91 protein-coding genes, 1 pseudogene and 1 riboswitch are annotated in these 85588 nt (G+C 64.6%); of the genes and pseudogenes, 52 read left to right on the top strand and 40 right to left on the bottom strand.

What is annotated here, in order from left to right; all coding sequences use genetic code 11:
• The first annotated feature begins 356 nt into the window (after positions 1-356).
• From CWO91_RS07375 to CWO91_RS07360, 4 genes are all read left to right on the top strand, one after another.
• Entirely contained in the window at positions 357-977 is a 621-nt protein-coding gene (locus CWO91_RS07375) for a TetR/AcrR family transcriptional regulator (protein WP_130212875.1), read from the top strand.
• Positions 978-1029: 52 nt separating this feature from the next.
• On the top strand, positions 1030-2223 hold the full coding sequence (locus CWO91_RS07370) for an MFS transporter (protein ID WP_130212874.1): 1194 nt from the start codon (positions 1030-1032) through the stop codon (positions 2221-2223).
• 138 nt (positions 2224-2361) lie between these two features.
• Positions 2362-2781 (top strand): DUF4118 domain-containing protein, encoded by a 420-nt coding sequence (locus tag CWO91_RS07365; protein WP_130212873.1) that lies wholly within the window; start codon positions 2362-2364, stop codon positions 2779-2781.
• Positions 2782-2918: 137 nt separating this feature from the next.
• Positions 2919-3128, top strand: coding sequence for a hypothetical protein (locus CWO91_RS07360; protein WP_130212872.1), 210 nt, complete (start codon positions 2919-2921; stop codon positions 3126-3128).
• A gap of 257 nt (positions 3129-3385) precedes the next feature.
• Here the strand turns inward: CWO91_RS07360 and CWO91_RS07355 are convergent, their stop codons facing one another.
• The gene (locus tag CWO91_RS07355) at positions 3386-4363 is read right to left on the bottom strand and encodes a LysR family transcriptional regulator (protein ID WP_130212871.1); all 978 of its coding nucleotides are present in this window, start codon (positions 4361-4363) and stop codon (positions 3386-3388) included.
• A gap of 120 nt (positions 4364-4483) precedes the next feature.
• Between CWO91_RS07355 and CWO91_RS07350 the strand changes: the two genes are divergently transcribed.
• The 11 genes from CWO91_RS07350 (at position 4484) to CWO91_RS07300 (ending at position 16857) form a co-directional block, all read left to right on the top strand.
• Positions 4484-5521 (top strand): class 1 fructose-bisphosphatase, encoded by a 1038-nt coding sequence (locus CWO91_RS07350; protein WP_130212870.1) that lies wholly within the window; start codon positions 4484-4486, stop codon positions 5519-5521.
• Positions 5522-5533: 12 nt separating this feature from the next.
• A complete protein-coding gene (locus CWO91_RS07345) occupies positions 5534-6409 on the top strand; it encodes a phosphoribulokinase (RefSeq protein ID WP_130212869.1) in 876 nt (291 codons plus the stop codon).
• A 31-nt stretch (positions 6410-6440) separates the two neighbouring features.
• A complete protein-coding gene (gene tkt / locus CWO91_RS07340) occupies positions 6441-8459 on the top strand; it encodes a transketolase (RefSeq protein WP_130212868.1) in 2019 nt (672 codons plus the stop codon).
• 12 nt (positions 8460-8471) lie between these two features.
• Positions 8472-9557 (top strand): class II fructose-bisphosphate aldolase, encoded by a 1086-nt coding sequence (gene fba, locus CWO91_RS07335; RefSeq protein ID WP_091892520.1) that lies wholly within the window; start codon positions 8472-8474, stop codon positions 9555-9557.
• Between the two features lie 29 nt (positions 9558-9586).
• The gene (locus CWO91_RS07330) at positions 9587-11047 is read left to right on the top strand and encodes a form I ribulose bisphosphate carboxylase large subunit (RefSeq protein WP_130212867.1); all 1461 of its coding nucleotides are present in this window, start codon (positions 9587-9589) and stop codon (positions 11045-11047) included.
• 10 nt (positions 11048-11057) lie between these two features.
• Complete coding sequence (locus CWO91_RS07325; protein WP_130212866.1) at positions 11058-11465, top strand: ribulose bisphosphate carboxylase small subunit; 408 nt, start codon at positions 11058-11060, stop codon at positions 11463-11465.
• A gap of 98 nt (positions 11466-11563) precedes the next feature.
• Positions 11564-12496 (top strand): CbbX protein, encoded by a 933-nt coding sequence (cbbX, locus tag CWO91_RS07320; RefSeq protein WP_165405284.1) that lies wholly within the window; start codon positions 11564-11566, stop codon positions 12494-12496.
• Positions 12493-13227, top strand: a complete 735-nt coding sequence (rpe, locus tag CWO91_RS07315; protein ID WP_130212864.1) for a ribulose-phosphate 3-epimerase — start codon at positions 12493-12495, stop codon at positions 13225-13227. Before cbbX ends, rpe begins: the two co-directional genes overlap by 4 nt.
• A 206-nt stretch (positions 13228-13433) precedes the next feature.
• Positions 13434-14585, top strand: coding sequence for an FIST signal transduction protein (locus CWO91_RS07310; RefSeq protein WP_165405283.1), 1152 nt, complete (start codon positions 13434-13436; stop codon positions 14583-14585).
• A 2-nt stretch (positions 14586-14587) separates the two neighbouring features.
• Entirely contained in the window at positions 14588-16459 is a 1872-nt protein-coding gene (locus tag CWO91_RS07305) for a putative bifunctional diguanylate cyclase/phosphodiesterase (protein ID WP_245471155.1), read from the top strand.
• 185 nt (positions 16460-16644) lie between these two features.
• Entirely contained in the window at positions 16645-16857 is a 213-nt protein-coding gene (locus CWO91_RS07300) for a hypothetical protein (protein WP_091892637.1), read from the top strand.
• Positions 16858-16877: 20 nt separating this feature from the next.
• On the opposite strand, the gene CWO91_RS07295 is transcribed toward CWO91_RS07300, so the two are convergent.
• On the bottom strand, positions 16878-17714 hold the full coding sequence (locus tag CWO91_RS07295; RefSeq protein WP_130212861.1) for a universal stress protein: 837 nt from the start codon (positions 17712-17714) through the stop codon (positions 16878-16880).
• Positions 17715-17923: 209 nt separating this feature from the next.
• Here CWO91_RS07295 and CWO91_RS07290 point away from each other — a divergent pair, with 209 nt between their 5' ends.
• Together CWO91_RS07290 and CWO91_RS07285 are read left to right on the top strand one after the other, a co-directional pair.
• Positions 17924-19468: a Do family serine endopeptidase gene (locus CWO91_RS07290; RefSeq protein ID WP_130212860.1), complete on the top strand. Its 1545-nt coding sequence runs from the start codon at positions 17924-17926 to the stop codon at positions 19466-19468.
• A gap of 263 nt (positions 19469-19731) precedes the next feature.
• Positions 19732-20094 (top strand): hypothetical protein, encoded by a 363-nt coding sequence (locus CWO91_RS07285; RefSeq protein WP_130212876.1) that lies wholly within the window; start codon positions 19732-19734, stop codon positions 20092-20094.
• Between the two features lie 6 nt (positions 20095-20100).
• Here CWO91_RS07285 and CWO91_RS07280 read toward each other — a convergent pair whose 3' ends face one another.
• The 5 genes from CWO91_RS07280 to CWO91_RS07255 all read right to left on the bottom strand — a co-directional run bounded on the left by CWO91_RS07280 (position 20101) and on the right by CWO91_RS07255 (position 22021).
• Complete coding sequence (locus CWO91_RS07280) at positions 20101-20409, bottom strand: DUF6496 domain-containing protein (RefSeq protein WP_130212859.1); 309 nt, start codon at positions 20407-20409, stop codon at positions 20101-20103.
• A gap of 88 nt (positions 20410-20497) precedes the next feature.
• Complete coding sequence (locus tag CWO91_RS07275) at positions 20498-20692, bottom strand: DUF3072 domain-containing protein (RefSeq protein ID WP_128935346.1); 195 nt, start codon at positions 20690-20692, stop codon at positions 20498-20500.
• 191 nt (positions 20693-20883) lie between these two features.
• On the bottom strand, positions 20884-21198 hold the full coding sequence (locus CWO91_RS45200; protein WP_165405282.1) for a hypothetical protein: 315 nt from the start codon (positions 21196-21198) through the stop codon (positions 20884-20886).
• Between the two features lie 228 nt (positions 21199-21426).
• Entirely contained in the window at positions 21427-21669 is a 243-nt protein-coding gene (locus CWO91_RS07260) for a hypothetical protein (protein WP_130212857.1), read from the bottom strand.
• Positions 21670-21763: 94 nt separating this feature from the next.
• Complete coding sequence (locus CWO91_RS07255) at positions 21764-22021, bottom strand: hypothetical protein (RefSeq protein ID WP_130212856.1); 258 nt, start codon at positions 22019-22021, stop codon at positions 21764-21766.
• Between the two features lie 140 nt (positions 22022-22161).
• Here CWO91_RS07255 and CWO91_RS07250 point away from each other — a divergent pair, with 140 nt between their 5' ends.
• A complete protein-coding gene (locus CWO91_RS07250) occupies positions 22162-22383 on the top strand; it encodes a hypothetical protein (protein WP_130212855.1) in 222 nt (73 codons plus the stop codon).
• A 107-nt stretch (positions 22384-22490) separates the two neighbouring features.
• Here CWO91_RS07250 and CWO91_RS07245 read toward each other — a convergent pair whose 3' ends face one another.
• A complete protein-coding gene (locus CWO91_RS07245; protein WP_130212854.1) occupies positions 22491-23981 on the bottom strand; it encodes an HWE histidine kinase domain-containing protein in 1491 nt (496 codons plus the stop codon).
• Positions 23982-23994: 13 nt separating this feature from the next.
• Entirely contained in the window at positions 23995-30291 is a 6297-nt protein-coding gene (locus CWO91_RS07240) for a HAMP domain-containing protein (RefSeq protein ID WP_130212853.1), read from the bottom strand.
• Positions 30292-30567: 276 nt separating this feature from the next.
• On the opposite strand from CWO91_RS07240, the gene CWO91_RS07235 reads away from it, so the two are divergent.
• Complete coding sequence (locus CWO91_RS07235; protein WP_130212852.1) at positions 30568-30861, top strand: hypothetical protein; 294 nt, start codon at positions 30568-30570, stop codon at positions 30859-30861.
• 3 nt (positions 30862-30864) lie between these two features.
• Here CWO91_RS07235 and CWO91_RS07230 read toward each other — a convergent pair whose 3' ends face one another.
• A complete protein-coding gene (locus tag CWO91_RS07230) occupies positions 30865-31377 on the bottom strand; it encodes a DUF4142 domain-containing protein (RefSeq protein WP_130212851.1) in 513 nt (170 codons plus the stop codon).
• Between the two features lie 93 nt (positions 31378-31470).
• Between CWO91_RS07230 and CWO91_RS07225 the strand changes: the two genes are divergently transcribed.
• Together CWO91_RS07225 and CWO91_RS07220 are read left to right on the top strand one after the other, a co-directional pair.
• The gene (locus CWO91_RS07225; RefSeq protein ID WP_130212850.1) at positions 31471-31665 is read left to right on the top strand and encodes a hypothetical protein; all 195 of its coding nucleotides are present in this window, start codon (positions 31471-31473) and stop codon (positions 31663-31665) included.
• A gap of 324 nt (positions 31666-31989) precedes the next feature.
• Positions 31990-32208: a hypothetical protein gene (locus CWO91_RS07220; RefSeq protein WP_130212849.1), complete on the top strand. Its 219-nt coding sequence runs from the start codon at positions 31990-31992 to the stop codon at positions 32206-32208.
• Between the two features lie 141 nt (positions 32209-32349).
• Here CWO91_RS07220 and CWO91_RS07215 read toward each other — a convergent pair whose 3' ends face one another.
• A complete protein-coding gene (locus tag CWO91_RS07215; protein WP_130212848.1) occupies positions 32350-32598 on the bottom strand; it encodes a hypothetical protein in 249 nt (82 codons plus the stop codon).
• A gap of 175 nt (positions 32599-32773) precedes the next feature.
• On the opposite strand from CWO91_RS07215, the gene CWO91_RS42745 reads away from it, so the two are divergent.
• The gene (locus CWO91_RS42745) at positions 32774-32932 is read left to right on the top strand and encodes a hypothetical protein (RefSeq protein WP_165405281.1); all 159 of its coding nucleotides are present in this window, start codon (positions 32774-32776) and stop codon (positions 32930-32932) included.
• A 148-nt stretch (positions 32933-33080) separates the two neighbouring features.
• Here CWO91_RS42745 and CWO91_RS07205 read toward each other — a convergent pair whose 3' ends face one another.
• The 7 genes and pseudogenes from CWO91_RS07205 to CWO91_RS07175 form a co-directional block, all read right to left on the bottom strand.
• The gene (locus CWO91_RS07205; protein WP_130212846.1) at positions 33081-33566 is read right to left on the bottom strand and encodes a hypothetical protein; all 486 of its coding nucleotides are present in this window, start codon (positions 33564-33566) and stop codon (positions 33081-33083) included.
• Positions 33566-33913 carry a DUF3147 family protein gene (locus tag CWO91_RS07200; protein ID WP_130212845.1) on the bottom strand — a complete coding sequence of 116 codons (348 nt, stop codon included), beginning with the start codon at positions 33911-33913 and terminating at the stop codon, positions 33566-33568. Before CWO91_RS07200 ends, CWO91_RS07205 begins: the two co-directional genes overlap by 1 nt.
• The gene (locus CWO91_RS07195; protein WP_130212844.1) at positions 33910-34497 is read right to left on the bottom strand and encodes a phosphatase PAP2 family protein; all 588 of its coding nucleotides are present in this window, start codon (positions 34495-34497) and stop codon (positions 33910-33912) included. Before CWO91_RS07195 ends, CWO91_RS07200 begins: the two co-directional genes overlap by 4 nt.
• A gap of 99 nt (positions 34498-34596) precedes the next feature.
• Positions 34597-35518 (bottom strand): annotated as a pseudogene (locus tag CWO91_RS07190) (SDR family oxidoreductase).
• A gap of 174 nt (positions 35519-35692) precedes the next feature.
• Positions 35693-36244, bottom strand: coding sequence for a DUF4142 domain-containing protein (locus tag CWO91_RS07185; RefSeq protein WP_130212843.1), 552 nt, complete (start codon positions 36242-36244; stop codon positions 35693-35695).
• Positions 36245-36332: 88 nt separating this feature from the next.
• Positions 36333-36560, bottom strand: coding sequence for a hypothetical protein (locus CWO91_RS07180; protein WP_130212842.1), 228 nt, complete (start codon positions 36558-36560; stop codon positions 36333-36335).
• Between the two features lie 8 nt (positions 36561-36568).
• Complete coding sequence (locus CWO91_RS07175; protein WP_130212841.1) at positions 36569-36751, bottom strand: hypothetical protein; 183 nt, start codon at positions 36749-36751, stop codon at positions 36569-36571.
• 145 nt (positions 36752-36896) lie between these two features.
• Here CWO91_RS07175 and CWO91_RS07170 point away from each other — a divergent pair, with 145 nt between their 5' ends.
• From CWO91_RS07170 to CWO91_RS07140, 8 genes are all read left to right on the top strand, one after another.
• Positions 36897-37271: a PRC-barrel domain-containing protein gene (locus tag CWO91_RS07170; RefSeq protein ID WP_130212840.1), complete on the top strand. Its 375-nt coding sequence runs from the start codon at positions 36897-36899 to the stop codon at positions 37269-37271.
• A 15-nt stretch (positions 37272-37286) separates the two neighbouring features.
• On the top strand, positions 37287-37448 hold the full coding sequence (locus tag CWO91_RS42740) for a hypothetical protein (protein ID WP_165405280.1): 162 nt from the start codon (positions 37287-37289) through the stop codon (positions 37446-37448).
• Between the two features lie 192 nt (positions 37449-37640).
• The gene (locus CWO91_RS07165) at positions 37641-38795 is read left to right on the top strand and encodes an HlyD family secretion protein (RefSeq protein WP_130212839.1); all 1155 of its coding nucleotides are present in this window, start codon (positions 37641-37643) and stop codon (positions 38793-38795) included.
• The gene (locus CWO91_RS07160) at positions 38792-40411 is read left to right on the top strand and encodes a DHA2 family efflux MFS transporter permease subunit (RefSeq protein WP_130212838.1); all 1620 of its coding nucleotides are present in this window, start codon (positions 38792-38794) and stop codon (positions 40409-40411) included. Before CWO91_RS07165 ends, CWO91_RS07160 begins: the two co-directional genes overlap by 4 nt.
• Before the next feature lie 97 nt (positions 40412-40508).
• A complete protein-coding gene (locus CWO91_RS07155) occupies positions 40509-41510 on the top strand; it encodes an NAD(P)H-dependent flavin oxidoreductase (protein WP_130212837.1) in 1002 nt (333 codons plus the stop codon).
• 108 nt (positions 41511-41618) lie between these two features.
• Positions 41619-42038, top strand: coding sequence for a hypothetical protein (locus CWO91_RS07150; RefSeq protein ID WP_130212836.1), 420 nt, complete (start codon positions 41619-41621; stop codon positions 42036-42038).
• A 170-nt stretch (positions 42039-42208) separates the two neighbouring features.
• Complete coding sequence (locus CWO91_RS07145; RefSeq protein WP_130212835.1) at positions 42209-43783, top strand: alkaline phosphatase D family protein; 1575 nt, start codon at positions 42209-42211, stop codon at positions 43781-43783.
• A gap of 264 nt (positions 43784-44047) precedes the next feature.
• Positions 44048-44866, top strand: coding sequence for an aldo/keto reductase (locus CWO91_RS07140; protein ID WP_130212834.1), 819 nt, complete (start codon positions 44048-44050; stop codon positions 44864-44866).
• 110 nt (positions 44867-44976) lie between these two features.
• Here CWO91_RS07140 and CWO91_RS07135 read toward each other — a convergent pair whose 3' ends face one another.
• Positions 44977-45429 carry a hypothetical protein gene (locus tag CWO91_RS07135; protein ID WP_165405279.1) on the bottom strand — a complete coding sequence of 151 codons (453 nt, stop codon included), beginning with the start codon at positions 45427-45429 and terminating at the stop codon, positions 44977-44979.
• Between the two features lie 157 nt (positions 45430-45586).
• On the opposite strand from CWO91_RS07135, the gene CWO91_RS07130 reads away from it, so the two are divergent.
• Complete coding sequence (locus CWO91_RS07130) at positions 45587-45859, top strand: helix-turn-helix domain-containing protein (RefSeq protein ID WP_128935322.1); 273 nt, start codon at positions 45587-45589, stop codon at positions 45857-45859.
• Positions 45860-45904: 45 nt separating this feature from the next.
• On the opposite strand, the gene CWO91_RS07125 is transcribed toward CWO91_RS07130, so the two are convergent.
• On the bottom strand, positions 45905-47137 hold the full coding sequence (locus CWO91_RS07125) for a PLP-dependent aminotransferase family protein (protein ID WP_130212832.1): 1233 nt from the start codon (positions 47135-47137) through the stop codon (positions 45905-45907).
• 51 nt (positions 47138-47188) lie between these two features.
• Positions 47189-47716 (bottom strand): DUF3124 domain-containing protein, encoded by a 528-nt coding sequence (locus CWO91_RS07120; RefSeq protein WP_165405278.1) that lies wholly within the window; start codon positions 47714-47716, stop codon positions 47189-47191.
• Positions 47717-47783: 67 nt separating this feature from the next.
• Here CWO91_RS07120 and CWO91_RS07115 point away from each other — a divergent pair, with 67 nt between their 5' ends.
• The 4 genes from CWO91_RS07115 to CWO91_RS07100 all read left to right on the top strand — a co-directional run bounded on the left by CWO91_RS07115 (position 47784) and on the right by CWO91_RS07100 (position 53263).
• Positions 47784-49514: a cation:proton antiporter gene (locus CWO91_RS07115; RefSeq protein WP_130212830.1), complete on the top strand. Its 1731-nt coding sequence runs from the start codon at positions 47784-47786 to the stop codon at positions 49512-49514.
• Positions 49515-49689: 175 nt separating this feature from the next.
• A complete protein-coding gene (gene ribB, locus CWO91_RS07110) occupies positions 49690-50766 on the top strand; it encodes a 3,4-dihydroxy-2-butanone-4-phosphate synthase (RefSeq protein WP_130212829.1) in 1077 nt (358 codons plus the stop codon).
• A 181-nt stretch (positions 50767-50947) separates the two neighbouring features.
• Positions 50948-52162, top strand: coding sequence for an acyl-CoA dehydrogenase (locus CWO91_RS07105; protein ID WP_091892433.1), 1215 nt, complete (start codon positions 50948-50950; stop codon positions 52160-52162).
• 177 nt (positions 52163-52339) lie between these two features.
• Positions 52340-53263 (top strand): MBL fold metallo-hydrolase, encoded by a 924-nt coding sequence (locus CWO91_RS07100; protein WP_130212828.1) that lies wholly within the window; start codon positions 52340-52342, stop codon positions 53261-53263.
• A 119-nt stretch (positions 53264-53382) separates the two neighbouring features.
• Here the strand turns inward: CWO91_RS07100 and CWO91_RS07095 are convergent, their stop codons facing one another.
• Both CWO91_RS07095 and CWO91_RS07090 read right to left on the bottom strand, forming a co-directional pair.
• Positions 53383-54240 (bottom strand): DUF1499 domain-containing protein, encoded by an 858-nt coding sequence (locus tag CWO91_RS07095; RefSeq protein WP_130212827.1) that lies wholly within the window; start codon positions 54238-54240, stop codon positions 53383-53385.
• A gap of 254 nt (positions 54241-54494) precedes the next feature.
• Positions 54495-56123: a fatty-acid--CoA ligase gene (locus CWO91_RS07090; protein ID WP_130212826.1), complete on the bottom strand. Its 1629-nt coding sequence runs from the start codon at positions 56121-56123 to the stop codon at positions 54495-54497.
• A 65-nt stretch (positions 56124-56188) separates the two neighbouring features.
• On the opposite strand from CWO91_RS07090, the gene CWO91_RS07085 reads away from it, so the two are divergent.
• Entirely contained in the window at positions 56189-57274 is a 1086-nt protein-coding gene (locus CWO91_RS07085; RefSeq protein ID WP_130212825.1) for an extensin family protein, read from the top strand.
• Positions 57275-57310: 36 nt separating this feature from the next.
• Here CWO91_RS07085 and CWO91_RS07080 read toward each other — a convergent pair whose 3' ends face one another.
• A complete protein-coding gene (locus CWO91_RS07080) occupies positions 57311-57997 on the bottom strand; it encodes a L,D-transpeptidase (protein WP_130212824.1) in 687 nt (228 codons plus the stop codon).
• A 335-nt stretch (positions 57998-58332) separates the two neighbouring features.
• Between CWO91_RS07080 and CWO91_RS07075 the strand changes: the two genes are divergently transcribed.
• Positions 58333-59310, top strand: a complete 978-nt coding sequence (locus CWO91_RS07075) for a magnesium transporter CorA family protein (RefSeq protein ID WP_130212823.1) — start codon at positions 58333-58335, stop codon at positions 59308-59310.
• Between the two features lie 206 nt (positions 59311-59516).
• Positions 59517-59735, top strand: a complete 219-nt coding sequence (locus tag CWO91_RS07070) for a hypothetical protein (RefSeq protein ID WP_130212822.1) — start codon at positions 59517-59519, stop codon at positions 59733-59735.
• A gap of 81 nt (positions 59736-59816) precedes the next feature.
• On the opposite strand, the gene CWO91_RS07065 is transcribed toward CWO91_RS07070, so the two are convergent.
• The 3 genes from CWO91_RS07065 to pdxH all read right to left on the bottom strand — a co-directional run bounded on the left by CWO91_RS07065 (position 59817) and on the right by pdxH (position 62840).
• On the bottom strand, positions 59817-60587 hold the full coding sequence (locus tag CWO91_RS07065) for a class I SAM-dependent methyltransferase (RefSeq protein WP_130212821.1): 771 nt from the start codon (positions 60585-60587) through the stop codon (positions 59817-59819).
• Positions 60588-61407: 820 nt separating this feature from the next.
• On the bottom strand, positions 61408-62160 hold the full coding sequence (locus CWO91_RS07055; protein WP_130212820.1) for an SDR family NAD(P)-dependent oxidoreductase: 753 nt from the start codon (positions 62158-62160) through the stop codon (positions 61408-61410).
• Positions 62161-62198: 38 nt separating this feature from the next.
• Entirely contained in the window at positions 62199-62840 is a 642-nt protein-coding gene (pdxH, locus tag CWO91_RS07050) for a pyridoxamine 5'-phosphate oxidase (protein WP_128935310.1), read from the bottom strand.
• A gap of 113 nt (positions 62841-62953) precedes the next feature.
• Between pdxH and CWO91_RS07045 the strand changes: the two genes are divergently transcribed.
• Positions 62954-63361, top strand: a complete 408-nt coding sequence (locus CWO91_RS07045; RefSeq protein WP_164934631.1) for an RT0821/Lpp0805 family surface protein — start codon at positions 62954-62956, stop codon at positions 63359-63361.
• A gap of 108 nt (positions 63362-63469) precedes the next feature.
• The gene (locus CWO91_RS07040) at positions 63470-64435 is read left to right on the top strand and encodes a DnaJ C-terminal domain-containing protein (protein WP_130212819.1); all 966 of its coding nucleotides are present in this window, start codon (positions 63470-63472) and stop codon (positions 64433-64435) included.
• A 316-nt stretch (positions 64436-64751) separates the two neighbouring features.
• Here CWO91_RS07040 and CWO91_RS07035 read toward each other — a convergent pair whose 3' ends face one another.
• The gene (locus CWO91_RS07035; RefSeq protein ID WP_130212818.1) at positions 64752-65522 is read right to left on the bottom strand and encodes an anti-sigma factor family protein; all 771 of its coding nucleotides are present in this window, start codon (positions 65520-65522) and stop codon (positions 64752-64754) included.
• A 103-nt stretch (positions 65523-65625) separates the two neighbouring features.
• A complete protein-coding gene (locus CWO91_RS07030) occupies positions 65626-66114 on the bottom strand; it encodes a sigma-70 family RNA polymerase sigma factor (protein WP_091893603.1) in 489 nt (162 codons plus the stop codon).
• A gap of 171 nt (positions 66115-66285) precedes the next feature.
• Between CWO91_RS07030 and fabI the strand changes: the two genes are divergently transcribed.
• The 4 genes from fabI to CWO91_RS07010 all read left to right on the top strand — a co-directional run bounded on the left by fabI (position 66286) and on the right by CWO91_RS07010 (position 70254).
• A complete protein-coding gene (gene fabI / locus CWO91_RS07025; RefSeq protein WP_128935306.1) occupies positions 66286-67095 on the top strand; it encodes an enoyl-ACP reductase FabI in 810 nt (269 codons plus the stop codon).
• Between the two features lie 75 nt (positions 67096-67170).
• A complete protein-coding gene (locus CWO91_RS07020; RefSeq protein WP_130212817.1) occupies positions 67171-67770 on the top strand; it encodes a histidine phosphatase family protein in 600 nt (199 codons plus the stop codon).
• Positions 67771-67858: 88 nt separating this feature from the next.
• Positions 67859-68947 (top strand): chorismate synthase, encoded by a 1089-nt coding sequence (aroC, locus tag CWO91_RS07015; protein WP_128935304.1) that lies wholly within the window; start codon positions 67859-67861, stop codon positions 68945-68947.
• 116 nt (positions 68948-69063) lie between these two features.
• The gene (locus CWO91_RS07010; protein ID WP_130212816.1) at positions 69064-70254 is read left to right on the top strand and encodes an adenylate/guanylate cyclase domain-containing protein; all 1191 of its coding nucleotides are present in this window, start codon (positions 69064-69066) and stop codon (positions 70252-70254) included.
• 3 nt (positions 70255-70257) lie between these two features.
• Here CWO91_RS07010 and clpS read toward each other — a convergent pair whose 3' ends face one another.
• Genes clpS through CWO91_RS06985 form a run of 5 tightly spaced genes read right to left on the bottom strand, consistent with a single transcriptional unit; the run spans position 70258 to position 73002 of the window.
• Complete coding sequence (gene clpS / locus CWO91_RS07005; protein WP_091893614.1) at positions 70258-70563, bottom strand: ATP-dependent Clp protease adapter ClpS; 306 nt, start codon at positions 70561-70563, stop codon at positions 70258-70260.
• A 42-nt stretch (positions 70564-70605) separates the two neighbouring features.
• On the bottom strand, positions 70606-70947 hold the full coding sequence (locus tag CWO91_RS07000) for a DUF190 domain-containing protein (RefSeq protein WP_091893616.1): 342 nt from the start codon (positions 70945-70947) through the stop codon (positions 70606-70608).
• 2 nt (positions 70948-70949) lie between these two features.
• Complete coding sequence (gene crcB, locus CWO91_RS06995) at positions 70950-71378, bottom strand: fluoride efflux transporter CrcB (RefSeq protein WP_130212815.1); 429 nt, start codon at positions 71376-71378, stop codon at positions 70950-70952.
• Positions 71379-71384: 6 nt separating this feature from the next.
• Positions 71385-71774 carry a fluoride efflux transporter CrcB gene (gene crcB, locus CWO91_RS06990; RefSeq protein ID WP_130212814.1) on the bottom strand — a complete coding sequence of 130 codons (390 nt, stop codon included), beginning with the start codon at positions 71772-71774 and terminating at the stop codon, positions 71385-71387.
• A 19-nt stretch (positions 71775-71793) separates the two neighbouring features.
• Positions 71794-73002: an MFS transporter gene (locus tag CWO91_RS06985; protein ID WP_130212813.1), complete on the bottom strand. Its 1209-nt coding sequence runs from the start codon at positions 73000-73002 to the stop codon at positions 71794-71796.
• Between the two features lie 128 nt (positions 73003-73130).
• A riboswitch (Fluoride riboswitch) is annotated at positions 73131-73208 on the bottom strand.
• 242 nt (positions 73209-73450) lie between these two features.
• Here CWO91_RS06985 and CWO91_RS06980 point away from each other — a divergent pair.
• Together CWO91_RS06980 and CWO91_RS06975 are read left to right on the top strand one after the other, a co-directional pair.
• Complete coding sequence (locus tag CWO91_RS06980; protein ID WP_130212812.1) at positions 73451-74329, top strand: DUF1194 domain-containing protein; 879 nt, start codon at positions 73451-73453, stop codon at positions 74327-74329.
• Positions 74330-74608: 279 nt separating this feature from the next.
• The gene (locus CWO91_RS06975) at positions 74609-75238 is read left to right on the top strand and encodes a hypothetical protein (RefSeq protein WP_130212811.1); all 630 of its coding nucleotides are present in this window, start codon (positions 74609-74611) and stop codon (positions 75236-75238) included.
• 12 nt (positions 75239-75250) lie between these two features.
• On the opposite strand, the gene CWO91_RS06970 is transcribed toward CWO91_RS06975, so the two are convergent.
• Entirely contained in the window at positions 75251-76024 is a 774-nt protein-coding gene (locus tag CWO91_RS06970) for an enoyl-CoA hydratase/isomerase family protein (RefSeq protein WP_130212810.1), read from the bottom strand.
• Between the two features lie 16 nt (positions 76025-76040).
• Entirely contained in the window at positions 76041-76190 is a 150-nt protein-coding gene (locus CWO91_RS42735; protein WP_165405277.1) for a hypothetical protein, read from the bottom strand.
• A 109-nt stretch (positions 76191-76299) separates the two neighbouring features.
• On the opposite strand from CWO91_RS42735, the gene CWO91_RS06965 reads away from it, so the two are divergent.
• Positions 76300-76899, top strand: a complete 600-nt coding sequence (locus CWO91_RS06965) for a hypothetical protein (RefSeq protein ID WP_130212809.1) — start codon at positions 76300-76302, stop codon at positions 76897-76899.
• Between the two features lie 16 nt (positions 76900-76915).
• Here CWO91_RS06965 and CWO91_RS06960 read toward each other — a convergent pair whose 3' ends face one another.
• Positions 76916-77824 carry a GntR family transcriptional regulator gene (locus CWO91_RS06960; protein WP_245471151.1) on the bottom strand — a complete coding sequence of 303 codons (909 nt, stop codon included), beginning with the start codon at positions 77822-77824 and terminating at the stop codon, positions 76916-76918.
• An 88-nt stretch (positions 77825-77912) separates the two neighbouring features.
• Here CWO91_RS06960 and CWO91_RS06955 point away from each other — a divergent pair, with 88 nt between their 5' ends.
• From CWO91_RS06955 to CWO91_RS06935, 5 genes are read left to right on the top strand one after another with little or no spacing between them, the layout of a single operon-like run.
• Positions 77913-78848 (top strand): hydroxymethylglutaryl-CoA lyase, encoded by a 936-nt coding sequence (locus CWO91_RS06955; protein WP_245471150.1) that lies wholly within the window; start codon positions 77913-77915, stop codon positions 78846-78848.
• Positions 78845-80059: a CaiB/BaiF CoA transferase family protein gene (locus CWO91_RS06950; RefSeq protein WP_130212806.1), complete on the top strand. Its 1215-nt coding sequence runs from the start codon at positions 78845-78847 to the stop codon at positions 80057-80059. Before CWO91_RS06955 ends, CWO91_RS06950 begins: the two co-directional genes overlap by 4 nt.
• Positions 80060-80101: 42 nt before the next feature.
• A complete protein-coding gene (locus CWO91_RS06945; RefSeq protein ID WP_130212805.1) occupies positions 80102-81148 on the top strand; it encodes an ABC transporter substrate-binding protein in 1047 nt (348 codons plus the stop codon).
• Positions 81145-81993 carry an ABC transporter ATP-binding protein gene (locus CWO91_RS06940; protein WP_130212804.1) on the top strand — a complete coding sequence of 283 codons (849 nt, stop codon included), beginning with the start codon at positions 81145-81147 and terminating at the stop codon, positions 81991-81993. Before CWO91_RS06945 ends, CWO91_RS06940 begins: the two co-directional genes overlap by 4 nt.
• Positions 81994-81995: 2 nt before the next feature.
• On the top strand, positions 81996-82847 hold the full coding sequence (locus CWO91_RS06935) for an ABC transporter permease (RefSeq protein WP_128935289.1): 852 nt from the start codon (positions 81996-81998) through the stop codon (positions 82845-82847).
• 31 nt (positions 82848-82878) lie between these two features.
• Here CWO91_RS06935 and CWO91_RS06930 read toward each other — a convergent pair whose 3' ends face one another.
• From CWO91_RS06930 to CWO91_RS06920, 3 genes are read right to left on the bottom strand one after another with little or no spacing between them, the layout of a single operon-like run.
• Positions 82879-84126 (bottom strand): class I SAM-dependent RNA methyltransferase, encoded by a 1248-nt coding sequence (locus CWO91_RS06930; protein WP_130212803.1) that lies wholly within the window; start codon positions 84124-84126, stop codon positions 82879-82881.
• On the bottom strand, positions 84119-84853 hold the full coding sequence (locus CWO91_RS06925; protein WP_165405276.1) for a TlyA family RNA methyltransferase: 735 nt from the start codon (positions 84851-84853) through the stop codon (positions 84119-84121). Before CWO91_RS06925 ends, CWO91_RS06930 begins: the two co-directional genes overlap by 8 nt.
• Positions 84854-84881: 28 nt before the next feature.
• Entirely contained in the window at positions 84882-85436 is a 555-nt protein-coding gene (locus CWO91_RS06920) for a nucleoside 2-deoxyribosyltransferase (RefSeq protein WP_130212801.1), read from the bottom strand.
• Between the last annotated feature and the right edge of the window lie 152 nt (positions 85437-85588).

Below are 85588 nucleotides of genomic sequence, written 5' to 3'. Positions count from 1 at the left end.
GACGCAGATGCGATTTGGAGAACGACGCCATTGCCCTTGCTCCGTCATTGCGAGGAGCCCTTGCGACGAAGCAATCCAGAGTCTTGCCGCGGAGGGATTCTGGATTGCTTCGCTTGCGCTCGCAATGACGATGTGGAGGCGGTGGTGCGCCGCCCCTCGCTCTCGTGCCCCGGACGCAGCGCAGCGCTACTTCAGCGGTGCGCTGCAGAGCCGGGGCCTATGTCGCGGCATCGTACCGTGCAGCCCTCAGGGTCCCGGCTCTGCGCAGCAACGCTTGCGCGTTGCAGCGCGTCCGGGACATTGCATTCACAACCAAGTGTCTTTATTCGGAAACGTTCATTCCCTATCATGCCGCGATGCAAAAAGCCGCCCGCCGATCTCAGCCCGCCGCCCGTCCACCCGGCCGCCCCCGGGAGTTCGACATGGACACCGCGCTCGACAGGGCCGTGCGCGTATTTCGCGAGCGCGGCTATCATGCCACCTCGATCGGCGACCTCACCGCGGCGATGCGACTGGCGACGGGGAGCGTCTACAAGGCGTTTCGCGACAAGCATGCCGTGTTCCTGGCCGCCCTCGAACGCTACACCACGCTGCGCCAGGAGCAGACGCGCAGCGCTGCGGCGGGCGGCGCGAACGGCCGCGAGAAAATCCGCAACGTGTTGCTGTCCTATGTCGAGCATTCCCAGGGCACCGAGGGGCGGCGCGGCTGCCTGGTCGTCGGCAGCGCGGTCGAGTTGTCCGCTCTCGATCCGGTGGTCGGCGCCCGCGTCAATGCCCAGCTCAAGACAAACGAAAGCTTCATCGCCGGCCTCATTCGCGAAGGGCAGGCCGATGGCTCGATTCCCCGCCATGTCGCCCCCGCCGACACCGCGCGGCTGATGATCTGCATCACGCAAGGCATGCGCGTCGTCGGCAAGGCGCGCCTGCCGCTCGACGGGATGCGCCTCGTCGCCGTCGCGATGAAGCTGCTCGCCTGAATTTTTTGTCATAATAGGGAATTGTCATTCCCTATTTCTGGAGTCTATGCGAATGACGATGAATGCCACGATCGAGACCGCGCCCGGACCGGATGCGGTGTCGCAGCGCCTGACCTTCGTGCTTGCCGCGGCCTGTGGCATGGTCGCCGCCAACATCTATTATGCCCAGCCGCTGATCGCGCCGATCAGCGCCGCGCTCGGCCTGTCGCATGCCGCCGCGGGGCTGATCGTCACCATGACGCAGATCGGCTATGGAGTGGGGCTTCTCTTCATCGTGTCGCTCGGCGACCTCGTCGAGAACCGCTCGCTGATCTGCTCGGTCATCGCGCTCGGCGCGGCGGCACTGCTTGCCGCGGCGTTCGCGACCCACGCGCTGCCGTTCCTGATCGCCGCGCTGTTCATCGGGCTCGGCTCGGTCGCGGTGCAGATCATCATTCCCTATGCCGCGCATCTGGCGCCCGAGGCCATCCGCGGCCGCGTCGTCGGCAACGTCTCGACCGGCCTGATGCTCGGCATCATGCTGGCGCGCCCGGTGTCGAGCTTCGTCACGGCGGCGCTGTCGTGGCACGCAGTGTTCTTCGGCTCGGCCGCGCTGATGATCGTGCTCGCAGCCGTGCTCTGGGTGACGCTGCCGACGCGCAAGCCGGTCGCGCGGATGCATTATGGCGCGTTGCTGCTGTCGATGCCGCAGCTGGTGCGCACGACGCCGCTACTGCGCCGCCGCGCGCTCTACCAGGCGAGCCTGTTCGGCTGCTTCACGCTGTTCTGGACGGTGGCGCCGCTCCAGCTCGCGAGCGCGTTCGGCTTCACCCAGCGCGGCATCGCGCTGTTCGCGCTCGCCGGCGTCGCCGGCGTGTTCGCGGCGCCGATCGCGGGACGGCTCGCCGATCGCGGCCTTAGCCGCATCGCGACGCTGGTCGCGATGCTGCTCGCGGCCGTCGGATTCCTGATCACGCATGTCGGCGCGGCCGGATCGCTGCTGAACCTCGCCTGCCTGGTCGTGGCCGCGATCGCGATCGACATCGGCGTGCAGGGCAACGTCGTGCTCGGCTTCCGCGCCATTTTCCTGCTCGGGCACGAGCACCGCAGCCGCCTCAACGGCCTCTACATGGCGACGTTCTTCGCCGCCGGCGCCGCCGGCTCCGCGCTCGGTGCCTTCGCCTTCGCGCAAGGCGGCTGGACTCTGGCATCGGCCATTGGCCTTGTCCTGCCGGTGGCCGGCTTGCTCTATGCGGCGACCGAGTAGCCGCCGGCATGGCCGGAATGCTGCGATGCGGCCCGTTTACCAACCCCGCGAGGCCGCAATTTCCGGCTCGCGGTCCGGCCGCCGCTGTAGTACTTTGGTCGCAAGCGGACCTGGTTAACAGGCGGCAGGGGGAGGCTGATGAGGCGTACGGGGCTGTTTGGCGTACCGCAGGTACGGCCATGGTCGTGGCAGGCGTTTCTGCTCGGATTCGTGGTCGTCGCGATGTCGGCGCTGCTTCAGGGGATTTGTGTCGCGCTTGGCGCAAAACTCTATTTCGCGGCGTTCTTGCCCGGTCTCTTCGTGCTCGGGCTTGTTGCAGGCGTGCCGGCGGCGACCCTCGCCACGCTGCTGACCATTCCGCTGGTGTGGTGGGCGTTCATGCCGCCCTTCTTCGAGTTCAATTCGCTGACCAGCGCGAACACCGATTCCATCAACCTATTCTGCCTGCTGGCCGTGCTGCTGATCGGCCTCGCCGATCTCTGCCGCGAGACGATGGCGATCGTCAGCCGCGGCGGGCTGAAGCGCCCGGGCGAGAGCGCGGCAACGAATCCGCAATAAGTCGGCTGTGCACGACCGTACGCGTTGCGCGCGCGCAACAGTTCGGCAACCATCCGCGAGCTTGCCGTGCGCCGCTAACTTTTCGAAAAGATTTGGCCGCAGTTTCTCCCGCGGGAATGACGAGGGAGTTTTCGGACATGAACGGCCAAATAACCGGTCACGCCATCTTGGAGAACGTGCGCCGCTACCGCGGCATCGCATCGCTCTATCGCCAGACCGCTGCATTCCGCCCGGGCCAGAGCTGGTCGCTGCTGGAGCAGGCGAGGGATTGGGAAGCGCGGGCGCTGTCGGAGCTGGAAGCCTATTTCGCGGCCCGCACGGACTGCGCCGCCCCACTCGCGGCCTGATCGTTAACCATCGGCGCGGCCTTGGTCCATCTTGCCGAAGATGCGATCGACAGATCGTGCACGGGACACCACGCGGCGATTTCGGAGTTGTCTCGGCGCGCGCCTGTGCTAGCAACGGCTCAACGAGATCCTTCACGTCGGCCGGGGCAAGCGATGATCACCTTCAACCGCATCTTCACGACGGAGCGCCTGCTCCAGATCATCGTGGTTCTGATCGCGACGATCGCCATGAAGCTGATGAGCTGAGCGCTGGCTGCCTATCGCCCGCCGAGTTCGGGCACCTCGGGCAGATAGTTCGAGCCTTCCGAACCCAGAAAATCGAACATCGCCTGCGCCGGCGGCAGCAGCACCTTGTCGCTGCGGCGGATCACGTACCATTGCCGGACGATCGGCAGGCCGGCGACGTCGAGCACGATCAGCCGGCCCTCGGCGAGCTCATGCGCCACGGTGTGCGCCGAGATGAAAGCGATGCCGAGCCCGGCGATCACCGCCTGCTTGATGGTCTCGTTGCTGCTCATCTCCATGCCGATGACCGGCTCGAGATCCGACTTCTGGAACATGCCTTCCATCAGCGTCCGCGTGCCCGAGCCCGGCTCGCGGGTGAGGAAGGTCTCGTGCACGAGGTCGGTCAGGTTGAGCCCGGAATCCTTCTCCAGCCAATGTCCCTTGCGCGCGACGATGATGTGCGGATTGCGCCCGAGCTGGCGGACGTCGACCGTGACGTCGGCCGGTGGCCGACCCATCACGGCGAAATCGAGGTCGTAGCCGTGCATGGCCTCGCGGATCTCCTCGCGGTTGCCGATGGTGAGCTTGATCTCGATCTTGGGATAGCGCTTCGAGAATGCCGCGATCGCGTGCGGCACGAAATATTTTGCGGTCGAGACCGCGCCGAGCTGTACCGTGCCGCCGGTCCGCCCCGCCAGCAGGTCGAGCGAGCCCTGGCAGTCCATGATCGCGGCCTCGACCCGTTCGGCCAGCGCCAGCACCTCCTTGCCAGCCTCCGTCAGCAGCATGCCGTCAGCGGTCCGCTGCACCAGCGGCAGGCCGGCGAGATCCTGAAGCTGCCGAAGCTGCTGGGTCACGGCCGGCTGGGTCAGCCCGAGATGGCTGGAGGCCGCCGTCACGCTGCCCTTGGCCGAAAGCGCCGCAAGCGAGCGCAGCTGCCGGATCGTCAGATGCCGGAGCTGGGCCGCCGCATGGCCGGGGCCATTATAAGAAAATTCTTTGATGCTCATTATGAATAGAAATTTTCCTTATTAAGCCGGCTCTGTCAATCTCATCGTGCTGGGACGGACCGCATCGACCTCCAAGGGGGAGGGAAAATGGATGCAGCGCCAGCAAGGGGATGGACGCAGATGACCGGGCAACTCAGGCTGGACGACCACCTTCAACGGTACTCAGAGACCGCACCGCATGCGCTCGCCGTGGCGGCCGCGGTCGACGCCATCGCGGCTGCGGCGGTCGAGATCGCCGATCTCATCGCCTCCGGCGATCTCGCCGACGCCTCGGGCCTGACGACCGGCCGCAACAGCGACGGCGATGTCCAGCGCGATCTCGACGTCCAGGCGGATGCGATCCTGCGTCGCTGCCTCGTCAGGCTGCCGATCGCGGCGCTGGCATCGGAGGAGATGCGCGAGGCCCAGATCGTCGACCGCGAAGGCCGCATCTGCGTCGCGATCGATCCGCTCGACGGCTCCTCCAACATCGACATCAACATGACCGTCGGCACGATCTTCTCGATCCTGCCGGCACCTGATGATCTCTCACTCGCCTTCCATCAGCGCGGTTCGGCGCAGCTCGCGGCTGGCTTCGTCACCTACGGCCCGCAGACCTCGCTGGTGCTGACGCTCGGCGACGGTGTCGACATCTTCACGCTTGACCGTAAGGCGGGCTGCTTCCGCCTCGCGCGCAGCGGCGTGCAGATCTCCGAGGCCTGCGAGGAGTTCGCGATCAACGCGTCCAATCGCCGGCACTGGGATGCGCCGGTGCGCGCCTTCATCGACGAATGCCTCGCCGGTGTCGAAGGGCCCGCCAACCACGATTTCAACATGCGCTGGATCGGCTCGCTGGTCGCGGAGGCCTATCGCATCCTCACCCGAGGCGGCGTGTTCCTCTATCCCTCGGACGCGCGCCCCGGCTATGGCGACGGCCGCCTGCGCCTCACCTATGAGGCGCATCCGATGGCGATGATCATCGAGCAGGCCGGCGGCTCGGCCACGACCGGGCGCGAGCGCATCCTCGAGCTGTCTGCGCAAAGCCTGCACCAGCGCGTGCCGCTGATCATGGGCTCGAGCAACGAGGTGCGGCGGGTCGAGGAATTGCATTGCGATCCGTTGTTGGTTGCCAGCGTCTCCGCACCGCTGTTCGCGCGGCGCGGATTCTTCCGGCTCTGAGCGAGGCGTCCCATGTCCAGGAAGCATCCGATCATCTCCATCACCGGCTCCTCCGGCGCCGGCACAACCTCGGTCAAGAAGACCTTCGAGCAGATATTTTTCCGCGAGAAGGTCAACGCCGTCTACATCGAGGGCGACGCTTTCCATCGCTACGACCGCGCCGAGATGCGCGCGCAGATGGCCAAGGAAGCCGAGCGCGGCAACAAGCACTTCAGCCATTTCAGCCCCGAGACCAATCTGTTCGAGGAGCTGGAGCGCGCGTTCCGCGACTATGGCGAGACCGGCACGGCGACGACGCGTCACTACGTCCACGATGCCGAGGAATCCGCGCTGCATGGCGCGGCACCCGGCACCTTCACCGAGTGGAAGCGGCTGCCGGAGAATTCGGACCTGCTGTTCTACGAAGGCCTGCATGGCGCCGTCGTGACCGACAAGGTCAACGTCGCCCGCTATGCCGACCTCAAGATCGGCGTCGTGCCCGTGATCAATCTCGAATGGATCCAGAAGCTGCACCGTGATCGCAGTGCGCGCGGCTATTCGACCGAGGCCGTCACCGACACCATCCTGCGGCGGATGCCTGATTACATCCACTACATCTGCCCGCAATTCACCGAGACCGACATCAACTTCCAGCGCGTGCCGACGGTGGACACCTCCAATCCGTTCATCGCGCGCTGGATCCCGACGCCGGACGAATCGATGGTCGTGATCCGCTTCAAGAATCCACGCGGCATCGACTTCCCCTATCTGCTCTCGATGCTGCCGCAAAGCTGGATGTCGCGTGCGAATTCGATCGTCTGCCCCGGCGCCAAGCTCGATCTCGCGATGCAACTGATCCTGACGCCGCTGATCATGCAGCTGATCGAGCGCAAGCGGAGCCTGAAGTGATGTGCAGCAACGACAACAACGGGAGGATCCGATGAATATCTCGGTTCATGCCGAAGCCGACCTCAACGCGGTCACGCATAACGATCTCGCCAACGCCGTCCGCTTCCTTGCGGTGGACGCCATCGAGACCTCGCAGTCGGGCCATCCCGGCCTGCCCATGGGCATGGCCGACGTCGCGACCGTGCTGTTCTCGCGCTTCCTCAAATTCGACTCGGCCCATCCCAACTGGCCTGACCGCGACCGCTTCGTGCTGTCGGCGGGCCACGGCTCGATGCTGCTCTATGCGCTGCTGCATCTGACCGGCGGCGATGTCAGCCTCGACGACATCAAGGCGTTCCGGCAATGGGGCTCCAAGACGCCGGGACATCCGGAATTCGGCCACACGCCGGGCGTCGAGACAACGACTGGACCGCTGGGGCAGGGGATTGCGACGGCGGTCGGCATGGCGCTCGCCGAACGCATGGCCAATGCGCGGCATGGCGACGGCCTCGTCGATCACTTCACCTATGTGATCGCCGGCGACGGCTGCCTGATGGAGGGTATCAGCCAGGAGGCGATCTCGCTCGCCGGTCATCTCCAGCTCGCGCGTCTGATCGTGCTGTTCGATGACAACGGCATTTCCATCGACGGGCCGACCTCGCTCGCGACTTCCGACGACCAACTCGCGCGCTTCGCCGCCTCCGGCTGGTCGGTGCGGCGTGTCGATGGACACGATCCCGAAGCCATTGCACAGGCAATTGCGCAAGAGCGTGAAACCACAAAGCCGTCGCTGATCGCCTGCCGCACCATCATCGGCTATGGCGCGCCTGATAGACAGGGCACCGAGAAGGCGCATGGCGCGCCGCTCGGCACCGAGCAGACGGCCGCCGCGCGCCGGACGCTGGGCTGGGACTATCAGCCCTTCGTGGTGCCGCTCCCGATCTTGAAGGCGTGGCGGATGATCGGACAGCGCGGGCAGGTTGCCCGTCTCGCCTGGCTCGATCGTTATGAACGTGCGACGCCCGAGCAGCGCGACCTGTTCATCGAGGGTAAGGCCGTCGCCTTGCCGGGCGCCTATGCGCTCGCCGCGGCGAAGTTGCGCGAGCGCTTCGCTAGCGAGCGCCCGAAGATCGCAACGCGCCAGGCCTCGCAACAGGTGCTCGACGGCGTCGCCGGGACGATCCCGGGCCTGGTCGGCGGCTCCGCGGACCTCACGCATTCGAACCTCACGCATGCCAAGGCGCAAACTCCCGTCACGCGCGGGGCGTTCGCCGGTGACTACATCCACTACGGCATTCGCGAGCACGGCATGGCTGCCGCGATGAATGGCCTCGCGCTGCATGGTGGCTTCATCCCCTATGGCGGCACCTTTCTCGCCTTCTCCGACTACAGCCGGCCGGCGATTCGCCTTGCGGCCTTGATGCGGCTGCGCGTGATCCATGTGATGACCCACGACTCCATCGGCCTCGGCGAGGACGGTCCCACGCACCAGCCGGTCGAGCATCTCGCCGCGCTGCGGGTGATTCCGAACCTTCTGGTGTTCCGCCCCGCCGATGCGGTGGAGACGCTGGAAGCCTGGGATTGCGCACTCAGCTCCGAGAGCCGTCCGTCCGTGTTGTGCCTGTCGCGTCAGGCCTTGCCGACCTTCCGCAGCGATGTTCGCGGCAGAAATCGCGTCGCGCGCGGCGCCTATCTCGTCGTCTCCCCTGACGGCGGCCGCGACGTGACGCTGATCGCGACCGGCTCGGAAGTGTCGATCGCGCTGGAGGCGGCCCGCCTGCTCGCGACCGAGCACGTCCGCGCAGCAGTCGTCTCTGCACCCTGCTTCGCCCTGTTCGAGGAGCAGCCGGACGACTACCGCGCCACGGTGCTCGGTACTGCACCGCGTGTCGGCATCGAGGCGGCCGTAGCGGGCGACTGGCCGCGCTGGATCGGCACTGAGGGCGAGTTCGTCGGCATGCGCGGCTTCGGCGCCTCGGCGCCGGCGCCCGTACTGTACCGCGAGTTCGGCATCACACCGCAAAGCATTGCGGAAGCCGCCCGGCGGGCGATCGCCCGCAAGAAACAATAAGGAGGATCAATCGTGGCTCGTATCACCCTTCGCCAATTGCTCGATCACGCCGCCAGCCACGGCTACGCGGTGCCGGCGTTCAACATCAACAACATGGAGCAGGGCATCGCGATCATGCAGGCGGCGGCCGAGGTCGATGCGCCGGTCATCATGCAGGCCTCGCGCGGTGCGCGCAGCTATGCCGGCGATCTCATGCTCTCGCACATGATCGATGCGCTGGAGCGGACCTATCCCGACATCCCGCTCTGCATGCACCAGGACCACGGCAATGACGAGGCGACCTGCGCCTCCGCCATAGCCCATGGCTTCACGTCGGTGATGATGGACGGCTCGCTCAAGGCCGACGCCAAGACGGCGGCTGATTATGACTACAACGTCGCGATCACCCGCCGCGTCGTCGATCTCGCCCATTGGGTCGGCGCTTCCGTCGAAGGCGAGCTCGGCGTGCTCGGCTCGCTCGAGCATGGCGGCGGCGAGCAGGAGGATGGTCACGGCGTCGAGGGCAAGGTCAGCCACGACCAGCTGCTGACCGATCCGGACCAGGCCGTCGACTTTGTCCGCGCGACGAAGGTCGATGCCCTGGCGATCGCGATGGGCACCTCGCACGGCGCCTATAAGTTCAGCCGCAAGCCGGATGGCGACATCCTGGCGATGCGGGTGGTCGAGGAGATCCATCGCCGGCTGCCGAACACGCATCTCGTCATGCACGGCTCGTCTTCGGTGCCGCAGCCGCTGCAGGACATGTTCAACCAGTTCGGCGGCGAGATGCCGCAGACCTGGGGCGTGCCGGTCGAGGAGATCGTGCGCGGCATCCGAAGCGGCGTGCGCAAAGTCAATATCGACACTGACTGCCGCCTTGCGATGACTGCGGTATTCCGCAAGGTCGCCGCGCAGGCGCGCTCCGAGTTCGATCCACGAAAGTTCCTCAAGCCCGCGATGGATGCGATGCGCGAGCTTTGTCGCGAGCGCTTCGAGCAGTTCGGCACGGCAGGCCACGCCAGCAAGATCAAGGTCGTCCCGATGAGCGAGATGGCGCGGCGCTATCGCGCCGGCGAACTTGATCCGCGCATCGACGCCCGCGAACCGGTCGCAGCCTAGTCATTCAGAGAGAAGAGCAGGAGAGAGTCATGAACGCACACGCAGGAACCGTTCGCGGCAAGGAAAGATATCGCTCGGGCGTGATGGAATATAAGCGCATGGGCTATTGGGAGCCCGACTACACGCCAAAGGACACCGACGTCATCGCGCTGTTTCGCGTCACCCCGCAGGAGGGGGTCGACCCGATCGAGGCGTCGGCTGCGGTCGCCGGTGAATCCTCAACCGCGACCTGGACCGTGGTGTGGACCGACCGCCTGACCGCGGCAGAAAAATACCGCGCGAAATGCTATCGCGTCGATCCGGTCCCAGGCTCGCCGGGCTCCTACTTCGCCTACATCGCCTATGACCTCGACCTGTTCGAGCCGGGCTCGATCGCCAACCTCTCGGCCTCGATCATCGGCAACGTGTTCGGCTTCAAGCCGCTCAAGGCGCTGCGTCTGGAGGACATGCGCTTCCCGGTCGCCTATGTGAAGACGTTCCAGGGACCGGCGACCGGCATCGTGGTCGAGCGCGAGCGGCTCGACAAGTTCGGCAGGCCGCTGCTCGGCGCGACCGTGAAGCCGAAGCTCGGGCTTTCGGGCCGCAATTACGGCCGCGTGGTCTACGAGGCGCTGAAGGGCGGGCTCGACTTCACCAAGGACGACGAGAACATCAATTCGCAGCCCTTCATGCACTGGCGCGACCGCTTCCTCTATTGCATGGAGGCGGTGAACCGCGCGCAGGCCGCCTCGGGCGAGGTCAAGGGTACCTACCTGAACATCACCGCGGGCACGATGGAGGACATGTACGAGCGCGCCGAGTTCGCCAAAGAGCTCGGATCGTGCATCGTCATGATCGACCTCGTGATCGGTTACACCGCGATCCAGTCGATGGCGAAGTGGGCGCGCCGCAACGACATGATCCTGCATCTGCATCGCGCCGGGCACTCGACCTATACGCGGCAGAAGAGCCACGGCGTATCGTTCCGCGTCATCGCCAAATGGATGCGGCTTGCCGGTGTCGACCACATCCATGCCGGCACGGTGGTCGGGAAGCTCGAAGGCGACCCCAACACCACGCGCGGCTACTACGACGTCTGCCGCGAGGACTTCAATCCGACCAAGCTCGAGCACGGGCTGTTCTTCGACCAGTCCTGGGCGAGCTTGAACAAGATGATGCCGGTCGCCTCCGGCGGCATCCATGCCGGGCAGATGCACCAGCTGCTCGACCTCTTGGGTGAAGACGTCGTGCTGCAGTTCGGCGGCGGCACCATCGGCCATCCCATGGGCATTGCGGCCGGCGCGACCGCCAATCGCGTGGCGCTGGAAGCAATGATCCTCGCCCGCAACGAGGGCCGCGACTACGTCCACGAAGGGCCGGAGATCCTCGCCAAGGCGGCCGAGACCTGCACGCCGCTGAAGGCCGCGCTCGAAGTCTGGAAGGACGTCACCTTCAACTATCAATCCACCGACACGCCGGACTTCGTGCCGACGGCGCTGGAAACCGTTTGAGGAGATTCACATGAAACTGACCCAGGGCTGCTTCTCGTACCTGCCTGATCTGACCGATGACCAGATCTACAGCCAGGTGCAGTACTGCCTCGCCAAAGGCTGGGCGGTGAACATCGAGTTCACCGACGATCCGCATCCCCGCAACACATATTGGGAGATGTGGGGCCTGCCGATGTTCGATCTCCAGGATGCCGCCGGCGTGATGATGGAGCTCGCCGAGTGCCGCAGGGTGTACGGCGACCGCTACATCCGCATCAGCGGCTTCGATTGCAGCCCCGGCTGGGAATCGGTGCGCATCTCCTTCCTCGTCAACCGGCCGAAGCAGGAGGCGGAGCTCGAACTGGTACGGCAGGAGGTGGGCGGCCGCGCGATCCGTTACACCACCGTGCGCCGACCGGCCGCGCACGCGTCAACTTAAGGCATCCGCTTCCGCGCGGAGCTCTCCCTGCTCCGCATCCTTGGCGGACCACTGCTTCGCCGCTCCCCCGCGGCGAAGCCCTTTTCTTCGAGGTGCCGATGCTCGATGTGCCCCACGCAACGACGACCGAACACAGCGAGACAAGTTTCGATCTCCGCAAGGAGGCCGAAGCGGCCGGGATCACCGACACGCTGCAACAGCTCGAGCAGGAACTGGTCGGATTGAAACCGGTGAAGAACCGCGTGCGCCAGATCGCCTCGCTGCTGTTGATCGAGCGCATTCGGCAGCGCGCTGGATTGGCCTCCGCGCCGCCGACGCTGCACATGTCGTTCACCGGCAATCCCGGCACCGGCAAGACCACGGTGGCGCTGCGCATGGCCAAGATCCTGCACGGCCTCGGCTTCGTGCGGCGAGGGCAGGTGATCTCGGTCACGCGCGACGATCTCGTCGGCCAGTATATCGGCCACACCGCCCCGAAGACCAAGGAGATATTGAAGAAGGCGATGGGCGGCGTTCTGTTCATCGATGAGGCTTATTATCTCCATCGCCCCGACAACGAGCGCGACTACGGCCAGGAGGCGATCGAAATCCTGCTCCAGGTGATGGAGAACCAGCGCGAGGATCTGGTCGTGATCCTCGCCGGCTATGGCGAGCGGATGACGAGCTTCTTCGCCTCCAATCCCGGCTTCCGTTCGCGCATCGCGCACCACATCGAATTTCCGGACTATGCCGAAGCCGAGCTGCTCGTCATCGCCGAGCTGATGCTGAAGGAGCGCGGCTATCGCTTCTCGGCAGCGGCGCGCGAGGCGTTCGAAAAATACATCGCGCTGCGCCGGACCCAGCCGTTCTTCTCCAATGCGCGATCGATCCGCAACGCCGTCGACCGCATTCGCCTGCGGCAGGCCGATCGCCTTGTGTCCGATCTCGACCGCATGCTCGAAATCGCCGACCTGGAAACCATCGATCCCATGGACGTCCTGGCGAGCCGCGTCTTCAGCGGCGGCGCCGACTCGCGGAGTGCAAAATCATGACGAGAGAGATGATCATTGCTCCTTCGATCCTTGCCGCGGATTTCGCGCGCCTCGGCGAAGAGATCGCGGCGATCGATACGGCTGGGGCCGACTGGATCCATTGCGACGTCATGGACGGACACTTTGTGCCGAACATCAGCTATGGCGCGGACGTCATCAAGGCAATCCGGCCGCTGACGAAGAAAGTCTTCGACGTGCATCTCATGATCGCGCCTGCTGATCCTTACCTTGAAGCGTTCGCAAAAGCCGGTGCGGACGTCATCACGGTGCACGCCGAAGCCGGCCCGCATCTCGACCGTTCGCTCCAGGCGATCCGCGCGCTCGGCAGGAAAGCCGGCGTTAGCCTGTGTCCCGCGACGCCGGAGAGCGCGATCGAGTATGTGCTCGATCGTCTCGACCTCGTGCTGGTGATGACGGTCAATCCCGGCTTCGGCGGCCAGTCCTTCCTCGACTCCCAGCTGGCGAAGATCGCACGGATCAAGGCCATGATCGGCGACCGGCCGATCCGGCTCGAGGTCGATGGCGGTATCACGCGCGACAATGCCGCTGCCGTGGCCGCCGTGGGCGCCGATACGCTCGTGGCGGGGTCCGCCGTGTTTCGCGGCAAGAGCGCCGAGTATGCTGCCAATATTGCGGCCATTCGCACCGCTGCCGAGGCCGGCCGGGTTGCAAAGACGAAAGATAATGCCGCGCGGCCGCTGCGCGTCGGAGAAAGTGCGCGCATCCGGTAGACTACGGAGAGCATCACCAGGCGATTGCGCCGAGGTATCGATCGCTTCATAGCGCGCATTTTTCCCCGGGGTTCTACGGAGAATCCAGCGCGAATCGGCAACACCCTTCATGCCGGGGTAACCAAGGGCGCCGAAGCACGCGTTCGATTAACGGCGACGCAATGCGCCGCGCTACAATCTGTGGTTTAAGAACTGCAGAGGCGTGGATGCACATTCAATATCTCCACTGGAATGCTGCCCATGGCTGGCGCGGAGCTGATCCACTGCCCGGGCCCGCTCAGCTCGTGCTCTATTTCGGAAGCCGTGAGGGTTTGGCTGGCGGCGAACGCTATCGCGAGCTGCGCGGTATGTTTCCCGACAGTCATATCGTCGGTTGCAGCGCGGGCGGGCAGATCCATGGCGACGACATCAGTGACAACGAGACCGTCGTCGTGGCGTTGCGCTTCGAGCGTACCCAGGTGCGTCTCGTAGACAAAATCGTCGAGTCGCGCGATGCGTCTTGGGCCTGCGGCGTACGCCTCGCCCGTGAGATGGTTGCACCGGATCTCGCTGGCCTTTTCATCCTGTCCGACGGGTTGAACGTGAATGGCAGCGAGCTGATCGCCGGCATCACCGAGGTTCTGGGGCCCTACTTGCCCCTCACCGGCGGGCTTGCTGGCGACGGCACGCAATTTGAGCGGACGCTGGTCGGGGCGGACGGCGAGCCGTCGCCGAACCGCGTCGCGGGGATCGGTTTCTACGGCTCTTCCATCCGCATCACGCATGGCTGCGCCGGCGGCTGGGATGTGTTCGGCCCACGGCGCAAGGTGACGAAATCGGAAGGATCCGTGTTGATGCGGCTCGATGACGAACCGCCGCTGGACCTCTACACCCGCTATCTCGGCGAGGAGGAGGCCGCCGGCATGCCCGGTTCAGGCTTGGCGTTTCCTTTGCGCATCCATGACGAGGTCGAGCCGGATCGGCAGATCGTGCGCTCAGTCTTTGCGGTGGATCGCGAGACCGGTACTTTGACGTTTGCCGCCGACATTCCGGAAGGGTGCACGGCGCAGTTGATGCGCGCTAATTTCGACAGTCTTGCCGCCGGTGCAGGTGAGGCCGGCCGTCAGGCGCGCAGTGCGCTCACCGGCGGGATCACGGGCGAGAAGCTGGCCATCCTGGTGAGCTGCGTGGGCCGTCGCCGGGTCATGGGGCAGCGCACGCAGGACGAATTGGACGCGGTCGGCGCCGAACTCGGGCAGGATGTCGCGCGCATCGGCTTCTACTCGTATGGCGAGATCGCGCCGCCGATGCGATCCGGGCGCTGCGAACTGCACAACCAGACAATGACCGTTACGATGATCGCGGAGGCGGCGGATTGACCATGCATCACCTATGGGAAAGACAGCTTCGCCAGGCGACGGACGAAGCCGGGCCGATCGATCTGATGAAGCTCGGCGAACTCGTCAGCGCCGCCTATGATGAGAGCGATCGTGATCGCCGACGCACCGACCGCGCGATCAAGCTGATGATCGAGGAGCTCGAGCAGACCTATAAGCACGCCGAGCAGGGCCTGCTGGCAGCGCGCGAGTTCCTCGACAGCCTCATCGAGAATATTCCGATCGCGGTGTTCGCCAAGGACGCGAAGGATTCACGCTACGTCCTGCTCAACCGCGCCGGCGAGGAGTATTACGGAATGCCCCGCGAGGAGATGTTGGGCAAGACTCCAGAGCAGATCTTTTCGCAAGATGTCGCGCGCGTCGTCGTCGAACAGGATCGGGGCGTGGTGGCGAGCGGGATGCCGATGATCCTGGAGAGCCATCCGCTGGAGGTCGGCGTCAAGGGCCGCGACCGCGTGGTCAATTCGCGCAAGCTCCTCATCAGGGACGGCAACGGCGCGCCGCAATATCTGATCGGCGTGATCGAGGACGTCACCGAGCGGATCGCGAGCCAGGCGCGGATCAGGCACCTCGCGCACCATGATGTGCTGACCGACCTGCCGAACCGCGGCGCCTTCAACGCCGCGCTGGAGGAACGATTGGAGCGGGCGCAGGAGACATCGACCAGCTTTGCCGTGCTTAGCCTCGATCTCGACCGCTTCAAGGAAGTCAACGACGTGTTCGGCCACCCCGTCGGCGACATGCTGATGCGGGCGGCGGCCGGTCGTCTTGCCGCCGAAGCCGACGGCGCTTTCGTCGCCCGCATCGGCGGCGACGAGTTCATGATCCTGATGCCCGATGATATCAGCCGCGAGGGCGTGCTGGCGCTCGCCGAACGACTGGTCGAGACCATCGGCAACGAGCTCGAGGTCGACGATTATCTCTCCCATGTCGGTCTCAGCGTCGGCATCGCGTTCTATCCGGATGACGGCGTGAACGCCGCCACGCTGCTTGCCAACGCCGATTCCGCGCTTTATCGCGCCAAACGCGAGGGCAGGGGCAGGGTCCGATGCTTCGAATCCGAGATGGACCAGGAGCTGCGGGACCGCAGACTGTTGCAGCATGATCTGCGACGAGCGCTGGAGCAGAACGAGTTCCTCGTCTACTTCCAGCCGCAGGCGCGGATGGAGGGCGAAGTCATCGGCTTCGAGGCGCTGTTGCGCTGGAACCACCCGACGCGGGGCTTCGTGCCGCCCGACCAGTTCATTCCGCTCGCCGAGGAGAACGGGTTGATCATCCAGATCGGCGAGTGGGTCTTGCGCGAAGCGTGCCGCGAAGCGGCGTCGTGGCCACGGCCGTTGCAGGTCGCGGTCAATCTGTCCCCGGTCCAATTCCAGGCCGGCGATCTCGAACGGTCGATTCACCAGATCCTGCTGGAAACAGGGCTCGCGCCGGCGCGGCTCGAGGTCGAGATCACCGAGGGCATGCTGATCGGCGACTTCAACCGTGCACTCAATCTGCTGCGGCGGCTCAAGGCGCTCGGCATCCGCATCGCGATGGACGATTTCGGCACCGGCTATTCTTCGTTGTCCTATCTCCAGTCATTCCCGTTCGACAAGATCAAGATCGACCGCAGCTTCATCTCCAATCTCGAAGCGACGCCGCAATCGGGCGAGATCGTTCGCGCGGTCCTGAGCCTCGCGCACGCCTTGAATATCCCGGTCATCGCCGAAGGCGTGGAGACCGAAGCGCAGCGTGCCTTCCTGACGCGGGAAGCCTGCGAGGAGATGCAGGGCTATCTGGTCGGCCGGCCCGATCCGATCGAGCGCTATCTCGATCTCGTCGGCGTGACCGTCGAGCGCCGCCTCTATGCCTAGCCCTTGATGGGTGCGGCGGGAATTCAGAGCGAGAGTCCGCTTCGACTGGAACTTTGGCTTCCTTGGGCATTTGCTAGAACTAGCCGAAGTCGGCGCCGCGGCGGGCGCAGCAAAACTTTTGCATGACCGCCATCGGCCTGACGCAAATCGGGGCAATAAGCCCTGTGAATGCGAGGGAGGGTCTCATGGAGAACGTACGTCGCTACCGGGCGCTGGCGTCCCTCTGTCGTCAGCAGGCCGCCTACCGGCCGCTCCAGAACTGGGAGCTCCTCGGCCAGGCCGAACATTTCGAATATCTCGCGGAAGTCGAGCTCAAGGCGCATTTCGACGCGTGCAACGCACAAGGCGGCGAGGACGTCGCTGAAGCCGTGGCATTGAAGACCCCTGCCGCGGCGTAGCGGCGGCGGGCCGGCTCGGCTCAATGCGACATCAGCGTCGGAACCGTCATGGCCTCCAGCATGGCGCGGGTGACGCCGCCGAGAAAACGCTCCTGCAATCGCGAATGGCCGTAGCCGCCCATCACCAGGACATCGAGGCTCTCATCGGCTGCCAGAGACAGGATCGTGGGCTGGATGTCGGCGCGCGTGGCCGACAGGCCGACCGTGCGGGTCGAGAGCCCGCGCCGGCCGAGATGTCTTGCCAGATTTGTCGCTGAAGCTTCGCCGCAGGCCGCATCGGCTTCGTTGATCGTGATGATCACGATCTCCTCGGCGCGGGCCAGGAACGGGGCTGAGTCGCGCATTGCGCGGGCAGCGAGGGGGCTGCCGTCCCAGCAGATGCCGATCCGGTTCGCCTTGAAGGCTCCGCGGAAGGTGTACGGCAGGAACAGCACGGGGCCGCCCGCCTGGAACAGGATCTCGCCGGGCATGTCGTTGTCGAACGAGCCTTGCGTCGGATCGGGCTGGAGCACGATGCTGAGGTCGTGCAGTCGCGCCATCTCGCCGAGCGTGCCGGCTCCATCCATCGGGATCGCACCGAGCGGGTGGCAGGCGTAGGAGATGCCCGCGTTCACCGCTTCGCTCCTGAATATTGCGAGCGCGGCCTCGGCCCGCTCCATTGCGCGCTCGCGTTCGAGCTCGAACACGGCCGCCACGGCGGCGCCACCCTCCACGACGTAAGCCGCACTGGTTGCGATATAGCCGACCGCGACCGCGTCGAGATGGGCGTTGAGGTGCGCCGCGAGCGAAATCGAGCCGTCGATTGCGGGACGCATCGGACGCTCGGTCGGGATGAGGACGAGAATGTCTTTGTACATGACGCGCCTCCAATGAACTTCATCCGGTGACGCAGTTTTTCACTGCACGAAGGACCCGCGTTGAGCTGCATCAAATGTGCAGCGACGAACTTACCACGGTGCCCGGGCCCAGTCCTTTGCCAAGATTTAATCGCCTGGACGGGACGCCGTAAGGTGGCAACGCCCATGTTGCGTGCAAGGCGACACCTGCTCAACATGGACATTTCGACATGAACGATCGCGTCAATTCCGACATCCCCACGTCCCGCAAGATCTTGAGGCCGCGCAGGCTCGCGCTGCTCGGCACCGCAGCCGCGCTTGGCGTGGCCGTGCTGGCGGCTGCTCCCGGTGCTTCGCCATTCGGCGTGACCTCCTTCGTCGCGCCGGCCCAGGCCGCCGAAACGGCTGCGACCCCGCCGGGCTTCGGCGATCTCGTGGCCAAGGTCAAACCCGCCGTCATCTCGGTGCGGGTCAGAATCGACCAGGACAACGACAAGAGCGCAATGCTGCAACAGAACCGGATGGATTCGGACGAAGACTCGCCGTTCGACCAGTTCTCGCGACAGTTCGGCTTCCGCTTCCCGGATGGTGGCATGAACGGCATGCCGCGTCAGCGCCACCAGATGATCACGGGCGAGGGCTCGGGCTTCTTCATCTCGGCCGACGGCTATGCCGTGACCAACAACCACGTCGTCGATCACGCCGAGTCCGTGCAGGTGACCATGGACGACGGCACGACCTACACCGCGAAGGTCGTCGGCACCGATCCGAAGACCGATCTCGCGCTGATCAAGGTCGATGGCAAAAAGGATTTTCCGTTCGTCAAATTCTCCGACCAGAAGCCGCGCATCGGCGATTGGGTCGTCGCGGTCGGCAATCCCTTCGGGCTCGGCGGCACCGTCACCGCCGGCATCGTCTCGGCCAGCGGCCGTGACATCGGCAATGGTCCTTATGACGACTTCATCCAGATCGACGCGCCGATCAACAAGGGCAATTCCGGCGGTCCCGCTTTCGACATGAACGGCAACGTGATCGGCGTGAACACCGCGATCTTCTCGCCCTCCGGCGGTTCGGTCGGTATCGGCTTCGACATTCCGGCGACGACCGCAAAACTGGTGGTGGCGCAGTTGAAGGACAAGGGCGCGGTCACCCGCGGCTGGCTCGGCGTGCAGGTGCAGCCGGTGACGTCGGACATCGCCGACAGCCTCGGACTGAAGCAGGCGCGCGGCGCGATCGTTGACAATCCGCAACCCGACAGCCCGGCGGCGAAGGCCGGCATCGAGGCGGGCGACGTCATCACCGCCGTCAACGGCACGGCAGTCAAGGATTCCCGCGATCTCGCCCGCACCATCGCCACCCTGGCGCCCGGCAGCTCAGTCAAGCTCGACGTCTTCCACAAGGGCGAGAGCAAGACGGTGACGCTGGCGCTCGGCGAGCTGCCGAACGAACGGCAGGCTCAGGGCAAGGCCTATGACGGCAAGGTGCAGCCGGGCGCCGGCACGCCGCGCCTCGGGCTTGGTCTGGCTCCGGCCGGCGATGTGCAGGGCGCCGGCCAGAAGGGTGTCGTCGTCACCGAGGTTGATCCGGAAGGGCCGGCCGCGCAGCGCGGCATCAAGATCGGTGACGTCATCCTCAATGTCGGTGGCAAGGCTGTCAGCAGTGTCGGCGAGGTGCGCTCGGAGCTGGCGCAGGCCAAATCGTCCGGCAAGCGCAGCGTGCTGTTGCAGATCAGAAGCGCGGATGCCACCCGGTTCGTCGCGGTGCCACTCGCGTAAGGCGAACCTTGATCGGTACAATTCAAAAAGGCGGCCCTCGGGCCGCCTTTCGCATTCGCACTCAAGAGCCCGCCGATAACATTCTCGTTAACGGCAGGGAGGGTGACCCGGTTCGTCCGAAAAAGCCGTGTTCGGCCATCACACTTTCTGGCCGCATCTGCTCGGCGGCAATGCAGCCGCGGAGTCGGGTTGCGAGCGTGGAACCTCGAACCCCCGGACGCTTTGTGGAACTGGCCGGTGGTTCGCATTTGATCGGTGCCGACATGGATCGATTGAAGCTCTCGTTGATGAGTACGCTGCTCGTGGCGTGGTTCGTGCTGCCGGCTGGAAGCGCCCTCGGGCGCGACGACGGCCGCTATGCGAACTCGCCCCTCAAGCCATGGTTCGACAGCCTGCGCAGCCACCTCGGTCCGTGCTGCTCGGATGCGGACGGCTTTGCAGTCTCCGATCCCGATTGGGAATCGCACAACGGGCACTACCGTGTTCGGTTGGACGGGCAATGGGTCGAGGTGCCGGATGAAGCCGTCATCACCGAGCCGAACCGCGCCGGCCGCACCATGGTGTGGCCGGTGAAAACCGCGTTCGGGATTTCGATCCGCTGCTTCATGCCGGGCAGCATGATCTGACTGAGGTCAGCGCGACCGCTTGCTGGATTTGCGCTTCGACGATTTCTTGGAAGATTTCTTGGAAGATTTCTTGGAAGATTTCTTGGACGTCTTCTTCTTGGACGTCTTCCGCTTGGAGGCCTTCTTCGGGACCTTCTTGCCCTTCTTGCGGGCCTTCGACAGTCCGATCGCGATCGCCTGCTTGCGGCTCTTCACGCGTCCGCCGCGACCGCCACGCCCGCTCTTCGCGGTACCTTTCTTGTAGCGCCGCATCTCGCTTTCGACATCGCTGCCGGAGCTGCGTGAGTAGCGGCGCTTCTTTGCCTTGCGTGCCATGCCTATTCTCCCTTGGCGGAGGGAGAACCATTCGACACTGGCATGGTTCCGACAGCACGCGTGCAATGTTCCGGGCGGTGAAGGCGGCTCAGAACGAATTCGCCAGCTCGATCTCGGCCTCCAGCACCTGAATGCGCCGCGCAGCCTCGGCAGAGGACAGATCTCGCGCATATTGTGCCGGCTGATAGGCCTCTTCGCTCAGCCGCTTCAATCTCAATCCCTGCGCCCGTGTCATCTGCTCGCCAAGGAAAACCCTGGCGTCGTATTTGGCCTGGACCTGCATGTCGCTCCTCCGTCCTTGAAATCTGACTTGACTATATGTTCTTATTTTGTTCTAACAAGCCATGGACAACAGAATTAATGAAATTCGGCGTAAAATCAGCGCCTTGAGGCTGGAAATGGCCGATGTCGAGGCGTCTGTGCGCTTTCTCGTCAATCGCGATTGCGACTGCGGCGAACAAGCTCTGGCGCAGATCAATCTGCGCCGGAAAAATCAACCTGCTCATCGACGAATGGAAGGCGGCCGGGGGCGGCGATGTCTTGCCTGACGTCCGCGACCGGATGCGTCTTCGCTCCGTGAAGAATGTCGACAAGCCGGCGCGCGTGTTGGCCCGCCGCTGAGACATTGGGGGCCGCGCGGTGGAGGAAGACCCGGACAACTACCGGATCCTGAAATTGCGCGCCGAGATTCTCGAACTGGGCTCCGCCATCCGGCAATTGCAGCGCGAGGGCCTCGACGACGCTGCGGCCCAACTCCTGATCGCACGCAAGCGGGCGCAGCTCTGGCATCTCGTTAAGACGAATTCCGCGGCAAGCTGCCTTAACATCACTGACATCCGACGCAGCTAAGGCGTGCGCGCAAGCGACATGCTGGAGATTGTCGATGCCGTCGGAGGATCAGCGCGCCGACCATGTGGCGCTAGCCTAGAGCGCGACGGGAGGGCAAGATGAATCGTCGTCGTCCTCGAGTGAAGAGCCCCGCGCTGAACGCGAGACTCTCACCTTACCGGGCAGAGCTCACTTGGTGTTGCTCATGCCGCCCTTGTTCGTCATCGTGCCGCCCTGGTCGGAGCCGGGGCCAGAGCCGCCCTGACCGGAGGGATCGGCAGCCTTGGAGGACTTGGTATTCGCGCCCGTGGTCTGCGACGATGACATCGAGGATCCATGTTTGGCCTTGTGCGACTTCGCCTGCGCGGCGAACGGCGCGGCGGCGAGGCCCGTTGCCAACATTGCGGTGAGGACGAGCTTGACTGTCTTCATATGGGGGAACTCCCTGGGTTAAATTGACGCAGGCGGCCAACGGCCGTTCCTCGCAGGAGTTCCCAACAAAGCTTCTCCACGCGTCGCGCACGCTTCAAGATTGCTTGTTCTCTTCGAGGATGAACACGATGCCAGTGAGCGTCGCGCCGATCGCGAAGGTCGTCACCAGCGTGAGAACGAAGACAATAGCGGCTTGGCTTCCGCCATGGTTCAGCAGGTTGGCGACGGCTGGATTGGTCAGAATGAGTGCGAGGCTGAAGGCGAGGCCGAGGGCTGCACCCATCATCGCATGTGTCATCAGCTTGATAAGGCCGGTGGGGGAGATCAGGTTCGACGACTTTTTCGCGCGCATGGAACTATGTCCCGATCTGGCAGGCAAACGCGCGCGATCGTCATTGGTTCCATCAGGATGAAGGAATTGTCATCGTCAGCTTCATCCGACGTTCATGCCCGGCTTGCGAAGATGAGTGCCATCAACATGGGAATATCGATATGGGCAAGGTAGTCTTTCTGTACCGCTCGCTGGCCTATCGCAACGCGGCCGCGGACATGCTGCGCAAGGCGCGCAAGCTCCCGCGCGGCGCGGAACGAAGCGCGGCTCGCCGCTATGCGAAGGCGCTACGCGATCTCGCTCGAACGGAGGCTTGGCTCGAAGGACGCGTCGCGCGCGACCCACGGACGGAGCAGCGCATGACGAGCGCGGCGTCCGGCTAGAGCTTTCCGTTCCGATTAAATCGGAGCGGTAGCTCTCGATTCTTGGAGATTCTTGGCTTGACGCGTTTTCTTGACGCGAACCGGTCACCACTTCGCTGGAAAACGCTCTAACCGGATGCGCGCTGCAATTCGGCCGCGGCGGCGGCATCGAATTTGCCGGGTGCCGTCGTCGCCACCGGCTTGCGTGTCAATGGCACCTCCAGGCGGCACAACAAGCCCTCGGCGCGCCAATCGAATTGCGCCTGTCCGCCAAGCTGGGACTCGACGCTTGCAAGCAGACTCCGCGTGCCGAAGCCGCGGGATTTCGGCGTCCTGACCAACGGGCCGCCGGATTCCTCCCAGGTCAGTGTGAGGCGGTCGTCCTCGGTCTGCCAACCGATCATGAGCCGACCGGATCGCGTCGACAGTGCGCCATACTTGGCCGAATTGGTGAAGAGCTCGTGCAGCGCCAGCGCCAGCGTCTGGGCGGTCGCCGGCAGCAACTGAACCTCGGGCCCGGCAAGCTTGATCTGGCCGCCTAGCGAATAGGGCGCAAGCTCCTCGTCGATCAGCTTGGAGAGCTCGGCGCCCTGCCAGCTCGACAGCGACAGGATGGTGTGCACGCGCGCGAGCGCATTGATGCGCCCCTCGACGGCATTGACATAGGCCTTGACCTCGTCGGCGCGGGTGAGGCGCACGATCGATTGCGCCAGCGCCAGCGCATTCTTGGCGCGATGATCGACTTCCCGCGCGAGAAGATTCTGCCGCTCCTCGGCACGCTTGCGTTCGGTGATATCGACGGTGACGCCGCTGACACGAACCACGCGACCACTTTCGTCCACCGTCGCCGCCGCGGTGCCGACGCACCACCGCACATCACCGTCGGGCCGCACGATGCGGAATTCCGTTTCGTAGGCGCGCGTGCCCTTGTTGAACTCGGCGATCGCCTTGCGCAACTGATCGACATCGTCGGTATGCAACAGCGCCTGAACGTTGGCCGGGTTGACCTCGAAGCTCTCCGGGCTGACCCCAAAGATGCGATATTGCCCCTCGTCCCACATCCAGTCGCCGGTAATCCAGTCCCAATCCCACGAGCCCATCTTGCCGGCCGCGATCGCCATGCTGCGCCGCTGCTCGCTTTCGCGAAGCTTGGCGGTGGAATTTTCCAGCTCGGCGGTGCGTGCGCGGACGCGGTCCTCGAGCTCCTGGTTCAGTCGTTCGAGCTCGCGGGTCTTGCGATAGAGTTCGGAGAACACCTTGATCTTGGCGCGCAGCACCTCCGGCACGACCGGCACGGGAACGTAGTCGACCGCGCCCATCTCGTAGCCACGCAACCGGTCGATATCGCTCACCTGAATGGCCGAGATGAAGATCATTGCGGTCTTCTGGAAGCGCGGATGCTCGCGGATCATCGCGGCGAGCTCGAAGCCATCGAGCTCGGGCATACAGACGTCGACCAGGATGACTGCGATCTCGGTCTTGAGCAGAACCTCCAACGCCTCGCGTCCAGACGAGGCGATCACGAGGTTCTCGCCGAGATCCTTCAGGATCACCTCGTAGGCGAGCAGCTTGGCTGGCTGGTCGTCGACGAGCAGGATGTTGACCTTCTCTTGGTCCATTCGCGGATCCAACTCAGCGGTGCAGCCACATGCGGATCGCAAGCAGCAATTGATCGGTGTTGACGGGTTTGGCGAGGTAGTCGGACGCGCCGGCTTCCAGGCATTTTTCACGGTCGCCCTTCATCGCCTTGGCGGTCAGCGCGATGATCGGTAGCCGCGCGAAGGCCGGGTTCTCGCGGATCACACCCATGGTCTGATAGCCATCCATCTGCGGCATCATGATGTCCATCAGCACGATGGCGATTTCCGGATTGGATTCGACCAGCGCGACCGCCTCGCTGCCGGTCGTGGCCGTCAGCACCTTCATGCCGCGCCGTTCCAGCACGCTCGACAGCGCGAAGATGTTGCGGGCGTCGTCGTCGACGAGCAGGGCCGTCTTGCCGATCAGGTCCTCGTCGGAGCTGTTCAGCTTCTCCAACATGCGCTGCTTCTCAACCGGTAGTTCCGTGATGACACGGTGCAGGAACAGCGCGGTCTCGTCGAGCAGGCGCTCCGGCGATTCCACCCCCTTGACCACGATGCTGCGCGCCATGGTGTGGAGTTCCGCATCCTCTTCCGCCGAAAGCTCGCGGCCGGTGAACACCACGACCGGGACGTTCGACAGCGCCTCGTCGTTGCGGATCTGGTCGAGCACCTCGAAGCCGCTCATGTCGGGCAGCCGCAGGTCGAGCACCACGCAATCGCACGGGGATTGACGCAGTGTCGAGAGCGCGCCGGCACCGGTATCCGTCGTCACGATCTCGATGTCGTCGTGATGCAGCAGCTCGCGGATCGAGAGTTGTTCGGCCTCGTTGTCCTCGACGATCAGGAGTCGCTTGCGCCGCGGCCGCGCATATTCCTTGATCTGCGTCAGCGCGGCGGAGACGCCTTCCGTCGTCGTCGGCTTGTTGACGAACGAGAACGCACCGCGCGCCAACGCGTGCTGGCGGTCCTCGTCGAGCGTGATGATCTGCACGGGAATGTGGCGGGTCAGAGGATTGTGCTTGAGCTGGCTCAGTACGGTCCAGCCCAGCATGTCCGGCAGGAACACGTCGAGAGAGACGGCCGTCGGCTGGTACTGCTTGGCGAGCTCCAGCGCTTCGGCGCCGCGGGCCGCAACCAGGACCTTGAAGCCCTTGTCGCGGGCAAGATCGACGAGCACGCGCGCATAGTGCGGATCGTCCTCCACAATGAGGAGGATGGTGTCGCCGGGCTCGAGGTTGAGCCGGTCGTCGGGAAGCTGCTCGATGACGCGCTGCTGGTCGGGCGCGGCCGACTGCAGCGCCGGCGGCTGGCTGTACTGCTGTGGCGCGGGCGCCGCGCGCGGTGCGAGCGTCGGGCCGGAATATTTCAACGGCAGGTAAAGCGTGAACGACGAGCCCTTGCCCGGCGAGCTGCGCAGGTGGATTTCGCCGCCGAGCAGGCTTGCGAGTTCGCGGCTGATCGCAAGCCCGAGGCCCGTGCCGCCATATTTGCGGCTGGTGCCGGCGTCCGCCTGCTGGAATGCCTCGAAGATCAGTTTCTGCTTCTCCAGGGGAATGCCGATGCCGGTATCGGTCACTTCGAACGCGATCACGGCCGGCGCGGAGTTCAGCACCGGGTGATCCGTCCCCCAGCCGCCGACCGCACCGGCGACCTTCAGCCGCACCTCGCCTTCGGCGGTGAACTTGAAGGCGTTGGAGAGCAGGTTCTTCAGCACCTGTTGCAGGCGCTTGGAATCGGTGACGATGCTGCGCGGAAGGTTCGGATCGATGTCGATCTTGAACGCCAGATTGCGGTTGTCCGCCTCGTGCCGGAACGGCCGGCCGACGGTCTCGAGCAGGTTCGCGGTCAGGATTTCCTCGGCATCGACCGTTACCGTGCCGGACTCGATCTTGGAGAGATCGAGAATGTCGCTGATGAGATTGAGCAGGTCGGTGCCGGCGCCGTGGATGGTGCGGGCGAATTCGACCTGCTTGGCCGAGAGGTTGCCGTCCGGATTGTCGGTGAGCTGCTGTCCGAGGATCAGGATTGAATTCAGCGGCGTGCGCAGCTCGTGGCTCATATTGGCGAGGAATTCGGACTTGTACTTCGAGGTCAGTGCTAGCTCGGTCGCTTTTTCCTCCAGCGCACGGCGGGCCTGCTCGATTTCCTGGTTCTTGCGCTCGACCTCGACGTTGCGCTCGGCGAGCTGCTGCGCCTTCTGTTCGAGCTGGTCGTTGGTCTGCTGCAATTCGCGCTGCTGGGTCTGGAGCTCGCCGGCGAGCTGCTGCGACTGCTTGAGCAGGCCTTCGGTCTGCATCGTCGCCTCGATCGAGTTGAGCACGATGCCGATGGAGTCGGTGAGCTGCTCCAGGAACGTCATCTGCGACGTCGTGAACGATATCAGCGAAGCAAGCTCGATCACGGCCTTGACCTGGCCCTCGAACAGCACCGGCAGCACCACGAGGTTCTTCGGTGCGACGCGGAGCAGTGCCGAGTTGATCGGCACTACGTCGGATGGAATGTCGGCGACCAGGCGCGGCCGCTTGTCGAGGGCGCACTGGCCGATCAGGCCTTCGCCGAACTGAAGCACGCGCTGATAGGGATAGATACCGTCGCTGGCGTAAGACGCCAGCAGCAGGAGCTGGGAATTGTCCTCATTCTCGACCTGGTAGATCACGCCGGTATGCGCGTTCACCAGCGGCGACAATTCGGTGAGCAGCAGCCGGCCGACGGTCGTGAGGTCGCGCTGGCCCTGGAGCATGTTGGTGAATTTCGCGAGGTTGGTCTTCAGCCAGTCCTGCTCCGTGTTCACGTCCGTCGTCAGACGGAGATTCGTGATCATCGTGTTGATGTTGTCTTTCAGCTCCGCGACTTCGCCGCGGGCATCGACCTGGATCGATCGCGTCAGGTCGCCTTTGGTCACGGCGGTCGCGACTTCCGCGATTGCGCGCACCTGCGAGGTCAGGTTGGCCGCGAGCAGGTTGACGTTGCCGGTGAGGTCCTTCCAGGTGCCGGCGGCGCCGGGCACGTTGGCTTGGCCGCCGAGGCGGCCCTCGACGCCGACCTCGCGCGCCACCGACGTCACCTGATCGGCGAAGGTCGCGAGCGTCTCGGTCATGTTATTGATGGTATCGGCGAGGGCTGCGACCTCGCCGCGCGATTTCATCGTCAAGTTCTGCTTGAGGTCGCCGTTGGCGACCGCAGTCACGACCTTGACGATGCCGCGCACCTGCTCGGTCAGGTTCGCGGCCATGAGGTTCACGGTATCGGTGAGGTCCTTCCAGGTGCCGGCAACGCCGGGCACCTGCGCCTGTCCGCCGAGCTTGCCTTCGGTGCCGACCTCGCGCGCCACGCGCGTGACTTCGCCGGCGAAGGCGTTGAGCTGGTCCACCATGGTGTTGATGGTGTTCTTCAGCTCGAGGATTTCGCCCTTCACGTCGACGGTGATCTTGCGCGAGAGGTCGCCGCGCGCGACCGCCGTGGTGACTTCGGCGATGTTGCGGACCTGCGTGGTGAGGTTCGCGGCGAGCAGGTTGACGTTATCGGTGAGGTCCTTCCAGGTGCCGCCGACGCCGGGAACGACGGCCTGACCGCCGAGCCGGCCCTCGGTGCCGACCTCGCGCGCCACGCGCGTGACTTCGGCGGCGAAGGAGCGGAGCTGCTCGACCATGGTGTTCAGCGTGTCCTTCAAGAGAAGGATTTCGCCGCGCACGTCCACCGTGATCTTCTTCGAGAGGTCGCCGCCGGCGATCGCGGTCGCGACCTCGGCGATGTTGCGGACCTGGGCCGTCAGGTTGGAGGCCATGAAGTTGACGTTGTCGGTGAGGTCCTTCCAGGTGCCGGCGACGCCGGGCACTTCGGCCTGACCGCCGAGCTTGCCTTCGGTGCCGACCTCGCGGGCGACGCGCGTGACTTCGCCGGCAAAGCCATTGAGCTGGTCCACCATGGTGTTGATGGTGTTCTTCAGCTCGAGGATTTCGCCCTTCACGTCCACCGTGATCTTGCGGGACAAGTCGCCACGCGCGACGGCGGTGGTGACTTCGGCGATGTTGCGGACCTGGGCCGTGAGGTTGCCTGCCATCGAGTTCACGCTGTCGGTGAGATCCTTCCAGGTGCCGGCGACGCCGGGCACGTTGGCTTGACCACCGAGGCGGCCTTCGGTGCCGACCTCGCGCGCGACGCGCGTCACCTCGCCCGCGAAGCGGTTGAGCTGGTCGACCATCGTGTTCAGGGTGTCCTTGAGCTGGAGGATCTCGCCGCGCACGTCGACGGTGATCTTGCGCGAGAGGTCGCCGCCGGCGATCGCGGTCGCGACTTCGGCGATGTTGCGCACCTGGGCTGTCAAATTGCCCGCCATCGAGTTCACGGAATCGGTGAGGTCCTTCCAGGTGCCGGCGACGCCGGGCACGCCGGCCTGGCCGCCCAGCTTGCCGTCGGTGCCGACCTCGCGCGCCACGCGCGTCACCTCGCCGGCGAAGGCGTTGAGCTGGTCCACCATGGTATTGAGCGTTTCCTTCAGCTGAAGGATTTCGCCCGATACGTTGACCGTGATCTTCTTAGACAAGTCGCCCTTCGCCACCGCGGTCGCGACCTCGGCGATGTTGCGGACCTGTCCGGTCAGGTTCGAGGCCATCGAATTGACGCTGTCGGTGAGGTCCTTCCAGGTGCCGCCGACGCCGCGCACGACGGCCTGGCCGCCCAGCTTGCCTTCCGTGCCGACCTCGCGCGCCACGCGCGTGACTTCACCGGCGAAGGCGTTGAGCTGGTCCACCATGGTGTTGATGGTGTCCTTCAGCTCCAGGATCTCGCCGCGCACGTCCACGGTGATCTTCTTCGACAGGTCGCCGCCGGCGACCGCCGTCGTCACCTCCGCGATGTTGCGGACCTGCGCAGTCAGGTTCGAGGCCATCGAGTTGACGCTCTCGGTCAGGTCCTTCCAGGTGCCGGCGACGCCGAGCACGTTGGCCTGACCGCCGAGCCGCCCCTCGGTGCCGACTTCGCGGGCGACGCGCGTCACTTCGCCAGCGAAGGCGTTGAGCTGGTCGACCATGGTGTTGAGCGTCTCCTTCAGCTGAAGGATCTCGCCCGAGACGTTGACGGTGATCTTCTTCGAGAGGTCGCCGCTGGCGATCGCAGTGGCGACGTCGGCGATGTTGCGGACCTGCGCGGTCAGGTTCGACGCCATGAAGTTGACGTTGTCGGTGAGGTCCTTCCAGGTGCCGGCCACACCGGGCACCTGGGCCTGGCCGCCGAGCTTGCCTTCGGTGCCGACCTCGCGCGCCACGCGCGTCACTTCCGAAGCGAACGAGTTGAGCTGGTCCACCATGGTGTTGATGGTGTCCTTCAGCTCCAGGATCTCGCCGCGCACGTCCACGGTGATCTTGCGCGAGAGGTCGCCGCGCGCCACGGCGGTGGTCACGTTGGCGATGTTGCGCACCTGTGCGGTCAGGTTGCCGCACATCGCGTTGACGCTGTCGGTGAGGTCCTTCCAGGTGCCGGCGACGCCGGGCACGATCGCCTGGCCGCCGAGCTTGCCGTCGGTGCCGACCTCGCGCGCCACGCGCGTCACTTCGGAGGCGAAGGACCGGAGCTGGTCGACCATCGTGTTGATGGCTTCCTTGAGCTGGAGGATCTCGCCGCGGACGTCGACGGTGATCTTCTTCGACAGGTCGCCATTGGCGACCGCGATCGTCACCTCGGCGATGTTGCGAACCTGGTTGGTCAGGTTGTTCGCCATCGAGTTGACGCTCTCGGTGAGGTCCTTCCAGACGCCGGTCACCTCAGGCACCTGGGCCTGGCCGCCGAGCTTGCCTTCGGTGCCGACCTCGCGCGCCACGCGCGTCACCTCGGAGGTGAACACGCCGAGCTGCTTGATCATGGTGTTGACGATGGTCGCCGATTGCAAAAACTCGCCGCGCAGGGGGCGGCCGTCGACGTCGAGCTTGACGGTCTGGAGCAGGTCGCCTTGCGCCACCGCCGCGACTGCACGCGTCACTTCGCGGGTCGGCCACAACAGGTCGTCGATCAGCGTGTTGACGGACCCTTCCATGTCGGCCCAGGAGCCCGAGGCGAGACCGAACTTCACGCGCTGGCGGGTCTTGCCCTCGCGGCCCACCACCTGGCCGACCAGCTCGAGCTGCTGCGCCATGCGCTGGTTGGCCGCGATGATTTCGTTAAAAGTGTCGGCGATCTTGCCGTCGATGCCAAGATAGTCACCACTCATCCGCACGGAGAAATCGCCGCTGCGCATCGCCTGCAAGGCAAGCAGCAATTCCGCCCGGGAATCCTGCTCCGACGTACCGTTGGTTTTTGGCTTTGGGACGCGACGACCGGAGCGAGATGCAGTGCCGGGATCGAGGTCGCTCATACTGATTCCCCCGCAGGCGTCGGCCGAATCCCAGGCAAGACGCGTTTGGTCAAAATAGAGCGTCAGCCAAATTCGAAATCAAGCGCCAAGGTTGCGGCGCAGGGAAATGGAACCTGCTTTGCTCAGCCCGGTTGTACTAACCGCAAACGATCGGGGTGGTTCCACGCAAGTTCCAAAGAATTTGGCCTCGGCGGCCCCCACTGGTCGGCGCCTCGCGGACCCCTCCTTGCGGAACGCAGCGGCAGCCCTGCGGCGCAAAGAACAGGGAGAGCGCAGATGAAAGCTGGATTGGCTGCGATCGTCGTCATGTTGCTTGCCGGAGCAGCCTTCCGCACAAGGCGGGGCGCCCAGTGGCCGGGGGCCGTGACCGGCGATCCCGCCGCGAGCTCGGCCACGCCTCGCGCGGATCCGTCCACCACGGGAACGGCGACCCGATCGAACCCGAGCGGCAGCGGCACCTCGACCTCGGGCGGCAAGGATGACAATGGCGATGCAGGCCGGGACAGAATGCCTGAGAGCGACCGGACCGTGCGGCCGCAGAGTCAGCAGCATCATCCGAATGACAAGTAAAGGCTACTTGTCCGCCATGGTGCGCTCGGCAGCCTTGACCTGCGCACGCAGCATCGGGAGCTGCTCGCGCGCGAACGCTGCAAGCGCAGCATTGTCGGGCGCCTTCAGGTAGCGTTCGAGCAGGTTGATGGCCGCTTCATATTCGGGAATCTGCGAGGCATAAAAGCTTCTGACGTAAGTCGGTCCGTCCGAAGTTTCGGGTTCGATGAGGCTCGCGCTTGCCGACGTCGCCTTGTTGACGTGCGGCTCCGCACCGATCGTCTCTTGAATTCGTTTCAGCGCCTTGTCGCGCTTGGCCGCTTCTTCAGCCCGCAGCGCGGCAAGGTTCTTGACCTCCGTGTTTCCCTTTAGGTCGGTGCTCTCCAGCAGACCCTGTTGGAAGCGGCTAAAGGCGTAGAGGCCGCCGATAACGTCGGTTGCGCCCGGCGTGCGGTCGCCAAGGTTTCGCTCGCCAGTGCTGTCGGCAGGCGCCGCGGTGCTGATGAACATCAGAACTATGGCGACGAGAACTCGCATCGATATCAATGACGGATGACGTGCAAAGTTCCCCGAACGTTACGATCCGGTAAGGGCATTGCGACCTCAGAGTTCCGTCACCACGTCTTCCGCATGAAACAGTCTGACATTTTCAGAGATAACGCCGACAACTGTCTTCAGCTCGCCGAGCGCGCGGAAGGGAAACCCGCTTACAGGCGCTATTCGCGCATGGCGGACGCCTGGACGGCGCTTGCGACGGAACAGGATTGGCTCGATGGAGAAATCCCGCCCGTGACGATCCATATCCCTCAAAAACAGGGCAGATAGTCGTCCTCGTGAAGCCGTGTGTGAGACCGCGCACGGAATGCAAGAGACCAATCCAGGATCATCCGTGAACAGTCGATCGCGTTGATTTTCGATTCCAGAAGGAGGTTTCGCAATGACTCCACGTCTGGCTCTTCTTTCACTGATTCTCGCTTTTGGCGTTTCGGTCGCCTTCGCGACGGTAACGACGGTGCGACAGGTGCATCTGGAAAATGCATCGGCTGCGGTCCACGCGGCACACAGCTAGCGTCGGGGTGCTCTCGTCCGGAACAATCGACGTGCCAGCGCGTAACCGCTGCGAAACATCAAGAGAGGCGAGAGCAGATCATGGCCCATTCCGATCACGGCATCGTCAAGGACAAGCGGGCGGAGGAGCAGCCGCGTGACAAGCGGCGTGCGCAGTCCGTGCACAAGACGGATCCCAACAAGACGGATCCCAAAGGTTCGCTGTCGCGGGAGGCGACACGCGATCCCAAGCTGAACGATGATAGTAAGACGCCAGGCTCCGGCGTGATGCCGGACGATTCAAACGACGCTACGGGTTAGCGTTTACGAGGAACGAATCCCCGCGCGAAGAGTCGACGGATTGCTTCCGGTTGTCATGCCCCCGGTGCGCCGGAAGCAATCTCCAAGGACGGCCCTGGCACCCCCGTGCCGGGGTCGTTTGTTTGTGGACCGTCCTATGGCTTAGTTCTCAGTATCGCCGTCGGGATCTTCCTGAGTATGTCCGCCGGGTCCGCGGCCGAATACGCCGAAATTGCTCGACTTCACGCCGGCTGCCGCATCGACGCACACTGCGGCCAGCCCGAACTTGAGCAGTTCGCGGACAGCTGCCGCCCGTGTCGGCATGCGATGTTTGAACCGGAAATCATCGATGGCAGCCAATTCTTCCGGCGAGAGCATAACCTGAAGGCGCTCGGCGCGAAGGTCGTTCATGGTCGAACACGCAAATTGAGCAAGTTGAGTAGTTTACTCAATCGACGAACTTGGCGGGAGTTCCACAAGAGTCGAAATAATCGCCAAGTGAGTAAAAATAGCAAATAAAATCAATAAGTTAATTTTGAAACCAGTCGTGCGCTGGCGCATTTCCCCCTGCGAAGGGAGAGAGGCCATGACAGACGACGTCAGGTTGCCGCGCAAGCTTTCCGAAGAGGCAGAAGCATCGAAGCCGGTGCGCCCCAGCCATCGGAAGGTGATCGAGGAGGTGGAGCGCTGGGCGAACAGCCCAGGCCTGCAGCCACCGAGGACGGAAAATGCGAAGACGCTCTGAGCCACACACATTTGAGCAACGGCTCGAGGCGCAGAAGCAGCGGCTCGAGCATGAGATGGCGAGGCTGCCAGACGGGCAGCAACGCGATTGCCTTGTTGCGCGCCTCGAACAGCTCCAGACTGCCGCCGAGATGTACGATTTCCTGATGCTACGGCAAGAAACTCCAGCCCCTCGCTGATCGCGCCCCGCGTTCGGGCTGCGGGCGGCCCGAGGTGACGCGAAGCTTCCGCCTCAGCCGCCACGCCGACACGGACACCATGGCCCAGGCCAGGATGGCGGCGGCGAATGCCCCGATGATACTTGCCGACACCACGACGTAGAAGACCGCCGCGAACGCTGCGAGGCCGATACTTCCGAGGCCGGCGCCCGCGGCGTCCAACGCTGCGGCCTGCTGCCCGCGTCTTCGCCCGCTGAGGCCGGCTTTTGCCTTGGCGCGGCGTTCATGGCGTTCGATCAGCGTCGCGCTGGCACAGAGGATGGCGGGAAGCGCGAGAAAGAGTCCGCCGATCGCGACGCCAAAATGGCTGCCGATCAGGCCTGCCGCTACCGTCGCGAGGCCGCCCAGCACGAAGCGCACCGCGTATTCATACCAATGCGTCTGCTGCAGCGCGGATGATGACAGCTTGACCAGCATCAGGCGGCGCCTCCGAACCCGGCAAGCAAGCCGAAGGCGACCACGAGCCAAACCGCAAATGCGAGGATGGTGGCCGGCAGCGTGGCGAGACGAAATCTCATCAGGAGGTGGCAGACGGCGAGGCTGTAGCAGCCGAGGGCGACCGCGCCGTAGATCATGGTCCAGCTCTCGGCCGCGGCATATTGCGGCCCATGCTGAACGACCGCGATGCCAAGCGTGGCGAGTGCGACCGACGGCGCCGCACCGAGAAGCCCGGCAAAGCTCTTCGGCCGCAGCATGTCGCCGACGATCGCGAACACGGAGACGATCAGGCCGCCGGCGACGAAGCGCACGAGATATTCCGTCATGGCCGTACCCGCGAGGCTGGAGGCCGCTGCTGCCGTGACTTTGCCAGTGTGAACGGCCTGAATAATCGCTCGACGACGACGCCAAGTGTGAAGCCTGCCACCACGTCGCTGGCCCAATGTGCAAGCACCACGACGCGCGTCAACGACAAGGCTACGGCAAGGGAGCGCACCAAGCGGCGCGGGACCGGCGGCAACAGGCCGGCGGCCGAGGCGAGGGCGCCCATGTGCACGGCGTGACCTGAGGGAAACGCATCGCGCGGGCGCCCCGAATAGGGAATCCCGCGCCGGTGGCCGCTAACCGTCAGCCGGTCCGGCCTCGTCTGATCAAACAAGGATTTCAGAGCATGCGGCAGCACGGCCGTCGCCAGCGATACCATCAGCAAGTGATCGGCGATGCGACGCTTCTGCGGTTGCTGTAGCCGGGTGTAGAGCCATCCCGCCGTGGCGAGCGCGACGAGCACATGCTCGTCGGCACCCCAGGTCAATGTCTGGGCGACATGCTCGAGTCCCGAAGTGGTGTTGTGCGCGATCTCGTTCGCGATCGCCGCGTCGATCCGGGTGGGTTTGATTGCTACGAGCGCCATCGGTCCGCCGGCGAGAAGTCCTCCATGTCAGTTTTGTAAAACTCGGAGACAAAGAATGTTCCTGTTTCAATCGCGTGGTATCAGCCCGTGGCGCCGCGACTATGGCTGTCCGGCTCCGCCGGCGGAGCCATACACTTGCCCGGTTGCATAGCTTGCGTCAGCCGCGGCAAGCTGCACGTAGATCGAGGCCAATTCGACCGGCTGGCCGGGACGACCGAGCGGTGTCATGCCGCCGAACTTTTCCAGCTTCTCCATCGTGGCGCCGCCGGAGACCTGGAGCGGCGTCCAGATCGGTCCGGGCGCGACGCCATTGACGCGGATGCCCTTGGAGGCGAGCTGCTTGGCCAGCGACTTCACATAGTTCATCGTTGCGGCCTTGGTCTGCGCATAATCATAGAGATCCGGCGAGGGATCGTAGCCTGCTCGGAGGTCGTGCCGATGATGCAGGAGCCCGGCTTGAGATGCGGCAGCGCTGCCTTGATGATCCAGAACGGCGCGTAGACGTTCGTCTTCATGGTGGCGTCGAAATCCTCCGACGAGACGTCGAGGATGGAGGCGCGCGTCTGCTGCCGCGCTGCGTTGTTGACGATGATGTCGAGCCCGCCGAGGCCTTGCACGGCCTGCTCGACCAGCTGCTTGCAGAAGGCCTCGTCGTTGAGGTCGCCGGGGATCGCGAGTCCGGTGCGCCCTTCCTTCCTGATCAGCGCGATTACTTCCTGCGCATCGGGCTCTTCCGCCGGCAGATAGTTGATGGCGACATCGGCGCCTTCGCGCGCATAGGCGATCGCGGCGGCGCGGCCCATGCCGGAATCGCCGCCGGTGATCAATGCTTTGCGGCCGGCGAGCCGGCCGGAGCCCTTGTAGCTGGTCTCGCCATGATCCGGCCGCGGCTCCATCTTGCCGGCAAGGCCCGGCCAGGGCTGCGCCTGCTTCTTGAACGGCGGCTTCGGATAGCGGCTGACGGGATTGATCAGGTCGTGCTCGGCCATGGCGTATCTCCTTCCGCCGTCGAGGCGGCCAGCGAAGCCGCCGCGAGCGCTGCGCTCGCGGCGTGGACCACGTGCCGGCGGGATATCGAGGTCTTGTCTTGCTGGCGCCATGAGGATCTCCGCGATTCTGCGATCCAACGTGCGGAGAAGGGCATCGTTGCTGAGACGAGGAGGACGCCGGCAGAGTCGGCGTCCCCGGTCGCGACCTACTTGGACTGACCGACGCTCGGCGCCTTACCGAGCTCCTTGGCCATGTCGAGATGGTGCTTGAGCGTCGGCAGCGTCTTGCCGGCCCAATCCTTCAGTGCGGCATTATCGCCGCCCTTGGCATAGCGGTCGAACAGGGAAACGGCATCCTGATGGGCGCTGACCTGGTGGGAATTGTAGTCCGAGCTGAAGTTCTTGCCGGTCGCGCTCTTGAGCTTGTCGAGCTTGCTTTGGTGCGAGCTGTCGAGCGCCGTCGGCAGCGTCGCCTGGACCTTGCCGTTGCCGACCAGTCCCTTCAGCTCGCCGCTGGTCTTGGTGTGATCGGTCACCATCTGCTGGGCGAAGGATTTGTCCTGCGCATTGCCCTTCTGCTCGGCGAGCTTGCTCGACTCGATCTCGAACATGTCGCTGATGGCCACCCCCTTGACGAAGTCGACGGTCGTTGGCGCGACGCCGAGCGCCGAATTGACGCCGGTCTTCTCGCCCAGTGATTGGGCCAATACGGGGCCTGCGAGAAGCACGCAAGCGCCGGCGACGATGGTTCGCTTCATGGTCCGATCCCTCCAATTGGTCGCGCGGCCGCTTGCCGCGCCATGTTGTGCCGATCAATACGCCGCAAGGGCCGAGGTTCTTAACGGACTAGTCCGTGGGATTGCGCCCCGTGCGCGGATTGATGGGATCGGTCGGCTTGCGTCGAAGCCGCTCGGGCAGAAACGGCTCGGCCGGCGCGGCGGTAGCGTCGGCGCGCACGTCGGCGTGACGCTGCGCCCGCTCATGCGGCGTCCGGTTGTCGTTGAAATGCCACTTCACGTCGACGCCGTCGACGGGGTCGTTGACGCCGTGCTGGATGTCGCGGAAGTCACTCATGGTTCACCTCATTGCTTTCCGGGCAGAATCGATTCGAGCACCTGCCGCGCAGCTCCCTTGATCATCCCGCTCTCGTTCGGATCGCCCTTCATCACGGCGAGCGAGAAATTCTTCGCCAGCTGCAAGGTGATGTGCGGCGGCAGCGGCGGCACCTCGGGCCGAACGATGAAGTCGGAGACGGTTTGAGGCATCGTGGGTGGCTCTCTCGGTTGGGGCCTCGTCAGCCTCAGAGAACCTGTTGTTTGCGGCGATGTTCCTTGGCGTTTGCGGAACACGACCCGGAACGATCGCTGACCCCGCGCGGTTGATTCACAAATGGCTGAGTGGAGAATTACGATGCTGAATCAGGGCGAACTGGACCGGAATGAGATGGGCCGCCTGATCGGGAGCGACAAGGTCGAGGGAACATCGGTCTATGGGGCCGATCGAAACAGGATCGGTTCAATCGAACGCGTGATGATCGACAAGATCAGTGGCAAGGTCTCTTACGCAGTGCTTGGCTTCGGCGGATTTCTCGGCCTCGGCAATGACCACTATCCATTGCCCTGGCAGTCGCTGAAATACGACACCGAGCTTGGCGGTTATGTTACCGCGATTACCGCGAAGGATTTGGAAGGCGCTCCAAAATACGGCGAAAAGACCGAGTGGAACTGGGGCGATGACACTGCTGTACGCGGTATCAATGCCTATTACGGCGTCCCCTTCGTGTAGCAAAAGGACGATGCGATGAGCAAGGAACGGCCCACCGACGATCCCCGGGATCGGAACGACTGGGGCTCGCACAGACAGACGGACAAGCCCTGGAAGGGCAATCCGGAGAAAGAACAGGTCTCGGACAAAGAAGTAAAGCCCGATCTCGAGAAGTGGCACGAGACCAAGACGCACTAGCGGTGCGCATTTTCCCGTAAGACCATCGAAGCGTGGCGCGCCGGCGCCGCGCTTTTTTTGAGCACCGCGTTCACGAATGGCAGCGGCGTTCCGGCAAGACGGAACCATGCTTCTGCGCTGTGGTTGGGCTCCCGGCGCGCGAGCTTGGCTCAATCGGCTCGCGACCGGTAGTCCCGAGAAAAGGTGTTCAGCGTGGATGCTCAAACCCGGGAGCGTGGGCCGTCCGCGGAGCAGCCGCAGAGGGCGAAGGAAGCTCCGACAACGAATCCTGATCAAGCAGGCGACGTCAAAGACCAGTCGGACAAGGCGGCGCAGCCGTTGCGCGCGCGCCTTCGCGAGCATTGGCTGCTCGCAATTGTCGGCGCCATTGTGCTGATCGCGGCGCTCGTCGGCGGTCTGCTCTATTGGCTCGCGGTCCGCCATTACGAATCCACCGACGACGCTTTCGTCGCCGCGCGCAGCTTTTCCGTGGCTTCGAAGGTGGGTGGCTACGTGACTGACGTTCCGGTCACGGATAACCAGCACGTCAATGCAGGAGATCTGCTCGCCAAGATCGACGAGCGCGACTATCGGATCGCGATCGACCAGGCCAATGCGCAGGTCGCGGTCTCCAAGGCGAACATCGACAATGTCGAGGCGCAGATCGTTTCGCAGGAGGAGCAGATCAAGCAGGCCCAGGCTCAGCTCGAGCAGGCGCAAGCCCAGCTTCAGTTCTCGCAGGAAGAATTTGCGCGGGCGCAGGATCTGGTCGAGAAGGGCGCTGGCACCGTGCAGCGCCAGCAGCAGACCCGTTCCGATCTTCAAGCCCAGCAAGCCAACACGGAGCGCGCGAGGACCGCAGTCACGGCGGCACAACTCGGCATCAAATCGCTGCAAGCGCAGCTCGAAGGCGCCAAGGCGCAGCTGGAGCAATCGCAAACGCAGCTCGATCAGGCCAAGCTGAACCTGCAATATACCAGCGTCGTTGCCGCGCAGTCCGGCCGCGTCGTCAAGCTGAGCGGCGCCAAGGGCACATTCGTCACCGCCGGCCAGAGCCTGATGATGTTCGTGCCCGACGAGGTCTGGATCGTCGCCAACTACAAGGAGACGCAGCTCAACGACATGCGTCCGGGCCAGCCGGTGGAGATCCGCATCGATGCCTATCCCGGCCGCAAGCTGACCGGCCACGTCGATTCGGTGCAGCCGGGCTCGGGCACCGCGTTCAGCCTGCTGCCGGCGGAGAATGCCACCGGCAACTTCGTCAAGGTGGTACAGCGCGTGCCGGTGAAGATCGTGGTCGACAACTGGCCGCCCGATCTGCCTGTTGGTCCCGGCATGTCGGTCGTGCCCTGGACCAGGGTGCGATGACGGATGTCACGCAAGGCGGCGCGTCCGCCGGCGGCTGGTCGCCGGAGCGCTCGGCGGCGGGCGGGCACAATCCCTATCTGATCGCCTTCGTGGTCTCGATCGCGACCTTCATGGAGGTGCTCGACACCACGATCGCCAACGTCGCATTGCGCCACATCGCCGGCGGCCTCGCGGTCGGCATCGACGAGAGTACCTACGTCATCACCAGCTATCTCGTCGCCAACGCCGTCGTGCTGTCGATCTCGGGCTGGCTGTCGACCGTGATCGGCCGCAAGCGCTTCTACATGATGTGCGTCGCGACGTTCTCGATCGCATCGCTCCTGTGCGGCTTCGCCTGGAATTTGCAATCGCTGGTCTTGTTCCGGATCTTCCAGGGCCTCGGCGGCGGCGGCATGGCGACCAGCGAGCAGGCGATCCTCGCCGACTCCTTCCCGCCGCATAAGCGCGGCCAGGCCTTTGCCATCTACGGCGTCGCCGTCGTGGTCGCGCCGGTGATCGGCCCGACGCTCGGCGGCTGGATTACCGACACGTATACCTGGCACTGGGTGTTCCTGATCAACGTTCCCATGGGATTGCTGTCGTTGTTCCTGGTCGGCACGCTGGTCAAGGAGCCGTCGGGCGCCGAGGAGGAGAGGGAGAAGCTGCTCAGCAAGGGTCTGCGCGTCGATTATGTCGGTTTCGTCCTCGTCGCGATCGGGCTCGGCTCGCTCGAATTCGTGCTCGACGAAGGCCAGCGCAATGACTGGTTCGGATCGAACATGATCGTCGTCTTCGCGGTGCTCGCGGCCGTCTCGCTGCTCGCGCTGATTCCGTGGGAGCTGACGCGGGAGGAGCCCATTGTCGACCTCCGCCTGCTTGGCCGGCGTCAGTTCGGTGCCTGCTTCCTCGTCATGCTCGGCACCGGCGCGGTCCTGATCTCGACGACGCAGCTCCTGCCGCAACTGCTCCAGACCGAGCTGAACTACACCGCCATGCTGGCCGGTCTCGCGCTGTCGCCCGGCGGCGTCGCGACGCTGGTGCTGATGCCGGTGGTGGGCCGCCTCGTCGGCATCGTGCAGCCGAAATATCTCATCATGTTTGGTGCCGCCATCGCCGCGTTCTCGATGTGGCATCTCACCGGGCTGACCGGCGACATCACCTACGGCTACGCCGCGCTGTCGCGCATCTTCCTCGCGCTCGGTCTTCCCTTCCTGTTCCTGCCGGTGACGACCGCCTCCTATGACGGCATCCCGCCGGACAAGACCAACCAAGCCTCGGCGTTGATCAACGTCGCCCGCAATATCGGCGGCTCCATGGGGGTCGCGCTGGCGCAGACCATTCTGGCGCAGCGCCAGCAATTCCACCAGAGCCGGCTGATCGAGCACGCCGCGCCGTCCGATCTCGGTTATCAGCAGACCATCGAGGCGATGACGCGCTACTTCCAGGCGCAGGGCTCCAATGCAAGCGATGCCGCGTCGCAGGCGGTCGCATGGGTCGGCAAGACCTTGCAGCAGCAGGTCGACCTGCTCGCCTATATCGACGTGTTCTGGATGCTCGCGATCGTCGCGGTGCTGATGATTCCCACCGCGGCCGTGCTGCGCCGGATCGATTTGAGCGCGCCGGCGCGGGGGCACTGACGGGCCCTCCGCCCGTTCGGAGAGAAATGGTGACCGCGGCACGAGACTGCGGCTAGACTGAATCTGACATCAGGCAAAATTCCGGGAGGAGAACTAAGTGAGGACCGCGATCACCGAACTGTTCGGCATCGAGCACCCGATCATCCAGGGCGGCATGCATTTCGTCGGCTTTGCCGAGCTGGCTGCCGCCGTCTCCAATGCCGGCGGGCTCGGCATCATCACCGGGCTGACGCAGAAGACGCCCGAGCTGCTGGCCAAGGAGATCGCGCGCTGCCGCGACATGACCGACAAGCCGTTCGGTGTGAATCTCACCTTCCTGCCAACCTTCTCGGCGCCGCCTTATCCGGAATACATCGCGGCCATCGTCGAAGGTGGCATCAAGGCGGTGGAAACCGCGGGCCGCAGCCCGGAAGCATACATGCCCGCACTGAAGGCGGCCGGCATCAAGGTCATCCACAAATGCACCTCGGTGCGCCACTCCCTGAAAGCGGAGCGGATCGGCTGCGACGCCGTCAGCGTCGACGGGTTTGAATGCGGCGGCCATCCCGGCGAGGACGACATTCCCAACATGATCCTCCTGCCGCGCGCGGCGGAAGAGTTGAAGATCCCGTTCGTTGCCTCCGGCGGCATGGCCGACGGGCGCAGCCTCGTCGCGGCGTTGTCGCTGGGCGCATCCGGCATGAACATGGGCACGCGCTTCATCGCCACCAAGGAAGCGCCGGTGCATCCGAACGTCAAGAACGCGCTGATCGCCGCCACCGAACTCGATACCCGCCTGATCATGCGGGCGCTGCGCAATACCGAGCGCGTCCTGAAGAACGCCAATGTCGACCGCCTGCTCGAGATCGAGCGCGAGAAGGGCGCCGAGCTCACAATCGACGACATTCACGACCAGGTCGCCGGTGTGTATCCCAGGATCATGCTGGATGGTCAGATGGACGCGGGCGCCTGGAGCTGCGGCATGGTCGCAGGCCTCATCCACGACATTCCCTCCTGCAAGGAACTCGTCGACCGCATCATGAGCGAGGCGGAAACCATCATCCGCAGCCGCCTGATCGGGTTCCTGGATGGGACAGGGACGACGCGAAAGGTCGCCTGACATCGCCAAACTTCTTAACCACGGCGGCAATTGGCTGCTGGAATTGCGCGCGACGCCTCCTAAATACGGGTAAATTGCCCCTTTCATAATCGATTTCAGGAGGCGTCCGTGGTCCTGAAAAGCGTTCCCTTTGCAATTGCCGTGGCCCTCGTGCTCGCAGGGACGGGCATCGCGCGCGCTGACGACTACAAGCCTGATGAATACCTGGGTCTCGATCTGTCCAAGGCCGTGCTGTCGCCGAAGCGGCTCGGTCCGGAGACGAAATTCGCGCCGGTTGCTCTGGAGGCACGCGGCGGCAACGAGGCGCAGGCGCGCGTCGAGCCGATCGACGTGCCGAAGAAGGTTGCCGCTGAACGCGTGCGTGTGGCCGAGCCCAAGGTCGGCCATGCCCGGAGCGCCCCGCCGCGCGGTGCGGCGCGCACCAAACTTTCACATCGCCACGGCAATCCGCTGGACGCGCAGGCAAGGGACACGCGCATCCAGACGTGGCCGTGCCGCTCCGGCGGCATCTGCAACTGGAAGCGTTAGTCGCAGCCCTGCTGGCTCTTCACCTCGTCCCGCAGGCGGGCGAGGACGCTGAGTTCGTCGAAGTCGTCATCCCCGCGTCGTAAAACCGTAGGCGCGGAGTCAAGAAACCGTAAGGATAGGAGTCAAGGAGCGCAGGCACCTTCCGTCGCGATTCGACGAAGGTTTTCTGAATGGCAACGCTCCGCGCCGCGCGGGCATGGACCCGGCGGCAATTTTTGGTTCGCTCGACCTCCAGCCTCGCCATCGCCTCGCTTGGGACGCTCGCAAAGCCGCATCTCAGCCGCGCCGCCGATCGTCCGCAGATCATGAGCGGCATCCAGTCCGGCGATGTCTCTGACGGCTCCGCCGTGATCTGGGCACGTGCCGACCGGCCGGCGCGGATGCAGGTGGAATGCTCGACCGTCGAGAGCTTCAAGACGATCACCGCGTCAGCCTCGGGCGATGCGCTGCCCGGGGCCGATTTCACCTCAAAACTGCTGCTGAACGATCTGCCTCCCGGGCAGGACATCTTTTATCGCGTCCGCTTCGACGACGTCGCGACCGGTATCGCCGGCGAAAGCCGCGTCGGCCATTTCCGCACCACGCCGGCCGCGGGTCGTTCGATCTCGTTCCTGTGGTCCGGCGACACCGCGGGGCAGGGCTGGGGCATCGATGTCTCGCGCGGCGGATATCGCAGCTATCGCACCATGCTCGACAACCGCCCGGATTTCTTCATCCACTCCGGCGACCACATCTACGCCGACTGCACCATTCCCTCCGAGCAGAAGCTGCCGAACGGCGAAATTTGGCGCAACATCGTCACCGAGGAAAAATCCGAGGTTGCGCACACGCTGGCGCAGTTCCGCGGCAATTACAAATACAACCACCTCGACGAACACTTCCGTGCCTTCCATGCGGAGGTACCGATGTTCGCGCAATGGGACGACCACGAGGTCACCAACGACTGGTCACCAACCGGCAGTTTCGACGCCGCCGGTTATGAGGACGACGGCACGCCGCTCCTGATCGCGCGCGCCCGCCGCGCCTTCTTCGACTTCATGCCGATCCGCGACATCGGCGCGCGGCAGGGCCGGGTCTATCGCAAGATCGCTTACGGCCCTCTGCTCGACGTCTTCATGATCGACATGCGCAGCTATCGCGACGAGACCTGGAACGAGGGAAACGACCATCGCGGCTGGATCCTCGGCGCCGAGCAGCTCGCCTGGCTCAAGCGCGAGCTCGCCGCCTCGCGCGCAACCTGGAAGGTGATCGCGGCCGATTTGCCGATCGGCCTGATCAGCCTCGACGCCGTTGCGCTCGGCAATGGGCCGCCCGACCGGCGCGAGCACGAAATTGCCGATCTGCTGGCGTTCATCAAGCGCGCCGGAATCCGCAACATCGTCTGGCTCACCGCCGACATGCATTACACCGCCGCGCATTACTACGATCCGAACAAGGCGCAATTCCAGGATTTCGATCCGTTCTGGGAGTTCGTGTCCGGCCCGCTGCATGCCGGCACCTGGGGGCCGGGCGAGCTCGATGACACGTTTGGTCCGGTCGCGATGTACCAGCACGGCTGTAGCATGGCGCAGGGCGAGAATCTGGCGCCGTGCTTCGGCTTGCAGTTCTTCGGCCGGGTCGACATCGACGGCCGCAGCGGTGTGATGACTGTGACCCTGAAGGACGTCGACAACCGTGACCTTTGGTCGGTCGATATCATGCCGCGGCCGCAGGCCCGACCGGCTGTGGTGGCGCAGCATTCGTGAGGGACGGCCGCACTGAGCCCTGGTCGTCATGCCCGGGCTTGTCCCGGGCATCCACGTTCTTTGTGCCGCGGGGCAAGGCGTGGATGGCCGGGTCAAGCCCGGCCATGACGATGGGGAAGCATCGTGCGCCCCAAAGCTAACCTGATCTTGATCGGCCGCCTGGCGCCGCCCGCGCTATGGTCGCCACTCCCACCACTTCCTTTCCATCACCGAAGAGTCTGTCACCGCGCGTCCGGCGGGATGAATGACGTCAGGAGCCTGTTCATGGAGCATCTGCAGACACAGGGCATCAGCATGCCGAAGCTCGGCCTCGGCACCTTCCGCATGCAGGGCGACGTCTGCCGCGCCGCGGTCGAGAGCGCGCTGTCGATCGGTTATCGCCACATCGACACCGCCGAGATGTACGCCAACGAGGAGTCGATCGGTTCGGCCATCGCCGTTTCCCGCGTGCCGCGCGGCGAACTGCACGTCACCACAAAAGTCTGGCACGAGAATCTGGCACCGGCCGCGATCCGTCGCGCTTTCGACGCCAGCCTGAACAAGCTCAGGCTCGACCATGTCGACCTTTATCTCGTGCACTGGCCGTCGAGAGCCGCCAATTGGGGCGCGGTGTTCGAGACCCTGATGAAGCTCAAGGAGGAGGGGCGCACACGGGCGATCGGCGTTGCGAACTTTACCACAGCGCTGCTCAAGATCGCCGTCGAGGACATCAAGGCGCCAATCGCCTGCAATCAGATCGAATATCATGCCATGCTCGATCAATCGAAGGTGCTGGCCTATCTCAACGCCAAGTCGATCCCGCTCGTCGCCTATTGCCCGCTGGCGCAGGGGCGCTTCGCAACAGATCCGGTGCTGAGCGAGATCGGGATCAAGCACAATGCGACCGCTGCGCAGGTCGCACTGAAATGGCTGCTCGAGCAGAACGGCGTCGCGGCGATTCCAAAGGCCTCGCGGCGCGAGAGCCAAAAGGCCAATCTCGATGCCCTGAAGATCACGCTCGACGACGCCGACCGCAACAAGATCGCCGCGCTGCCGAAGGACAGGCGCTGCGTCAATCCCGGCTTCGCGCCGGCGTGGGATTAGCTGCGAGTGCTTTCTAACGCAAAGAGATGGCCCCGTGAGGGGCCATCTCCATGCTGCGTTGCGTATTAGTCCCAGTGGTGGTGGCGATGGCCGAGAATTCTGAACGGCTGTTAATCGCAGCGTTGCTGCGCCGGTGTCGGCGCGCCGGTCGCGACGTATTTGCCGTCCCTGATCGTGTACTCGCCGCGCTCGCTGCGATTGTAGATCGCGCGCAAGCTGCCATCCTTCTCCAAGAGGAGTCCAAATTCGCGCGTCTGATGCAGCGAGGGGAAGAACACCATCACATTGAGCAGGCCCTCGGCATTGACCGCGGCGGAGACGACCTCGTTCTCGTCCCTGGCGTCGCCGAAGTTGCGCCGGTACATCACCCGGCCGTCCTTCCTGATCTCGTAGGTCAAGAGCGCGCGCTTGTCGCGGTCGGGCCGAACCGCGCAGTCGACCGCCCAGGAGCCGAGTAGGCCCCATTGTTCGACCGTCGTCGCAAGCGTCTCGGCACGCGCCGCGGACGCGAGCGCAACCCACAGCAGCGCAGCCGCGATCCAGCGGCTCAAACAACGCGTCATGTCCTGGCAAGCCCCGCCTCGAAGAACTCCAAAGTTTAGCATCCCGCACACGGCCGTCCACGCCAGCTGCCGATCGCGCGCGAATTTGATCCGCGTCAATGAGGCCGGCCGTTTCCGGGTTAGGATGTGCTTCCCGAAGGCGAACGTGGATAGACCAATGCTGAATCAAGTCGTGGATTTTGCGGGCGAAGTGCTCCCGGGGAGCTGCGCCGTGCCGCCTTATTCCGAGACCGCGTTTCTGGCTGAGCTGGGCGAGCGCTTAAGGTCCTCGCGCACGCGCTGCGACCTGTCGCGCCGGGAGCTCGCCCGCCGCTCCGGGATTTCCGAGCGCTATATCGCCCAGATCGAGGCCGGCAAGGGCAACGTCTCGATCGTCCTGTTGCTGCGGCTGGCCTCCGCGATCCACGGCAGCCAGCCCCAGGTGGCCTGAGAAGCTGGTCTGGAGCTGGCCTGAGGTGGTGGCCTGAGGCGAACCTTAGGCCCTCTTCTCCACATTGGCGCTGCGGGCCGGCACGCCAAATTCCTTGCGGCAGACCTCGGCCAGCACGGCGATCCCCTCGCGGATCTGCTGATGAGTCGGGCTCGCAAAGCACAGCCTCAGCCGTGAGCTGGAATGATTCTTGTTGGTCGACCATTCCGGCCCCGGATTGATCGAGACACCGGCGGCAAGCGCGGCCTGATAGAGCTTGAGCGTATCGACCTGGTCGGGCAGCTTTACCCACAGGAAGATGCCGCCCTTGGGCTCCTCGAACTCGGCCGCCGTCCCGAACTGCTCGTTGAGGGCTTCCATCAGGGTATCGAGCTTGGTGCGCAGCGCCTTCGTCAGGGCCGGGACGTGAGTCGAAAAATGCGGCTTGCAATAGGTGGCGAGCACCATCTGCTCCAACGCGCCTGAGCCGGCATCCGTCTTCAGGGCCAGCATCCGCGACATCACATCCCAGGGCGCGACGACGAAGCCGACGCGCAGCGCCGGCGCGATCGATTTCGAGAACGAGCCGATATGGATCACGCCGCCGTTTCGGCTCATCGCATGGATCGCAGGCGGCCGCTGTCCCGACCAGATGAGGTCGGCATAGCAATCGTCCTCGAAGATCGGCACGCCGTATTCCGCCGATAGCCGCAGCAGCTCGACGCGCCGGCTCTCCGGCATGATGCTGCCGGTCGGGTTCTGCACTGTCGGGATGGTGTAGATGTATTTCGGCCGGATGCCGCGGCTCTTCAGGCCGGCTAGCGTCGAGGCCAGCGCGTCCATGCGCATGCCGTCCTTGTCGAGGGGGATGCCCACCACGTTGACGCCGAGCCGCGCTAGGCGCGTCAGCGAGCCCTGATAGCTCTCCTGCTCGAAGATCACGGTGTCACCGCGCGCCAGCAGCGTAGCGTTGACGAGATCGATCGCCTGGAGCGAGCCCGAGACGATCAGGAGATCGTCGACCGTGCAGGTGATGCCGGCATCGCGCTTGAGCTTTGTCACCAGGAATTCGCGCAAGGGCAGGTAACCCTGGGGACCGTGCGCCAGCCCGTAAGTGGCAAGCGAGCGGCCCTCGCGTTGCAGCGCCAGGTTCGTCGCCTCGATCAGGTCCTCGAGCGGCACCTGCTCGGAATCGTTGTTGCCGCCGACGAAGCTGTATTTGGCAAGGCCCGTCCAGCGCGCAGAGGGGGCCGGCAGCCCTGCGGGAAACAGGGGCGCGAAATCGAAGCTGGAGGTCATGGGCGTTCCTCGTCTTGTTCTTGTTGGTGGCCGGCGTTGCACCGGCCTGTCTTACTTCCTGCTGGCCGTCCGGGTCGGACGTCCCTGGCTGATGAAAGCGTAATGCGCATTGGCGACGCCGCCAACCATCAGGGCCTCGACCACGGGCTCGGCGATCTCGCTCGTTGCGGCCCAGTCGACGAGAAAATTGGCTCCGGTCCCGCCGCGGACGTCGTCGGTCGGAATGAAGATCGACACGGTGGCGAGCGGCCTCAAGGCGACCGGCGCCTTCAGATAGCTCTCGACCTGCTTGCCCGCGGTGTCGAAATAGGCGATGCGTTTGACCACCAGCGGCTGGGTCTCGGAGGCGTTGTGCACGCTCAGCGTCACCGAGAAGTCGACACGCAGCTTACCCTGGCTCATCGCGACGCTGGAATAGGCGGGCACGTAGAACCCGCCGGAGACGGCAAGTTCTTCCTTCGGCATCGCGGTTAGCGAATCAGCAAAGTTTTGTTCGATACTGACCTTGGATTGCGCGGCGGCGGGCGCGGCGTAGGCGAGAGGGCATAGCAGCATTGCTGCGAAGAGCCCCTTCCGCATGTGACGAATTGCTCGCTTGCCGCACCGCAACCCGTCTCTAGGGTGCGGCAAAACGGACCAATTTGGCATGCACGAGCTCATTCGCGACATCACTCTCTGTATCCTGTTTGCCTGGATGCTGGGCCTGCTCGCCCATTTCTCCAGGCAACCCTTGATCCTGGCCTACCTTATCGCCGGCTTCTGCATAGGTCCATTCGGCGCCGGCTGGGTCAAATCGCAGGAATCGATCAGCGTCATCTCCGAGCTCGGCTTGATCTTCATGCTGTTCATGATCGGGCTGGAGATCGACCTGAAGAAGATCGTGCGGGCGGGAAAGGTGATCCTGTTCGCGGCGGGCGGCCAGCTGCTCGGGGGCTGCCTGCTCGGGGTCCTGTTCTTTGTCGGCATCGGCCTGTCGCTCGGCGGCGGGCATTTCGATGCGGTCTATCTCTGCGTCGCCTGCGCGTTGTCGAGCACCGTCATCATCGTCAAGGTGCTCTACGAGAAGCGCGAACTCGACACGCTGCCGGGCCGCATCACCCTCGGCGTGCTGGTGCTCCAGGATATCTTCGCCATCCTGTTCCTGGCGGTGCAGCCGAGCCTGGCCAATCTGCAAGTCAGCGTCATCCTGCTCTCGATCGGCCGCGTCGCGGTGCTGGTCGCCGCCGCGCTCCTGGTCAGCCGCTACGTGCTGCCCCGCCTGTTCCACCAGATCGCACGCCGCCCTGAGCTGATCCTGCTCGGCGCGCTCGCCTGGTGCTTCCTCGTCGCCGAGACCGCGGAGCGGCTGTCGCTGTCGCGCGAGATGGGCGCGCTGATCGCCGGCGTCTCGCTCTCGACCTTTCCTTATGCGCTCGACGTCACCGCCAAGGTCACCACGCTCCGCGACTTCTTCATCACGCTGTTCTTCGTCGCGCTCGGCATGACCATTCCCGTGCCCGGCCTCTCCGTGATCGGGCTCGCCTTGATGATCGCGGCGTTTACCGTGGTGAGCCGCCTCATCACCACCTTCATCCCGCTCTACCTGATGAAACAGGGCCTGCGCGCGAGCCTGCTGCCGGCCCTCAACCTCGCCCAGATCTCCGAGTTCTCGCTGGTGGTGATCCAGACCGGCATCGCCGACCACCATATCGCGCCGGAGACGGCGAACGCGGCCTCCTTCGCCTTCGTGGTGCTGGCCGTGCTGTCGACCTTCGTGATGACGCGCAGTGACGAGATCACCCGCTGGATGATCGGCCCCCTGAAACGGATCGGCCTGCGCGATCTCGATCACGGCAGCGGATATGCCGAGGAGGCCCATGAGGGCGGCCACGGCGAGGCCCGCCGCATCGTCATCCTCGGCTTTTTCCGTGCGGCGAGCGCGCTTTTGGCCGAGATCGAACGGCAGGCCCCGGTGCTGCTGGAGCAGATCACGGTGGTCGATTTCAACCCCAATGTGTACAAGACCCTGCTCTCGCGCGGCCTGCACGTGATCTACGGCGACATCAGCAATGTCGACACGCTGCTCCATGCCGGCGTCGGCAAGTCCGAGATGATCATTCTCAGCGTGCCGGATTCGCTGCTGAAGGGCGCCACCAACGAGAAGCTGGTCCGCCACGTCCGCGCGCTCAACCCCACCGCCCTGATCGTGGCGACGGCCGACCTCCTGGCCGATGTCGGCGAGCTCTACGAGGCCGGCGCCAGCTATGTCACCGTGACCCGGCTCAGCGACGCCCACGAGCTGTTTACGGTGATCGAAGCCGCCCAGGCCGGCCTTCTGGCCGACAAGCGCGCCGAGCTCGATCAGCGGCTCGGCGAGCGGCGCGAAGTGCTGCCCTGACCGCGCCCGGCCGCCTTCCTTTCCGGCGGTCGGCGCCTATATCCTTGGTATCTTCGGTGCAAGCCTGAACCACCTGGCAGGCCTGCCGTCCGGCATAAGTGGTTGCGCTGGGAAGACTAGCGCCCCGGCTCAAGTCCGGCTAAGCCTCCCGGCCATAACCGATAGAGATTGGGAAATGCCCGATAGCATTCAGGAAGTCTTGCAGGCCTTTGCCCGGGGCGAGCTTGTCGTCGTCACCGATGATGAGGACCGCGAGGGCGAGGGCGATCTGATCGTCGCTGCCTCGCTCTGCACCGCCGAGAAGATGGCGTTCATCATCCGCCACACCTCCGGCATCGTCTGCGCGCCCGTGACCACGGAGGACGCGCGCCGCCTGCGGCTCGATCCGATGGTCGCCCACAACGATTCCGCGCACACCACGGCGTTCACGGTCTCGATCGACTACAAGCCCGACGGCGGCACCGGCATCTCGGCCGAGGAGCGTGCCTCGTGCTGCCGGGCGCTGTCCAATCCCAATGTCGGCGCCAACGACTTCGCCCGCCCGGGCCACATCTTCCCGCTGATTGCCAAGGACGGCGGCGTGCTGCTGCGCTCCGGCCATACCGAGGCCGCGGTCGACCTCTGCAAGCTCTCTGGCCTGCCGCCAGTCGGGGTCATCAGCGAGCTCATGAACGACGACGGCAGCGTGATGAAGGGCGAGCAAGTCGCCCGCTTCGCCGCCGAGCACAAGCTCAAGCACGTCACCATCGCGGACATGATCGCTTACCGCCAGGCGCGCGAGAAGCTGATCGAGCGGGTCTCGACCTTCGTCACCGAGAGCCCGATCGGGCCCTTGCAGGGCTATGCCTACCGCTCGCCGTTCGATTCCATCGCCCACGTCGCCTTCGTCTACAATGGCGTTGGCGACGGCAAGAACGTGCTGACGCGCTTCCACAAGCCGAACATCGTCAAGGACGCCTTCACCGGCCATAAGCGCATGGCAGCGGTGCTCGAGCATTTCAAGAAATCCGGCCGTGGCGTGCTGGTCTACCTGCGCGATGGCGCAGCCGGTGTGCCCGTGGAGCCGCTGCCGGACGAGACGTCCACGGAAGCCGATCGCAACCGCCAGTGGCGTGAGGTCGGCGTTGGCGCGCAGATCCTGCGCGATCTCGGCGTCACTTCGATCCGGCACCTCACCTCGTCGGTGCACGACTACAAAGGCCTGTCGGGCTTCGGCATCGAGATCGTCGCCAACGAGCAGCTCGAAAGCTGACACGCAGTGTCATTCCGGGATGACGCTGAAGAATCTCGATGTCGTAGAGGCGAGGAGATTTCGGGTTCGACGCTTCGCCTCGCCCCGGAATGACCGAAACCAGGATGCAATTGCACTTGTTGCCGCGGCGCTTTAATTTGTCGGGCAATTTATGACGGAACCAGACGCGAAAGGACGTTTCATGAGCGTGCGCCCTCAGGCCAAGGACAAGCCGGCTGCGGCTTCTTTCCAGTGGGACGATCCGTTCCTGCTCGACGAGCAACTCACCGAAGACGAGCGCATGGTGCGCGACACCGCTCGCGCCTATGCCCAGGACAAGCTGCTGCCACGTGTCTCCCAGGCCTATCTCGAAGAGAAGACGGACCGCGAGATCTTCAACGAAATGGGTGAGCTCGGCCTGATCGGCATCACGCTGCCCGAGGAATATGGCTGCGCCAATGCGAGTTACGTCGCCTATGGCCTCGTCGCGCGCGAGATCGAGCGGGTCGATTCCGGCTACCGCTCGATGAACTCGGTGCAGTCCTCGCTGGTGATGTATCCGATCTACGCCTATGGCGACGAGAACCAGCGCAAGAAGTACCTGCCGAAGCTCGCCAGCGGCGAGTGGGTCGGCTGCTTCGGCCTGACCGAGCCCGATGCCGGCTCCGACCCGGCCGGCATGAAGACCCGTGCCGAGAAGGTTTCGGACGGCTATCGCCTCACCGGCAGCAAGATGTGGATCTCGAACGCGCCGATCGCCGATGTGTTCGTGGTGTGGGCCAAGTCGGCGGCGCACGACAACCAGATCCGCGGCTTCGTGCTGGAGAAGGGCATGAAGGGCCTCTCCGCGCCGAAGATCGGCGGCAAGCTGTCGCTTCGCGCTTCCATTACCGGCGAGGTCGTGATGGACGGCGTCGTGGTTCCGGAAGACGCGCTGCTGCCCAACGTCTCCGGCCTGAAGGGCCCGTTCGGCTGTCTCAACCGCGCCCGCTACGGCATCTCCTGGGGTGCGTTAGGGGCCGCCGAGGACTGCATGCACCGCGCCCGCCAGTACACGCTCGACCGCAAGCAGTTCGGCAAGCCGCTCGCCGCGACCCAACTGGTGCAGAAGAAGCTCGCCGACATGGAGACCGAGATCGCGCTCGGCCTGCAGGGCTCGCTTCGTGTCGGCCGCCTGATGGACGAGGGCAAGTTCGCGCCCGAGATGATCTCGATCATGAAGCGCAACAATTGCGGCAAGGCGCTCGACATCGCCCGCACCGCCCGCGACATGCACGGCGGCAACGGCATCTCGATCGAGTACCACGTGATGCGCCACGTCCATAACCTCGAGACGGTCAACACCTACGAGGGCACCCACGACGTCCACGCCCTGATCCTGGGCCGCGCGATCACGGGCATTCAGGCGTTTTTCTAGTCGTCACGCATTCCGTGGCGGTTGTTTTGCTGAGCTGTCATTGCCCGCCTTGTGCGCAATGCGCACTGGGGCGGGCGATCCAGTATCCGAGAGACCTCGCCATCGTCACAGGCGCCGCGGCGTACTGGATACCCGCGGGGTATGACGAAGAGTGTGGCGGTACGTACAGGAAGTCCCATGTCCGACAATGACGACGTCCCGTTCAACCGCAACTTTCCGCTGAAGCCCGGAATCGTCGAGGAGGTCCGCCCCGGCGTGCGGCGCGTGCTCTGTAACAATCCGAGTCCGTTCACCTTCACCGGCACGGTCAGCTACATCGTCGGCACCGGCAATGTCGCAATCATCGACCCCGGCCCGGACGATGCGGCGCATGCGGCAGCGCTGCTCGATGCCGTGCGCGGTGAAACGGTGAGCCATATCTTCGTCACCCACACCCACCGCGACCATTCGCCGAACACCGCGCGGATCAAGCGGGCGACCGGGGCGCTTGTTTATGCCGAAGGCCCGCACCGTGCCTCGCGCCCGCGCTTCGAGAGCGAGAAGCACAATCCGGAATCCGGAGCCGATCGCGATTTCGCGCCCGATGTCAGGATCGCCCATGGCGACGTCGTCGAAAGTGCCGGTTGGCGGCTCGAGGCGGTGGCGACGCCCGGCCACACCGCAAACCATCTCGCTTTTGCCTGGCCCGAGCGGAACTTCAACTTCGTCGGTGATCACGTCATGGGCTGGTCGACATCGATCGTGGCGCCGCCCGACGGCTCGATGATCGACTATATGGAGTCGCTGAACCGTCTCGCCGCACGTGAGGAGGATCTGTATTTCTCCGGCCATGGCCCCGAGATTCCGGACGGCCAGCGCTTCGTGCGTTTCCTGATCCGTCATCGCAAGGCGCGCGAGGCTTCGATCCTGCATCGCCTCGCCAAGGGCGAGGCCGACATCCCGACCATGGTGCGTGCGATCTATATCGGGATTGATCCCAGGCTGACGACCGCCGCTGGCTACTCCGTGCTGGCGCACCTGGAAGACCTGGTCGCGCGAGGCGTGGTCGCGACGGATGGCGATCCCGTGATCGGCGGAACGTATCGGATGGCGAGCGCCTAGTGTTCCATTGTCGTTCCGGGGCGATGCGCAGCATCGAACCCGGAATCCATTCATCCACCGACGCTGCGGCCCGATGGATTCCGGGTTCGGTCCTGCGGACCGCCCCGGAATGACAGCCGCTACTTCTTCACCGTCTTCGCCGGCGTCTTTGGCGGCGGTGCGACCGGCGTCTTCTTCACCGGCTTGAGCGCATCGGCATCGGCGGCGGTGTTGAGATCATCAATGAATTTTTTGACGCGGGCAGCGTTGCTGCCGAGGTCGCTCTCGAAATAGCGCGAGGCGGAGCGGACATCGACGCGGGAATCATCGCCATCAGGCACGACCCGGATCGAGATGTCCTCGCGGAACCCCATGATCGGCGTGCGCGCGACCGCCTCGATGCGACCGATACGGCGCGGCGGCTGCGGCGCACGCTCGTCGATGACGAGCCATTTGCGCTTGTTGACGAGCTGGCGCGCGATCGCATAGGCGCGGTCAGCCGGGATCTCCAGCTCGATCGGCTCGATGTCGGGGTAAAACTGGCGCTGCTGCTCGGCCGAATAGAGGCCGGTATAGACCGCGGTGTTGGTGCCATCGCCGGTGCGTACGGGCGCCAGCGCGTCGAAGCGCGGCGGGTCGATCGGGTTGGTGGTGATGTCGTGGATCGCCGGCAGCTTACGATATTGCAGGCCGAGATAGGCGGGATAGGCGAGGATCAGCGCATCGATCAGGAACGCGAGCAGGATGCGCGCCATGCCGCGCGAGCCGTTCTGCCAGATCGCGGCAAAGCCGGCGAGCCCGAACAGGATCGAGAGGCCGGCGATCACGAGCCCGCCGAAGAAGGCCATCAGCGCCGGTTTCATCTCCAGGAAGTCGAAGCGGACGATGATGATCGAGACCACCACTGCCACCACCGCGAAGACGGCCAGATTGCGCGCCCAGCTCGCGAGGCTGGACACGGGCTCCGACTGATAGGGAGCGGAAAACCTGCGGGCCATCGGGTGAGCTCTGCCGGGTGTTGCGGGCGGCGCCGGCCGATCTGGCGCGGCTATGCGCCGTTGAGACCACGGCCCGGCTGCAAATTCAAGGGCTCCGCGTGCGCCCAGACCGTCATGCCCGGGCTTGTCCCGGGCATCCACGTTCTCCGTGCAGCGGAGCAAGGCGTGGATGGCCGGGACAAGCCCGGCCATGACGTCGTGGAGGCTTCAATGCGTCAAACGCCCACCCCCTCCAGGGGAGGTGGCACCGCGGCTTACGCCGCCGCGTTCGGGAAGCGGTAATCCTTGAACTGGTCGCGCAACGCCGTCTTCAGGATCTTGCCCGTCGCGGTGTGCGGAATGCCCTCGACGAACGCGACGTCGTCGGGCATCCACCACTTTGCGATCTTGCCGTCCATGAACTTCAGGATGTCCTCGCGCGTGGCCTGCTGGCCCTGCTTGAGCTGCACGATCAGGAGCGGCCGCTCATCCCATTTCGGGTGGAACACGCCGATCACGGCGGCTTCGGCCACGGCCGGATGGCCGACCGCGAGGTTTTCGAGATCGATCGAGGAGATCCACTCGCCGCCGGACTTGATCACGTCCTTGGAGCGGTCGGTGATCCGCATGTAGCCGTCCTCGTCGATGGTCGAGACGTCGCCGGTGTCGAAGAAGCCTTCCTCGTCGAGGATGTTGGCATCGATCCGGTAATAGGCCTTGGCGACGGCTGGGCCGGCGACCTTGAGGCGGCCGAAGGTCTTGCCGTCCCAGGGCAGCTCCTTGCCGGCATCGTCGGTGATCTTCATCTGAACCGCGAACGGGGCATAACCCTGCATCTGGAGCACGTCGAGCCTGGCATCGCCGGTCGCGTTCTGGAACGGCGGCTTCAGCGCCGCGACGGTGCCGATCGGGCTCATCTCGGTCATCCCCCAGGCGTGGCGGACGTTCGAGCCCATGTCGAGGAAGGCCTTGATCATCGAGCGCGGCATCGCCGAGCCGCCGCAGATCACCATCTTCAGATCGGGCAGCTTCAGATTGTTGGCGGCCATGTGCTGGAGCAGCATCAGCCACACCGTCGGTACGCCCGCGGTGTGCGTCACCTTCTCGGTCGAGAGCAGCTCGTAAACCGAGGCACCGTCGAGCTTGGCGCCGGGCATCACCAGCTTGGTGCCCTGCGAGGGCGCGGAGAAGGCGATGCCCCAGCTGTTGGCGTGGAACAGCGGCACCACCGGCAGCATCGTCTCGGAGGCGCTGGTGCCGAGCGCGTCGACATTGTTGGCCATCAGCGCGTGCAGCACGTTGGAGCGATGCGAGTACAGCACACCCTTCGGGTCGCCCGTCGTGCCCGACGTGTAGCACATCGCGGCTGCCGTGTTCTCGTCAAAGTCCTTCCATTTGAATTTGCCGTCGGCCTGCGCAATCCAGTCCTCGTAGGCGACCACATTCTTCAGCGTGGTTTCCGGCATATGCGCCTTGTCGGTGAGCACGACATAGCGTTCCACGCTCTGAAGTTTGTCGGCGACCTTCTCCAGGATCGGAACGAAGGTGATGTCGGTCATCACGATGCGGTCCTGCGCATGGTTGATGATCCAGGCGATCTGCTCGGGGAAAAGGCGGGGATTGATGGTATGGCAGATGGCGCCGATCCCCATGATGCCGTACCACACCTCGAGATGGCGCCAGGTGTTCCAGGCGATCGTTGCGACACGGTCGCCGAGCTTGATGCCGTCGCGCTCCAGCATCTGCGAGACCTTGAGCGCGCGCTGGTGGATCTCGGCGTAGTTGGTGCGATGGATCGGCCCCTCGACCGAGCGCGTGACCACCTCCTGCTTGCCATGAATCCTGGCGGCGTGTTCGATGATCCGGTGGCAGAGCAGGGGCCAATCTTGCATCAAACCGAGCATTCTGACGTTCCTCCGAGAAGTCGCTGGGCGCGTTATCGCTCTCAGCATTGGGCCAAAGAATTGTCATGAGTTTTAGCCTGCCGGACTTTCGCCGCAAATGGTCTTGTCGCGGCTATATGTCCACCGGCGCGGCAATGGTTACCGCTGCGCTCGGGCTGTCGCTTGTGCTCGCCGAGAGGGCAGAGGCGCGGAAATATCCTGCGCCATGGGATATCTTCGGCCTTGGTACACCACGACCGCGCGCAGCCGTTCGTCACGCCAAGATTCCACTGCCAAAACCGCGCCCCGAAGAGGCCCCCAAGGCGTCGGACGAGGGGGCGCCGGAGCCAGAAGGCAAGCCATCCGAGGACAAGCCAAGCGCCGACAAGCCCGCCGAGGCCGCGCCGCCGCCCGAGAAGCAGGTCTCGGCCTGCCGGCTGGCGCTGACCGAGGAGATCGCGATCGCGCCCTCCATTCCGGATATCCGCGGCCCTGGCGCCTGCGGCGGTGAGGATCTGGTGCGGTTAGAGGCCATCGTGCTGCCGGACAAGCGCAAGGTGGCGGTCAAGCCGGCGGCGATCCTCCGCTGCACCATGGCGTCCGCGGTCGCCGATTGGGTGCGCAAGGACATGGTGCCGCTGGCTGCGAGCCTCGGCTCCACCATCAGCGACCTCGACAATTTCGACAGCTTCGAGTGTCGCGGCCGCAACCGCGTCGTCGGCGCGATGCTGTCCGAACACGGCAAGGCCAACGCCCTCGACGTCCGCGCCATCAAGCTCGCCAACGGCCAGTCGATCGGCCTCACCGACCGCACCATGTCGCGCGACGTGCGCGAGCGCGTGCTGCATTCTGTGTGCGCGCGCTTTTCCACCGTGCTCGGTCCGGGTTCGGACTGGTACCACGAGGACCACATCCACCTCGATTTGGCGCAGCGGCGCAACGACTACCGGATCTGCCAGTGGAACGTGTGGGATCCGCTGCCGCAGGTCGCCCCGCTGCTGCCGGCGGAGCGCCCCGAGGAGGCACCGCCGCGCGAGGTCGCGGCCAAGCCCGACGCGAAGGAGGACGCCGACGAAGGGGCGGCGGAGAATCCCCCTGCGCCTGCGGACAAGCCGTCGGCTGATGGCAACAAAGCCCGGTCGCACAAGCCGGCAACAAAAAAGCGCCGGTAAGACCGGCGCTTTTGGATGTCAGAGATCAGAATGCGATCAGTAGCTGCCGGCTTGGCCGGTTTGGCTGCCGCCGAGCGCCAAGCGCGAATTATACGGCGAGTCGCCATGCTTCGGCTCAAGCACCACGACGATGGTGCCGACCTTGACGCGGTTGTAGAGGTCGATCGCGTCCTCGTTGGTCAGGCGGATGCAACCCGACGAGATCGAGGCGCCGATATATTCCGGCTGGTTGGTGCCGTGGATGCGGAACAGCGTGTCCTTGCCGCCCGAGTAGAGATACATGGCGCGGGAGCCCATCGGATTGTCCGGACCCGGCGCGACATAAGTCGGCACGCCCAGGCGCGAAATCTCGCCCGGCGTCGGATGCCAGGCCGGCCATTCGGTCATGCTACCAACCTTGGCAATGCCGGACCAGGCCATGGCCTCTTCACCGACGGTGATGCCATAGCGGATCGCCTTGCCGCCCTCCAGCACGTAATAGAGGTAGTGGTTGTCGGAATCGACCACGATCGAGCCCGGCGATTCCTTGCGGTGATACTCGACGATGGCGCGGCGGAACGGCTCTGCGACCGGGGTATTTTCATACCGGACCTTAGCGAGGAGTTCCTTGTCCTTCGGCTTGAAGGCTTTGGTGTCGGTCGCCTCGAAATGCGTGGCCTGCATGCAGCCCGACAGCATCAGGCCAGCGGCCAAGATCCCCAATTTAACTTTCAGCGACGACATGGTTTGGTTCCAATCAAAACAATACCGTGCGGAAGGCCTGAGCTTAGCGCCCAAGTTCCTCGACTCCGTTAATCCCATTATCGTTGAAATCTGCCACAATTCCAGCACTGAAGCCCTTATCCCGCGCTGCAAGACCCCAGCTGTGGCTTTTCTGCCGCAAGTTTTGCGGCGCTGTGTGGATTTTGCGGCAAAGGGCCCCGAACTGTCGATTCCGCGTCACAGTTGAGCCGTGACCCCGCCCTAAATACCAACGCTCCGTTAATCCGGTTGTCATCGTGAACTTGTCAGAATCGCGCTAAGGGCTGTCATTCTGTCGCAGGTTCTCTGGAGTTGTCATGTTTTCGGTGTTTGTTCCCTCCGAGGCCTCCCTCAAGAAGGCTGTCATCGAAGATCTCACCGCGCTGCCGGAGAGCGCGGTCTGGATCGACCTCTTCAACCCGAGCGCGGCCGAGGACAAGGCGGTGGAGCGGCTGGCGGGCATCGCCATCCCGACCCGGGAAGACATGCAGGAGATCGAGATCTCCAGCCGGCTTTATATCGAGAACGGCGCGCGCTACATGACCGCGACGCTGATGTGCCACTCCGATACCGACATGCCGCGGACCACGGCGGTGACCTTCATCCTCGGCGACCACCGCCTGGTGACGGTGCGCTACGATTTGCCGAAACCATTCGCCCTGGTCGAGGCCAAGCTCGGTCGCTCCTGCACGCCTTCCATCACCGGCGAGATGGTGCTGATGGAACTCCTGGACGCCGTGATCGACCGCTGCGCCGACATTCTGGAGCGCTGCGGCGCCGAGATCGACCAGGTCTCGCACGACATCTTCGAGCCCGAGAGTGAGCGCCACGGCCACGCCAAGCAATATTCCCAGATCCTGATCTCGATCGGCCGCAAGGGCGATCTGACCTCGAAGGTTCGGGAGAGCCTGGTGTCGATCGGCCGCGTCGTGACCTTCTTGTCCGCAGTGGTCGAAGGCGTGAAATGGTCGAAGGACATGCGCGAGCAGCTCAAGACCATGCAGCGCGACGTGGCCTCGCTGACCGATCACGCATCCTATCTCTCCAACAAGATCACCTTCGTGCTCGACGCCATGCTCGGCGTCGTCAATCTCGAGCAGAACAACATCATCAAGCTGTTCTCGGTCATGGCTGTTGTCCTGATGCCGCCGACGCTGATCGCCTCGATCTACGGCATGAACTTCAAGGCGATGCCGGAACTCGAATGGATCCACGGCTATCCGATGGCGCTGGTGATGATGCTGGTGGCCGCGATCGTCCCGTACTGGATCTTCAAGTGGAAGAAGTGGCTCTGATCTCCCGCGCTCTCGGAAAATAGCTACCGAGACCTTACGCGGTTCGCAAAGACACAGTCGATCGTGTCGCAGAATAGAGCGGGATTGCGGCGGTGCCGTGATGTGTGCTCCGTGCCCCAATTCCTCCGGTAAAATTTGAGCGGTGGGCTGAACGTTTGCGCGAAACTTGTCTGCGATAAGCAGCGTGTTAGCCGCGAGGAACAGCCATGGTTGAAAAACACATAACGACGCCCCGCAACGTCATCGATCTGGCGAACTATCGTCAGGTCGTGACGGGCGGCAAGGCGCCGTCGTTGTCGGCACGTCTGTGCCGGCACTGTGGTGCTCCGCTGCTCGACGGTGAAAACGACGACGACTGCTCGACTGCATTGAACGCCGCCGCTCCGCGGCTGCGCGAACGGTCGCGTCGGATTCGACTCGATTGAGGAACGGAAGGAAGGCGGGCGATCCAGGTCTTGCGGCGGCGTTGTCTGGATCGCCTTGCTTCCCGTCCTTCGGCAAATCAGCTAGCGCTTCACGATCTGCGCCGTCGAGACAATGGTCTCGGCGATGGCGCCGTCGCGGCTGAACGGGACGAGATGGTTTAAGACATCGCGCAGCATGGCCTCGACATTCTCGCCCAAAGCATCCGGTGATGACGACGAATAAGTGAGAGTGCGTTCCGCCAAGTCGTACAGGCCGACCAGATGGCTGGTTTCGACTGTGACGAGCTCGGCGGGCTGAAACGAGCTGCGGCGGAAGAACGCGGGAAGGTTGCGGTGGGTCCGTGTGCCCCGGCCGGCTTCCTCCCAGAGCTTTGCCGGCGACCAGCGGCGGCGGATCTCGTTGTAGCCATCAAGCCAGGGGTTGCGGCCATCGGCGGCCGAGAACGAGGCGCAGATCGCGAGCGCACCGTCGTGCGCGACCAGCCGATCGAGCAATGCAAGCGTCAAGTCACGATCCATCCAATGCAGCGCGCGGCCGATTGTGACGATGTCGAAACTGCCGATGTCGGAGGCGAGCGACTCGGCGTTGCTTTCGATCAGCGTGACATGTCGCCCCGCGCGCGCTGCGGCGAGCCGGGCGGCGTCGAGCATCGCAGGCTCAGGGTCGACACCGACGACACGGCCGACATAAGGGCCGAAGCCGAGCGCCAGCAGCCCGGGTCCGGTGCCGAGATCGATCAGGCTGCTCTCTCTGGAGAGGCCGAGCTTGTGCGCGACACTGCGAAAGAATTCGCGCGGGTAAGGCGGGCGCAAATGCTCGTAGAGTGACGCCGTGCTTGCGAATCTGCCCATGCTTCCACCGTTCTGGCCTATACGTGCTCGCCGCCTTGATGTGCCGCGTGATCATTCACGACAGAATGCAATGTCGCCCGTCGGGCAAAACACCGCGCGATCACGACCATGTTGTCAAGCGCCTGCGCAAAAAATATTCCGCTTTACCGAAATTCGGATTTGTCGTATGTGTCGCCCATCCCGGCTCATCCTTGAGGGGCGATCGTGTGGTCGTCATGTTTCGCGAGCCGGGCTTGCGGTGGACGCAGCAGCGTCGGGCGCGAACAGCCAGGGCAGGGCGGATTGCTCTCCGTGAGCCCAGGGCTTCGTGCGGACGGACGGCGCTGTCAGGTTCGTCTCGCCCGTAGGTTTCCGGCTCCGTCGACAGGGCTGGGAAAACTGCGGCGAAATGGCGGGCCGTGCGTACGGCAAAACCGTGTGGTCCTGGCCGTCGTTGCTACGGTCAAGCTCTTGCGGATGCGGCAATCGCGTCAACTGGCGCGGGGTCGGCGACTTTCGCAAGCGTGAGGGAGGCCAGAAGGAACTCGGCTCCCGGGAGAACTCGGCATACGCCGTCCAACCATCGCGCAGGGAAGGCCGAGTGATTGGCTACACCTGTATGCTGCTGTGCGGTTCTTCCTGCGTGTGCTTTTCGCGCAGCGGACCGCGGGTGCCGGCCGGCACCCGGCCTTCCCTGCGCCCTCTTGGCTTCGAGGGTGGAGAGATCAAGCAAAACTCGGGCGAAATACGCCGCGAGAATGCGAAGCCGTGTCTGTAAACCGAGAGGCGGATTGGTTGCCGACGAGATCGCTCATTGCTCCGTCGTTGCCACGGGAGCGGATCAAACGTGCTGGCCGCCGTTGATGTGGATCTCGGCGCCGTTGACGTAGGAACTGGTGTCCGTGCACAGCACATAGATGATCTTGGCGACCTCGTCGGGGGTGCCGAGGCGATGCATCGGGATCTGCTGCTCGACGATCTTCTCGGTGCCGGGCGACAGGATCGAGGTGTCGATCTCGCCCGGCGCGATCGCGTTGACGCGCACGCCGATGCGGCCGAAGTCGGAAGCCATCTCGCGCGTCAGAGACGCGAGGGCGGCTTTGGACGTCGCGTAGGCGGCACCCGCGAAGGGATGCACGCGCGAGCCCGCGATCGAGGTGACGTTCACGACCGATCCCCTGGCTGCCTTCAATTCCTCGATCAGCCCGCGCGCCATCATGATCGGCGCAAAGAAGTTGACGTTGAAGACATGCGTCCAGGTGTCAAGGTCGGTGTCGACCGAGCCGAGCCGCGCGCCGCCCGCGCCCTTCGGCGAGATCGCGGCGTTGTTGACCAGCGCATGCAGCGTGCCGTCCTCGAGCCGGCGGCGGATCTCGGTGATCGCCCGCGCGGTATCCTCGGGATCGCCGAGGTCGACCTGGATATGATCCTCGGGGCCGGCGTCCCACGGGCAGTCCTCCGGGAAAGGATGCCGTGAGCAGGTGATGACGCGCCAGCCGGCCGAGGAGAAACGGATCACGGTGGCATGGCCGATGCCGCGGCTGGCTCCGGTCAGGAGCAGCGTACGACGCGGCAGATTGGACGAATGCGGCATGGACATCTTTCAGGTCGGCCCAAAGCTAAAGACAAGGCTCAAGGATACATCCGCGTCTTGGACCACTTCTGGCCGGCCGCGTCACGGCGAAATTCGATGCGGTCGTGCAGTCGGAATGGGCGGTCGTGCCAAAACTCGATGCGCACCGGCGTGATGCGCCAGCCGCTCCAGCCCGGCGGCCGCGGCACCTCGCCGATGACGTATTTGGCCGCGACTTTAGCGATGGCCTGTTCGAAGGCGAAGCGGCTCTCCAGCGCCTCGGATTGCTTGCTCGCCCAGGCGCCGATCTGGGCCTGCTTCGGGCGGGTGGCGAAATAGGCATCGGCCTCGGCGTCGGTCACCGGCGTCACGTTGCCGCGGATGCGGACCTGACGGCGCAGCGACTTCCAGTGAAAAAGTAACGCTGCCTTAGGATTCGCGGCCAGTTCGCGGCCTTTCTGGCTGGCGATGTGGCTGTAGAAGACGAAACCCTCGGTATCGAAACCCTTCATCAGCACCATGCGCACGTCCGGAAGCCCGTCAGGGTCGACGGTCGCGAGCGCCATTGCGTTCGGATCGTTCGGCTCGCTCTTGATCGCCTCGTTCAGCCAGGACTCGAACAACGCAAATGGCTCGTCTGCGGCGGTGAAATCACCGGATGTTAAGGGTGTCTGGTGTTTCATCGAGGTCGTGTCGGTCATGTCTGGAGTCCGAGTTGCGTCCCGCGGCCCAAAACGCGCTATTGTCCGCTACCGCCCTATATAGGGCATGGGGACGCGTTGGCCTATCGGTGATCCGTCCGTCCGGCTTCGTCATGACGATGATTCTAATCGGGCTTGGTGCCGGCGGTTGCAGCTTTTCGCGCAACGACAGCAGTGCCTATGCCAAGGCCGACGACAGCGACCTGACCGGATCGATCGCGCGGCCGGCGAAGGACGCCCCGCCGACCGAGACCGATCTCGCCTTCGCCCGCAACGCCGCCTCCGACGTCCTCAGCAAGGGCGATAAGGATTCCAGCCAGCACTGGGAGAATCCGGAGACCGGGGCGCGGGGCTCGGTCACCCCGATCGCACAGTCCTATGCCGCGGAGGACGGCCGCAAGTGCCGTGACTTCCTGGCGAGCTACGTCAACGGCAATACCGAAAGCTGGCTCCAGGGCGCCGGCTGCCAAAGCAGCCGTGGCCGTTGGGAGATTCATACGCTAAAGCCGTGGCGGAGCTAGGATCCGGCGCGGGCCCTAGTTGCAAAAATGCCACTCTCTCCCCACATGATCTGCAGGTGGGGCGGGGAGCCCTTTGAACAATTCGATTCCGTGAAGGAGACGTGACGGATGCGCGACCCCTATGAGGTCTTGGGGGTGCCGCGGAGCGCCAACGCTGCCGCCATCAAGAGCGCCTATCGCAAGCTTGCCAAGAAGCACCATCCCGACAGCAACAAGGGTGACCCGAAGGCTGCCGAGCGCTTCGCCGAGATCAACTCGGCCAACGAGATTCTCGGCGACGAGGACAAGCGCAAGCAGTTCGACCGCGGCGAGATCGACGCCGAAGGCAAGCCGCGATTCCAGGGCTTTCCGGGTGGCGGCGGGCCGCGCGGGCGCGCGGGCCCCGGCGGGTTCGAGAGCTATACGTTCCGGAGCGGCGGTACGGGTGGCAGCCCGGGCGGCGGCGCGTTCGAGGATATCCTCAACAGCATGTTCGGCGGTGGGATGCGTGGCGCGCGCCCTGGGGCCGGGGGCGGCGCCCAGTTCGACTTCGACACCGGCGGGATCGGGCTCGATCTCGACGTGAACGTTGCCATGTCCGTCTCGCTGGAAGAGGCGGTCAAGGGCGGCGAGAAGCGCGTCCGGCTGCCCACGGGCAAAGAGCTGAACGTCAAGATTCCGGCCGGCGTCACCGAGGGCCAGCAGATCCGGCTGAGGGGGCAGGGCGAGAGCGCGCAGGGCCATCCGCCCGGCGATCTCCTGATCACCATCAACATCGCGCCCCACCCCCACTTCAAGGTCGAGGGCACCGACTTGCGGATCGATCTGCCGGTCACGCTCTACGAGGCGGTGCTCGGCGGCAAGGTCCGCGTCCCCACCCTCGGCAATGCCGTGGAGCTCTCGGTCCCGAAAAACACCTCCAGCGGCCGAACCTTCCGCCTCAAGGGCAAGGGGCTGCCGAACGCCGGCGGAACCGGAGACCTCTTCGTCGTCATCAGGATTATGCTACCGGACGGGAACGATGCCGAGCTTGAGACATTGATGGAAAAGTGGCGGGACCAACATCCCTACAATCCGCGTAGCGGGCTCGGCTAGGGCGCTATCCGAGGCCGCCTCGACGATCGGAGCATTCTCTTCCTGAAAGGATGATGCTCAACATACGTCTGAAGTGCGGTCGCGCTTCAACGCTGACGCGCGTCGGCTGTCCGGCGGGGCAGCCGATAAATAAGGTGCGGCCTCGAGAGGGGGACCAGCGCGGTACCAAAAACCCCAATCGAGGCCGCCTGCGTCGATCGGCGGATCGAACGCTGCTCATTTTCGCGTGATCATCCGGTGCGATTCTGAGACGCGCCGATGTCCTGATTCCAAATTTTCGATGTCGGAATCGAGGCATCGCGCTTGCAGGGGTTGTCTAGGTACCGTGCTTCTCTGCCTGGTCGTAAACGGCCTGCGCCACCTTGGTCAGCCGGTCGCGATCGGCGCCGCCGCTGACGACGTAACCGACGCCACGCTCGGCCCAGAACAGCGCCCCGTCCTTGTCCGTCCTGGCGTAGCGCATCTGCGTCGCACCATTCTCGGTCTTGGCGGTGTAGATCGTGTAGCGTTCGCCCGAGGCGCCCTCATACATCAGGAACGACGCGGGACCTTTCGGCCCCGGCAAGAGCCGGCCGCCGACGAGCTTCAGCCCGCTCGCCTCCAGGTTCGGCGCGAACACGGTCCAGCCGCAGCGCCGGGTCAGCCAGGCCTGGAGATGGTCACGCTCGTTGCCGCCGACCTCGACGGGGTGGCGGACCTCGACGACGTAGAGGCGGTGGGCGTCGAGCGCGTCGGCTGTAAAGCTCTGGAAGGCCGAGGGCGCGTTGGCGGCGCCATGCGCGACCCAGCCCGCCGTGCCGCCGGCGACGAAAGCAACCAGCACAGCCGCGGCGGCGCCATAGAGCCATTGCCGGGGGCGGCGCTCCAGCCGCTCGAGCTCCAGCCGTGCCGGCACCGGCTCCTGGGCGACGGAGTCGTAGCGGGCGTGCAGCATCTCGGCCATGGCGCGCCAGGACTGCACACGCTCGGCCTCGTCAGGATGGGCGGCAAGCCAGGCCTCGACGTCGGCGCGACGTTCGGCCGGCAGCTCGCCATCGACATAGGCGTGCAGCTCGTCTTCGGTGATCGGAATGTTGCGGTCGTTCATATCGGTCGTCTCTGGCTCTGTGGCCTAAAATGTCTTTCGTGGCTCAACGTCGCTCGCTCCATCTGCGTGGGGCGGACAAACACGCGATGCACCAGCCCTGCCATCATTTCACCCGCCTGAGCGCCGGGCGCGCGCCCTCGAGCGAAGCTTTGACGTGGGCGCGGGCGCGCGCCAGGCGCGACATCACGGTGCCGATCGGCACGCCCTGAATGTCGGCGACCTCGCGATAGCTCATGCCCTCCAGCATCACCAGCAGCAGCACCGAACGCTGCTCCTCGACGAGGGTGGCGAGCGCCTTCTCGATGTCGCGCCCTTCGGCCTCGGTCCCGCTGGCATCCGGGTTGTTCTCCGTCAGCGGCATGAATTGCGGCCGCCTGGCCAGTGAGCGCCGCCGGTTCTTGTTGAGGTTGGTCAGGATCGTGTAGAGCCAGCTCCTGACGTCGCCCCCGAGGAACAGGCGCTCCGAACGCAGCGCGCGTACCAACGTATCCTGTACCAGATCGTCGGCCGCATCCGCATCGCGCGTGAGTGCGCGGGCATAGCGGCGCAACGCCGGGATCATGGTTTCCACACTCTGGCGAAACGCGTTCATTGCGGTTTTCACGTCCCGGTGTTCGGCGCGAGCGCCACAACGATCATAACACCCGAATGAAACGGCTATTCCGGCGCTCGAAACAGCGTTAACGCCGCGTATTAGGACTGTACCGCGAAGGAGGGCTGGTGTACCTCCAGACCTCAACCCGCTCGATGGGACGTTGAAAAAATGGCGCAGAATTCAGGTCTGATGCAGGGCAAACGGGGCGTGATCCTCGGCGTTGCCAACAACCGATCGATCGCCTGGGGCATCGCAAAGGCATGCCGCGCGGCCGGTGCCGAGCTCGCCTTCACCTATCAGGGCGATGCGCTGAAGAAGCGCGTCGAGCCGCTTGCCGCGGAGGTCGGCGGTCTCGTGCTCGGCCATTGCGACGTCACGGATGCCGCGACGATCGACGCTGCCTTCGCGGTGCTGAAGGAGAAGTGGGGCAAGATCGACTTCCTGGTGCACGCGATCGCCTATGGCGAGCAACTCGACGGCCGCTATGTCGACACCACGCAGGAGAACTTTTCGAAGTCGATGCTGATCTCCTGCTATTCGTTCACCGCGGTGGCGCAGCGTGCCGAGAAGCTGATGACGGATGGCGGCTCGCTCATCACGCTCAGCTATTACGGCGCCGAGAAATGGATGCCGCATTACAACGTCATGGGCGTGGCGAAAGCCGCGCTGGAAGCCAGCGTGCGCTATCTCGCCGCCGATCTCGGCGAGAAGAACATCCGAGTCAACGCGATCTCGGCAGGTCCGATCAAGACGCTCGCCGCCTCGGGCATCGGCGATTTCCGCTATATCCTGAAGTGGAACGAATACAACGCGCCGATGCGGCGCAACGTGTCGACAGAGGATGTCGGCGGCAGCGCGCTGTATTTCCTGTCCGACTTGTCGCGCGGCGTGACCGGCGAGGTGCACCACGTCGATTCCGGCTATCACGTGCTCGGCATGAAGCGCCCGGACGCGCCTGATATCTCGCTCGGCGGGTAGAGCATGATCCGGAAAAGTCGGAACCGGTTTCCCGATAAGATCATGCTCAAACGAGAGGACTAGCCTTCGAACCGCATGCCCGTGCCCACGATCTACTTCCTTCGCCACGGCGAGACCGAGTGGAACGCGCTCGGGCGGCTCCAGGGCGCCCAGGACATTCCGCTGAATGCACGCGGCCGCGGACAGGCCGCGCACGCGGCCGGCGTTCTCGCCGATCTGTTCAGGCGCGACGGCAAGGACAAGGCGGCGCTGCCCTACGTGTCGAGCCCGCTCGGGCGTGCGCGCCAGACCATGGAACTCGTCCGTCGCAAGCTTGAACTGCCGCTTGCCGATTATTCGCTCGACGACCGCCTGCGTGAGATCGGCTACGGCACCTGGGAGGGGCTGACACTGGCCGAAAGCGAGGCCTCCGATCCCGATGTCTATGCAAGGCGCCTCGCCGACAAATGGACGGTCGCGCCAATCGGCGGCGAGACCTATGCGGCCGTGCAGCTGCGCATGCTCGATTGGTACGAGTCGCTTCTGGTCGACACCGTCGCGGTCGCCCATGGCGGCACCTGCCGGGCTCTAATGGTGGCTTTGGGCATCGAGACTCCCGCCGGTGCCGCCGAGCTCTATATCCAGCAGGGCGCCGTCTACGTGTTCCGCGACCGGCGGCTGGAGACGTTTAGTTAGCCTGGCCGGAATGACCGAGTGTGTGTTTGACCCGGGTGTTCCCCCGCGTTACCACCACAAGTCAGAACTGACTGACGAGTAGAGACGGATGTCCTTCAACACCTTCGGCCACATGTTCCGCGTCACCACCTTCGGCGAGAGCCACGGCGTGGCGATCGGCTGCGTGGTCGACGGCTGTCCGCCCATGATCCCGCTCACCGAGGCCGACATCCAGGGCGATCTCGACCGCCGCCGGCCCGGCCAGTCGCGCTTCACCACTCAGCGCCAGGAGCCGGACCAGGTGAAAATCCTGTCCGGCGTAATGGCGCATCCGGAGACCGGCGTGCAGGTGACGACGGGCACCCCGATCGGGCTCCTGATCGAGAACACCGACCAGCGCTCCAAGGACTATTCCGAGATCAAGGACAAGTTTCGCCCCGGTCATGCCGACTTCACCTATGAGGCGAAGTACGGCCTGCGCGACTATCGCGGCGGCGGGCGCTCCTCGGCGCGCGAGACCGCGACGCGCGTTGCCGCCGGCGCGATCGCGCGAAAGGTGCTGCCCGACGTCAAGGTGCGCGGCGCACTGGTGCAGATCGGCCCGCACAAGATCGACCGCGCCAAATGGGACTGGGACGAGATCGGGAAAAATCCTTTCTTCTGTCCCGACAAGGACAAGGCCGCCTTCTTCGAGACCTATCTCGACGGCATCCGCAAGAGCGGCTCGTCGATCGGCGCGGTGATCGAGATCGTCGCCGAGGGCGTGCCGGCGGGCCTTGGCGCGCCGATCTACGCCAAGCTCGACTCCGATCTGGCGGCCGCGATGATGACCATCAACGCCGTCAAGGGCGTCGAGATCGGCGCCGGATTTGGCGCGGCCGAATTGACCGGCGAAGAGAACGCCGACGAGATGCGCACCGGCAATGACGGCACGCGCTTTCTCTCCAACCATGCCGGTGGCGTTCTGGGCGGCATCTCCACGGGACAGCCGGTGGTGGTGCGTTTTGCGGTGAAGCCGACCTCGTCGATCCTCCAGCCGCGCCGCACCGTCGATCGCAAGGGCACTGATACCGAGATCGTCACGAAGGGCCGCCATGACCCCTGCGTCGGCATCCGCGCCGTCCCCGTCGGTGAGGCCATGATGGCCTGCGTGCTGGCCGATCACTTCCTGCGCGATCGCGGGCAGGTGGGACGCTAGTTTTTTCACCTCTCCCCGACGGCGAGAGATGAAAACGCCGTCCCGACGGTCTGGTGTGGCGGTACTAGCTCTCCGCGCAGCTTGACGGGCCCACAACTTCGTCCGCAAATGCGGACATGAACAGTTCCGAGCTTCAGCGCATCTGCAACTGGCTGATCGGCGGTGCCTGGTCGTCGCTAGAGCCGGCCGAGATGATCGCCGATTTCTGCGAACGTCTGGTCGCGGCCGGCCTGCCGCTGTGGCGGTTCGGCATCTTCATCCGCACGCTCCACCCCGAGATATTCGGCCGCAATTTCATCTGGCGGCAGGGTGGGGAGGTCGAAATCGGCAGTGTCGATTTCGAGATCCTGGACACGCCCGAATTCGCCCGCAGCCCGCTTCGCATCGTGTTCGAGCAGGGGGTGGAGGTCAGGGGACGCACGAGCGATCCCGACAGCAAGCGATTTCCGTTCCTTGATGACATGCGCGCCGAAGGCGCGACCGACTATATTGCGATGCCGGTGCCGTTTCTCGATGGCTCCATCCACGCGACGAGCTGGATCACGCAGCATCCCGGCGGCTTCAGCGACGACGACATCGCGGCGATCCGAAGCATCATAGCGCCGCTCGCGCGGGTCAGCGAGATCATCAGCCTGCGCCGCACCGCCGAGATGCTGCTCGACACCTATGTCGGCAACCGCGCCGGCGCACGCATTCTCGGTGGCCAGATCCGCCGTGGCCACACCGACACCATGCAGGCGGTGATCTGGCTCTCGGACCTGCGCGGCTTCACCGCCCTGTCGGACCGGCTGCCGGCCGAAACGGTGGTCGCAATCCTCAACCATTATTTCGACTGCCAGGTCACGGCGATCCGGGGCCATGGCGGCGAGGTGCTGAAATTCATGGGCGACGGCCTGCTCGCTGTGTTTCCGATCGACGAATATGTCGGCGATGCCGCCCATGTCTGCGCGCGCGTGCTGGAGGCGGCGCGTGAATCGCGCGCCAGCGTGGAGCAGCTCGCGTTTCCGGTCGGCGACGCCGTCGAGCGCTTCCGCTTTGGCGTCGCGCTGCACATCGGCAACATCCTCTACGGCAATATTGGCGGCGGCAACCGGCTGGACTTCACCTGCATCGGCCCCGCCGTCAATCTCGCGGCCCGGCTGGAGAAGATCACGGGGCGGCTGGGGCGGACCGTCGTCGCCTCGGAAGGTTTTGCCAATGTCTGCCACCACGACTGGCACGAGCTCGGCGAATTTCCGATCGCAGGATTTTCCAAGGCACAGCGCGTGTACGGGCTGGCCGAAGAAACGCACGCGCTGGTGGGCTGAGCCCTATTCCTCCGGCTCGGTCGTGAACAGCAGCGGATAGCCCTTGGCGCGGCCGGCATCGGTGGCACGCGTCGCCTTGGTCTCGGCGACGTCCTTGGTGAACACGGCGACGACGCAGGTGCCCAGCTTGTGCGCGGTGATCATCACCTTGTAGGCCTGATCCTCCGTCATGCGGAATTCGGCCTTGAGCACCATGGTGACGAATTCGCGCGGCGTGTAATCATCGTTGATCAGGATGACCTTGTGCAGCCGTGGCCGCTCGACCTTGGTCTTCGTCCTGGTTTTCGGTGTGGTAACGGTATCGTTCATTCCGCCTCCGGACACGGCGGGCTCGGGTTCCTGCTGGAGCGATCAGCTCGCGGCCTTCGCACCATATTGCAGGACCTGCACCTTCTCCAAGGTGATCAGGCCGCTCGACATCATGCCATCCAGGATGGGCAGGAATGCGTTGATGTTGTCCTCGCTGTCGACGATCTCGATCAGCAGCGGCAGGTCTTCCGAAAGCCGCAGGATCTTCGAAGTGTGCAGCCGGCTCGATTTGCCGAAGCCCATCGGACCGCGCAGCACGGTGGCGCCGGCGAGGTGCCGCTCGCGCGCGGTCATCACGATCGCTTCATAGAGCGGCTTGCCGTCGAAATGGTCGCTCTCGCCGATGAAGATCCGGAGCAAAACGGCCTGAGCGGGGATTTGCATGGTCAACTCCTTGTCAAGCGGTTGTAGCGGCTCGCCATCATATGCCCGAGCCACGCCGACACCAGCCAGCAGATGACGGACGCTGCGACATAGGCAAGTGCCGTGTACTTCATGCCGCCGTGGAGCAGGCGGAAGGTCTCGAGGCTGAAGGTCGAGAACGTGGTGTAGCCGCCGCAGAAGCCGGTCATGACGAACTGCCGGTGCTCGGGCCGCGCCAGCATGCGACCGTCGGGGCCGGTCAGCGTCGCGTAGAAGCCGATGATCAGCGATCCCGTGGCGTTGATGAACAGCGTGGAGAAGGGAAAGCCCGGTCCGGTGTCGAGCGCGAGACCGACCAGATAGCGGGTCAGTCCGCCGACGATGCTGCCGGCGGCAACCCAGGTGTAGAGTATCGCGCTACGCCAGCGCTCGGCGGAGGAGGGGACAGCCATGCGCTTCTATGCTCCAAGCCTGTCCGCGAGGAGGAAGCCGCAACTGACGGCCGCAAGGCACAGCCCGACCGAGAGCACGACATTGCCGAGTGCGGAGAGCGGCTCGCCGCTCCGCGCCAGCGTCAGGGTTTGCAGGCTGAACGAGGACACCGTGGTGTAGCAGCCGAGAAAACCGGTCACCGCGAACAGCCAGGGGGTGGGCGTGGCGAAGGCCGAGCCGGGATGGGTCGCGAGCGCGCCCAAAATGCCGATCAGGAAGGCGCCGGTGACATTGATGGTCATGGTGCCCCACGGAAACGTCTCGCCCAACCGCCGCGCGATCGCGCCGGACACGAAATAGCGCGCACAGCCGCCGAGCACGCTACCCAGCATGATCGCAAGCACCCCACTCAGCACGACGAAAAACTCCCCGTCATCATTTTTGCTCCGCTGCCAGACCGTTGCCGACGGCAAGCAGCCCGATGAGCGAGATCAGCGCAAAGCCGAGCCCCGCCAGGAACGTGCCTGCCGGGCCATAGGCGTCCCACAACGCGCCGGCGATCACGCTCGCAGCCAGCAGAGCCAGACCCGTGAACAGGTTGAAATAGCCGAATGCGGTGCCGCGCAGGCTCGGCGGCGCGGCATCGGCGACGAGGGCCGAGAGCAGGCCTTGCGTCAATCCCATATGCAGCCCCCACAGCACGACGCCGAGCGCGAGGCCTGCAAGGCTCGGGAGCAGTGCCAGCGCGAGGTCGGCGCCGGCGAGGAAGATCAGGCCGAGCGCGAGCAGGCCGGTCCGGTTGATCCGGTCCGACAGCACGCCGGCGGGATAGGCCGACAGCGCATAAGTGACGTTCATCAGCACCAGCACCGCCGGCACCCACATCGGGTTGAGCCCGATGTTCTGCGCGCGCAGGATCAAAAAGGCCTCGCTGAAGCGCGCCAGCGTGAACACGACACCGACCGCGACGACGCGCCAGTAGACTGCCCCGAGCTGCCGCATCGCGGCAAGATTGAGCGGGTTCGTTGCAGGCTTGCGGTTCGGATCCGGCTCCGGCTCGTGCACGGCAAACGCGATCAGGCCGAAGGACAGAAAGGCCGGCAGCACCGCCACCCAGAACACGATCGTAAAATTGTCAGCCGTCCACCACATCAGGCCGATGGCCGCGAGCGGCCCGACGAAGGCGCCGATGGTGTCGAGCGACTGCCGCAGGCCAAAGCTCGCGCCGCGCAGGCCGACGGGAGCGATGTCGGCGATCAGGGCATCGCGCGGCGCGCCGCGAATGCCCTTGCCGACGCGGTCGATGAAGCGTGCCGCCACCAGCCATCCGACGCTCGAGGCGAGCGGAAACAGCGGCTTGGTGAAGGCGGCCAGCCCGTAGCCGAGCGCGGCGAGCAGCTTGCGGCGACCGAGCCAGTCCGACAACGCGCCGGAGAAGATCTTCGTGATCGAGGCGGTCGCCTCGGCGATGCCCTCGATGAAGCCGACCGTGAGCGTGGAGGCGCCGAGCGCGGTGACGAGATAGACCGGCAGCAGCGCATGGATCATCTCGGAGGAGATGTCCATCAGCATCGAGACGAAGCCGAGCACCCAGATTCCCCTGGGCAGCGAGGCGCGCGCAGCATTCGGTGTCGTCGTGGTCACGTCTCCGCCTTCTCCTGGCCTTGGCTTGCTGGCCCAGTTTCCTGCCTTCGTCACCAGGCAACAAAAAACCCGCCATCGGCGGGCTTGTCCATGCTCCCGCCAAAGGCGGAGGCTCAAAGATTGCCCCACCTCAAGCAGGAGTCATCAGCCCAGCACGATCATCGACCGCCGGGCGGTTGTCGGGGGACTCCATCCCCATCTGTGCATCCAGCCTAGCATGGAAATTGCGCCGGACAAGTGGGCCGGCCGCTCTGTCCCTAGGCGTCATTCTGCGCGCGTCGCCGCGAGCTCTGGAACGACGGTGCCGATCTCGCTGCGTGTTCCAGTCGCGCGTAGCGAGGCAACACAGCGCCGATCCTAACTCGAATGTGAAGCGCAGGCGATCTTCGCACTTTGCGGCAAGGCGATTGCATGTCACCATCGCGTCATACGACGGGAGACCGCTGCGATGCGCTTGCTGTTCTCGATCGGGGCTGTGCTGGTGGCCGGCGTGCTTGCCGGAGGGGACGTCGCGGGCATCGCGGCGCCAGGGCCTAAATTTGAGCCGCCCAAATCTGAATCATCTCAAAATCAGCCGCAGCGGCTGGCTGCCGACAAGGATGCACAGACGGTCGACGTCGAACTGATCCTCGCGGTCGACGTCTCCTACTCCATGGACATGGACGAGCTCGCGGTCCAGCGCGAAGGCTACGCACAGGCGATCCAGTCGAAGGAATTCCTCCAGGCGCTGAAGCTCGGTCCGAACGGCCGGATCGCCGTGACCTATTTCGAGTGGGCCGCCTCCAGCGACCAGAAGATCATCATCCCCTGGCGCCTGATCGACGGCCCCGAGACAGCGGATGCGGTCGCCGCCGAGATCATGAAGACGCCGATCCGGCGTGCCTCGCGCACCTCGATCTCCGGCGCGATCACGTTTGCGATGCCGCTGTTCGACGAGGATCCATATCGGGGCTTGCGCCGCGTGATCGACATTTCCGGCGACGGCCCCAACAACAATGGCACCCCGGTCACGGTGGCGCGCGATGCCGCGCTCGAGAAGGGCATCGTCATCAACGGTCTGCCGATCATGGTCAAGGAGCCGTCCTATTCGACCATGGATATCGACAATCTCGACTTCTACTACGAGGACTGCGTCATCGGCGGTCCCGGCTCTTTCGTCATCACGATCAAGGATCGCGAGAAGTTCAAGGAAGCGATCCGCACCAAGCTGCTGATGGAGGTTGCCGGCCGCATGCCGGAGCGCCCCGTGATGCGGGTTGCGGACAAGGAGCCGCGCGTCAATTGCATGATCGGCGAGAAGATCTGGTCGGACCGCTGGGGCCGCTAGAGCATGATCCGGAAAAGTGTGCAGCGGTTTTCCGAACAGATCATGCTCAAACAATAACCTAAATCGCGATGACGATTCGTCCTAATCTCGTTGCGCTTTTAGCAGCACCCCCGGTTGGGACCTTTCGCCTCATCTCGCCCGACGGTTGAATTTAACCGCTCGTTAACCGGCACATGGCCCTAATCCGGTTGTTTCAGTTCGTTTCCGATCGCAGTTTTGACTTTGCTGTCGGGCGCGCGAACGAGAGCGGGTGCGTCGAACCCGTCCACCGAGCAGACCATGGCCATCGTCACGTCGAGCACCAGCCAGATTTCGCCCGCCAATGAGCGGGTCTTTCACCAGAGCAAGTTGCTCGGTGAATGGAAGGGCAATTGGGTGGGCAACAACCAGCCCGTCGGCTTCAAGGTCGTGAACATCCGCGGTGCCCGGGCGCAGGTCGAGTACACCCATAACGGGCATACCGAGCGCGGCTTTGCCGAGGTCAATGGCTCGCTGATCACGTTCGGCGGGGTCACGGTCGGCACCAAGGACGGCAAGAGCATGGTGCTGTTGTTCTCGGTGGGCGGCGCTGGCAAGCAGACCGCGAATCTCGAGAAGCAGGAGCCGCCGGCTTCCGACAGCCGCCTCATGGGAAGCTGGGGCGGCTATTCCAGCGATAACGGCAAGAGCGCGAGCTTCAAGGTGCTCTCGGTCAACGGCAAGGAAGCCCAGGTCAGCGTCACTACCGACGGCATCACCCGCCAGGGCACCGGCACCGTCTACAAGAACGTCATCATGTTCGGGCAGGCGCAGATCGCGACCGACGACGGACAGAACGGCAAGGTCATCTACCAGGTCGGCACAAAATCCTTCATGGTGCCGGTGACGAAATATCCGCCGGCCGACTCCTCGGTCGACAAGACCGCCTGAAAGCTGCCGTCCTCACCATTTCGGCGCCCGCTTCTCCACAAACGCTCTCAAGCCTTCCTGCGCCTCATCCGACGTCGCGACATTGCAGAAATCGTCCACGGCGCTTGCAATGCTGCGCCGATAGTCGAGATCGATCTGGCGCATGAAGGCGGCGCGGCCCATCCCTAGCACCGCCGCCGATTTTCCCGCGAACTGCGCCGCGAGCCTTGCGACCTCGGCCTCGAGCTCCGCGTCGGCGACGACGCGGTTGACCACGCCGAGTTCGCGCGCCTCCGCGGCGCTGAAGACGCGGCCGGTGAACAGCAGCTCGAAGGCGCGGTGACGTCCGACGATTCGCGGCAGATGGGCATAGTGGATCGCCGGGATGACGCCGACGTCGATCTCGGGATAGCCGAACGTCGCGTTCTCGGCCGCCAGCACCACGTCGCAGGACACCGCCATGGTCATGCCGCCGCCCCGCGCCGCACCGCCGACGGCGGCGATCGACGGTTTGCCGAGCCGATACTGCGCGTCGTAGAGGTCGATATAGAGCGCCTGGAGGAATTCGCGGATCTCGGCGCCGGGCTTGCCGAGCAGGATGTCGAGATCAAGGCCCGCCGAGAAGCGCTTAGGGATAGCGCTCGCCAGCACGACGACGCGCGCCTCGGTATCGTCCGCGGCGCGGCGGAGCGCCGCGACCACCGCGCGGATGACCTCGAGGCTCAGCGCGTTGACGGGCGGGCGGCGCAGCGTGATCCGGGCGATGTTGCCTGCGCGTTCGTAAGTGACGGGACTGTCCGATGTCACCGGGTTCTCCATGCTTTCAAGATGTCAGCACCTTCGACTGCCGGTCGATCTTGCGCAAGGCCTCGCAAGCGGGCGCAAGGGCACCGTCGCCGATCAGCCGCCAGACCTTGTTTGCCTGCTCCTCCAGTTGCGAAATCAGGCGCGTGAGCAGCGGATCGTGGGGCATCAGGTGGAGCTCTCCGGGAGGCTCGGGGCCGTGACGTCGGCGCGGTCGCACCGCTGGCATTGGTGATGTCCGAGGAGTATAATTTGCAAAACTCTCAACGGTAACCTGGATGTTCAACTTCGCACGTTCATGCGCTCTTGCAACTCTCGCCTTGCTCTGCCTCACCGGCGCACCGGCTCATGCGCAAGTTGCGCCGCTGAGATATTGGATTCCCGGCGGGCCTTTCGGCCTCAGCGGTGGTGCCGACCAGAGCTCCGATACTTACGGCGGCTTCTCGAGCTTCAATGCCGGCGATGCGGGTTGGCGTACCAGCTATGCGAACGGTTTCTTCGTCGGCAGCGAGCGCGGCAATTTTGGTTTGAGCGGCTTCAATCAGGCCGGCTCGGCCGGCAATTTCAGCGCGCTGTCCTATGACAGCACGCAGTTCGGCTACAGCACCAAGACGGCGGGCGGCCTGCCCGTCACGTTCTTTGCCGGCTTCGACGCGCTGAAATTCGGCAACGGTATCGGCAGCTCGCTGGCGCCGCTGACCTCCAGTGCCACGCCCGGTTATGGCGCGTTCGCGGGTGTCGAGTTCAAGCCGACCTCCAATCTCAGCCTGTCGTTCGGTGCCGGCTTCCTCCAACAGCAATCGGGACGCATGGACAGCGACATCAACTCCTCGATGCTGCCCGGCGAGTCGCCGGCGTTGGGCGGCTTGCGTCGTTGAGCGATCACCACAGGCATCACGACAAGCCCGCGATTAGTGGGCGTTGCAGGTGCCGGGCCATCAGGTCGGCCGCCTCGGTGTAGCGTCGCGTCTCGAGGACGTCGAGCAGGCGCAGATGCTCGCGCACGTGCCGCCGCATGCCGTCGCGGTCGGCGAAGCTGCGATAGGCGAACAGGCGTCTGATCGAGTTCACGCGCCTGAGCGCTTCGAGAAAGAAGGGATTGCCGGCGCCGCGGATGATCTCTTCGTGGAATTCGCAGCCGGAGTGAAAGACCTCGCCGATCGTCATCTTCTCGAGCTCGCCTTCGAAGACGCGCTGTTGGCGCTCGCGCAAGCGTACGATCACCTCCTGCGGCAACGTAAAGCCCGGCTGCGCGATCGCCGCCGGCTCGATCACCGCGCGAAATGCCATGGCCTTGGCCTGGGCTTCGGGGTTCGAGACCGTCTCTGCGAAGCGCCAGCCGTAGCCGGGCAGGCGTGCGATCCAGCCCTCGGCGGCGATCCGGTCCAGCAGCCGCTGTAGCTCGGCCCGGCTGAGGCCGTAGCGGCGCATCAGCTCTGCCTCGGTGACGTCGGCCGGCAGCCGCGTTGCGAGCACGTCGCCTGCGATGGTCGCATAAACCTGCTCGCTGCGCCTGACCGCCGCGAGCGCGGGTTGGGCAGCGCCGCTGGTGGGATTCTTTGCCAGCACAAAGCCGCGATGCGGCTCGCCGCGCGCCAGCCCCGCTGCTTCCAGAGCCTTCAGGCCGAGCCGGATCGGCGCGCGTGAAAGGTCCAGCGCATCCGCAAGCCTTTGTTCGATCAGGCGGTCTCCGGCCTTCATGCCTTCGCGCCGGGCCAGCGCCATGATAAGGCCGGCGAGGTGTTCGGCACGCTCGGAACCGTTTTTGACGCTGCGCTGTCGGGAACTGTCGGATTTGATCATTGCAGTGCACGCAAGTTTTGGGCTTGACAGACTGTCCCATGGATTGTTCTTTTATGCAATAATATACAATCAACCTGGGAGAGCCCCGATGGCGCGCGCGCCCGATGTCCACATTTGCGAGGTTGCTCCCCGCGATGGTCTCCAGAACCTGGACATCTTCGTTCCGACTGAAGCCAAATGCGCGCTGATCGACACGATCGCCGCCGCCGGCGTGCGCGAGATCGATGCGGGGTCGTTCGTTCCGCCAAAGGTCGTGCCGCAATTCGCCGACGTCGACGCGGTGATGGCGCATGCGCTCACGCACAAGTCCGCAACCATCGGCGCGCTGGTGCCGAACCCGAAGGGCGCCGAGCGCGCCATTGCCGCAGGCGTCAACGCCGTCTATTTCGTCATCTCGGCGAGCGAGACGCACAACCGCGCCAATGTGCGCTGCACGATAGAAGAGCAGCTCGACGGCTTTCGCGCGGTCCGCGCCGCGATCGACGCCCGACCGGCGGACCAGCGGCCGCAACTGATGGGCGCGATCTCCACCTCCTTCGGCTGCTCGCTGGAAGGCGAGGTGAGCGAAGCGGCGGTGTGCCGTGTGGCACGCGCTTTTGCTGAAGCCCGCGCCGACGAGATCGGGCTTGCCGACACCGTCGGTTATGCGACGCCCAAATCGATCGGGCAGATCGTCGCGGCCGTGCGGCGTGAGGTCGGATCGCAAATGACGCTGCGACTGCATCTGCACGACACGCTCGGTGCGGGCCTTGCCAATGCCGTCGCCGGCCTCGAAGCGGGCATCCGCCGTTTCGACGCCGCGGTGTCCGGCCTCGGCGGCTGTCCTTTTGCTCCCGGTGCGCGCGGCAACATCGTCACCGAGGATCTCGTGTTCATGCTGGAGCGCATGGGACTCTCCACCGGCATTGACCTCGACCGCCTGATGCAGACGCGCGAGATTCTCGCCCGCCATATCCCGGCAAAACATTTGACGGGGCATCTGCACGAGGCCGGCATCCCCAAGGTTCTGCGGAGCGCGGCATGACCACGGCTGTTCGTGAGAGGGCACCGGAGCTTCGTCCGCTGGCAGGCGTTCGGGTCATCGAGTTCAGCCAGATGGTGATGGGGCCGAGCTGCGGCTTGATCCTGGCCGATCTCGGCGCCGACGTGATCAAGGTCGAGCCGCCCAAGGGCGACCGCACTCGCACCTTCAAGGGGCCCGCCGCCGGCTTCTTCGCCACCTACAGCCGCAACAAGCGCAGCATCGCGCTGGATACGTCGACCGCGGAAGGCCAGAACATCGCACGCCGGCTGATCGAGAACAGCGACGTCCTGATCGAGAACTTCCGGCCGGGCCTGTTGAAGCGGATCGGGCTCGACTACGAGAGCGTCGCGGCCTTTGCACCACGCCTGATCTATTGCTCGCTCAAGGGCTATTTGCCCGGGCCTTACGAGAACCGCCTCGCGCTGGACGAGGTCGTGCAGATGATGGGTGGCCTCGCCTACATGACCGGCTTGCCCGACCGTCCCATGCGCGCCGGCGCCTCGGTCAACGATGTCATGGGCGGCATGTTCGGCGTGATCGCGATCCAGGCTGCGCTCGCCGAGCGGCAGCGGACCGGCCGGGGTCGTTATATCCGGAGTGCGCTGTACGAAAACAACGTGTTCCTGATGGCGCAGGCCATGATGTGCGAGGTGGTCAGCGGCCAGCCCTCGATCCCGTATTCGATCAAGGACAGCCCGTGGCCGGTCTATGATCTCTTCGACACCAGGGACGGCTCAAAACTGTTCGTCACCATCGTCGGTGAAGAGCAATGGGCGGCGTTCTGCCGCGCCTTCGATCGTGAAGCCTGGCTCGTTGATCCGCGCTTTGCAACGAGCAACGACCGCGTAGATCATCGCGGCTGGCTGATCCCCGAGATCGCGAAGATCTTCAAGCAATGGGACAAGGCCGATCTCGCCGCGCGTCTCGAGCAGCTCGATCTGCCCTACGCGCCGGTGAACAAGCCCGGCGATCTCTTCGATGATCCGCATCTCAACCAGTCGGGAGGCCTGACCGACATTCGTCTGCCTGACGGCGGCGCGGCCAAGACCCCGCTCTTGCCGATTTCCATGGACGGAAGGCGCCTGCCCAACCGTTACGATCCACCTGAGATCGGCGAGCACAGCGGCGAGATCCTGAGCGAGATCGGCATGTCGCCGAATGAGATCGAAACGCTGCGACAAGCAGGGACGATCAAGGTCGCGCCGTCCTGATCGATTGGCGCAATCGAACGAGAACCAAGGGAGGAGGAGCACATGAGCATTAGCAGGCGCCAGGCCCTGATCGCGGGCTCCGCATGGGCCGGTGCATCGCTGCTGCCGGGGCAGCTGCGCGCCGAGGCCAAGCAGGTCTCGCTCGCCTTCGGACCGGTGTCGCCGGTCTATGCCATCGGCATGATCGCGGAGCTGAAGGGGTACTTCAAGGACGAAGGACTCGATTCCAAGCTCGTCACCGGAAATGCCGGGACATTCGGTCGCCAGACGCTGGCGGCGGGGCAAGCGCTGTTTGCACATGGCGATGCCAGTCATCCGCTCCAACTCGGCGCGCGCGGCAAGCCCTGCAAGATCCTGCTCGCGACCGAGATGGTGTGCTCCTACGCCAGCATCATGGTCCGGCAGGATCTCTATGACAGCGGCATCAATTCGGTCGAGAAGCTCGCGGACTACAAGCGCCCCGATGGCGCCAAGCCGATCGTCGCCGCGACCGCCATCGGGTCCGGCACCTGGGTGTTCGGCACCTATGTGTTCGAAGCGCGCGGGCTCGGCGGCAAGGTGAACTGGGTCGCGGGCGGCGGGACCAACACCATGTTCCCCTCGCTCCAGACCAAGCAGTTCGACGCCATCATGGCGCCGCCGAGCTGGATCATCGAGGTCGAGAAGAAGGGCTTTGGCAGGACGATCTACGACACGTCCAAGCCCGGCGTGTTTGAGAAGGATTTCGGCGGGACGCTGCCCGTGCTCGTGATCTACACGCTTCAGGACACGGTCGAGCAGGACAAGGCGATGGTGCAGGCCTATGTCAACGCGATCCATCGCGCGATGGCTTTCGTGAAGGCGACGCCGCTCGCGGAAGTGCAGGCGCTGGTCACGCCGAAATATTTCTCGGGCATCGATCCCGACGCGGTCAGTGCCGAGCTCGGCTTCGACAAGTCGACCTGGGCCTATGACGGTGTCATCGACAAGCCCGCGTTCGAACGCGGCGCCAAGCCCTGGTACCGCAAGGGAACCGATATTCCCGAGACCAAATACGAGGATGTCGTCGACATGAGCTTCCTCCAGGCGGCCAGGGCGAAATACAAATGATCGCCGCGCCAGGTCAGGGCCTCGCGTTCGCGCGCGATGAGGATCAAACAGCGGCAGCGCGCATCCGCATTGCCGTGCAGGGGCTCGCCAAGCGCTTCAACGCGTCCGGCCGCGAGTTCGTGGCGGTGGATGACGTTTCCTTCGAGGTGAAGCAGGGCGAGTTCGTTGCGCTGCTCGGTCCATCCGGCTGCGGCAAGAGCACCATCCTCAACATGGTCGCGGGCCTATTGCCGCGCTCGGGCGGACGCATCCTGATCGACCAGGACACGGTCGAGACCGGCAAGGTCAACCCCAGGGTCGGCTATGTCTTTCAGCGCGATACGCTGTTTCCCTGGCGAACCGTGGAGCAGAACATCGGCTATGGGCTGGAGATCGCGGGACTGCCGAAGACCGAGCGCGCAGGGCGCGTCGCTTCCGCCGTCGAAAAGGCCGGGCTCTCGGGTTTTGCGCAGAGCTTTCCGCGCATGCTGTCCGGCGGCATGCGCCAGCGCGTCGCCTTGATGCGCACGCTGATCCTGGAGCCCGAGATCCTGCTGATGGACGAGCCGTTCGGCGCGCTCGACACCCACACCAAGCTGGAGATGCACAAGACGCTGCTGGAGATCTGGGAACGCGAGCGGCAGACCGTGTTGTTCGTGACGCACGATCTCGGCGAAGCCTTGACGCTGGCGAGCCGCATCATCCTGCTCTCGGCGCGGCCCGGCCGTCTCAAGGAAGACTTCGACGTCGCCATCCCGCGTCCGCGCGATCCCGTGGCCGTGCGCGAGACCGCCGAATTCGGCCGCCTTTATTCCCACATCTGGCATTCGCTCGGCGAAGAGTTCCGCCGCACCAAGGCCGACTGACCATGTCCAACAGCCGCACCGTCATCCTGTTCTGGCAACTGGCCATTCTCGCAGCCGTTCTCGTCATCTGGCAGTGGGGCTTCGAATGGAGCAAGGCGCTGCTGCCGAAGGCCTACGTGCCGAAAATCCTCGATCCCTATTTCGTCGCCAAGCCGTCGCTGATCTGGCAGAGCTTCCTGCGGCTCGGCTGCTTTGCCGATACCAGCGGCTTTGCCGCCTGCATCAAGGGCAACGACAACAATCTGTGGCTTGCGACGCTCGTCACGCTGAAGAACACCTGGTGGGGATTTCTGTTCGGATCTGCGAGCGGCATCGCGGCCGGCCTGATCCTGGGACGTTCGGATTTCCTTGCCCGCGTATTCGGTCCCTACATCGTGGCATTCAATTCGATACCGCGCATCGCGCTGGTACCGCTCGTCATCCTGATCTTCGGCCTCGGCGATCTCTCCAAGATCGCCACGGCCTGGCTGGTCGTGTTCTTCGTCGTGTTCTTTAACACTTTCGAGGGAACGCGTGCGGTCGACCGCGACCAGATCGCCGCCGCCCGTCTGCTCGGCGCCAGCGAATTCACCGTGCTGCGCACGGTCGTGATCCCGTCCGCGCTCGCCTGGGTGTTCGCTTCGCTGCTGCCGGCGGTGTCTTTTGCGCTGATCGGCGTCATCGTCGGGGAATTCATCGGCGCCGAGCGCGGGCTCGGCAAGCTCATCATCGAAGCCGAGGCGCGGGCCAATGCCAGCGAAATGATGGTCGCCATCTTCGTCATGATGTTCGTCGGCATCCTGCTGGCGATCGCGGTGCGCTCGCTCCAGTCCTACCTGCTGCGATGGCAACCGCAATTCGAGCCGTCGACATAGCAGTCCGCACGGAATTGGGAGGCGGGTCGCGTCACCGGCTGAACCGCGCCACCAGCTCCACATGCGGCGTGTGCCGGAACTGGTCGACCGGCACTACCGCCTCCAGCCGATAGCCGCCGTCGATGAGCAGTCGCGCATCGCGGGCGAAGGTCGCGGCGTTGCAGGATACGGCGACCACGACGGGCACCTTGCTCGCGGCGAGCTTCAGTGCCTGAGCTTGGGCGCCCTGGCGCGGCGGGTCGAACACCACCGCGTCGAAGTCGCGCAGCTCCTGCGGCACCAGGGGGCGGCGGAACAGGTCGCGCGGCTGGGCTTTGATTGGCTTCAGGCCGGGCGCGCGCGCCGCTTTCGCCAGCGCTGCGATCGCGCCGGCGTCGCTGTCATAGGCGGTCACGCGCGCCTTCTCCGCAAGCCTCAACGCGAACGGACCGACGCCGCAGAAGAGGTCGGCAATTTCCTTGGCCTTGCCGACGCGCTCGGCAACGAGAGCCGCCAGAGTCTCTTCGCCCGCGACGGTCGCCTGCAAGAATGAGCCCGGCGGCAGCGTCACCTCGGCGCGGCCCATCTTTAGCGCCGGCGGCAGGCGTTGCAGCACCAGTTCGCCATGTCGGGTCAGTCGCGCCAGGCGGTGCTGCTCGGCGACGCGCGACAACGCCGTCACCAGTGCCGTCGGCAGCGGGCCGGAGCCCCGCACGTCGACATCGAGGCCGTTGGTGGTGGCGGTGACCTGGATATCGAGCGGCTTCGTCACCGGCATCCTGGTCGTCAGCGGTTCGGCCAGCGCCCAGGCGGCGTCTATCGCACCGGCGAGCGCGGGATCGAGGATGGGGCAGCGATGGATCGGAATGACGTCGTGCGAGCTCGTCGCGGAGAAGCCGACCTTGAGAACGTCATGCGTGCCGAAGCGGCCGTGCAATGTGATGCGTCTGCGCCCGGCGCCGTGCGCATCGACCAACGGCGCCACTTCGCAATCGACGCCGGCCTGCGCCAGCGTCTCGACCACGATGCCGCGCTTCCACGCGTGATACGGTTCAGCCGCCCAGTGCTGGATGGCGCAGCCGCCGCAGACGCCGAAATGCGGGCAGAATGGTTCGATGCGCTCGGGGCTTGCGACGTCGATCGCGAGCAGCTTGCGGCGGTCGGGATGGTGGCCCGCGACGTGATCGACCTCGACGGTCTCGCCGCCAAGCGTATAGGGCACATAGATCGCTGCGCCGGCGTCGAGGCAGACGCCGTCGCCGCGATGGCCGACGTGATCAATCGTCAGGCGCTCAACCACGGCGCGCGCCCAGGAAAAATTCGATGTTGCCGTCACCGCCCGCGATCGGTGAGGGGAATATCTCGATGTCGGTGCAGCCGAGCGAAGCGGCAAAGGCCGCGATGTCGTCACAGATCTCCCGGTGCACGGCGGCGTCGCGGATGATGCCCTTCTTGTTGTGCTTTCGCTCCGCTTCGAATTGCGGCTTGATCAGCGCCAGCAGGCTCATGGGGGCCGCCGCCAGCGACAACGCCACCGGCAGCACCGCCTTGAGCGAGATAAAGCTGACGTCGATGACGACGATGTCGGGCCGCGCCGGCAGACGCTTGCCTTCGTAGGACCTTATATCGGTCTCCTCCATCGACACGATCTTGGGATGATCGCGCAGCGAGGGATGCAATTGGCTGGTGCCGACGTCGATGGCGAACACCAGGCTCGCGCCGTTCGCCAGCAGCACCTCGGTGAAGCCGCCGGTCGAGGCGCCGACGTCGAGGCAGACATGGTCCTCGATTTCAATCGGGTAATGCTCGAGCGCGCCGGCGAGCTTGACGCCGCCGCGGGAGACATAGGGATGCGCCGGCTCGGCTTGGATCACCGCGTCCTCGGCGATCGTCTCCGACGGTTTCGAAACCGGCTTGGCGTCGGCCGTGACCAGGCCGGCCTCGATCGCCGCGCGCGCCCGCGCGCGGCTTTCGAACAGGCCGCGCTCGACCAGCAATACATCCGCGCGCTTGCGGGCAGGGGGCATCACGCTCTCATGGGCACGACTGAGGTGCTTATGTAGCGATCAATCGCGCAGCCGCCATCCGGACGCAAGTCTCGAACGCGGCGAGATCGTGCCAGACATCGATCGGCATCTGCGCCGGCGTCACCAGCGGGCAGCCGTGCAGTTCCAGCGCATGGATCATCATGAGGTTGTCGACGAGACCAAAATCCTCGACTGTCAGTCCCTGCGCATCGACCAGCCGTCCGTCCTCGGAAGCGACGTCCATGAAACGGCCGACGCGGTCGGCATAGACGGCGCCGTCATTGGAATAGGCGAGGCAGAACTTACGCCGCCCGGCCATGTAGCCGAGCTCGTAGACGGTACCGGGATCGGCGCCGGCGCCCCGGAACGGGGTGAGGTTCGCAATGATGGCGTCGGCCCCGTCCATCATTGCCTCGTTGCCGCAAAAGATCTGCCGCGAGGCATCGGGCGCGGTGAGGTCGATGGCGTTGTCGAGGGGATAGAGGCCGGTAAGGCCATGAGCCGTGCAGACATCGACCTTGCGGCGGCCGATCTCTACCGCGTCCGGCAGGAACACGTCGGGGCCTGCCAGATAGATCTTCATGGTGCTAGTACCGAAAAATTGGGATCGAGATGCGAGCCACAGCGTGCGGTCTGCTCCCTCCCCCGCCTCCGGGGGAGTGTTGGGGAGAGGGTGTCTCGGCAATCGAGAACCCTCAAGAGGAGAAAACCCTCACCCGCGCCTTCGGCGCGACC

Origin of the sequence: Bradyrhizobium genosp. SA-3, from assembly GCF_004212635.1 — a bacterium.
GTDB lineage: Bacteria > Pseudomonadota > Alphaproteobacteria > Rhizobiales > Xanthobacteraceae > Bradyrhizobium.
Note: the sequence above shows the minus strand (reverse complement) of the source record. Positions and strands in the feature narration are given on the sequence as shown.

Bases quoted from the DNA above. Each gene is read 5' to 3' on its own strand.
- CWO91_RS07375 (WP_130212875.1), top strand. From the start codon at position 357: ATGCAAAAAGCCGCCCGCCGATCTCAGCCCGCCGCCCGTCCACCCGGC.
- CWO91_RS07370 (WP_130212874.1), top strand. From the start codon at position 1,030: ATGACGATGAATGCCACGATCGAGACCGCGCCCGGACCGGATGCGGTG.
- CWO91_RS07365 (WP_130212873.1), top strand. From the start codon at position 2,362: ATGAGGCGTACGGGGCTGTTTGGCGTACCGCAGGTACGGCCATGGTCG.
- CWO91_RS07360 (WP_130212872.1), top strand. From the start codon at position 2,919: ATGAACGGCCAAATAACCGGTCACGCCATCTTGGAGAACGTGCGCCGC.
- CWO91_RS07355 (WP_130212871.1), bottom strand. From the start codon at position 4,363: ATGAGCATCAAAGAATTTTCTTATAATGGCCCCGGCCATGCGGCGGCC.
- CWO91_RS07350 (WP_130212870.1), top strand. From the start codon at position 4,484: ATGACCGGGCAACTCAGGCTGGACGACCACCTTCAACGGTACTCAGAG.
- CWO91_RS07345 (WP_130212869.1), top strand. From the start codon at position 5,534: ATGTCCAGGAAGCATCCGATCATCTCCATCACCGGCTCCTCCGGCGCC.
- tkt (WP_130212868.1), top strand. From the start codon at position 6,441: ATGAATATCTCGGTTCATGCCGAAGCCGACCTCAACGCGGTCACGCAT.
- CWO91_RS07330 (WP_130212867.1), top strand. From the start codon at position 9,587: ATGAACGCACACGCAGGAACCGTTCGCGGCAAGGAAAGATATCGCTCG.
- CWO91_RS07325 (WP_130212866.1), top strand. From the start codon at position 11,058: ATGAAACTGACCCAGGGCTGCTTCTCGTACCTGCCTGATCTGACCGAT.
- cbbX (WP_165405284.1), top strand. From the start codon at position 11,564: ATGCTCGATGTGCCCCACGCAACGACGACCGAACACAGCGAGACAAGT.
- rpe (WP_130212864.1), top strand. From the start codon at position 12,493: ATGACGAGAGAGATGATCATTGCTCCTTCGATCCTTGCCGCGGATTTC.
- CWO91_RS07310 (WP_165405283.1), top strand. From the start codon at position 13,434: ATGCACATTCAATATCTCCACTGGAATGCTGCCCATGGCTGGCGCGGA.
- CWO91_RS07305 (WP_245471155.1), top strand. From the start codon at position 14,588: ATGCATCACCTATGGGAAAGACAGCTTCGCCAGGCGACGGACGAAGCC.
- CWO91_RS07300 (WP_091892637.1), top strand. From the start codon at position 16,645: ATGGAGAACGTACGTCGCTACCGGGCGCTGGCGTCCCTCTGTCGTCAG.
- CWO91_RS07295 (WP_130212861.1), bottom strand. From the start codon at position 17,714: ATGTACAAAGACATTCTCGTCCTCATCCCGACCGAGCGTCCGATGCGT.
- CWO91_RS07290 (WP_130212860.1), top strand. From the start codon at position 17,924: ATGAACGATCGCGTCAATTCCGACATCCCCACGTCCCGCAAGATCTTG.
- CWO91_RS07285 (WP_130212876.1), top strand. From the start codon at position 19,732: ATGGATCGATTGAAGCTCTCGTTGATGAGTACGCTGCTCGTGGCGTGG.
- CWO91_RS07280 (WP_130212859.1), bottom strand. From the start codon at position 20,409: ATGGCACGCAAGGCAAAGAAGCGCCGCTACTCACGCAGCTCCGGCAGC.
- CWO91_RS07275 (WP_128935346.1), bottom strand. From the start codon at position 20,692: ATGCAGGTCCAGGCCAAATACGACGCCAGGGTTTTCCTTGGCGAGCAG.
- CWO91_RS45200 (WP_165405282.1), bottom strand. From the start codon at position 21,198: ATGCCAGAGCTGCGCCCGCTTGCGTGCGATCAGGAGTTGGGCCGCAGC.
- CWO91_RS07260 (WP_130212857.1), bottom strand. From the start codon at position 21,669: ATGAAGACAGTCAAGCTCGTCCTCACCGCAATGTTGGCAACGGGCCTC.
- CWO91_RS07255 (WP_130212856.1), bottom strand. From the start codon at position 22,021: ATGCGCGCGAAAAAGTCGTCGAACCTGATCTCCCCCACCGGCCTTATC.
- CWO91_RS07250 (WP_130212855.1), top strand. From the start codon at position 22,162: ATGGGCAAGGTAGTCTTTCTGTACCGCTCGCTGGCCTATCGCAACGCG.
- CWO91_RS07245 (WP_130212854.1), bottom strand. From the start codon at position 23,981: ATGGACCAAGAGAAGGTCAACATCCTGCTCGTCGACGACCAGCCAGCC.
- CWO91_RS07240 (WP_130212853.1), bottom strand. From the start codon at position 30,291: ATGAGCGACCTCGATCCCGGCACTGCATCTCGCTCCGGTCGTCGCGTC.
- CWO91_RS07235 (WP_130212852.1), top strand. From the start codon at position 30,568: ATGAAAGCTGGATTGGCTGCGATCGTCGTCATGTTGCTTGCCGGAGCA.
- CWO91_RS07230 (WP_130212851.1), bottom strand. From the start codon at position 31,377: ATGCGAGTTCTCGTCGCCATAGTTCTGATGTTCATCAGCACCGCGGCG.
- CWO91_RS07225 (WP_130212850.1), top strand. From the start codon at position 31,471: ATGAAACAGTCTGACATTTTCAGAGATAACGCCGACAACTGTCTTCAG.
- CWO91_RS07220 (WP_130212849.1), top strand. From the start codon at position 31,990: ATGGCCCATTCCGATCACGGCATCGTCAAGGACAAGCGGGCGGAGGAG.
- CWO91_RS07215 (WP_130212848.1), bottom strand. From the start codon at position 32,598: ATGAACGACCTTCGCGCCGAGCGCCTTCAGGTTATGCTCTCGCCGGAA.
- CWO91_RS42745 (WP_165405281.1), top strand. From the start codon at position 32,774: ATGACAGACGACGTCAGGTTGCCGCGCAAGCTTTCCGAAGAGGCAGAA.
- CWO91_RS07205 (WP_130212846.1), bottom strand. From the start codon at position 33,566: ATGCTGGTCAAGCTGTCATCATCCGCGCTGCAGCAGACGCATTGGTAT.
- CWO91_RS07200 (WP_130212845.1), bottom strand. From the start codon at position 33,913: ATGACGGAATATCTCGTGCGCTTCGTCGCCGGCGGCCTGATCGTCTCC.
- CWO91_RS07195 (WP_130212844.1), bottom strand. From the start codon at position 34,497: ATGGCGCTCGTAGCAATCAAACCCACCCGGATCGACGCGGCGATCGCG.
- CWO91_RS07185 (WP_130212843.1), bottom strand. From the start codon at position 36,244: ATGAAGCGAACCATCGTCGCCGGCGCTTGCGTGCTTCTCGCAGGCCCC.
- CWO91_RS07180 (WP_130212842.1), bottom strand. From the start codon at position 36,560: ATGAGTGACTTCCGCGACATCCAGCACGGCGTCAACGACCCCGTCGAC.
- CWO91_RS07175 (WP_130212841.1), bottom strand. From the start codon at position 36,751: ATGCCTCAAACCGTCTCCGACTTCATCGTTCGGCCCGAGGTGCCGCCG.
- CWO91_RS07170 (WP_130212840.1), top strand. From the start codon at position 36,897: ATGCTGAATCAGGGCGAACTGGACCGGAATGAGATGGGCCGCCTGATC.
- CWO91_RS42740 (WP_165405280.1), top strand. From the start codon at position 37,287: ATGAGCAAGGAACGGCCCACCGACGATCCCCGGGATCGGAACGACTGG.
- CWO91_RS07160 (WP_130212838.1), top strand. From the start codon at position 38,792: ATGACGGATGTCACGCAAGGCGGCGCGTCCGCCGGCGGCTGGTCGCCG.
- CWO91_RS07145 (WP_130212835.1), top strand. From the start codon at position 42,209: ATGGCAACGCTCCGCGCCGCGCGGGCATGGACCCGGCGGCAATTTTTG.
- CWO91_RS07140 (WP_130212834.1), top strand. From the start codon at position 44,048: ATGGAGCATCTGCAGACACAGGGCATCAGCATGCCGAAGCTCGGCCTC.
- CWO91_RS07135 (WP_165405279.1), bottom strand. From the start codon at position 45,429: ATGACGCGTTGTTTGAGCCGCTGGATCGCGGCTGCGCTGCTGTGGGTT.
- CWO91_RS07130 (WP_128935322.1), top strand. From the start codon at position 45,587: ATGCTGAATCAAGTCGTGGATTTTGCGGGCGAAGTGCTCCCGGGGAGC.
- CWO91_RS07125 (WP_130212832.1), bottom strand. From the start codon at position 47,137: ATGACCTCCAGCTTCGATTTCGCGCCCCTGTTTCCCGCAGGGCTGCCG.
- CWO91_RS07120 (WP_165405278.1), bottom strand. From the start codon at position 47,716: ATGCGGAAGGGGCTCTTCGCAGCAATGCTGCTATGCCCTCTCGCCTAC.
- CWO91_RS07115 (WP_130212830.1), top strand. From the start codon at position 47,784: ATGCACGAGCTCATTCGCGACATCACTCTCTGTATCCTGTTTGCCTGG.
- ribB (WP_130212829.1), top strand. From the start codon at position 49,690: ATGCCCGATAGCATTCAGGAAGTCTTGCAGGCCTTTGCCCGGGGCGAG.
- CWO91_RS07105 (WP_091892433.1), top strand. From the start codon at position 50,948: ATGAGCGTGCGCCCTCAGGCCAAGGACAAGCCGGCTGCGGCTTCTTTC.
- CWO91_RS07100 (WP_130212828.1), top strand. From the start codon at position 52,340: ATGTCCGACAATGACGACGTCCCGTTCAACCGCAACTTTCCGCTGAAG.
- CWO91_RS07095 (WP_130212827.1), bottom strand. From the start codon at position 54,240: ATGGCCCGCAGGTTTTCCGCTCCCTATCAGTCGGAGCCCGTGTCCAGC.
- CWO91_RS07090 (WP_130212826.1), bottom strand. From the start codon at position 56,123: ATGCTCGGTTTGATGCAAGATTGGCCCCTGCTCTGCCACCGGATCATC.
- CWO91_RS07085 (WP_130212825.1), top strand. From the start codon at position 56,189: ATGAGTTTTAGCCTGCCGGACTTTCGCCGCAAATGGTCTTGTCGCGGC.
- CWO91_RS07080 (WP_130212824.1), bottom strand. From the start codon at position 57,997: ATGTCGTCGCTGAAAGTTAAATTGGGGATCTTGGCCGCTGGCCTGATG.
- CWO91_RS07075 (WP_130212823.1), top strand. From the start codon at position 58,333: ATGTTTTCGGTGTTTGTTCCCTCCGAGGCCTCCCTCAAGAAGGCTGTC.
- CWO91_RS07070 (WP_130212822.1), top strand. From the start codon at position 59,517: ATGGTTGAAAAACACATAACGACGCCCCGCAACGTCATCGATCTGGCG.
- CWO91_RS07065 (WP_130212821.1), bottom strand. From the start codon at position 60,587: ATGGGCAGATTCGCAAGCACGGCGTCACTCTACGAGCATTTGCGCCCG.
- CWO91_RS07055 (WP_130212820.1), bottom strand. From the start codon at position 62,160: ATGCCGCATTCGTCCAATCTGCCGCGTCGTACGCTGCTCCTGACCGGA.
- pdxH (WP_128935310.1), bottom strand. From the start codon at position 62,840: ATGACCGACACGACCTCGATGAAACACCAGACACCCTTAACATCCGGT.
- CWO91_RS07045 (WP_164934631.1), top strand. From the start codon at position 62,954: ATGACGATGATTCTAATCGGGCTTGGTGCCGGCGGTTGCAGCTTTTCG.
- CWO91_RS07040 (WP_130212819.1), top strand. From the start codon at position 63,470: ATGCGCGACCCCTATGAGGTCTTGGGGGTGCCGCGGAGCGCCAACGCT.
- CWO91_RS07035 (WP_130212818.1), bottom strand. From the start codon at position 65,522: ATGAACGACCGCAACATTCCGATCACCGAAGACGAGCTGCACGCCTAT.
- CWO91_RS07030 (WP_091893603.1), bottom strand. From the start codon at position 66,114: ATGAACGCGTTTCGCCAGAGTGTGGAAACCATGATCCCGGCGTTGCGC.
- fabI (WP_128935306.1), top strand. From the start codon at position 66,286: ATGGCGCAGAATTCAGGTCTGATGCAGGGCAAACGGGGCGTGATCCTC.
- CWO91_RS07020 (WP_130212817.1), top strand. From the start codon at position 67,171: ATGCCCGTGCCCACGATCTACTTCCTTCGCCACGGCGAGACCGAGTGG.
- aroC (WP_128935304.1), top strand. From the start codon at position 67,859: ATGTCCTTCAACACCTTCGGCCACATGTTCCGCGTCACCACCTTCGGC.
- CWO91_RS07010 (WP_130212816.1), top strand. From the start codon at position 69,064: ATGAACAGTTCCGAGCTTCAGCGCATCTGCAACTGGCTGATCGGCGGT.
- clpS (WP_091893614.1), bottom strand. From the start codon at position 70,563: ATGAACGATACCGTTACCACACCGAAAACCAGGACGAAGACCAAGGTC.
- CWO91_RS07000 (WP_091893616.1), bottom strand. From the start codon at position 70,947: ATGCAAATCCCCGCTCAGGCCGTTTTGCTCCGGATCTTCATCGGCGAG.
- crcB (WP_130212815.1), bottom strand. From the start codon at position 71,378: ATGGCTGTCCCCTCCTCCGCCGAGCGCTGGCGTAGCGCGATACTCTAC.
- CWO91_RS06980 (WP_130212812.1), top strand. From the start codon at position 73,451: ATGCGCTTGCTGTTCTCGATCGGGGCTGTGCTGGTGGCCGGCGTGCTT.
- CWO91_RS06975 (WP_130212811.1), top strand. From the start codon at position 74,609: ATGGCCATCGTCACGTCGAGCACCAGCCAGATTTCGCCCGCCAATGAG.
- CWO91_RS42735 (WP_165405277.1), bottom strand. From the start codon at position 76,190: ATGCCCCACGATCCGCTGCTCACGCGCCTGATTTCGCAACTGGAGGAG.
- CWO91_RS06965 (WP_130212809.1), top strand. From the start codon at position 76,300: ATGTTCAACTTCGCACGTTCATGCGCTCTTGCAACTCTCGCCTTGCTC.
- CWO91_RS06960 (WP_245471151.1), bottom strand. From the start codon at position 77,824: ATGATCAAATCCGACAGTTCCCGACAGCGCAGCGTCAAAAACGGTTCC.
- CWO91_RS06955 (WP_245471150.1), top strand. From the start codon at position 77,913: ATGGCGCGCGCGCCCGATGTCCACATTTGCGAGGTTGCTCCCCGCGAT.
- CWO91_RS06950 (WP_130212806.1), top strand. From the start codon at position 78,845: ATGACCACGGCTGTTCGTGAGAGGGCACCGGAGCTTCGTCCGCTGGCA.
- CWO91_RS06945 (WP_130212805.1), top strand. From the start codon at position 80,102: ATGAGCATTAGCAGGCGCCAGGCCCTGATCGCGGGCTCCGCATGGGCC.
- CWO91_RS06940 (WP_130212804.1), top strand. From the start codon at position 81,145: ATGATCGCCGCGCCAGGTCAGGGCCTCGCGTTCGCGCGCGATGAGGAT.
- CWO91_RS06935 (WP_128935289.1), top strand. From the start codon at position 81,996: ATGTCCAACAGCCGCACCGTCATCCTGTTCTGGCAACTGGCCATTCTC.
- CWO91_RS06925 (WP_165405276.1), bottom strand. From the start codon at position 84,853: ATGCCCCCTGCCCGCAAGCGCGCGGATGTATTGCTGGTCGAGCGCGGC.
- CWO91_RS06920 (WP_130212801.1), bottom strand. From the start codon at position 85,436: ATGAAGATCTATCTGGCAGGCCCCGACGTGTTCCTGCCGGACGCGGTA.